Origin of the sequence: Dokdonia pacifica, assembly GCF_900188275.1 — a bacterium.
Taxonomy (GTDB): domain Bacteria; phylum Bacteroidota; class Bacteroidia; order Flavobacteriales; family Flavobacteriaceae; genus Dokdonia; species Dokdonia pacifica.
Map to the genome: position 1 here is coordinate 115,344 of NZ_FZNY01000004.1, position 115,343 is coordinate 230,686.

Below are 115,343 nucleotides of genomic sequence, written 5' to 3' on the forward strand. Positions count from 1 at the left end.
GAAAAGTAGTTTAAAACGTCATTCTGAATTCATTTCAAAATCTCATTGTATTAGTTCTTAATTTTGTGAGAAGCTGAAACAAGTTCAGCTTGACGAAAAAAACCTTTTCAAACACTCTTTTAATAATATCTTATTGCGCTATTAATTTACTTTTGCGCCTTTCATTTGTTGTCCTCCTTGATGAAGTGTGACATGAGTTACATTATTTGAAGAGTCACGAGTAAATATCAATTTAGCAGGGACTACTTTTAAGAAAAAAGCATCTGTATCTTCTCCATATATTTCAATTTTTGACTGCCCCGTAGCTTCTGCAAAAATTTGATCTCCTTCTGTTGTAATGGTAATTTTAAAATTAGGATTTAATTCATAACTCCCTACATATTCTTTAATAACATTTGGATCCAGGTCAATACCTTCTTTTTCGGCGGTAGATTTTTTTGTGCTTTCTAGACCTATTTGTTCATCAATACGGTTTTTGAAAACAGCTTTTTTCTTGCCATTTTTTTCAGAAAATATATACGTAGTAAAACTATCTTCAAAAATAAATGTGTGATCATCTACAGGAGAAATAGCAATTTTTTCACTTCCTTCTCGCTGACTATATAGTTGATTTCCTTCTAGAGTCACAAAACGAAGTATATCGTTTTCAAACTCATAAGTGCCTGTCCATTTTTGTAATTGTTTTTGAGAAAGACTTGCCGACGTTTGATCTATAAACATTGGATCGTCCATGACCATACTCGCAAGACGTAGCGTAATATCTTGAGGAGAATTACCATTTGCATTTGTCAATACAATAACATAAATATCTTCATCTGGCACATATACGCCTTGTGTTACAAAACCAAAAATACCACCTCCGTGTTCTATGCTTTGTTTTCCATTTAATTCATTAATCTGCCATCCGTATCCATAGTTCGTAAGTTCTCCATTATTAAGTGTCGTATTTGTATGTGCTTTTGCTTTGCTTTTTGCACTAATTAAAGTGTTGTCTCTTATGGCTTTATGCCATAAGAACATGTCATCTACACATGACATTAAAGACCCAGCTGCATAAGGTATGGTCATACTTATTTGCATCGCATTACGAAATCCTTGTCCTGTAGGTTGATAACCCGAAGCTCTATTTTTTATAATTCTTGCTTTATCTCCATAATAGGAGTTTTTCATTCCCAAAGGATCAAAAATGCGTTCTTGGATAAAGTCTTCATACGTTTTTCCTGTTACTTTCTCAATAATATACCCTAAGACAATGTATCCAGAATTGTTGTACTCCCATTGTTCTCCAGGCTTAAAATCAATAGGCTCATCTTTAAAATAGTCTATTATCTCAATGGGGCTTTTATCAATTTTTCCAAATGCATTAAGTCCTTCCATGGCAGTATAACTCTTAATGCCTGAAGTATGATTTAATAGTTGATGTACGGTAATTTGATCTCCGTTTGGGTAATTTGGAAGGTATTTTGTGAGTTTGTCTTGAACACTTAGTTTTCCTTCTTCTTCTAGCATTAAAATAGAAACTGCAGTAAATTGTTTTGTGATAGATCCTATTTCAAAAACGTGATTAGGGTTCATAGAAATATCATTTTCTAAATTTGCTTTTCCAAAAGCATTACGATACAAAACAGTTCCTTTTTTAGTAACAAGTACGGTTGCTCCAGGTCCATCATTGGGATATTTCTTCTGAAACATTTGGTCAAAAGTCGTAGTAATATTTTGGGCACCTAATGAGGTGACAAAAAATAAAATAAATAGTGTCTTAAAAATTTTCATGAAAGGTGTTTTTTGATTGATTAGTTATATGACGATCTATCACTGGTTTTGGTTACAGTAAAATAGATATTATTTCTGTATATGTTTTAACGGTTTGCTCTTCCTATGGTTATGAACCTGCCTGCCGGCAGGCAGTTCTCACAAGTTTGCTTTCGCGAAAGCGTATGAAGTTAAACAAAAAAGAGGCAATCATTACGATTGCCTCTTTATATAATTTAAAAATGTTATTTTTTAGAACCCGAATGCTGTTTTTACTTTATCTACATAGTCTAATTTTTCCCATGTAAATAACTCTACTTCTACATCTTTGGTTGTTCCATCAAGACGCTCAAAAGTTTTAGTAATAATTTCGTTCTTACGTCCCATATGTCCGTATGCAGCTGTTTCACTATACATAGGTGAACGTAGTTTAAGACGTGACTCAATAGCAGCAGGTCTCATATCAAAAATTTCAGTGACTTTTGCTGCAATCTCACCATCTGTCATATTTAGATTTGATGTCCCATAGGTATCGATAAAAATCCCCATAGGCTCTACCACACCAATAGCATATGACACTTGAACTAAAATTTCATCGGCAACACCTGCAGCGACAAGATTTTTTGCAATATGGCGTGTTGCATATGCAGCACTACGATCTACTTTTGATGGGTCTTTTCCAGAAAAAGCACCACCTCCGTGAGCTCCTTTTCCTCCATAAGTATCTACAATAATCTTACGTCCAGTAAGTCCTGTATCTCCGTGTGGCCCTCCAATCACAAACTTTCCAGTTGGATTGATATGGTACTTGATATCATCATTAAATAACCCAGCAACGTGCGCAGGAAGTTTTGCAACAAGTCTAGGAATTAATATATCTACAATATCTTTTCTAATCTTAGCAAGCATGGCCTCGTCTTCATCAAAATCATCATGCTGTGTAGAAACTACAATAGCATCAATACGCTGTGGTACATTATCATCACTGTACTCTATAGTTACCTGACTTTTTGAATCAGGACGTAAATAAGTGATCTCTTTATTTTCACGACGTAATGCTGCAAGTTCGATAAGAATTTTGTGAGATAAATCTAATGCGATTGGCATTAGGTTTTCTGTTTCTTTGGTAGCGTATCCAAACATCATTCCTTGGTCACCTGCTCCTTGCTCTTCTTTTGAATCACGGTCTACCCCACGATTAATATCATCAGATTGCTCATGAATAGCAGAAAGAACACCACATGAATTACCATCAAACATGTATTCTCCTTTAGTATATCCTATTTTATTGATCGTATTACGTGCAATTTTTTGAACATCTATATAGGTGTTGCTTTTTACTTCTCCTGCTAAAACTACTTGTCCTGTAGTTACAAGTGTTTCACAAGCCACTTTTGATTCAGCATCAAAAGCTAAGAAGTTATCTATAAGCGCATCAGAGATTTGATCTGCTACTTTATCAGGGTGTCCTTCAGATACACTTTCTGAAGTAAATAAATATGCCATTAGCTATATGTTTGATAGTTTGAAGTCGATTTGACGAAAGCGCCCTAGGAAAATTACACCGAAGTTGAAGAATCAACCGTAATTATTTAGGCATTTTTTTAAGAGGTTGCAAGCGGTCAAATCTATCCTCGTTATTTCAGTTGCAAATGTAAGTAAACTTTTAAAATTAGCAATACTATTAGCAATCTCTTAACGAGGTGGTGAGTGGTTATTGTTTTTGTACATTTTTCTACTAAAACAATAACCACGATTCGTAATACTGTTTTGCAAATCTGTTCTTGTTTCACTATGTATGTTGCAATCTCTTAACGAGGTGGTGAAGCACACTATTATTTTGTAAAATGCGAAGCACAAAATAATAGGATGCGTATCTGTATTTTACAGTACAAATCTGCCCTTATTGCAGTATGTACCTTTTCATATCTTAATGAAATGCTTCTCCTTATTTACAATGATTTCATCAATCAGAAATCATCTTTTCATCATTCCCTTTTTTATTACGTGTTCCATAAAAGTATAAAGAATGATGATCAATCTCTACATCCAGCATTTCTTCAATAGTTTTTTTGATTTCATCAATAATAGGATCTGTAAATTCTAACACTTCCCCGGTATCAGTTAGGATAACATGATCGTGTTTTCCATGGAAAAAGCATTTTTCAAACTGCGCAACATTATCATTAAATTGATGTTTGCGCACCAAGCGTGACTCTATCAATAAGTCCATCGTATTGTAAAGTGTCGCACGACTTACCCTATAGTTTTTGTTTTTCATCCTTATGTATAAGGAATCTATATCAAGATGTTCATCACAACTATAAATCTCTTCTAGAATAGCATATCGTTCTGGCGTTTTTCTGTGTCCTTTTTCTTCTAAAAATTTAGAGAGTATTCCTTTAACTATGTTAAAACTGCTTATACAAGTCATAAGATAATATTAATGCCTTTTTTGATGTTACTTATTCAATACCTAGATTCAGCCATGTGCTCCAAGTAGCTTTTTCTTTTCCCTCATGTCTTTTTGCTCCCGGAATAATAGTCGCATCTCTATCTTCAGCATCTTCTGGGAATAAAAAAATGGCGCCTAGTAAGATTTCTTCCAATGGAATTCCTAGATAGTCTCTTACAGGTTTATCTCTTAACTTGCCTCCAGAAGACCAATAGTTAGGTATGTTTCTAGCCGTAGCACCAATAAGAACATTTTGGATGGCACAAGAAGCTGCGGCAATATGTTCCATATTTACGCCATTACCTTCAAAAGGAATAGGCTCAAAATCCCTTTCTACAACCCCATTTTTTAATTCCTCTCTTGACGGATGTGGTAACCATGTGACCATTAATAAAGCATCTGCAGCTCCTAACATATCACGTATTTTATCCTTTTTAATAGTTGGATTTTTAATATGAGAATATAAAGTTCTGCAAGCTTTAGTATCTAATACATAAAAACGCCATGGGACACATGAGGTGAGTGTACTATTTGTATAGTAATCTTCTTGTATTTTATAATGATAAGGAGCATGCTGAGCTAAATCTAATAACTCCTGAATGGTTTTTTTGAGCGTTTCTTCCTGAGTCTCGTCAATAGCCCAAGGTTCTTCAGCTAATATTTTTTGTGTTTTCCTATTAATAATAGCTTGATCAACAAATGCTATTTCTTCAATATGCGCTGTCTTCATACACGTAAGAATTGTAACTTATTTTGTCAAAGTAAGAAAATTATTTTTATTTATTCTAAATAAGGATAGTTAATTTTGAGTGAAATTTTTAAAGGCCAGTTTAGAAGTTACAATGGTAGCCATTCGTAGATGACATTAGTTCAGGAAAGTTGTTGTTAATAATTCTGCATTTATATAATATGACAGAAAATAATTCTGTATAAATTGAAATAATTGATTTTTTTAGAAAATTTTTCATTTAAAATTTGGAAATTTCATTTTTCTATTGCAATATTTGTACTCACAAAGTTCAACAACTTATTGAAATGTTATCAAGAAAGGCTGAGGGAAATGACCCTATGAAGCCTTAGCAACCCTTTCACTTAGAAAGAAGGTGCTACATTCTACCCAAGAATCGCTCATTACCGAAACTTGAGGATAGATAACATCGAGATACGCCAGTGGCGTAGCTTATGTTTTTTCTTATAATATTTTTCTTGTAGGTATTTCGCGAAAGCGAAATGTTAAACTTTTGGTTTTAATCCGTTCACACAATGTGATTGGGCAATTATTAAACTCAAAAAAAAGAAAAATGAGTACAAAAAAATTAGCAACAAAAGCGTTGCATGCAGGACACGATTATGAAGCAAATGGAGGAACTCGAGCGGTCCCTATTTATCAAAGCACAGCTTATGTTTTTAAAGACGCAGATCATGCTGCAAATCTCTTTAATTTATCTGAGCCAGGTTTTATTTATACCCGTCTTAATAATCCTACCAATGATATTTTAGAAAAGCGCCTTACTGAAATTGAAGGCGGGCTCGCAGCTGTCGTTACAGCGTCGGGTACTGCGGCCATCAATACAACTTTATTGACCCTGTTAAAGCAAGGAGATCATATTGTGGCATCTAGTAGTTTGTATGGTGGGACATATAATTTATTGAGTGTAACGCTTCCTCGGTTTGGAATCACCACTACATTTGTAGATCCTTCTGATCCTGAAAATTTCAAGAAAGCAGCACAAGAAAATACAAGAGCATTTTTTGTAGAATCCCTAGGAAATCCTAAACTAGATGTGCTGGATTTAAAAGGTATTTCCGCTTTCGCGAAAGCGTATAAAGTACCATTCATCGTAGATAATACTGTAGCAACTCCTGCATTATTGAATCCAATCGAACATGGGGCAAATATTGTTATTCATTCACTCACAAAATATATAAATGGTAATGGAACTGCTTTAGGAGGTGTCATTATAGATGCAGGAAACTTTGATTGGAGTAGTGGAAAATTTCCAGAATTTACAGAACCTTCTGCGGGATATCATGGTCTTGTGTATCATGATGCATTAGCCGAAGCTGCGTTTATCGCCAAAGTACGCATTGAAGGTTTGCGAGATCACGGAGCTGCACTAAGTCCGTTTAATGCATTTCAGATTTTACAGGGCCTAGAAACATTAGATATTCGTTTGAAGAAGCATTCTGAAAATGCTTTGGCACTTGCGCAATGGTTACAAACACGAGATGAAGTAGCATGGGTAAATTATCCTGGATTGGAAAGTAGTGCCTATAAAAATTTAGCAGATGTTTACCTTCCTAAAGGGCAAAGTGGTATTGTTACTTTTGGTGTAAAAGGCGGATTTGAAAGCGCAAAAACTATTGCAAATGAGACACAATTGTTCTCATTACTAGCAAATATTGGAGATAGTAAATCTCTTATCATACATCCTGCAAGCACAACACATCAGCAACTTAGTGAAGAGGAGCAAGGGAGTACGGGAGTCACAAACGACTTAATTCGTCTCTCGGTTGGTCTTGAAGATATAGAAGATTTAAAAGAAGACCTCGTAGCTGCTTTTGCTAAAGTAGATAAAACAGTTCTAGTATAATCTTAGTTGGGTAAGCGGGGGCTCTTTTATGAAAGAGCTTCTGCTTCATTTAAATATATGCTATGATAAAAAACCTTTCCATCCCATCGTTCCAAACAAAAACTGGATATACTATTGACCTTACTGTTACCTATCAGGTATTCGGTAAGGAGTTAGGTACAGCTCCAGTAGTCTTAGTAAATCATGCGCTTACAGGTAACTCTTCAGTAACAGGAGAAAACGGTTGGTGGAATAGCCTCATAGGAAAAAGTAAGGTCATTGATACAGATTATTATACCGTTTTATCAATTGATATTCCTGGTAATGGATTTGATGGGAAATCTGAAAATTTGCTTTCGGAATATAAAGAATTTCATAATCGTGATATTGCAATAATACAGTTAGAAGTTCTAAAAAATCTCAATATCAAATCGTTATATGCAGCAATAGGAGGGTCGTTAGGAGGACAAATTCTTTGGGAACTTGCTATCGAAGCTCCAGAATTAATAGAACATCTTATTCCTGTTGCTACCGATTGGAAAGCTACCGATTGGGTGATAGCACAATGTGCAATACAAGAACAAATACTATGTAATTCAGTACAACCTATTCATGATGCACGTATGCATGCCATGACTTTTTATAGAACAGCAGCTTCATTTACTGCAAAATTTGATAGATCTATACATCCAGAAAAAGGAATCTATAATGTAGAAAGTTGGTTGTTACACCATGGAAAAAAATTGGAAGAACGTTTTGAATTAGCAACCTACAAATTAATGAATCATTTGCTAGGAACCGCTTCTATTACAAAAGGGAGATCAGAAATACATGATCTGTTAAAAACAATTAAAAGTACAGTGCATCTCGTGGCGATAGATTCTGACGGATTATTTTATCCAGATCATATCTATCATACACACCAACTACTTGGAAGTGTAGGTGTACAGAGTTATTATCACGAAATACAATCTATTCATGGGCACGATGCCTTTCTTATAGAATACGATCAATTAAACAACATATTGACAACTATTTTTAATACGAAATATCAAGATGAAAATTTTAAAATTTGGAGGAAAATCGCTGGCTAACGGAAAGGGAATCCAAACCGTAGTAGATATCATTGAGAAGAAGGCTAAAAAAGGGGAGGCAATTACCGTTGTGCTTTCAGCGAGAGGCGCGTCTACAAACGAACTTGAAGAGATTCTTGAAAAAGCTTCTAAAAACGAAAATTATAAAGCGCAACTAGAAGCATTTAAAAACTATCAACTCCAAGGCTATGAAGCCTTAGACGCTCAAGAAGAATTTCATGCACTTGATACACTTTTTGAAGGGGTTTCATTATTGGGCGATTATAGTGAAAAAATAAAAGACAAAGTGTTGTCTCATGGAGAGTTGCTCTCTGCTAGATTAGTCACAGCATTATTAAAAGAGAAAGGAGTCAATGCTCATTTTACTGATAGCAGATCCTTAATTGTTACTGATGATCAATTTGGAAATGCACAACCCTTAGATAGTCTTTCTAAAGAAAAAGTAAAGGCTCATTTTAAAAAGTATAACGGAACTACTGTAAATGTTGTAACAGGTTTTATAGCATCCAATCGCAATCAGGAAACAACCACATTAGGAAGAAATGGAAGTAATTATACCGCCTCATTATTGGCTAGTTTTTTAGATGCAGAAGAGCTCCAGAATTTTACGCATGTAGATGGTATTTATACAGCAAATCCAGACCTAGTTGCCGATGCCAAAAAGATTAAAAAACTGTCTTTTACAGAAGCTAATGAATTAGCTCATTTTGGGGCAAATGTATTGCATGCTAAAACAATTATTCCACTTGTAGAAAAGAAAATACCATTACGCATTTTAAATACATTTGACCCTGAAAATGAAGGAACTTTAATTACCTCAGAAGAAAATGAAGATGGTATCAAAAAACTATCAGTATTAGAAAATGTGTCTCTTATTAGTTTAGAAGGAAGAGGGCTTTTAGGTCGTGTAGGTGTAGATGCTCGAATCTTCCAGGCGCTAGCATATGAAAACATAAGTATCAGTATTATTTCACAAGGATCTTCCGAAAGAGGTATTGGATTAATCGTAAATAGCACTAATGCTTCCAAGGCAAAAAAAGTACTGGAAGAAGAATTCAAAACTGATATTTATAAAAAGGATGTAAGTGCAATATTGATCAAAGATGATGTATCGGTTGTTTCTATTATAGGACAAGATTTAAGTACATTTCATAAACCGTATAATAGACTGATTAAAAATCAAATTGTTCCGCTTTTAGTTAATAATACAGCGACAGGGAAAAATGTAAGTTTAGTGGTTCTTAAAAAGCAATTACACAAAACACTCAATGTGATTCATGGAGAGATTTATGGAGTTGCAAAAAAAATAAACCTTGCCATATTTGGTCATGGTCTCGTAGGAGGCACCCTGATTGATCAAATACTGGCATCTAGAGATGAAATAGAGAAAAGGAAAAATATTCATTTAAATATTTTTGCCATAGCCAATTCTAAAAAAGTACTCCTAAGTAACAGCGGAGTTGATCATCGATGGAAAACTAGTTTGCAAAATCAAGGAGTATCATATACGCTAGATGATATTATACAATATGCAGATAAACATCATTTAGAAAATGTAATTGCTATAGATAATACAGCAAGTAAAGATTTTGTATACAATTATGAGCATTTAGTCACCAATGGATTTGATTTGGTGTCTTCTAATAAAGTTGCAAATACGGTTGATTATGAATTTTATAAATCCCTTAGATCAACTCTAGAGAATCACCAGAAGCAATATCTATATGAAACAAATGTAGGTGCTGGATTACCTCTAATAGAAACCATTAAATTATTGCATCTCTCTGGAGAAAATATTACACGAATAAAAGGCATTTTTTCAGGCTCATTGAGCTATCTGTTTAATACATTTTCGGTAGAAGATAGACCTTTTAGTGAAGTGTTAAAAGAAGCAATGGATAGTGGGTATACAGAACCAGATCCAAGAGAAGATTTATGTGGGAATGATGTCGCTAGAAAATTATTAGTACTTGCTAGAGAATTAGATCTTAAAAATGAATTTGAAGATATTACGATTCATAATTTAATTCCAGCACATTTAAGAGAAGGAACAGCTCAAGAATTCTTAGGAAAAATACAAGAGTTTGATACGGTTTTTGCAAAAATAAAAGCAGCGCAGCCTGAAGGGAACGTACTTCGTTATGTTGGAGATTTACATGGAGACTTATCTAAGGATAAAGGGATTATGGATGTACAATTAATCTCTGTTCCAAAAGATAGTTCGTTAGGACAGGTAAAAGGATCAGATTCTATATTTGAAATTTATACAGAATCTTATGGTGATCATCCTATGGTTATTCAAGGGGCTGGTGCAGGTGCTACAGTAACAGCTAGAGGTGTTTTTGGGGATATACTCAAAGTAGCACAATCTATTAATTAATTTACATATTAAGAATTCTATAAATGACTTATATACATCCAGAGACTCAAGCGATACGTACACAAACAGAACGTTCTCAACATCAAGAGCATTCAGTGCCAGTATACTTAACGTCAAGTTTTGTATTTGATGATGCCGAAGAGATGAGAGCTTCTTTTGCCGAAGAGAAACAACGTAATATCTATAGCCGATATACAAATCCAAATAACCACGAATTAGTACAAAAAATGTGTTTACTGGAAGGAGCAGAAGCAGGGCATGCATTTGCTACAGGAATGTCGGCTATTTTTAGCACATTTGCTGCGTTGTTAGATAGTGGAGATCACGTACTTTCGGCACGCTCTATTTTTGGAAATACACATACGCTATTCACAAAGTATTTTCCTAAATGGAATATTTCACACACCTATTTTGATATAAATGATTTAGATCGTATCGAAACATTAATTCAGCCAGAAACCAAAGTTTTATATGTAGAATCTCCTACAAATCCGGCTACTGATATTTTAGATTTAACATTGTTAAGTACGCTTTCGCGAAAGCATAACCTGATTTTTATTGTAGATAATTGTTTTGCAACACCCTATTTACAACAACCTATCAAGTGGGGCGCAGACGTAGTAATTCATTCGGCAACAAAATTACTAGATGGACAAGGACGGGTGATGGGAGGAATTGCAGTAGGATCTGAAAGTATAATAGACACTATCTACCGATTTGCACGTATTACAGGGCCTGCGTTGTCCCCATTTAATGCTTGGACGCTCTCTAAAAGCCTAGAAACACTTGCCGTACGAGTAGAGAAGCACTGTGAAAATGCATTAGCACTTGCAAAACAATTGGAAAAACACCCTAGAGTAAAACAAGTACGATATCCCTTTTTACCATCGCATCCACAATTTGAGCTTGCACAAAAACAAATGAAATTAGGAGGAAATATTGTAACGATAGAAATAGAAGGAGGTTTAGAGAGCGGACGAGCATTTCTAAATGCTATAGAGATGTGTTCACTCACTGCAAATCTTGGAGATACAAGAACTATTGTGAGTCATCCAGCAAGTACAACACATGGAAAATTAAGCGTAGAAGAACGACAATCTGTTGGAATTACAGATGGCCTCATTCGTATTTCTGTGGGGTTAGAACATGTGCATGACATCATTCAAGACGTTGAAAAAGCATTAGTTAACATATGATTTTTTAAACTTTAACAAAAAAAAAGAAAGTTTTAGGAATGGTATATGACTATAAATTTTAAATTTGTAAATCTATTATCCTAGTAATCCGATAGGGTAATAGGTATTTAAATTTTATATATGATTTTAGATCAGTTTATTCTAGCAAAAAATAAAACAAAAGAGCCTTCTTATAAAGAAGTAAAATCTTCTGAAAAACCTATTCGAAGTGTTGTAAAGGCATTAAGTTGGAGATTGATAGGAACATTAGATACGCTATTAATTTCTTACATCCTTACAGGAGAAATAGGAATTGCAACATCTATAGCTTCTATAGATTTTGTGACAAAAATGATTTTATACTTTTTTCACGAGCGCATCTGGAATCTTATAAAATGGGGTAAATAGTTAAACACAAGTAGAAAAGAAATAAAGGAACATGACAACAGAAGAACTAATAGAAATTAATCAGCAATTACGAGATAAGACACCTTTAGAAATTTGTAAATGGGCAGTTGCTTATGGTAAAAACCCTATCGTGACTACCAATTTCAGACCCTATGAAGCAGCTATTTTATATGCTTGTGTAAATGCCAGCCCTGCAATTCCAGTGGTATGGTGTGATTCTGGCTATAACACGCCTGCAACCTATGCACATGCAGAATCCGTAATAGAAAAATTACAACTCAATATACAATTATACGTACCTAAACAAACCGTGGCACATCGTGCAGTTACTATTGGTATTCCAGAGATAGATGACCCTAATCATGTTGTTTTTACTGAGCAAGTAAAGCTCGAGCCTTTTAAAAGGGCCATGAGTGAATTACAACCAGATGTGTGGTTTACTAATTTAAGGAAGGGGCAAACGGCTTTACGTGATTCATTAGACATTGTAAGTTTAGATAAAAACGGTGTCATTAAAGTAAGTCCGTTTTATTACTACAGTGACACAGAATTAGACGTATATCTAGAAGAGAATGCATTACCTAATGAGTTCAATTATTTTGATCCTACTAAAGTGTTAGAGCACCGTGAGTGTGGATTACACAGTAACTAAGCTAAAAGACACATGGAATTAGTAACAAAAGACAGAAATACAATAGACCCCTTGGAAGCTATAGAAACACATAACAATACAGCAACTCTTGCGATAAACCCTTTAGAGAGTGAAGCTATTTATATATTTAGAGAAGTGGTGGCTCAGTTTGAAAAACCAGTACTTCTTTTTTCTGGAGGAAAAGACTCTATTACATTGGTGAGATTAGCTCAAAAAGCATTTTATCCTTCAAAAATCCCGTTTCCATTATTGCATATCGATACAGGACATAATTTTCCAGAAACCATCGCTTTTAGAGATAAGCTTGTAAAAGAGTTGGGTGTAGAGCTAATTGTGCGTTATGTGCAAGATTCTATAGACCAAGGGAAAGTGATTGAAGAAAAAGGGAAATATGCAAGTCGTAATAGTCTTCAGACTACTACTTTATTAGACGCATTAGAAGAGTTTAAGTTTGATGCTGCCATTGGAGGAGCGCGACGCGATGAAGAAAAAGCAAGAGCTAAAGAACGTATTTTTTCTGTACGTGATGATTTTGGGCAATGGGATGAAAAAAATCAACGTCCAGAACTTTTTGATCATCTTAATGGAAAAATAAGTTTAGGACAGAATGTGCGCGTCTTCCCCATAAGTAACTGGACAGAGTTAGATGTTTGGAGTTATATAGCAAAAGAAAAAATAGAAATTCCATCCATTTATTTTGCACATACCCGTAAGACCTTTGTGAGAGATGGAATGATCTGGTCTGCCGATGACGCCGTATATAGAGAAGAAGATGAGGTAGTTGAGGAACGATTGGTTCGTTTTAGAACCGTAGGAGATATGTCGTGTACCGCAGCAGTACTTTCTGACGCGGTAACACTAGAAAAAGTGGTAGAAGAGATACGAGCCTCTACAATTTCAGAAAGGGGAGCTCGAATAGATGATAAACGATCTGAAGCCGCAATGGAAAAACGGAAACAACAAGGGTATTTCTAAATCCCCTAACCCCAAAGGGGAATATAAGATGATTATTGTATACGCTTTCGCGAAAGCGTATAAAGAATAAAAGAGTACTAATTAAAACAGCTCTAAACCACAGGAGTGAAAATTCTTCCCTTTGGGAGGTTAGGTGGGAAGCCATGGAAGTATTAAAAATAGCAACAGCAGGAAGTGTAGATGACGGGAAAAGTACACTCATCGGTCGTATCCTTTATGACACACAATCTTTAACTACAGATAAGTTAGAAGCGATTGAAACAAAAAGCAAAGCAAATGGATTTGATTATTTAGATTTCTCTTTAGCTACAGATGGGCTTGTAGCAGAGAGGGAACAAGGAATTACCATTGATGTTGCGCATATTTATTTTTCATCAAAAACAAAAAGTTATATCGTCGCAGATACCCCAGGGCATATTGAGTATACACGTAATATGGTGACGGGAGCTTCTACATCACAAGCATCTATCATTTTAGTAGATGCACGTAAAGGAGTGATAGAACAAACGTATCGTCATTTTTTTATCAATAACCTGTTGCGTGTTAAAGACATTATTGTAGCAATTAATAAAATGGATTTGGTTGATTTTTCTGAATCCATTTATGAAGAAATCAAAGCAGATTTTCAAGAAATGATTGCTAAAAGCGAGTACAAGGAACAAAACATTACGTTTATTCCTGTGAGTGCATTATTGGGAGATAATGTGGTTGCAACTTCAGAAAATACACCATGGTATTCTGGAAATACACTGCTAGATCATTTAGAAGGATTAGAAGCACAAGATGTATATGAACAATCGCATATGCGTTTTCCAGTGCAAATGGTAATTCGTCCAAAGCAAACCGACTTTCATGATTTTAGAGGGTATGCAGGAAAGATTTATGGAGACGACCTTGAAGTAGGGGATGAGATTACAGTACTTCCATCATTAACAAGCTCTCGTGTAAAAGAAATTTACTTTTTTGATCAAAAATTTGATAAAGCAGGTAGAGGGAGTTCGTGTACAATTACATTAGAAGACGATCTAAATATTAGTAGAGGTGACATGATTGTCAAAAATGCTGAAAGACCTAATGTAGGAAAACAATTAGAAGCAAAAGTATGCTGGATGGATACTAAAGAATTACAACCAGGAACGCAATACTTTTTGCAAAGTGGAAGTAATAGAATTTTAGCAAAAATAAAAGGAGTGTCAGGAGTGATACATACCGATTTTTCTGGAGAAGATATCACTGCAAATTCTTTAAAGCTTAATGAAGTGGGAAATGTAAATATCTTGATGAGTAGACCTCTGGCATATGATTCTTATACTGAAAATAAAATTTCGGGTTCCTTCATATTAATAGATGCTCATACAAATACGACCGCCGGTGTCGGGTTTGTAAAATAATATACGATCAAAGCTTTATAAATGCTATGAGAAGCTATTGGTAATACGAAGTCTTTCGGGAAAGAAAGCGCTATAAAAAAGAAAAAGAATGCAAAGTTTTAGAACAGAAATAGAAAACCCTTTGGTAGAAAAAGATATTATCGAGCTTGCCGATAAGATTGAGCTTTTTCACAAAGGAAAGATAGACGAAGAGCGTTTTAGAAGTCTTCGTCTAGCGAGAGGTGTATACGGACAGCGTCAGCCTGGTGTACAGATGATACGTATTAAACTTCCTTATGGGAAAGTGTCTAGTGCACAATTACATAGAATAAGCGATGTCTCTGATGAATATTCTAGAGGACGTTTACATATTACTACGCGTCAGGATATTCAAATTCATTATGTAGACTTAGATCGTACGCCAGAATTATGGGCGCAGCTTGAAAAAGATGATATTACACTGAGAGAGGCTTGCGGAAATGCAGTGCGTAATGTAACGGCTTCTGAACTGGCAGGAATCGATCCGGAAGAACCATTTAATGTGTCTCCATATGCAGATGCAATTTTTAAATTCTTTCTAAGAAATCCTATTGGTCAGGAGTTAGGTCGTAAGTTTAAAGTCTCTTTTTCTTCTTCAGATCGCGATACAGGATTATCTTATATGCATGATCTAGGTTTTATAGCCAAAATAGAAAATGGTGTACGCGGATTTAAAGTAATGCTTGCTGGTGGACTAGGGTCTCAACCTAGACATGCAGATGTGTTTTATGAATTCTTACCATCAGATAAGATCATTCCATTGATGGAAAGTGTGATACGCATATTTGATCGTCACGGAGAACGAAGAAGTAGAGCCAAAGCACGTTTGAAATTTTTAGTAAAAGATATAGGTTTAGATGGGTTTAAAGAACTAATAGAAGCTGAGCAAAAAGCATTATCACAACATACTGTGCCTATTGATGTGACTTCATATCCTCCAACTGTTCCCGTAGAAATCAACTCAATTCCGAAAGTGCAAATAGAAGATCATAAAGCATATGAACTTTGGAAAAGCACGAATATCATTACTCAAAAACAAGAAGGGTTTGTAGCAATAGGTATTAAAGTACTCTTAGGAGATTTTTATACAGATAAAGCGAGGTTACTAGCAGATTTAGTAGATCAATATGCGACTAGTGAGGTACGATTAACATTGCGTCAAAACATTGTAATTCCTTATGTAAAAGAAGCGCTTATCCCATTCTTTTATAAAGAATTAAAAAAACTTGGATTCACAGAAGTAGGATATAATAAAGCAGTAGATATTACGGCATGCCCCGGTACTGATACCTGTAATTTAGGGATTGCAAGCAGTACCGGAATTGCCGAAGAGTTAGAGCGTGTTCTTAAAACAGAATACCCACAGTATTTAGAAGACCAAGATCTGGTGATCAAAATAAGTGGATGTATGAATGCATGTGGACAACACAATATGGCAAATATTGGCTTTCAGGGAATGTCTGTGCGTACAAAAGATAAATTGACAGCACCAGCACTGCAAGTACTTTTAGGAGGAGGAAACAATGGAAATGGACAAGGTGTATTTGCAGATAAAGTAGTAAAAGTACCTAGTAGAAGAGGGCCAGAAGCGCTACGCAGAATTTTAAATGATTTTGAAGCAAATGCTAATGGCACCACGTTTCAAGAATATTATGCATTGCAAGGTGAAAAATATTTCTATGAATTATTAACGGATCTTTCAAACGTAGATAATCTTACGCAAGAAGACTTTATCGATTGGGGAGAAGAAGAAAAATATGTAAAAGCAATAGGAGTAGGAGAATGCGCAGGTGTAGTGATAGATCTTATTGAGACACTCTTTTTAGAGTGTGAAGAGAAGATCGAAAATGCAAAACAATCTTTAAACGACGCGGTGTATTCTAACGCTATTTATTATGCTTATAGTTCGTTGATTAATGCTGCAAAAGCAATTCTAATTTCAGATAGACAACGCACCAATACACAAGCAAGCATTGTAAGACAATTTGATGAATTGTATGTAGATACAGAAAAAATCCCTTTAGGAACTTCTTTTAGTGATTTGATATATCAAATTCAAGAATATGCTCCAAGTCAGGAGTTTGCAACGAGTTATATTAAAAACGCAGCACAGTTTCTGCAAAAAACAAGAGCATACCGAGTTGCAGAACTGGTATCATAACTAGGAGTATGAAACAAGCAAAATTAACGGTGGTTGGTGCAGGACCAGGAGATCCTGATTTAATCACCATCAAAGCAATTAAGACACTTGCTACGGCAGATGTAGTGCTCTATGATGCATTGGTAAATCCAGTCTTGCTAGACTATGCTCCCAATGCCGAAAAGATTTTTGTAGGGAAGCGTAAAGGATGTTATGTCTACCAGCAAGAACAAATTAATGATTTGATCATTAGTAGAGCTTTTAGTCATGGTCATGTGGTGCGTTTAAAAGGAGGCGATCCATTTATTTTTGGACGTGGAGCCGAGGAGTTGGATATTGTACGTGAGCATGCAATTGAAACAGCAATGGTGCCTGGTATTTCTTCTGCTTTAGCAGTGCCTGCTTATCAAGGAATCCCATTAACTAAGCGTGGAAGTGCAGAAAGTTTTTGGGTAATTACCGGAACAACAAAGTCTCATAAAATGTCTACAGATGTGGCGCTAGCAGCACAATCCAATGCAACGGTTGCGATCCTAATGGGGATGAGTAAATTGGGTGAGATTGTATCCGCTTTCGCGAAAGCGGGTAAAGAAAAAATACCCGTAGCCATTATCCAAAATGGGACACGAGATGATGAAAAAACTGGCTTTGGAACCATCGAAACTATTGAAAAAGTAGTCGCAGAGAAAAAGCTCACATCTCCTGCCATTATTGTGATTGGAAAAGTAGTGGAAAATAGAAGCATATTGTCTGAAAGAATTGCCGCAATTCAAGAAAAAGAATTACCTCAAAAGCAGTTACGTTATGCATAGTTCACATACCACTCCAGTTGGGGAGCAACGTAATACATTATATCCTGTTTTTTTAAAAGTGCGGAATCTTCATGTGCTTATTGTAGGTGGCGGAAATGTAGCAGAAGAAAAGTTGCGATTTTTATTGAAATCAAGTCCAGATGCAAGAGTAACAATGATCTCTCCTATGTATAGAGAAGAAACAATCGAACTTGCCGAAAAACATCAGGTGACCATGCTTCATGGAAAGTATAAAAAGAAGTTGCTAAAAGGAAAACACATTGTGATAGCCACAACCGATAAACCTAAAGTAAACATCAAAGTATATAATCACTGTAGGAAGAAAGATAAACTGGTAAATGTAGCTGATAATCCACCATATTGTGATTTTTATATGGGAGGTATTGTGACCAAGGGGCATGTGAAAGTAGCCATTTCTACCAATGGTCAATCTCCTACAACAGCCAAACGATTACGTCAGTTTTTTGAAGAAGTAATACCCGATAAAGTAGATGATTTAGTTCAAAACTTAAATGAATATAGAAAAACTATTAAAGGTGATTTTGAAGAAAAAGTCGAAACCTTAAATGAGTTTACAAAAGGATTAGTAGAAAAAAAAGAAGCATAAAAGAAATGATTACAACAGATATATTAATAATTGGAGCCGGTCCTACAGGACTATTTACTGTTTTTGAAGCGGGACTATTAAAATTAAAATGCCACCTCATTGATGCATTGCCTATTCCTGGAGGACAATGTGCAGAGATTTATCCTAAAAAACCTATTTATGATATTCCTGGTTTTCCAGATGTATTGGCAGGTGATTTGGTAGATAATCTAATGAAACAAATTGAGCCTTTTGAGCCAACATTCACCTTAGGAGAACGAGCAGAAACTATTACAAAATTAGAAGATGGGTCTTTTATTGTCACAACAAATAAAGGGACAAAACACCATGCTCCTATCGTTGCTATTGCTGGCGGGTTAGGAAGTTTTGAACCACGTAAACCACAATTAGAAGAGCTTTCTAAATTTGAAGATAAAGGGGTAGAATATATTATTAAAGACCCAGAAATATATCGTGATAAAAGAGTGGTCATTGCTGGTGGAGGAGATTCAGCATTAGATTGGAGTATCTTTTTAGCAGATGTAGCAAGTGAAGTAACATTAATACATAGGCGTAATGAGTTTAGAGGGGCGTTGGATTCTGTAGAGAAAGTACAGGAATTAAAAAATCTAGGTAAGATTAATTTAATCACTCCTGCAGAAGTAAAAGGAATTCTTGGAGAAGATCATGTAACAGGAGTTGCCATTGAGAAGAAAGGAGAAGATCCATTTATTGTAGATACAGATCATTTTATTCCATTATTTGGGCTTTCGCCAAAATTAGGTCCTATTGGAGACTGGGGGCTTGAGATAGAAAAAAATGCAATCAAAGTAGATAATACATTAGACTATCAAACCAATATCCCTGGGATTTATGCTATTGGAGATGTAAATACGTATCCAGGAAAATTAAAGCTAATTCTTTGTGGCTTTCATGAAGCAACATTAATGTGCCAAAGTGCTTATAAACGTATTTTTCCAGATAAAAAGTATGTCATGAAGTACACAACTGTAGGCGGTGTAGAAGGATTTGATGGAACAAAAAAGCAAGCACCGAAAGCTATCGTAAAAGCTATCGTCTAAGAGGTTCGGGAAATGCAAGATGTAAAGGTATATATCACAGATAGAGAAGGGGTGCAACACGAAGTTATGGCTCCTACAGATATGGCTATGAATCTAATGGAGGTAGTTCGTTCCTACGAATTAGCTCCTGAAGGAACCATTGGTGTTTGCGGTGGGATGGCAATGTGTGCTTCCTGCCAATGCTATATCACATCAGACCATCAACTTAATGAGATGGAGTATGATGAAGATGCGATGCTTGCAGAAGCATTTCACGTGCAGGAAAATAGCAGATTAAGTTGCCAAATACCTATCACAGAATATCTCGACGGATTAAAACTAACATTAGCTCAAGAAGTATAAAATCAGACGTATTATGAATTCAATACATAACTGGCCACTCCGACTTAAATGTAAAGTAGAAGCATTTACAAAAGAACTATTCTACAGTTTGTATGAAATTACAACTATAGAAAGTGAGCAATCACAGAAAATTAAAAAACAGTTTATTGAAATCCTTGAACAATTAGATCATACTGATACTCAAAACATATGGGAAGTATTTATAAAACAGTTTCCTGAAATTCATGAAAAATTAGCCTTAGATGCACAAGCTGCTTATGATAAAGATCCAGCTGCATCAAGTATTAAGGAAGTATACTTAGCGTATCCAGGTTTTTATGCCATTGCTATTTATAGAATGAGCCATGTTTTATTAAATATGGGCGTGCAAATTCTACCTCGTATGATGAGTGAATATGCACATGGTGTTACAGGAACAGATATTCACCCTGGTGCTCAAATAGGAGCATCCTTTTTTATAGATCATGCCACAGGTATAGTAATAGGCCAAACATCTGTAATTAAAAATAATGTGTCGATCTATCAAGGAGTAACGCTTGGAGGTGTTCAGGTAAGTAAAGAACTCGCAAATACCAAAAGACACCCTACTATTGAAGATAATGTGACTATTTATGCAAACGCTACTATTTTGGGAGGTGATATTGTCATTGGTGAAAATAGTATTATCGGCGCTAATGTTTGGATCACAGAATCTATTCCTCCTAATACTATTGTGAGCCATCAAAGTTCTATTAAAACAAAAACGAGAAACAGTTATGCAAATTAATCCCATCACAGGGCAAATAGGAAATACACCATTAGTAGCACCACAACGATTATTACAAAAGGAAGGAGTACAACTTTTTTTAAAATTAGAAGGAAATAACCCTGGTGGAAGTGTAAAAGATAGAGCTGCTTTTAACATGATTTCAAAAGCATTAGAACGAGGTGATATTAAAAAGGGAGATCATCTTGTTGAAGCTACTAGTGGTAATACAGGAATTGCATTGGCTATGGTAGCGTCTGTATTAGATTTGAAAATCACTTTAGTCATGCCAGAAACCGCAACAGGAGAACGTGTGCAAACCATGGCTGCTTATGGTGCAGAGATTGTACTTACGGGAGGTGACAGAGGTATTGAAGGATCTAGAGATGTGGCAAATCAATATCGAGATGAAAAAGGATATTATATGCTGAATCAATTTGGTAATGACGATAATTGGAAAGCACACTATGCGACCACAGGTCCAGAAATATGGGAAGCTACACAAGGCAAAATAACACACTTCGTCTCGGCTATGGGAACCACAGGAACTATCATGGGAACTTCTACATATCTCAAGGAGAAAAATTCGGACATTACGATTGTAGGAGGTCAGCCTACAGACGGTTCTAGAATCCCTGGTATTAGAAAATGGTCTCCAGAATATGTACCTAGTATTTTTGATAGACGTAAAGTAGATCAAGTGATTGAAGTAAGTCAGAGAGAAGCTACAGCAATGACACAACGACTTGCCAGGGAAGAAGGGATTTTTGCAGGGATGAGTAGTGGAGGATCAGTTGCAGTTGCTCTAAAAGTAGCCGAGCAAATAGAAAATGGAGTTATTGTAGCGATTATTTGTGATCGAGGAGATCGATATCTCTCATCAGGAATCTATAATTTGGAATAACTGTAGAATATTTTTCTATAAAACAAACAATATTCGATTTATGCGGAAAATTTTTCGGATAAAGCTTGGATATTTCAATTTTGAATCGCAATATTTGCAGGAATAAAAGTTCAGTGCATTTTGAGAAGTTATCAAGAAAGGCGGAGGGAATAGACCCTGTGAAACCTTAGCAACCCTTTCTCTTGAAAGAAGGTGCTACATTCTATCCTGATTATAGGAATAGATAACCCCAAACAATGGTTTGTAAACCCGTGTTCATTCTTGATATAATAAGTGTTCTTGTAGTTCATAAAAACTATAAGACTACCTCTTTTCAATAGTTTTTGTACAGAGATTGACTAGAAAAGAAAAATGAATACAGTATATAAAGCTCTTAAAGAACGTATCCTTGTGCTAGATGGAGCCATGGGAACCATGTTACAGGCTTATAAGTTTTCTGAAGAAGATTTTAGAGGAGAGCGTTTTAAAGATTTTCACATTCCTCTTAAAGGAAATAATGACTTATTGAGTATCACACAACCTCATGCAATTGCAGAAGTGCATCGCAAATACTTTGAGGCAGGAGCAGATATTGTCGAGACCAATACATTTTCAGGCACTACCATTGCTATGGCAGATTATGAGTTGGAAAACGTAGTCTATGAATTAAATTACGCTTCCGCGAAAATTGCCAAAGAAGTCGCACAATCCTTTACAGAAAAAGAACCTCATAAACCACGTTTTGTCGCTGGAAGTATTGGCCCTACCAATAAAACTGCAAGTATGTCTCCAGATGTCAATGACCCAGGATATCGTGCTATTTCTTTTGATGAATTACGCATCGCCTATAAACAACAAGTAGAAGCTCTTATAGATGGAGGTGTAGATATATTATTAGTAGAAACCGTCTTTGATACCTTAAACGCAAAAGCAGCGCTATTTGCTATAGAAGAAGTAAAAGAAGAACGTGATACTGATATTCCTGTAATGATTAGTGGGACAATTACTGATGCTTCTGGAAGAACATTATCAGGACAAACCGCTGAAGCATTTTTAATATCTATTCAGCATATTCCATTGCTTTCTGTAGGATTTAATTGTGCACTAGGAGCCAAGCAATTACAACCACACCTAGAAGCCATTGCTTCTAGAACACAAGCAGGAATATCTGCCCACCCTAATGCAGGATTACCTAATGCCTTTGGAGAATATGATGAAACACCAGAAGAAATGGCTGTTCAGATCAAGAATTATGTAGATAAAAACCTAGTAAATATTGTAGGAGGATGCTGCGGGACCACTCCAGCACATATCAAAGCCATTGCAAGTATTGTAGAAGGAGTAACCCCAAGATCTGTAACGGTATGAAAAAAGAAGCTCCAAGATATCTAAAGTTATCAGGTCTAGAACCACTCATAATTACACCAGAAAGTAATTTTATAAATGTTGGTGAACGTACCAATGTAGCGGGTTCAAGAAAATTTTTGAGACTTGTAAAAGAAGAAAAATTTGATGAAGCCTTAGCTGTTGCACGGGAACAAGTAGAAAATGGTGCACAAATCATAGATATCAATATGGATGACGGTCTTATTGATGGAAAAGAAGCGATGGTTCGTTTTTTAAACCTTGTCATCGCCGAACCTGATATTGCACGTGTTCCCATCATGATAGATAGCTCTAAATGGGCTATTATAGAAGCAGGACTTCAAGTAGTACAAGGGAAATGTGTCGTTAACTCTATTAGTCTTAAAGAAGGAGAGCTGGAGTTTAAACAACAAGCAAAACGCATCAAAAGATATGGAGCTGCTGTGATTGTGATGGCATTTGATGAAGTTGGGCAAGCCGATACTTATGAAAGACGTATAGAAATTGCAAAACGATCTTATGATATTTTGGTAAACGAAGTACATTTTCCTCCAGAAGATATCATTTTTGATCTCAATATATTTCCTGTGGCCACAGGAATGGATGAGCATAAACTCAATGCTATAGATTTTATAGAAGGTACCCGATGGGTGCGTAAAAATTTACCGCATTGTAGTGTCAGTGGAGGCGTAAGTAATGTTTCTTTTAGCTTTCGCGGAAATAATACCGTGCGTGAAGCCATGCATTCTGTGTTTTTATATCACGCTATTGAAGCAGGAATGAATATGGGAATTGTAAACCCATCTATGTTAGAGGTGTATGATGATATTCCAAAAGACCTATTAGAACATGTAGAAGATGTTATTCTCAATAGACGCGATGATGCTACCGAGCGTTTATTAGATTTTGCCGAAACTGTTGGTCAGAAAGTAGTGACAGAAAAAGAAACAGAAGCTTGGAGAGAAGGCGATATCCAGAGTAGAATCACTAGAGCTTTAGTCAAAGGAATTGATAAGTATATAGTAGAAGATGTAGAAGAAGCACGCCTTTCGGTATCAGCACCTATACAAGTTATTGAAGGACATCTAATGACGGGGATGAATGTCGTAGGTGATCTTTTCGGAAGTGGAAAAATGTTTTTACCTCAAGTTGTAAAATCAGCGAGAGTAATGAAAAAAGCAGTAGCGTATTTATTACCTTTTATTGAAGAAGAAAAACTTAAAAACGGAACTACAGGAGAAAGCCAAAATGCTGGAAAGGTCTTGATGGCAACTGTAAAAGGTGATGTACATGATATTGGAAAAAATATTGTTTCGGTGGTCTTAGCCTGTAATAATTATGAAATTATTGATTTAGGCGTCATGGTGCCTCCAGAAAAAATTATTGCCTCAGCTATTGAAAATAATGTAGATATCATAGGATTAAGTGGGTTGATTACGCCTTCTCTAGATGAGATGGTCTATCTGGCCAAAGAACTACAACGTCAAGATATTGAAATTCCAATTTTAATAGGTGGTGCAACTACTAGTAAAGCACATACCGCTGTAAAGATAGATCCCGAATATAAAAATACAGTGGTGCATGTAAATGATGCATCACGTGCCGTAACTGTGGTAGGTGATTTGCTACAAAAAGATACCAAAACCACTTTTAAAAATCAGTTAAAAGAAGAGTATACACGCTTTCGCGAAAGCTTTAACTCGCGTCAAAAAATTAAAGAATATCTAACGATAGAAGAAGCGAGAGCCAATAAATATACAATCGATTGGAAATCAGAAGATATAGTCAAGCCTAAAAAAATAGGTGTTCAAATACTAGAAGATTTTGATCTTCAAAAACTAGAAGATTATATCGATTGGAGTCCGTTTTTTAGAAGTTGGGATTTGCATGGAAGATATCCAAATATTCTTACCGATGAAATTGTAGGAAAACAAGCTACAGAGCTTTTTGCTGATGCGCAAGAAATGCTTCAGCAGATTTTTAAAGAAAAATGGCTTACCGCCAAAGCTACTTTTGGTCTTTTTGAAGCAAATACTGTAAACGATGATGATGTTGAAGTAACTATTTCAAAAGGATTAGAGAATTCTCTCCCTCAGGGTGAGATGCCTGAAAGGCAGAGAAGAATATTCAGAACCCTACGTCAACAATCTAAAAAAGCATCAGGAAAGCCTAACATAGCACTCGCCGATTTTATTGCGCCAAAAGAAAGCGGATTGCAAGATTATATAGGCGCTTTTTGTGTAACCACTGGATTTGGAACTGCTCAAAAAGCAGCCCAATTTGAAGAGGCGCTAGATGATTATAATGCCATTATGATTAAAGCTCTAGCTGATCGTTTAGCAGAGGCTTTTGCAGAATATCTTCATAAAGAAGTACGAACAATACATTGGGGATATGCAACCGATGAGGTTTTGCAAAATGAAGAATTAATTAAAGAAAAATATAGAGGTATCCGACCAGCACCCGGATATCCAGCGTGTCCAGATCATTTAGAAAAAGAAACGATTTGGGAGTTATTACAAGTAAAAGAAAGTATAGGTGTAACCCTTACAGATAGTCTGGCAATGTGGCCAGCAGCAAGTGTAAGTGGCTATTATTTTGCACATCCAGAAGCACGTTATTTTGGATTGGGGAAAATAAAAGAAGATCAAGTGCGAGACTATGCAAATAGGAAAGAGATCGCTTTCGCGAAAGCGGAAAAATGGTTAGCGCCTACTATCGCATGAAACTGAATAATAGCGTCTTCTCGAGCGCAGTCGAGAGATTAGGAATATATAGTTTTCGACTGCGCTCGAATAGATAAAAGAAATTTTTATCCTACTAAAAATACGTTTAATTAAAAAGTATGACCAAAGTAATTGACCACATCGCCCAAGCGTTAGAAAAGAAAGAAACTGCTTTTTCTTTTGAGATATTACCACCTCTCAAAGGGCAAAATATAGATACTATATTCTCAAATATAGATCCGTTAATGGAGTTTAAACCTCCATTTATTGACGTGACCTATCACCGAGAAGAGTATATCTATAAAGAACGTCCTGATGGATTACTAGAGAAAAAGGTGGTTCGAAAACGTCCAGGTACTGTGGGTATTTGTGCAGCCATACAAAATAGGTACAGCGTTGACGCTGTACCTCACGTGCTGTGTGGTGGTTTTACAAAAGAAGATACCGAGAATTTTTTGATTGATATGGATTTTTTAGGGATAGAAAATGTTATGGCATTACGTGGAGATGCTGTAAAAAGTGAAACGTATTTCAAACCTAATAAAAATGGAAATATGTATGCGCAAGATTTGGTAGAGCAAATTATGGATCTGAATGATGGGAAGTATCTAGATGAAGATCTTTTAAATAGTTCTAAAACAGATTTTTGTGTAGGTGTAGCTGGTTATCCTGAAAAACACTTGGAAGCACCTAGTTTAGAAAGTGATATTCATTTCTTAAAGAAAAAACTAGAAGCCGGAGCTTGTTATGTAGTAACGCAAATGTTTTTTGACAATCAAAAGTATTTTGACTTTGTAGATAAATGCCGTGCTGCGGGTATCACAAAACCTATTATTCCGGGGTTAAAACCACTGTCTACAAGAAAACAATTGAATATGATCCCACAGCGTTTTAGTGTAGATGTACCGGATGCGCTAGTAATGGAAGTCGTAAAGTCTAAAGATGCAGCTGCTGTTCGTCAGGTTGGAATAGAGTGGTGTATCCAACAAAGTAAGGAGTTAAAAGAAGCAGGTGTTCCCGTTCTTCATTATTATTCTATGGGAAAAAGTGATAATATCAGACAAATTGCAGCTGGTGTTTTTTAAAAAAGTTAGTGTATATTGAAGCATGGAAAAATTAAAAACATACGAGATTTTAAAACCCCAATGTATTTATGGAGGTGCAAACGATCATCAAGATAATGACGGTATTCCTCCTGATGAAAATGATAGATCTGATTGGGGTGTAATTGGAGGGTGAAAAACAAATATCCTTTATACGCTTTCGCGAAAGCATATAAAACATCAAACATTTACTTTCTAATGGCTTTCTGTGTAGGTAGATGCTCTCCATCTGCCACCATATTGATAAGATAAATTCCGGTTTTCATAGAAGCTACATCTAATGTAATAGTAGCATCTACGTTTTGATACGTTTTAGTCATTACTTGTTGCCCTAATAAGTTTGTAACATATACTTGAACCTCTTTGTAAGGTGAAGGCATTTTAAGATGAAAGATTCCATCTGATGATGGATTGGGGAATATAGAAGGAGATGTTTTTATGACTTCTTCAATGATTGTTATTGTATATACATAAGAACCACAAGAAATTTTTCTTGGATATCTATCTGTAAGAATGATTTCATCAAGCGATTCGTTTTCTAGTATAATCTCAATAAACTTTTGAGTGTCTATCACGATTTCTTGGGTTTGATATCCCGTATAAGAAATAGCCAGTGTATCTCCTTTTTTTACTTTTAATGTGAAATTTCCTTGGTCATCGGAAGTTGTCCCTTTCGTTGTGTTTTTAATATGAATGTTTGCTAAAGACAAATAACTTATTTCATCCATTACCGTTCCTTGAATACTAGTTTGAGCAGTTAAAGAATTGAGATAAAATAATAAGAGTACTAAAAGTGTAATTTTTTTCATGAGATAATTATTTGGTTGTTGATGTCAAACATAGGTTATACAATTGCCTTTTAAAACGATAAATGAGTGAACAGTACTTTTGAGTGAGGTAATGTTCTTAAGAATGTATTAACTTGATATGTAGCAATTTTTACTATATTTAATCATATGACTACAAAAAAGAATAATGCACTATATCGTTCAGATTTATTTAGACATTTAGATGGTATTGTGACAGCTCCTGTTGCATACGAATTGCACGCAAAAGGAATTACAACACAGTTATTAAAAGAAGATTCTTGTTTGTTGTCAGAACTCACAAGAACATATAATGCAAATGAAGGATATCTCAATGTTGCCTTGCGAGTGCTTTGTTCTCAAGGGTGGTTGCAGCAATCTATTCAAAATAATGGCGATGATGTATTGTATAGCAAAACAGCTTCTAGTGAAATTGCTTTTGGTTTATTTCATCTTTATGAAGATGTAGTCAACTTGCAGAAATTCTCGGGAAAGTTTCATGATCGTAAGTTTGAAGCAGCACCTTTTCAGATGCTAAAGAAGATTTTTACGTCTTTTAAAAAGAATTATGGAATCACGATATCCAATGATAATGCTATTGCTACGGTCCAGTATCAGGTGTTAAAACATATAGAAGGAATTATTTTAGGTCCTACGCTAGTGCATCTAGCTATGGGAGGAATGTTTCATAAATACTTTATGCAGGCAAGCTTTAAACCTGAAGAATTCCATAAAGATGCGGCTCATTTTAAAGAGTTGCTGGATATTTTATGCTATTTTGAATTGTTTGCATCTCATAATGGTACTTATGAATTTACAGAAAAAGGACTTTTTTATGCAAAACGAGCTAGTGCCTATGGGGTGACAGTGTCTTATATTCCAACATTCCGTAAGCTAGATGAGTTATTATTCGGAAACGCAAAAGCAGCCAAAGAAGCAGGAGATGGCAATAAAGAAGGACATGTAGATAGGGCTATGAATGTATGGGGAAGTGGTGGTGCACATGCGAGTTATTTTAAAGTGGTAGATGAAATTATCATTCACCTATTCAATAAACCTATAGAAGAACAACCGAAAGGGATTTTAGATATGGGTTGTGGAAATGGTGCTTTTTTAATTCACTTATATAATGTCATTGAAAAACAAACCCTCCGCGGGCGAATGCTGGATGAACACCCTCTTATTTTGGTTGGAGCCGACTATAATGAAGCGGCACTAAGTATTACAAAAGCAAATTTGGTACAAGCAGAAATCTGGGCAAAAGTAGTCTGGGGTGATATTGGAGATCCTGACCGATTAGCAAAAGACCTTCAAGATAATTATGGAATTGCATTAGGAGAACTATTAAATGTGCGTTCGTTCCTAGATCATAACCGTATTTGGAAAATGCCAGAGTCAAGATTAGAAAAGCGAATAAGTGACTCAACAGGAGCCTATGTTTTTGAAGGGGAACGTATGTCTAATGATCAGGTAGAAGATTCCTTATTAGAACATATTGAAAAATGGGCGCCGTATGTGTCTACATTTGGTTTATTGGTTATCGAATTACATACAGTACCGCCAGAAATCGTTGCAAAACATATTGGAAAAACTGCAGTAACCGCTTATGATGCTACCCATGGATTTTCAGATCAATATATCGTAGAAGTACCTGTGTTCTACAAAATACTTGCCGAAGCAGGCCTCCATCCTGACCAACGATTAGGACAGAAGTTCCCAAATTCTGAACTGGCTGCTGTGACAGTGAATTTGTTTAGGAGGGAGTAGGTTATTGATATCACTAGTACACGGAAAACCAACTATCGCAAACTAGAAATCAAATCGCCACAGGTGCTTTCTTTAGCCCAGTATATACAAAAGGATAGGGAAGTATTGCAAAATGCTGTAGCGTGCCACACAGAGGCGTTTATACCGCAAAACTAGGATCGTTTTACGGTTGCTTGTCAGCTGTTTAAAAAACTACGCACCATTAACCTAAATATCAAAAACGCCCATCAGATACGAGCATCGGTGATTACTTATTGGTTAAAGCTTCATAACATACGTGAAGTGCAATATATGGCAGGGCATCGGTATATTTCTTCAACTGAACGATTCCTGCAAGATGATATTGAGAACTTGTAAGAAATGATTGATAATTTGCATCCTATCAATTAATTACATAGATTGTAAATCCTTAAATTAAATGTATTACTCTAAACAAACCTCAATACTCATTGGGGATTATTTGTTTATTCTCCTCTGATTACGGAAAACCGTAAATATTTATTGGTTATATATATTATAATGTTTCTTAAACAAGCATACTATAAATTGAATTTAAACTTTTTTAGATTTATGTATAAGCATAAGTGGAATATAAAAGACATTTATTTTATAAAACTATTGTAGTCATTGAAAAAATAAACATGGAATATTTTACAATAATAATTTCTGTCTTAACTGGAATAGCAGCAACATTAGTTCTTAAAGACCGTATTCAGAATTTGATTTCCAATCGCTACACATGGAATAAAATTGAAAAAGGGGCAAAGGATGTAATAAATCAAATAAACATCGACGGCTATAACCCTGACTTAATTTTGGCAATCGGTCGAGGTGGAGCAATTTTGGGAGCAAATATTTCTGCAAATCTCCACCCTACATATAAACCGATGGTATACTGGGATGTATATTATACTTGGAAGGATAAAAAAAGACAGAATAACTATTCAAAAACTTCCTTAAGTAAATTTAAAGATAAAAAGATTCTCGTGGTAATAGGGAATGTCTATTCTGGGAAAATGCTCGATGACATTCAAGATCAATTACTAAAAATAAATGTAAAAGAAGTGAAATCGGTTTCACTAACAAATAGTGTTCTTTCTAAGGCTAAAGTCAATTATTTCTCATATGAATTAAATAAAAGAACTAATATGCCTTGGACTTTTAATAAAAATGGAAAGCCAAAGCATTTTGAATAAAATATTGCTATGACTTGTTAAGCCTTACAAGAAAATTAAACAAAAAACGTCTAAGAAATGACAAATTATGAAATTTGGAGTTTAATAATATCTCTAATAACAATTACCATAACTATTAGTGGCCTATTGTATGCAGGAAACCAAATTAAATTAGCAAGAAAGCAACTGAATAGTGCTCTTGAGACTATTGAACTCACTCGAGAAATACACAAGGATAATCATGACTGGAATAGGAGAATAGCATCACAGAATGTTATTAATTCCTTTAGAAATCAAAATAAAACAAAAGAACTTAGAGAATCTCTTGATCAAATTGATATTAATGATGCTATACCATTAGATACAATTATTTCAAAATTTAAAACAGATATGGACTTACAGGGTTATATACATTCTGTTTTAAATACTTTTGAAGGTTTCTCTCGAGGAGTTAATCAAGGTATTTATGATGAAGAAGTTATCAAAACTGCTTTAATGGGTACTATGACAAGATATTTTAACTGTTTTCGACCATATATAGTTCATATAAGAAAAGTAAGAAATCCAGAATTATATAGTGAATACGAGTCGCTAATTAATATTTGGAAAACAAAAATGAGTGAACCTAAGACTAGAACTAGAATAGGAAATACATAAGTTTTATTGATAAAAATGTATGTTAAATTCCAAAAATGTAAATCAAATTACATGAGTAATAAAAAATGGTAAACAATAAACTCTGTATATATCTTGACCAATTCGCAATAACTGATTTGATGGAGTCAGAAAAGGGTGAATACTGGTTTGAGATAAAAGAATTACTTCTAAAAGGATATGAAAATGGAGTTTTATTTTGCCCTCTTTCCCCTGAACACTATTTAGAAACTTCAAAAAAAGATTATGTAAGCGCTAAAGAACATGATTTGTTTTTTACTAAACTATCAGATGGATATAGTCTAAAACCTGAACTTTTTATTACTTCTCAATTAATTTCATCTAGAATTAGAAAAAATAAGATTACCCAAAAAACATATATGCACTCTAATGTCGGAGGGGTTTTTGAAAACGAAAAAAACTATTTAACGTTCAACAAAGCAAATGATGATTTTGGATATCTAATTGATAAAGGTACAGAAAGCATAAATTCATTAAGAAAAATCACTAACGGACAAAAAACTAAGTCTGATATTAAGAATCAAATGTTTAAGATTCTAAAGAAAATGCAATCTAAGTCATTCATAGAGAGACTTACTAAGCTTCAAAAAAATCAGCAATTAATGATTAGAGGTGATCAGTTTGGAGAAAAAGAAGTTCCTAATTGGATAGATCTAATAATTGATCAATTATTGAAAAAACATAAGTTTAGCAATAAAGAAATTAGAAAGTTAATTTTAGAATTTAAAAATAACGGATTTGACAATATACCAACTCTAAATATTAGAGCAACATTAGAAACTATTGCATCTATATATAGCAAAAAGACAACTCCTAATGATCAAATTGACTTTATGCGTATAATTAACGGTTTACCTATTTCAGATATATTTTTAACTGATAAGAAACGAAAAAATGAAATCTTAGAATCTGAGTTAGATATTAAATATAACACAAAAGTATTTTCTGGTGTTAAAGAAGACTTAATCAGACTAATTGAAGAACTAAAACAGTACAGAACAATAAGTGACCACTAGATAAGTGAATAGTTCCGATACAAACAATATATTCTAATACTTTGTTATAGTAATCTTTATATCGTAAAAATCGAATCGTTTTACGATTGCTTGTTGGCTGTTAAAAAAAGATTAGCATTAACTTCAAAATCAAAATATACATCAGAGACGAACATTGATTAAAGTTTTATAATATACTAGAAGGTGCAATATATGAGTGGGCATCGCTATATTTCTTCCACCGAAAGATTTGTGCAAGATGATATTGAGAATCTACAAGAAATGATTGATAGTTTGCATCCTATTTTATAAGTATAAAGATGCTGAATATAATAGTGCTTCAATTTTTATTAAGAAGTCCTATATATAATTGGCTTAAATAAAATAATACAATTAAGGTTAGTAGAATAAGAACTAATGATATCAAGGCAGATGTATTTAATTTTACTATTTGGAGTTCATCATAGAGCATGAGACTTATTTGAAACAAGTACATTGTTATTGGAATCAGAATTACAATTTTCCACCCTCTATTATTGAATATATAAAATAATACAGAAATAAATAGTGCAGTAAGTTTACCTATTAAAAGGTATGCAAATATGTATATAGGAGTTTCAGATGTTTGAAAAGTAATTAAATAAGTTTCAAAAACATTACTAGATGGTAAATTATTATAACTATAATAAAAAAAGGGGATTATCGCTATACTAATCATTACCAATCCATCCTTTTTTAATAATTTTAGCATATCTGACTTATCTCCCATTATATTAGAATATTATGAATATGAAAATTACGAATAAAAAGTATTTTGTACCAGCCTTAATTGCTTTATGTACAATTACAACTACTTTAATTTTTAATAAGCTTATAAATAAATCTGAAAGAGAGCCGACATATACTTTTAAAAAAGCACCAACACTTATTTTTGATTCTAATAATACTTCATCAAAAATTCAATTTTACTATAATGATATTGCAGTCAATTCGAATGTTTATGTAGCAAATATCATTATATGGAATAATGGAAAATTAGAGATCAAGAGAGAAGATATAAGGAATAACTTAAAATTTATTGAAGATGAAAATATAAAAATATTGGAATATGAGATAGTAAACCAGTCTCATGACGGACTGGGGGATTTCAAATTAAAAAGAGAACAGAATGATCTAATCTTAGATTGGAAAAATTTTGATCCAGGTTTTAGTTTAGAGGTTAAAATTATTTACTCTGCAAAAGACAACAAGGAAATTCTAATGGATGGATATGTAAAAGGAAACGAAATGATTAAATCCAATGCTCGAAAAGAATCTAGTCCCTTATACATACTCGTAATTATATGCTTACTCGTTGCATTAATTTTTACAATTTTTAGGATGATCAAAAGTAAAGCAAATCTTTTGAATGAAAATAAAGATTTAGATTTAAAAAGTAGATCAGCAAATTTTATATTAAATGCATATCTATTTTTAGCAGCTATTTTATTAATAGGCTTTTCTTATGTTCTTTATAATGTTTTTTGATTCCTAGACTACATGGGAACTTGAAATTAAATCGCCACAAATCCTTTCTCTGGCAGAGTATATACAAACTAGCAGGGGAAGTACTACAGGAATCGATTGGATGTCACACAACCGCTTTTATATCTCGTAACGGGGATCGATTACCGTTACGGACTGGCTGTTTAAAAAACTGCATAGGATCAACCATAATATTAAAGATATCAGCTAAGAGCATCAGTCATTACCCATTGGTTAAAACTTCACAACATACGTGAGGTGCAATATATGGCAGGGCATCGTCATATTTCTTCCACCGAACGATTTGTGCAAGATGATATTGAAAACCTACAAGAAATGATTGATAATTTGCATCCTATCAATTAATTACTGTATCTTACAAATCCCTTAAATTAAATGTATTACTCTAAATAAACCTCAGTATTCACTGGGGATTATTTATTCCTCCCTTCATTACGGAAAACCGTAATAAAATAATCTTAAATAATAGGAATTTAGTATTAAAATACATTTTATGAGTGAAAAAAAATTTCCTCAATTCATATCAAATCAGCCTCAAGGAATAGATAGTTTTGGGGGTTCCCAAAAGAAGATAGCTAATAAAGTTTCTGAAATAATTAAAAAAGATTTATTAGAAACAAAAATTATTGGTCTCGAAGGTGATTGGGGAAGTGGGAAGTCAAATGTAGTTAGGATTATAGAAAAGAAATTAAATAGCGAAGGTTATCATACATTTATTTTTGATGCATGGGGTAATCAAGAAGATTTGACTAGGAAATCTTTCCTTGAACAACTTATAAATGAATTATTTGATAAAAAATTTCTAACTAATTCAGAAGAATGGCAAAAACTAGAAAACCAACTTCTAGCTAAGACTTCCAGATCATTAAAGGAGAAGTATCCAAAAGTAAAGAAACATTGGTTTTTCATAATGTCCTCATTTGTTTTACTTGGAATTCTGACAGGTTTCTATACTCTTGTTTTAAAAGATAAAGAAGTATTACCTATAATACATTTTGGAGTATGGAAAACCATAATTAGTGTTTATTTAGCGCCTTTTATCTTATTAGTAATTGGACTTGTTAATATAAAAAAAGAGTATAGTGTTGCTAGGCAGATAAATAAAGATAAAAATGAAAAAGACAAGGAAACACAATGGGATACTTTAGGGAAAATACTTTATTGGTTTAGTGGACAAGATATCTTGACAGAAGAAACAGAAAGGATTATTGAAGAAGACCCTACTGTCTTAATGTTTAGAGAATACTTTTATAAAATCGAAAAGGATATTTCTTCTAAGGGTAAATTATTAATAGTATTCGATAATTTAGATAGACTAGATACTGATAAGGTCAAATCATTATGGTCTTCTATACATACATTTTTTGCAGAAAGTAAAACCCAAATCAATTCTTACATTATTATTCCTTATAATAAAAGAGAACTCATATTACAACTTGGAGAGGGGGGTGTTGGAATAGGGTTTATTGAAAAATCCATAGCTATAAACTTCAGAGTTACACCACCAATAGTTACAAATTGGGAGATGTTTTTTAAGGATAAGTTGACATTAGCTTTCGGAGAGGAATTAATTAATCAATCAGATAGAATTGAGCTTATTACTATATATGATTTGTTATCAGAGGATAAAATAATTAATCCTAGAAAAATAATTAATCACATTAATGAACTTGTTTCTCTTTACTTGCAATGGGAAAAAGAAATTAAATCTAAGAAAATCAAAATTAAATATCTTTCATTATTCAGTTTGAAAAAGGATGATATTATATATGACCCGTATACTGAAATTCCATTAAGAAATTATTTATCATCATTAGAAAACTTATTTCCAGATAAAGAAGAATTAGATGAAATAATAGCAGCTTTAACTTTTGGAATACCTCGAGAACATGCAAATGAAGTATTATTATTAAGAGAATTTCAGGCTAATTTGAGGATAGGTGATTCTAAAGCCTTATTGTCTGCGTCTGATCATTCAGCATTTTCAAATTATTTCAATAAAGCATATTATTCAGCAGGGTTTCCTAAAATAGTTAAACATATTGATAAAATATTAATTTCTTTAAAAGAGAAGTTGCCTGAATCATTAATGAACTCATTTTGGAATGATGTAGCCGATAAAATTATTACATACGATTCAGAGTTTAATTCTTTTACTTTAAAACATGAAAATATCTTACTTAATATTGATGAATTTAAGGGCCGTAAGGTTATTAATAAATTAATAGATACATTAATTTCTAAACTTGAAGATGAAAAAACGAAAGACCAAAGTAATTATTTTACTCAAATTCAACTTCTCGAAAGTTTTTTAATCGAAAAGGGTATTTTTAATAGTAAAATTGATGAATTTCTTAAGCCAGTTTATTTTGATGCAATACCTTATTTAGATTTTGTGAATAAAGAACCTAGTAAATTTAATAGTTATAAAATTGATTGTAAAGAAGAAAATTTAACCAATTATATAATCAATGAAGATAATACGATTAATATAGAATATCTTCTTCCATATATTAAGGAGTTCTCAATTATTAAAGGTAAAAAGAATTATAAGTTTCAAGATATTCAAGATAATGTTAAAGAACTGATTGAGAATATTAATCATGATCAAAAGAATGATTTAGATGACCTTTTAAAAGTCGTAAAGGCACTAAATGAAAAATATGTAACGTTAAAATTGACAGATACGTTCTATTCACAACTTACACTTAATAAATTAGATTCTGATAATATCTATTATGATGCTTTCTGCATAGGGTTAAGTAATTTCGAAAACGCTTATCGCCAAAGAAATTTTCAAAATACTCTCAACACACTAAATGAAACCCATATTGAAAATATTTGCTCAGTTATAGAATGGTACTTGTGTTATAACGATATTTTAGAATTAGTGACAACGAATTCAAATGCGCAGAAGTATAGTAGTTTAAAGAGTATTGCATTGAAAATAACAGAAGAACCACGGGGAATTTCTAAATTAAATTTAGATTGGGTTCTAGCTAATTTTTCGAAAATAGTAGAAAACGTTTTTGATTCTGATCCTACCAATGAAGGTCTGTTTATTAAAAGACTAAGAAGTTGGGATAAAAGTTTAAAAATAAAAATAGAAGATATTGATGAGAAATTGTTTAAACATTTTAATGTTAAAAATAATGCTCTTATAGATGCAATAGTAATAAAAACTTTAGAATATTATAAGTCATTGTCAAAAGATAAAATCCTTACCTCGTTTATAGATAAAAATAAAGATTATGAAGTACTAACTCACCTGGTTGGGAATTCATTGATTAAGAATTTTTCTTCTGATTTTTATAGTGCCATTGATGATTACTTTAAAAAAATAGCAAAACAAGACTTAGTTTGTGGTAATTATAAATTTTGGGATTCTTTAATGGACAAATTAAATAAAGTGAAATTAAAATCAACGTTTACGTCTGTTCGAGATATATTAATAAATGATAGAGGAGAAATTAATGAAGATGAGATTAGCTTTTTTGAAAAAGGTCTTATCGAATATGGAAATTTAATAAAAAAACCTGATGATAGTTGCCTTAAGTTTATCATCCCAATGATTAAATCAAATAGAAACTTTAATGTATTTCTTCAAAAGAATGAGAAATTAATTAAAGTCGCAGAATCTTCAGAACATATTGAAACTGTTAAAGGTGAATTAGAAACTAGAATTAAATCAAAAGAGTATGCCAAGAATGAGACATTGAAAAGTATTACAAGTTATTTAAAAATAAAACCTACAGAAGAAGAATCGGAAGACATCTAATTAATTTATGAAGATTAGAATAAAGTTATCAATATAAATTATGAAAAACATATGAGACTTATTCTATAAGAATACCTTCAGGATTTTTTTGAGTAGGGTACACACGAGTAATAAGTACTATTTTATTTATAACCCTATAAAGCACTCGAAATTTCTTTTTAATAATTGCTCTACGACAAGAAGGATCATATTCATCTACCTGCCATTGCTCAGAAAAAACCATTTCTTCTGCGCCATTTAGGATATCAATAATATGCTGATGTGCTTTTTCAGGAGAAGTCTTTTGGTAGTATTCTAGAATATCATCGAGGTCTTTATCAGATTGTGGAGACCAGACAATCTCATCAAAATTTAATCTCATAAATTATACTCCAAACTTTTCTCTTAGTTGAGAAGTTGTTTTAAAATCACCTTTTTTGAAAGAAGCTACGGCTTCTTCATTGTTAGCAATATATTGTTCACGAGTAAGGGGAGTTCCGTCAATAGTATAAGCGACAATAGCATCATCAGAAGTATTTGTATGCTTTGCAAAATCAAAAAGTACTTTCAGATATTTCTCATCTGAAGTGTTATTTATGATTTGGATTAATTTGTCTTTAAGTTCTATTGCTCCCATAATTAGAGGTATTATATCACAAATATAACGAAAGTTCCTCTCACTATAGTATGGGTATCAAAAATCTATCCAAAAGGATTATGACAATATATAACAATTCAGTAGCTTCGTAAGGATTACAAATGGGCTGTTTAAAATTACATATCGAGAATGAGCCAACACTGAGTGTGGCATACCGAAAAAAAGGTCAAAAGCCCTTAATAATTTGCCTTAGTTACTATCCATTTAGTTATATCAATGGGTGTTTAATAACATAACCTTTCATATATAAAAAAACACCGCCTTCAAGGCGATGTTTTTTGCTTTATATATTTTCGCGAAAGCGTAAAAATGATTACCCTAAAAATGGATATCTATAATCTGTAGGAGTGACAAAGGTTTCTTTAATCATACGAGGGCTTACCCAACGTAATAAGTTTAAGGCAGAACCTGCTTTGTCATTGGTTCCAGATGCTCTAGCACCTCCAAATGGCTGTTGTCCTACCACCGCACCTGTTGGTTTATCATTGATGTAGAAGTTACCTGCCGCGTTTTTAAGTGCCTTTGTTGCCTCTTGTACCGCATAACGATCTGTAGATAGTACAGCACCTGTTAAGGCATATTCACTAGTTTGATCTACCAGTTCTAAGGTTGCACTCCAATCTGCATCTTCATAAACATATATCGTAATCACAGGGCCAAAAAGCTCTGTACACATCGTGGTATATTTTGGGTCTTCTGCTACAATAACAGTAGGCTCAATAAAATACCCTTTAGACTTGTCATGACCACCACCTACAATGATCTCTGCACCAGCATCTGCTTTTGCTTGATCAATAAACGAAGCCAATTTATCAAAAGAACCCTCATGAATCACAGCAGTAATGAAGTTACTCATATCTTCTGGAGATCCCATCTTGAATGAGTTTACATCTTTAATCACTTGCTCTTTTACAGCGGGCCATAAGCTAGCAGGAACATAGGCACGACTAGCAGCACTACATTTTTGCCCTTGGAACTCAAAAGCACCACGTACAATAGCAGTAGCTACTTGATTTGCAGGAGCAGATGGGTGTGCTACGATAAAGTCTTTTCCTCCCGTTTCTCCAACAATACGAGGATAGGTTTTATAATTGTGAATATTAGTTCCAATTTTTGCCCAAAGATCTTTAAATACATGTGTTGATCCTGTAAAGTGTAATCCAGAAAAATCAGGACTAGCTAATACCGTATCTGTAATCATTACGGGATCTCCATGTACCACTTGAATCACACCATCAGGAACACCCGCTTCACGGAAAATATCTAAGATAATCTTAGCAGAAAGCATTTGACTATCCGATGGTTTCCATACCACTACATTCCCCATTAAGGCACAACTTGCAGGTAAATTTGCCGCAATAGCTGTAAAGTTAAAAGGTGTAATAGCATAAATAAACCCTTCTAAAGGACGGTATTCTAAACGATTCCATGCATCAGAAGTAGATTCTGGTTGCTCATTATAAATATCAGTCATAAACTGAACATTAAAACGCAAGAAATCAATCAGCTCACAAGCTGCATCTATTTCGGCTTGATGCACTGTTTTAGATTGTGCAATCATGGTAGCTGCATTAATACGTGCTCTATAAGGGCCCGCAATAAGCTCGGCAGCTTTTAAGAAAATTCCAGCACGTTGCTCCCAAGGAAGTTCAGCCCACGCTGTTCTTGCCTCAAGTGCCCCTGCAATAGCATCTTCTATATGTGATTTTTCAGCAATATGATACTCTCCTACAATATGTTGGTGATCGTGAGGAGGAGACATTGTTCTAGTATTTCCTGTACGCACTTCTTGCCCGTTAATGTACATAGGTACTTCGGTATGTGCATTAAAAAGTGTTTTATAAGCTGCAGCAACGGCTTCTCTTTCTGGAGAACCAGGAGCATATCCTTTTACAGGTTCATTGACAGCAATTGGTACTTGAAAAAATCCTTTTCCCATAGGTGTTTAGTTTTTTTAATTTTAAGAGTTGCGAAGGTACGAAATTGTTTACGCTTTCGCGAAATCGAGCCTGCGAGATTCATGACTAAAAGGAAAGTAAAACGTTAAAGCGAAGTTTATACTGAACTTGTTGAAGTACGAAATCGAGCCAGCGAGATTCACGACCAAAGAGAGAGTAGAACGTTAAAGCGTACGCATCTTCAATCTATTAAAGTATTGTGATATGCATTCGTAGAATTTTTTGTAAGTTGCAAGCTAATTTTCTGACCAAAATCATATGTGTACAGTAACCTATATTCCTAAGGGAAATTCTAATTTTATTCTAACTTCCAATCGTGATGAAGCTGTTGGGCGTACTACGCTACCACCAGATTTTTACGATGTAGATGGAGTAAAAATGTTATTCCCAAAAGATGCAGTTGCTGGCGGTTCTTGGATTGGAGTTTCTGAAAAAAATACGATGATATGTCTCCTGAATGGTGGTTTTGAAAACCATGTGAAGGTAGAAAACTACAAAATGAGTCGTGGCGTTGTAGTGAAAGAGCTTTTAAAAGCAGATGACTTGAGTGCTGCCATTGACACTTTTAATTATGAAGGGATTGAACCTTTTACGATTGTAGCCATAGATTGGAGTTCAGGATTAAAAGCAACAGAATTGGTGTGGGATGGATACAAGGCTCATATTACGGTATTGCCAGATGCTCCAAAGATATGGTCTTCTTCTACATTATATGATGCACGGATGAAACAAAAACGCCGAGATTGGTTTGAAGTATTTTCAAATGAAAATAAATTTGATGCAAATAAGCTACATCATTTTCATACCACTGCTGGAGAAGGAGATAAAAATGTAGATGTGCTTTTGGACCGCGGCTTGCTGAAAACAGTAAGTATTACTCAAGTAGAAAAAATAGATGATAACTGTGCAATGACCTATTATGATTTGCAAAAAGATGAGGTGTATCGCGCCGAGTTTGATACAGTAACAGTGTGAAGTACAATGGGAAAATAATTGTTTTAGCTTTTCCAGACACTTTCGTAAAAATGTCTGATGAGTTGATGTGTAAATTACTGCCGCTTGTAGGTCTAGGAACCCGTTCACACATAAAAGCGGGACATGCTGCACTTGTGCTTATAGAAAACGCTACTGGAAATGCTTTTTACTATGACTTTGGACGCTATATTACTCCTGAAGGATTGGGAAGAGTACGTGGGGTAAAAACAGATGCAGAATTAGAGATTCCATTTAAAGCAATACTTAATGGGGACACCCTTGAGAACTTAAACGAGTTTTTGCTTTGGCTAGATGCACATCCTGAAAAAACACATGGTTCTGGAAGGCTGGTTGCTTCTTTAAATGAATATGTGAACTATGAAAAGGCACACGAATATATCATTAGTCTTCAAGAACAAGGAAGTATCCCTTATAAAGCTTTTGGGAATTTAGGAAGTAATTGTGCAAGATTTGTGACAGAAACCATACTTTCTTCTACAGAAGAAAAACATATTATTAAAGCACTTAATCATAATAAAAAATTTACTCCTAGTACTGTTGGAAATGTAGAAAAGAGTGCGTCTGATAAAGTATATCAAGTGTATGATGGGGTTATTTCAGAATATAATTCGACGGCATTACGAGAAAATCTCACCAATTATTTTGATAAGAAAGTACCAGCTTCGCACCTACAAGATGGTGAAGATGATATAGAATTACCTGAAGGAGCTCAACTTTTAACAGGTATCGGAAGTAGTGCTTGGTTTCTTTTAGAAGAAGAAACCAAAAACCAAGTTCTTATTACAAGATTTACAGAGAAAGGAATTCCAGATTATAAGGGAGTGGCGCAAATCCCAGATGGTTTTGACGTTACTAGGAAGTATGCATTTGTATATGATAGTAATTGTGCATTTTGCACACTAGAACAGGAAGGAAAAACCTATCGTTTTGATCTAATAAGAAAAAGTGTAATCTCTGGAAAAGAAAAATATAGTGCCTAGTTTAAAGCAAAAGGAGCACTTAATTTAAAGGTTGGGATTTTTACTCTAAATTTTCGAGTGGTTGTAAAGTTTACCATGTGGTAATACCCTTTCATAGCTCCAAATGGAGAGGTAAGTAAACATCCAGAACTATATACATGTTTTTCTCCTGGTTTTAAAACAGGTTTTTTTCCTATAACCCCTTCACCATCTACAATTTCCGGAGAATTTAGTGAGTCATATATTTTCCAATGGCGTGCCATTAATTGAACGGAGTCCTTGCTCTGATTTTCAATAGTCACACGATATCCAAAAGCAAAATGCATTTTATAATTTTTATAAAATGTGCCTTCAAAGTTGGTTTCTACCGAAATTTTTATGCCTCTTGTGACCTGTTGTACCATCTCTTTCTAATAAAAAGCCGCTGTTAGTGCAAAGAATATCAACGCAAAAATTGAAGTTGATATCATGAAAACAATATTTAAAAATACGAATTTTATTAATGTGATAACGCGATTTTGTTTATAAAAGTTTCTCAAGGCCTTATAAAAATAAAATGGACCTACCAGTGTAAGAAGAATGGAAGAAAAGATACTGTCGTTAGAAATAAAGATATCTGGGATTAAAGAGATTAATAAAACAACAAAAATCCAACTAAAAATATGGAAGATAAAAACAAGGTGTTCCATGTAATTTGCCCTCTTTTTGGAATAAATAAACCAGAAAAATATAGCATAAAATGGAGCAAAGAAAAACAGAAAGAATGGAGTTTTTGATGCCATATAATTTGCAAATCGTAATGGGTCTTTTTCTACACGTTCTATAGAGTAGTTTTTATCGTATAACCAAACATTGAATCTGGTTTTGTCATACTTAAGACTGTCTAGTGCTTGACTAGTATTGCTTATGTCTGTAGCTGCATAGAAATCTCTAAAAAGTTCAAATTTTTCAAAAAACCGCGAAAAACCATTTAAAGTATCCATGTCTTTTTGGGCAATATATTTATAGCCTAATGAATCTTTTTCTGCATTTTCAGCTTTCTTTCGTTCGGTTTCTTTTTTAGCTTCTTCTATAGCTGCTTTTATATCATTATTAAATTGAGCAGGAATTCCTTTTATCTCAGGGATAGAATCTTGTAAAGCAGTATCTAATGCCTCAATAGCTTCTTTGTTATTCATATTAAAATTTACGACAGGAGAGTTTAGAGTTTCCTCAGAGATATCTGCAGTAAAAAATGTAATAACCCCTAAAAGAATAAAGTAAAAGATACTAGCACTAAGAAAAAAACGAAATGGATTTGCATAGTGAAACCGTTTACCATCCACATAATAGCGTGTAATAGTGCCTGGTTTAAAGAGTAAATCTTTTAATGTATGTCTAAAACGTGAGTCATATGTAAACACACTTAAAACAAACTCACTAAAAAAATCTTTAAGCGTAAGGCGTTTTGTCGTATTAAGCTGACCGCAATACGCGCAGAATCTGTCTGTAAGATCCAAAGGGTGAGCGCAGTTGAGACATTCAACTCCGCGATATTTGATGGCTTTACGGCTATTTGGTTTTATCGAAGTTTCCTCCATGCCATAAATATAGGAGTTTTGTGTTAATTAGTAATGACAGAAGAGTTACTACTTCCTAACCCCACTAATTCATCAAAACGTCCTCCCGGACGACGGTAATATACTAATACCTGATAATCATTTTCTGTTTGCCAATAATTCCCACTAATGGCTTTTTCTCTATTAATAGTACCATCTTCTTCTACCAATACATATTTGTAATTATAAAACCCTTGTTTTAATAGCATAGGCAATTCATACCTATATGTTTTAGGATTATACACAAGCTTTGTATGTTTATTGGTTACGTAATTGTTAAAATTACCATATACATGTATTTCTTTTCCTTCTTCTACTTCTGTATGATCTAAACTAAAATGAATCCAAGCATACTCAGCTTCCGATCGAGGAGTTCTGCCTTGTAACGTAGTAATTACAAAGTTTCCATTAATATCTGGATTAAACGTATAAGGTACGTCAGCACGAACAAGGTTTGTGTAAAGATAGTTGTGGTATAGTTTTTTAAGTTCTATATATCGGATAGCTGCTGTTGCTCCACGTATATCTTTGTTTTCAAAATTAAAAAACTCATTCCCCGCCCAAAAAGCAGTTTCTTGATCATAACGATATTCTAATTTATTACCTACTGTAAATTGAGGTTTAATACCTGTAATACCAGTTTTAAGATTATTGTTTTGTAAAATCACCACTTTTACATTCTGTCTAGGATTAATGATAGGCTGCTCACCTCCATCTACAAAAAAACGTACGACTTGTTTTGTGTTTACATAATTAAGATCTCTAGACCTTTTAATTTGTACACCTACTGCAAACTGTGGATTATAGATCATAAACTTCCTAGAAAAGACAAGTTCTCCCTCTTCACTATATATACTCATTAAGTAATTTCCAGTTTTGGTAAGTGCTTGTGTAAACTTATTAGGAATGGTTAATTCATAATTTGAGTACATCTGTAACGTAGCAACAGAGTTTTCTATATTTAGGATACGTACATTGTCCATACCTCTCATAAACTCAGAACGCGCTAGTTTACTTGGAGACCAATCGGCATCATGATGCGTGATCTTGTAATAATAATCATGCTCATCTCCAATAATATCATCAAAACTTAATTGTAATGGATCTCCCAATTTTATGGTAGGTAATTCTCCTAAAAAGGTATCTCCTCTAAATTGAATAGACTTGATATAAGGAGGTTCTGGAGTTTCTACTGCAATTTGAGCAAAAGAAAAACTACTGCACAAAATCGCAAAAAAGAAAAACAATAATCTGGGTGATTTCATATGATGATCGTTAATTGGTCAAATATAATCAAAATCTATACCGAGAAATAGATTGATTTTTTTTATGCTTTCGCGAAAGCGTACCCTTAAACAAATACGTCTTAATTCGTTAATTTGTTACTAATAAACGCCTTTAAACATACTTTATGTTTGTGATTTGTTTAGGGATATTTAATTTTATTTATTTAGAATGGTTATAAATAATATGATCCCAATTTTACGGGTCGAAAAAACGTATAGAAATTTGTAAATTTGCGCACCTTAAAATAGTAAGGTTTTAGATAACAAAAATCTACTGACATATGTCAAAAGACATTAGAATTAAAAAAGGTCTAGATATACGATTAGTGGGCGAAGCAGAAAAAAGCATTTCTGAAGGGCCACGATCAAGAACGATTACAATCAGACCTTCAGATTTTCATCTGGTTACTCCTAAAATGGTTGTCAAAGAAGGAGCAAAACTTCAAGTTGGCGACGAATTATTCTTTTCAAAATCCCAAGAACAAATACGTTTTGTGTCTCCTGTAGCAGGAACACTTGTTGAGATTAAGCGTGGGGCACGTCGTGTGATCACCGATCTTGTGATTGAAGCAGATTACTCAGGAGGATCTAGAGATTTTGGAAAATTAAGTGCTTCTGCATCTCCAGAAGCCATTAAAGAAAAACTATTATCCAATGGATTATGGCCGTTTATCAAACAACGCCCATACGATGTGATTGCAAATCCAGCAAATGAGCCTAAGGCTATATTTATTTCTGGACACAACACAGCACCACTCGCTCCAGATTTGGATTTTGTTCTTTCTGGTAAAGAAGCAGCGTTGCAAGCAGCATTAACAGCTTTAAATGCACTTACTTCAGGCGGAGTACATATTTCTGTTGGATCTAGTAACGCTATATTCTCAGGAATGAATCATGTGGTAACACACACTGTAAAAGGACCACACCCTGCTGGAAATGTAGGAACACTCATAAATAAACTAAATCCTGTAAATAAAGGAGAAACTGTATGGACAGTAGCTGCTCAGGATCTTGTTATTATTGGTGAATTACTACTTACAGGTACATTTAATGCAACTCGTATCATTTCTGTAGCTGGTTCAGGAGTAAAGAAACCATCTTATTATAAAACAATTATCGGAGCAGAAGTATCTACGTTTGCTTACGATGCTGGAGTAGATGGAGATACCAATCGATTTATTTCTGGAAACGTTCTTACAGGTAATCAAATAAAACCAGATGGTGCCTTAGGGTATTATGCAAATGAGTTTGTAGCAATTCCTGAAGGTGACGATTATGAATTCTTCGGATGGAATAAGCCTGTTTTTAATAAAATATCACCATCTAGGGCATTAACATTCTCTTGGATGCAACCTAAAAAGAAGTACGACCTAGATACCAATACAAATGGTGAACATCGTGCTTTTGTAGTTACTGGTAATTATGAAGAAGTATTTCCTCTAGATATTTATCCATTACAAATCTTAAAAGCCTGTATGGTAAATGATCTTGATGAGATGGAAGCTTTAGGAATGTATGAGGTGGCACCAGAAGATTTTGCACTTACAGAATTTATTTGCGTATCAAAACAACCACACCAAGACATTATCAGAAAAGGTCTTGACTTGATGTATAATGAAATAGGATAAGTGATGGGATTAAAACAAAACTTACATAAAATTAAAATGAAGTATGAGGGCAAGAAAATGGCCCCTGCATTTAATGCAATTCATACTTTTTTATACAGCCCTAATGAGACAACCCATAGTGGTTCTCATATTAGAGCAGTAGATGATCTAAAACGTACTATGAATACGGTGATTATGGCATTAGTGCCATGTTTAATCTTCGGTATTTTTAATGCGGGTTACCAGCACTACCTTGCAGCTGGAGAGATAGAAAGCGCAACAAGCTTCTTTAGCGGAGACTTTTGGAGTATGCAAAACTTTAGCAAAGGCGCTTGGAAAGTATTACCTCTTGTTGTTATTTCATATGGAGTCGGACTTCTTGTAGAATTTATTTTTGCAGTGATTAAAGGTCATGAGGTAGAAGAAGGATATCTTGTAACAGGAATGTTAGTGCCTTTAATTGTGCCAGTAGATACTCCACTATGGATGCTTTCTGTAGCTGTAATATTTGGTGTTGTGATAGGAAAAGAAGTGTTTGGAGGTACTGGAATGAATATCTTAAATCCAGCACTTACGATTCGTGCTTTCTTATTCTTTGCATATCCAACATGGATGTCTGGAGATAAGGTATGGGTAACAGAAGCCAAAGAACTTGCTGGAGGACCAGATGCCATTTCAGGAGAAACTATTTTAGGAAGCCTTGCTCAAAACAAACCTTTTGACTACGATGTGGCAGATATGTTTTTAGGATTTATTCCTGGCTCTGTAGGAGAAACGTCTACCATCTTGATTTTATTAGGAGGATTATTTTTAATATTCTCAAAAATAGGAAGCTGGAGAATTATGCTTTCTATGGCATTAGGAGGTCTGGCAATGGGACTTATATTTAACGGTGTCGTTAGTCAAGAATGGATTACAGAAAGCAGTAAATTTTATAGCCTAATGAGTACAGAATTCTGGCATCACCTTATTATAGGAGGTTTTGCTTTCGGAATGGTCTTTATGGCAACAGATCCTGTAACTGCATCACAAACCAATAAAGGGAAATGGATATACGGTTTCTTAGCAGGATTTATTTCTGTAATGATTCGTGTATTTAACCCAGCATACCCAGAAGGTGTAATGCTAGCGATACTTCTTATGAATGTATTTGCTCCTACTATTGATCATTATGTGGTACAAGGGAATGTGAAGAAAAGAATGAAACGTCTAAAAGTTAAAACAGCATAATCATGGCAAAGACAGACGGAAACGCATATACAGTAATCTTTGCAACAGTTATGGTAATTGTTGTAGGAGGTATTTTAGCTGGACTCGCTCAAGGTTTAAAACCTGCGATTAAAGAAAATGAACGTTTTGAAAAGCAACAAAACATTCTCTATGCAATGGGAGTCCATGAAAATGGAGATGATACAGGTGCCGTAAACTTTATTCCAACAGATAAAGTAGAAGAGGCATACACATCATTTATTAAAGAAAGTTTTGTTTTCCAAAATGGGAAAGCTCTTGATGGTGAAGATGCTTTTAAAGTAGATATGAAAAAGCAAAGTAAACTTTCTAAAAGTGAACGTAAGTTACCTCTTTTTGTAGGAGAACGTGATGGAAAAAAATTCTACGTAATTCCTATGTATGGAAAAGGACTATGGGACGCTATCTGGGGATATGTTGCTTTAGATGAAAATCTTATTGTCCAAGGAGCTTTCTTTGATCACAAAGGAGAAACACCAGGATTAGGTGCAAATATTAAAGAACGTTATTTCATGGATGATTTTATTGGAGAACAAATCATGAATGGTAATAAATATGCAGGTATTACTGTTGCCAAAGGAAATAATGATCCAATTAATAATACAAAAGATGATAATGAAGTAGATGCACTTGCAGGCGCAACTATCACAGGAGATGGTGTAAGCGCGATGATAAAAAGTACATTGAAGTCATATATTCCTCATATTCAAAAAATGAAATAATATTATGGGATTACTATCAAAAAAAGATCAAAAGTTAATTCTTGATCCATTAGCAGACGATAACCCAATCACAATACAAGTATTAGGTATTTGTTCTGCATTAGCAATTACAGCACAATTAAAAGCATCTATTGTAATGTCTATCTCAGTATTATTTGTACTGGGAGTAGGAAACGTAGTGATCTCGCTTATGCGAAATATCATTCCTTCTAAAATTAGAATTATTGTACAGTTAATTGTTGTTGCAACACTTGTAATTATAGTAGATCAAGTTCTAAAAGCGTATGCATACTCTCTGAGTAAAGAACTTTCAGTATTTGTAGGACTTATTATTACAAACTGTATCATTATGGGACGTTTTGAAGCCTTTGCTTTAGGAAATGGTCCTTGGCGTTCTTTCCTTGATGGAATAGGAAATGCTCTTGGATATGGTGTAATATTAATTATTGTAGGATTCTTTAGAGAGCTTTTAGGGTCAGGTACATTACTTGGATTTAAAGTATTAGGAGACCCAATAGGTGATCCAGTAACAGGACCAACAGGATTGTATTCAATCGGGTATGAAAATAATGGGTTTATGTTATTATCACCTATGGCATTGATTGTTGTTGGACTTATTATATGGGTTCAACGTAGCCGTAATAAAGCATTAATTGAAGAAAATTAAAAGGATGTTGAATACACTTTCGCGAAAGCGAAACATTCAAAATATATAATATGTTAGAACACGTTGAATTATTTTTTAAATCTATCTTTATAGATAACATGGTATTTGCAACCTTCCTTGGGATGTGTTCATACCTAGCTGTATCTAAAAAAGTAAGCACAGCTGTTGGATTAGGAGCTGCTGTTGTTTTTGTACTTGCAGTAACGGTTCCTTTAAACTGGTACTTGGATCAATACATATTGAGAGATGGAGCTTTAGGAACTTGGTTAGGACCTGAATATGCAGATTACGATTTGAGTTTCTTATCCTTTATTTTATTCATTGCAACTATTGCAACCATGGTACAATTGGTAGAAATTGTAGTAGAAAAGTTTTCTCCATCACTATATAACTCATTAGGTATTTTCTTACCACTTATTGCTGTAAACTGTGCCATTCTTGGAGGATCATTATTTATGCAATCTAGAGATATCCAAAGTGCAGGTTTAGCATTGAACTATGGAATATCTTCTGGAATTGGATGGTTTTTAGCGATTGTAGCGATTGCTGCAATTAGAGAAAAAATTAGATATTCAAATGTGCCTGCACCACTTAGAGGGTTAGGGATTACATTTATTATTACAGGACTTATGGCTATTGGGTTTATGAGTTTTGGAGGGATGTTAACTGGTGGTGATGAAGAAGAAGAGACTACTCCAGTAGCAGAAGTTGCTCCTGTAAAAGAAATGACAAAAGAGGCTAGTGATGAGCTAGTTTTAACTACAAACGAAAAAGAATAATCATATGTTATTAGTTGCTAGTATGTCTGGCGTTATAATCGCCACGATTGTTGCCTTTTTAGTACTTACACTATTATTAGTGGGATTACTATTATTTACAAAACAAAAATTATCTCCTTCAGGACCAGTGACCATTACAATTAATGGAGAAAAAGAAGTAGAAGTTGCCTCTGGAGGAACACTATTATCTACCTTAGGTAATAATAAAATATTCTTACCATCTGCATGTGGTGGTGGTGGAACTTGTATTCAATGTGAATGCCACGTATTAGAAGGTGGAGGAGAAGCATTGCCTACAGAGACACCTCACTTTAGCCGTAAAGAACTGGCTCATGGAGCACGTCTTGCTTGTCAAGTAAAAGTAAAGCAAAACATGAATATCACAATTCCAGAAGAAGTATTTGGAATTAAAAAGTGGGAAGCTACGGTGGTGCGTAATTATAATGTTGCTTCTTTTATCAAGGAATTTGTTGTTGAGATTCCTGAAGATATGGGATATAAAGCAGGAGGATATATTCAGATTGAAATTCCAGATTGCGAGATTAAGTATTCAGATATAGATATTACAGCGCATCCGGAAGAGCATGATACACCAGACAAATTCCAAGCAGAGTGGGATAAGTTTGGTTTATGGCCACTTGTGATGAAGAATAGTGAAACTGTAGAGAGAGCTTATTCTATGGCTTCTTTCCCAGCAGAAGGACGTGAGATTATGTTGAATGTTCGTATTGCTACACCGCCATGGGATCGTGCTAAAAATCAATGGATGGATGTAAACCCAGGTGTTGCATCCTCTTATATATTTGCCCAAAAACCAGGTGATAAAGTAATTATTTCTGGACCTTATGGCGAATTCTTTATTAATGAATCTGAATCTGAAATGTTATATGTAGGTGGAGGAGCAGGAATGGCACCAATGCGTTCGCATTTATATCACCTATTCAAAACACTAAAAACTGGACGTACAGTTACCTATTGGTATGGAGGTCGTTCTAAGCGTGAGTTATTCTATCTAGAGCACTTTAGAGCATTAGAAAGAGAATTTCCAAATTTCAAATTTTACTTAGCACTTTCTGAACCTTTAGAAGAAGATAATTGGAAAGTAAAAGATACTACCGAAGGAGAAGGAGATGGATTTGTAGGATTTATTCACCAAGTAGTGATAGATCAGTATTTGAGTAAACACGAAGCTCCTGAAGATATTGAGTTATATTTCTGTGGTCCTCCATTAATGAACAATGCCGTTCAGAAAATGGGAGAAGATTTTGGGATTCCAGATGAGAATATCCGATTTGATGACTTTGGAGGATAATTTCATTCCTATAAAGTTAAAAATCTTGTAATATAAAACCTCGATGCACTTTTGTGTCGAGGTTTTTACTTTTAATTTATAGTCGTTTTTATACGCTTTCGCGAAAGCGTATATAACATGAATACGTTTTAATCATATTCACTTATACCATATAAGATTTCTTTCATTTTACTCCCATTAATTTCTACGGGTTTATATGCAGTATTAAATTTCTCAATGGCAATAATGATATTTTCCTTTAGCTTTTTATATTCTATAGGAATTTCAGTACTACACTGCTTTTCATTTTCATAGCTATTAAGCATAATGCCAAACTTTTCATAGAATTTTCCGCCCTGATCAATGAAACTATTGTATTGCGTAATAAATTGTAAAAGTCTATCAATAGGAAATTCTAAATTAACTTGCATTTTATGGGCTTTGTAACGTTTACTTTCGTCTAGAATGGCTTCGTTTAACGCATCTATATAGGTGCCTAAATGATCATGAATACTTGACCAGTCATCCGTATTTCTACATTCTTTTAAGGGAACACGATATTTTATGGGCTTTGTAAAATCTACAAATAATTGCTCTAGTTGATCAATAGTATTATCATTACTCTTTTGTAAAAATGCTGTTTCAAAATAGATAGTTTTTAGATCTGTGTGCATACGTAATGTAAAATCTAAGATACACTCAATCTCTTTGATGTTTGTTTCCTTTTCATATTTTGGAGCATTACTAGTAAATAACGACACTAAAGAATGTACAACAGATGTGTATATATTATCTCCTAATATTTCTGTGAGATTAAAGCCTTGTTTTTTGTTTGCGTTACTTCTAATATCTTCTTTATGCTTTACAAACCTTGGGTAGTAATTTGGATTGCTTAGATTGTTTATTTCGTTAAATGTTGCTACAGATGCAAAATGATGATCTAATGACAGCATCTTTTCATATAGTAGTTTGATAATTTGCAATCCTTTTAGATACCTGATTTTACTTACATCAGAGATTTCTGATAAATTATTTACTTTTAATTTTTCGGTTAGTTCCTCTTTTAAAAGGAGTAAATTAATTTTTTGATTGATTGTCGTAGCTTTTTTTTGAGAGATAGATATGTTAGAAATATCGGTATAAATATCACTCCTAATGTCATCATAATAAGTTGTGATTTCAGAAACCTCATTAGCCCATTCGACAAGGATTATATTGATTTTTTCTTCTAAGTCATTGTTTGTAGAAGCATATATATTACTAGTTATAAGTATAGCTGATAATATGATTGTGTGTTTTATAAAGGGTATCATACTACTGTAATTTAAATGAGATGGTAATCGTATCATCAAAAATGGTTAAGGGATATAATCCTTTATGAATTATAATATCTTCCCTTCCTATTTGAAGTTGTTGTGCAATGGTGTTAGGTATAATAAAATCATCATCCATGAGATAATACAATTCAGTACTAGGAGTATTGTCTTGTAGATTCTCTCTTAGTATTAGAAATTCCTCTTCTTCATTCAACATGGGACGATTAATAAGTAGTAGTATCGTATTGTTTATATGATCATATGTAATAGTTGTATTTAGATCAGCCTCTTTTACATTAGCGTCCATATTACAAAGTCCATGTGTTCCTCTGCAATGCCTTCCTTTAAAACTAGTTTTAGCTGTAACAATTGTATCATTAGTGCTAGATTGAGCAAAACTAAAATAGGGTAGGCAACAAAAAATGATAAGTAATGTGTATTTCATACTATTGTTTTTATAAAAGGTGCCTTAGAGATTATGTATGTACCAAGACACCTTTTGAATTATACGTTGCTATGAGGTGTTCTAAATTTGAACTATGAATGATTTGTATTAATCATTAACAACCGTTAACACATTGTGCATAGGTTACATCACATTGGTGAAGAGCAGCTGCCTGTGCTGCGAGAACTGCTGTATGACAAGCAATACCTAAGATCACTGTTACATCAGCAGCACCGCATCCAATATGTGCGGCAACGGCTGCTGTAGTCGCAACGGCATAACATGCTGTACGAGCATCTGCGCAAAGTTCTAAACATTCATTCGTATTACCTCCAACATCTCCGTCGTCAATAATTACTGGTAATGCCGCTTTAAAGTTTCTACTATTCATAGTTGTTAGACCTATTTGGTTTAGCTGGCTTTTAGAATACTTACTTATGTTATAATCTTTTTCAAGTGATTTTATAACCGCTATCTTACTTTTAAGAGCACGTTCATAATCTGCTCTACTTTTATATCCTGCAAGCGTTGAAATCTTATTAATATCAGCATTACTTAAACTTTCTTTAGAATCATAGCTTGCTAATGTTTTTAAGTCTTTTGCTTTATTTACTAATTGAAGTTGATCTTGTAATAATCCTATAAAACGAGCATCTGAACTTAACTCTTGAATAGATCTATAGGATGTTTCTTCTTTTGGATTTACAGTAAATGAGAATATTAAAATACTCGCAATTAATACAAATAGTGTTGTGATAATTTTTTTCATGATTCTTGGTTTTTGAAGAGATAATTTATCTCTATGGTTATTTTTAATTTATTTTTAAAACAGTGTGTTGTTTATGAAAAGATGATTGTTATGTTTGATTAATAGTATTATTAGCAAAGATCTAGACAGACATCTAAAACGACTTCACATGCAATTGCGCAGGCTGTAAAGACTCCCACTCCTATTACATCATAAATTCCTGGTAGAATAGTGTCTTGAATGGCAATCGTGATTCCTGTTACCCCACAACCTATCATACACCCAACATAACCTGCCCAACATAATGACTCACATACGCCAACTTCAGATGGGTTGCTACTGCTTGTTTTATGAATAAATCCAGATTGTGCTTTTTCAAAATCAGGAACTAATCTTTTTGATTCATTGTTATATACTCTAGGAATTATAAATTGTTGATTAGTCTCAATGTTGGTTTGAATAATTGCCTTGTCAGTAATTGAGGTAATTAATTTTCTTCCATCCATTTCTACATAATAACTCTGTAAAGAATTTTCATTATGTATTTTATATGCTTCTACATTTATGATGCCTTTGTCTGGAACGTTGACACTATAGGTTTGATAGGAGCCTATATCAACTTGCTCATAAACATTTGGAAAATCAGCTTTTAGTGTTTTTAACTGCTGTGTTTCGTCTAACAATAATTCACTATTGTCATCGCTACAACTCATGATGAAGAATAACACTAAAACAAGAGTTCTTATAATAAAGAAATTACGTTTCATAATAAATAAGATTTTGATTAATAATTAAAACTTGATGGCCATTTCGATACATCAAATGTTTCTAATTTTAAGGAGTATTCAAAAGGTTGTATCTGAGCCATTTATAAAAAAAGAGTCGTCTTTTATAAAAAGCGACTCTTTTATATTTACGCTAAATAATTGATAATAAGATACTTAGTGTTGTTGTGAAACTAAGCTCAAAAAGCTATCTTTAAATACCTCATTTCCAGTAATACATAGCCTCTTTTATAGAAATACTATATATATGTGTGTTAGATACCCCCTGTTTCAAATAGTGTTAGGAGTTTTTGTTATGCCATTTTTATATGGACAATCAGTTGCAGATTCACTTCATCAAAAAGCGTATGAAGAATTACGAAATGGTTTTCTAACTAATTTTATTCAAAAAGATACGATTCAAGCTCATCTATATGCTAATATCTACTTTAATAAAGCTAAAATTGATAAGGATCAATCACAATTAGTAAATGGATATTACTATAGATCATTATTAGAATATAATGAAGATAAACGGTTAGCTTTTCTAGATTCTATAATAGACATCTCTAAAAATTTTAGAAATAAAAACTTTCCTACCGTTAGTTATTATGATAAGGGAGCTTATTACCATAAAAGGGGACAGTTTAAATTAGCATTAGATAACTTTTTACAAGCACTAACCTATAATAAGGGTGATAATAAGGAATATTTAGAATTTTTATTAAATCAAGCTATTGGAATTTTAAAAATAGAAATTGATGAAAATGAAGAAGCACTTACTTTAATTAAAAGTTGTTGGAAATATGTAATTGACAATAATTTTAGGGAAGAAAATCCTGAAATGTATTTCAATGTACTGCATTCTCTTGCAAACTCTTATCGGAAAACAAATTTTTTAGATTCTGCAAGAGTATATACCCGATTAGGATTAATAGATGAAAATACCACGAGAGGTGGTGTGAATTATAATAAGTTTTTATTACTCAATGGAATACTTGAAACCTATACAACAAATTATACAGAAGCTGAAGCCCAATTATCACAGGCAATATCAAAATTTGATAATAAAACAGATAAACGATTAATTTCTGCGGGCTATTATTTTTTAGGAAAAACTAATTTATTATCAGGTAATGAAGAGAGAGCAGTTGCTTATTATAAAAAAGTAGACAGCCTTTTTGAAGTTAATAAAGACATTCTTCCAGAGCATATAGGAGGCTATCAACACATCATTAAGTATTATAAAGAACATAATAATATAGAAGAAGAGTTAGAGTACACTCAAAAACTAATCACAGTTGATAGTTTTTTAAACAAAAACTATAGAGCATTAAATAAGGAAATTATAAAGCGTTACGAAATACCAAAGTTGGTAGAAGGTCGTGATATTCTTATTGGCAAATTAAAAAACGATCAAAAACAATCTAGGCTATATAATATAATAGGTTTTGGAGCCATATTTTTAATTTTAGGAATAGCTATTTTTCAATATCAGAAAAGGCGTTTATATAAAAAACGATTTTTGGATATTATTAATAAAGACAATGACGGTACTGTCATCGTAAGAGAAACACCTTTAAAAAGTGTAACAAAAGAAGAATCTATAGAGATTCCACAAGAAACCATAGATGATATTTTAGAAAAATTGCAGGTCTTTGAAAAGGATGAATCTTATATAAATGTAAATGTTACTTTACATAGTCTAGCAGATAGCTTAGGTACAAATAATAGTTATCTGTCAAAGGTGATCAATTACTATAAAAAAACAAGTTTCTCTACCTATATAAAACAATTGCGTGTCGCTTATGCATTTAATAAGTTAAAACAAGACACTACTTTCAGGAAGTATACCGTAAAAGCAATAGGTCAAACATGTGGTTTTAAAACTGCCGAATCTTTTTCAAAAACTTTTTTTAAAGTATATGGTATTTATCCCTCCTACTTTATCAAACAGTTAGAAAAGATAAAAGCTGATAATTAGTGTGATTTCTAAAAAAATTGGTCTGCTTTTATAAAAGCAGACTAACAGTTAAGTAAAGTATTTAGATAGTAAGATATTTCTGTATAAATTTATAATGAACTAAAAATCAAACCATCATGAAAAAATTAAATGAATCTTCAGAACTATCATTAAAAAGAGAGAAAATTGCAAAGCTTAACAATGCTCAAATGAAGCATATTTTAGGAGGAAATCAAGCAAATATGTCTACAGAGGAAATTCTTACTTCTTCTTGGAGATGCCTCACTAGTTTGACGATCAACTTGACATACGACACAACTACTACAGACGGAGATTAATAACCTTTCATTGGTAACAAGCATTAAACTCTACATTGTACTATGTAGGGTTTTTTTATACGCTTTCGCGAAAGCGTATATCTAAGCACAAGAAACTTGGCTTTTTAGAGTTATACTAGTAATGAAGAAATTAATACTCGGTCTTATCGTAATTATAGGATTGCTTGTTTTTTTAAACTTTTCCAGAGGAGGAAAAGTGGTTAAAAATACGGTAGCATCTTATGTTGCTCCAACATCTTTAATACATAAAGAAGGGCGTACTATAAAAACACGAGTTAAAATCCCAGATGGGTATACGCGAGTGCTTTCTGAAGAAGGTACATTTGCTCATTACATTCAAAATTATCAACTTAAGGAAGCAGATGCTCAAGTGATCAATTATGATGGGAGTCCCTATATTTTCCAACATGGACATGTAGGAGTTTTGGAAGTACCTGTACCTTCTAATGGATTACAGCAATGTGCCGATGCATTGATTAGATTGCGGTCAGAATTTTTGTGGGAGACGAATAGGAAAAATGAAATAGGGTTTAATTTTACAAGTGGTCATTACTGCTCTTGGTCAAAATATGCAGAAGGATATAGACCTAAGATTAATGGGAATAAAGTAACCTTTTCCAAAACCGCAACGGCAAATGCTTCCAAAGAAAATTTTTATAAATACCTTAACCTTGTATACACCTATGCAGGTACCTACTCACTATCTCAAGAATTAAAAAAAGTACATACGTTATCTGAAGTGATGATTGGTGATTTATTGATTTATCCTGGGTTTCCTGGTCATGTGATGATGGTAGGTGATATTATTGAAAATGATAGTGGAGAACGCCGTTATGTCTTCTTTCAAGGAAATACGCCAGCACAAAGTGTACATATTATTAAAAACGTTTCGGATACAGAAATAAATCCTTGGTATGATCTCAAAGGAAAGACATCACTAGAAACCCCTATTTATAGATTTTCAAGCTTTGAAATGGTACGATTTAAATAGACATATACCCCTTCTTTTATAGCTAAAGACAAAAGAAATTACGAGATAGGTATTACCTTTGTACTATGGCAGTTTTTCTTACAGAACAAGAGTTACATAACCTCGCGATGAATATTGTTGGGGAAGATTTAAAAGAACAAGGCTATGAGTTTATGGGCGTCAACTCTAAACTCAAAAAAGATCCTCAATTTGTAGCACTTAAAGACAAAAAATTGCACTTTGTTATTGTTAGAGCGATCACGTATCCCGATAATGCCAATGTGTATGATGAAGCTTTTATGCAAAAAATGAAGACACATGCCCTTAAATTTGAAGCACGTACTTTTTATGCAGGTGTAGGATTAGGACATGGTGATAATTACCAACATCCTGCCGAAAAAGATGTACCATATACCATGATTTATAACGGACTTCAAGAAATTTTATAATGAGATACGTTACGTTACTTTTAATAGCCTGTTTTATTTCTTGTACTCCAGAGGTGCCAAGTAAAATTACTATTCAGGGGGAAGCATTTGGGACCACGTATGCGATTACTTATTTTGGAAAAGGTAATAATTCACCACGTATGAAACGAGGAATCGATTCGGTGATTCAGGTGGTAAATAGGTCTATGAGTACTTATATCCCTGAGAGTGATATTTCAAAAATAAATAGAGGAGATAGTAGTATTGTAGTAGATGCTATGTTTAAAGATGTTTTTACGCTTTCGCGAAAAATACACAGATTGACCAATGGTTATTTTGATCCAACAGTAGGCGGGTTACGTAATGCTTATGGGTTTGGCGATACAAAGCCACTTGCTGTGATAGACAGTGCGTCCTTAGACTCAATGATGCGTTATGTGGGACTAGAGAAAGTAAAGATTTTACCAGAAGGGACGATACAAAAAGAGTTTCCCGAAATTTATTTTGATTTTAATGCGATTGCAAAAGGTTATGGTATAGATAGGATAGCGGTATTCATGCAAGATCAAAATATTGATGATTTTTTAATTGAGTTAGGAGGAGAAATACGAGCGCAAGGAAAACACCAATTGAAAGATGCTTCTTGGACCGTAGGTGTAGAAAGTATTTATTCTTCTACAGAAGATAGAATAGCTACGGTAGCATTACGATTGGATGATAAGTCGATGGCGGGTTCAGGAAATTATCGTAAAAATAGAGTAGATCCACTCACAGGAAAGCAGTATGTACACACCATAAATCCATTGACAGGAAGTGCCGAAAAAAGCAATGTATTAAGTGCTAATGTAATTGCGTCTACATGCGCTGAGGCAGATGCTTGGGCCACTGCTTTTATGGCCATGGGATTAGAACGTTCTAAAGCCGTACTTGCGACTCAAAAAGGTATAGATGCCTATCTTGTATTTTCTAATGGAGAAAATTCAACAGGTACGTATATTACTAATGGATTTAAGGAATTGATAAACGACTAAATTCATTAAAACCGTAAGGCTTCCTTTTTATTAAAATCTTCTGCAGTAATAGGATTCCCTGCAATGGTTGCAGTATCCCAATCTTGAGTAATTTTCCAGTGCCCTTTTATTTTTTGAAGTACAATATGAAACTGTCCATAGCTGTATTGTGTTTCTCCATCTTTTGAAGTAAAACCTATACGGTAAAAACCAACTTCATAGGAAGTAGTTTCATTTGTTTTTCTACTATCAAACCAAAAGTCTAGGCTAATTTTATCACCGTTTTTACGATTACTAGCAAAACGCTCAGCATTTCCTTTTTTAAAGGCATTTTCTGTGTCGATACCTTGTGGTGTCACACGAAGTACTTGAGCTGCATAGGTAGCATTTAAAGCATCACCATCTAAAGTTTCAAAGGCAGTTTGGAAGGGTTTCCAAACCGTTTGATCTATTTCGTTTTGGATAGTTTCTGTGGTGTTTTGTGCTGTCATTGATGTAATGGCTAATGTCAAGAAAAGGAATAGATATTTCATGGTATACTGTTTTATTATTTTTTACATACAGGTAAGATTTCGCCTTGAGCGAGTCTATACAAATCTACTTCGTCAGGAGATAGGGTAGTGGTGTAATCTACCTCATCTACTGTAAAACCTATACTTCTAAGTTTGTCAAAGTAATCTCTTCCATATACCCGTACATGGTCGTACTGTCCAAAAATCTTAGCGCGTTCTATAGGGTCTGTAATAGAATCGTCTTCAAAGGTAACGGCACGATCTAATTCTTGCGGAATTTGTAAAATAGCCATGCCACCAGGTTTTAGTACACGATATAATTCTTGCATGGCTTTCGTATCGTCGGGTATATGTTCTAATACGTGATTACAGAAAATGATGTCGTATTGATTTTCGCCGAAAGGCAAATTACAAATATCAGCTTTCACATCCGCTAGTGGTGAATTAAGATCTGTAGTAGTATAGTCTAAGTGTTTTAATTTTCGGAAGCGTTTATAAAAAGCTTGTTCTGGAGCAAAGTGGAGTACTTTTGAGGGTTTTGAAAAAAAATCAGTTTCACGTTCTAACCAAAGCCATAGTAACCGATGTCTTTCTAATGATAGGGTAGAAGGGGATAAGATATTTTCACGCTGCGTTACATATCCATAAGGTAAAAACTTTCGAAATCCTTTACCATCAATTGGGTCTTTATAACGAGAGCCTCTCAAAAATAATGCAAAAATGGGTCTGATCACATAACTCAATCTAATGAGTAATGGTCTTGGAATTGCATTCAAGAAAAATTTAAAAAGTTTTTTCACTTGTTAAAGTACCAATGCTTGTTGACGAAAAGGGGTTTCCTCATCACTTTCAATACCCAATGCTTGATAAATATAGGCGAATGTAGAAAGTAATTCTGGTTTGCCATCTACAATGGCTACATCATGCTCAAAATGGGCACTAGGTTTATTATCACGTGTAGTGATTGTCCATCCATCACTATGTTGTTTGATGTTTTTTGTGCCTAAATTGATCATAGGTTCTATGGCAACCACCATCCCTTCTATAAACTTTTTACCGCGACCTCGTTTTCCGTAATTTGGCATTTCTGGCGCTTCGTGCATCACTTTTCCGAGTCCGTGACCTACAAGTTCGCGTACGACGCCATATCCATGATCTTCGGTGTATTTTTGGATAGCATATCCTACATCTCCTACTCGGTTACCTATTTTAAGTTGTTCAATTCCTTTATAAAGTGACTCTTTAGTAACGTCTAATAATTTTTTTACTTCTGGAGCGACTTCACCTACTTCAAACGTATAGGCATGATCTCCATAAAAACCATTTTTGATAGCACCACAATCTATAGAAATAATGTCCCCTTCTACGAGAGGAGTATCATTAGGAATCCCGTGTACTACTTGCTCATTAGGACTCATGCAAAGAGTATTTGGAAAATCATATAACCCTAAAAAACCAGGGATAGCATCTTGGCTACGTATATAATCTTCGGCAAGTTTATCTAGGTATAAGGTAGTTACACCAGGTTTTACTTCGCCTGCTAGCATTCCTAAGGTACGTGAGACAACCAGCGCACTTTCTCGCATTAATTCTATTTCTTCTCTAGTTTTCTGAATAATCATACGTCTGTATCATTTTGATCCTTAAACATCTCTTCTATACGAGATAAGAGTCCTTTTTTTGTTTTTTTAGTTTGTAAATGAGGTCTTTTTGACATGTTTTTTTCACCTATTAATAGATGATAAATCTCACCCCATCCCATCATACCACCTATATTCCTGTCATCTATAAACAAATCGGCATTTATTTTCCTGCTGATTTTAGTACTCATTTCTTCTTCTGGGTAGCTTTTGTTTACAGCGTAAAACGTAATTCCATTTTTTTTACAAAAGTTTACAGCTTCATCTAGTTTTTCTCCTGAACGGTAGGTCCATAAAATAAGAAGATGTCCTTCATTCTGAAGTTTCTTTAAAGTGTCAAAAGCAAATAATAAGGGTTTCCCTATATCTGGATATGCATTTGATACAATAGTTCCGTCAAAATCTACAGCGATTGTCTTCTTGTCCAATGGAAATGAATTTGGTGCAAAGTTACAAAAATGAAAAGGTAGTGTTTGTAAAAATATATGATAAGACAGAAGAAACAGAAAATATAAAAGGTTATCCAAAATACTTTCTGGATAACCTTATCATTTGTTTTAGTACCCCTATTATTTTAGAATCTAAAAGGGATACAGTATTCTTATATTAACAACAGAAATCCAAACATTCCTGTATGGTGCTTACTGTTGTAGATCTTCCATCATCACAATTACATGGAAATGAGGCGTCATCATCTAGTGTAGCAAAGGCTCCACCTTTGATTTCTTTTTGTTCTTTTTTGTTTAATGAGCTACCTAAATCTGAAATTTTCTTTAACATAATTAAATTTTTTTATAAATAAAATATCCTTGATCATTTTGTGACACTCAAGGTTTGTGTCTATTCCTTGCAAGAGAATATTTTTAAATCAAAATATAAATTTTGAGCTTAGGAGCTGATGCTAAATTAGATTTTTATTTACGCGTAAGTATTTAATTGTGAGATTTTTAACTAATAAAGAAAAATTGACAATTCATATATTTCTATTTTATAGAAAATGTGTTGCCTCTATGACAAAATATAGAATATACCTATCCAATCACCCATAAAAAAGCCAGCAAATTGCTGGCTTTTTTATGGGTGATATTTTGATTAAGTATTATTCTTCTGCATAGGGATGCTTGTAATCTTCTCCATTAAGAATTTTAGCCATGTCTTTTTCAATACTAAAAATAGAATATTCAACAATACGTCCTAATTCTTTTCCTTCTTTTTCAAAAATGATAGTAGGTACATATTCAATTCCATTATCCTTGATGAGTTCTTCCGGTGCATCTTTCCCTTCTGTAATAGTGATAAGTTGTACTTTAGAGGCATCAATTCCTGCAAGATCAAGTGCTTTAAAGAAGGCAGGAACTTCTCGCTGACTATCTTCACACCAAGTTCCCATAAACACTGTAATATCTGTTTGTGCTAGTTCCTCTTTTATAGACGTCATGGTGACAGTATCTAAAGGATGCTCTTTATAACTTACATCAAACCATTTTTTATAAGGTTCTTTTTCTAAAGTAGCTCGTTCTTGTATTCCTACAATGATAGGATCTCCATTGTCATCAATAAGATCAAATTCTGGAGTTTCTTCTGTAGCAACTACTGTAGGTGTTTCTTTTGTGTCTGTTTTCTTTTCATTACAAGAGGTTACTGTAATGAGAGACAATGTAACTAAGACTAGAATTCTATTTAATTTCATAGGTTTTCTTTTCAATAATTTAAACAAGTGATGCGCGATCCATCACCTCCGGTTGTGCAACTCCGATTAGTTTTAATACGGTAGGTGCCACATCTGCCAAAATACCATTTTTTATTGTTTTAATGTCTTTATCAACTAGAATGATTGGAACTGGATTTGTAGTATGTGCTGTATTGGGTGTTCCGTCAGGATTGATCATGGTCTCTGCGTTTCCATGATCGGCAATGATAATAACGGTATAGTCTTTTTCTTGTGCTTGGTTTACAATAGCTTTTGTGCAACTGTCTACGGTCTCACAAGCTTTTATAGCAGCTTCCATCACTCCTGTATGACCTACCATATCCGGATTTGCAAAATTTAAGCACACAAAATCTACATCTCCTTTTTGAATTTCGGGAATAATTTTATCTCGTATCTCAAAAGCACTCATCTCTGGTTGTAAATCGTAGGTGGCTACTTTTGGAGAAGGACAAAGTAAGCGAGACTCGCCTTCAAAAGGAACCTCTCTTCCGCCATTAAAGAAGAACGTTACGTGAGGATATTTTTCTGTTTCTGCAATTCGAATTTGTTTCTTCCCTGCTTTTGCTAAGGTCTCTCCCAATGTATCTACCAGGTTATCTTTGTCATACACTACGTTCATACCAGTGAAGGTATCATCATAATTGGTCATTGTTACATAGTGCAGGTCTAATTTTTGAGTGTTTTGCTCTGGAAAATCTTTTTGAGATAGCATTTCTGTAAGCTCACGACCACGATCTGTTCTAAAATTAAAAAATACAATGACATCTCCTTCTTGTACGGTTGCTATAGGAGTTCCATTTTGAGTACAGACTAAGGGTTGTAAAAACTCGTCTGTGATGTCTTGATCATAGCTTGCTTGTATATTTTGAACTGGATTTTCAGTAGCGGTTCCTTTTCCACGTACAATAAGGTCATATGCCATTTGTACACGTTCCCAACGTTTATCTCTATCCATCGCATAATAACGTCCAATTACTGATGCGAGTTGGGTATTATACGCTTTCGCGAAAGCGGATATATCCTCCACAAATGCTTTCCCCGATTTTGGGTCTACATCGCGGCCGTCTGTGAACGCATGAATATACGAATGTGGTACTCCAGCTGCATGTGCAGTTTCTATAAGACCTTTTAAATGATTGATATGAGAATGTACGCCTCCATCAGACAGTAATCCTAAGAAATGCACTGGTTTTTGATGCTCTTTTGCATATGCAAATGCATTTATAAGCGTTTGCTCATCTTTAAGCGTATCATTTTGTAATGCGCGATTAATTTTTGCAAAATCCTGATAGATAATTCGGCCAGCACCTAAATTCATATGTCCTACTTCACTATTTCCCATTTGCCCATCTGGCAATCCTACATGTTCTCCGTGGGTGAGTAATTGTGCATGTGGATATTGTGTGTAAAGACTATCTATAAACGGAGTTTGAGCTTTGTCTACCGCCGAAACTTTTTTGTCTGGAGCCATGCCCCAACCGTCTAATATCATCAAGATTGTTTTCTTATTCATCTGTCTTGGTTTGTTGCTGTAAAGATAAAAAACAAAACCCCGCCAATGCGAGGTTTTGGAATGCTTTTAACGAAAACGTAATAGTGTATTGGACTTAATTATAAGGAGCACTGACCATCTAATAACTGAGCTATGGTAGGATTATATGCATTATTACTAATAACAAAATTGGCAGTATTATAAGTGCCTTCAAATATTAAATTATTAAAGCCACACCAATCGGAGAGGCTATTGTTATCTTTAATAAATAATCTATCTGAAATGACAATTAGGTTTTGAAATCCATCTAAATTGGATATAGCATCATTAAGATTGATTTTAAGTAAACTATTTACTTCTTCTAAAGATGTAAATGACATCTCATTAATCTGGGGGTTTTGAGTAATGTCTATCCATGGTAACTTTTCTAAGGAAGGGAAAGAAACCGCGACTAGGTTGTTATTATTTGCTATGACTAGTCGATCATCTATTCGTTCTAATTGTTCAAAATCATTTAAGTCTGTTAGATTGTTATTTCTATTAACAGATAAATTTTTAAGTCTAGTAATGTTTTGAACCCCATCAATATTAGTGAGGATATCATTGTTAGTTATACTTAGAGATATATTTGTGTTTTCAATAATACCCATATCAATACTCTGTAAGTTGTCATTATCAGAAATAACGAGTCCGTTCCCAATGTTTACCCCTTCAAGATCATTCAAATGTTCTAATAACGGATTTATTGCTATCGTTAAATTACCACTTACCTCTCTTAAATTATTTAATCCAGAAAGAGATTCAAGAGAAGCATTGTTTCCTATGTTAATATTTCCAGAAGATCTCATATTCTCTAATCCTTCTAGGTTGTTTAACATAGCATTGTTTGCTATTTCAATGGTGGAGATTCCATTATTTATATTTTGAAGACCTCTTATATGTTGAAGGTTTTGATTATTATTAATGACTAACCATTGCACTCCTCCTTCCAAGTTTGAAAAACCATCAAGATTGGTTACTTCTGTTCCAATTATTTTTAAGAAACCATTAATCTCTCTTAAATTAGAAAAACCGCTTAAATCTGTTATTGGGAATTGTTGATCAATCTCTATGTTACCATTGACAGCTTGATATCCGTGAGCAACAAATTCATCAACTCCAAGTTGACTTCTAATATAAACGTTAAAGTCGGCAGTTAAAAGATCATCTGAAGAATCGCAACCATTACAGAAAAGTAACAAAAAAACTAAAGTGAATTTTACAAGATGACGTAACAATTTAAGCATGTGATACTCTTTAATGATGTTTAGCCTTGATATCCATATTTTTGGATAGACTCTTTTATTTTTTCAATACGATTATCAGGGTCTGGATGTGTACTTGAAAATTCTGGCTGACGATTAGGTCCTGCCGCTGCTTTTAATACCTGCATTACCTTTATCATTTCGTAGGGATCATAGCCAGAACGAATCATAAATAGCACGCCTAGATCATCACTTTCTAACTCATCATCACGTCCATTTCCTAAAAGGATACTTTGTCCGATGCCTCCAGCGGCTTGTCCAAAACCACCACCTACTTCGGCACCCATAGAGATGGTTTGCCACATTTTAGAATTTTCTACACGCTCGGCACTGTGTTTTCCTAGTACATGACCAATTTCGTGACCGAGTACACCTGCTACTTGATCTTCATTTTCTAATCTTGAAAGTAAAGCATACGTAATAAATATCTGTCCGCCAGGGAGTGCAAAGGCATTAATAGTTTGATCGTCTCTTAGTAAGTGAAAATCATATTTATAAGGAGTCTCACGAGCCATACTATTTTGAACTAATTTAGTCCCTATCTGATCTATAAAAGCTTGTAGTTGTTTGTCTGGATGTAAGCCTCCATGTTGATCTGCCATAGCAGGAGCATTTGCCAATCCTATTTGAATTTCTTGTTCAGGACTCATACTAATAGATTGTACTTTTCCTGTGTATGGGTTTTCTTCTCTATTGCTATAATTTCTTATAAGTGCAAAAGCAACTACAGCTACTCCAATAAGGAGTCTTATTTTCATTCCGCCACCGCGTCTCATCGTATATTCTGTTTAGGTTAGTGAAACTAAGGTACGAAAAAGTCAGGAGTCAGGAATCTGGAAAAGATATATAAGTCACGACTATAGTAATTTATATTGACGTATTCGAGATTAATAAAATAAGTAAGGTGATTGAGTAATTTTTGTGAAAGCGAAAATTATATCGAAATTACCGACTAGAAATAAAAATAGCGTATTGCTCTATTTTATATATCTGTATATAAGTGCTGTATACATTGTATAGAGAAACAATCCTTTTGAAAGATCAGAATATTATTTTCTCATATAACTCACTTCACTTCATATCTCCATCCATGAGGATCTGAAGCACGGTTGTATTGTATGTCTTTGAGTGCTTTCTTAAATTTTGAAGCGTAGCTATCTTCTATTGATGGCAAGTCATAATCTTTTTCTTGATACCCAAAACTCTTGAAAGGAACGACTACTGCAGCAGTTCCAGCACCAAATATTTCTTTGAGTTCACCAGATGTTGCAGCAGTTACAATTTCTGATACAGATACGCGTCTTACTTGTACGTCAATACCTGCATCTTTAGCAAGTTGTATAATACTTTTGCGTGTAATTCCATCTAGAATACGATCATTATTTGGAGCCGTAAGTAAGGTGTTACCTACTCTAAAGAATACATTCATAGTACCTGCTTCTTCTAGATACTCGTGTGTGCTAGCATCTGTCCAAACAATTTGCTGGTATCCTTTTTCTTTGGCAAGATTGGTAGGATAAAATTGTGAAGCATAGTTTCCTGCTGCTTTTGCAAATCCAACACCACCATCGGCGGCACGGCTATATTTTTCTGCAAATAATACACTTACTTCACCAGAATAATACGCTTGTGCAGGAGCACATATAATCATAAAGCGATAGCGATCTGATGGAGAAGCAGAAACACCTGATTGCGTTGCAATCACAAAAGGTCTAATATATAATGAATTTCCGTCGCCAGATTTTATCCACTCATTATCTAAATGTAGTAGTGTTTTTAATCCATCAAAAAAGTATTCTTTTGGAAATTCAGGAATAGCAAGTCTATCAGATGATTTGTTGATACGTTCCCAATTTTCTTCAGGACGAAATAACCATGTTGCTCCTTCATCATCTTTAAAGGCTTTCATTCCTTCAAAAACAGCTTGACCATAATGAAAAACTTTAGCGCTTGGATCTATACTTATAGGCCCGTAAGGTGCAATTTGAGGCTGTTGCCAAGCACCATCTACATAATCACAAAAAAACATATGATCTGTAAACACACTTCCAAAAGCCAGATTATTAAAATCTATCTCGCTTATTCTACTCTTCTCAGATTTTGTTATGTTCATTGCAACGGTTGTATTCATGGTGCAAATTTAAGAATTTAACACACTGGAGATGCTTTTAAATTCATAATTTTGTCATATAATTGACTAGAACCTATCAAAAGATTTTAAACAAATGAAGACAAAATTTATAATATTAGTAATTGCACTCATTTCTTTGGGTTGTAAAGAGCAAGTAGAACAGGCAAAAACTGAAGGAGAAGTTGCAGTAGTAGAAGGTAAAGAAAATACAGATCAAACTCCATATGCGAGTTATGGTGAAAAAATCACAGGAGAAAACTTAATGGCTGTTTCTAATGTAAAAGAGCAGTACAAAAACTTAAAAAATGGAGATACTGTAGCGGTTAAATTTAAAGCACCTATTGACGCTGTTTGTAAAAGTAAAGGATGCTGGATGCGCCTAGACTTAGGCGATGAAGAAGAGGTGTTTGTGAAATTTAAAGACTATGCATTTTTTGTACCTACAAATGCTTCGGGTGAAGCCATTGTTCAAGGAAAAGCTTTTGTAGAAGAAACTTCTGTGCAAGACCAACAACACTTAGCATTAGATGAAGGAATGTCTGCTGATGATATAGCTGCCATTACAGAGCCAAAGCGTGAGTTAAAACTTATGGCGGAAGGTGTCTTAATGGAGAAATAAATGAACTATCTGAAAGGGATATGTATTCTTTTTTTACTTTCTGGATGTCAGGTATTTGTTAATGAACACCCTGCTATTGGAACTTGGAGTAGATGTAATAGAGATGGTAGTTATTGGGAATATAAAATAACTGATCAATACATGCTTATGACGAGAACCTTGTCTAATGAAGTACTGCTCTTCAAAACTAAAGTTGTCGATACAAGTCTATTACTATCAGAATTTAAGAATGGCCCAGGATTGATGTGTAGGAATGACACTCTAGTTACTATAGAACAATCGGAAAATAAGATAGTTCTAAAAAGTACATATACTTGGGAGACTCTTGAATTAAACAAAGCAGGTTTTGATATTGAATCAATCGATTCTCTACATTTAGAAGCGTGGAAAAGCAAAACGCTAGCAGATTTCAAAAAAAGAGCTGCGTTAATGGATTGCCCTGATATAAGAACAGAAGAGGAAAAAGTACTTCCTATCTTAGAAACAGATGATAGTGATGAAGAAATAGAAATTATAGAAATAGATAGTTTAGGGGGTCGCAAACGTTTATATTTTAATGATTGATTTGATGAGCATGACTAAGAATATATGTTTATGAAACGCGAAATTATCATTACAGGTGACGGCTCAAAAACCATTCATATTCCTGAATGGGATGAACAATACCATAGTAAACATGGTGCAATTCAAGAAGCACAGCATGTGTTTTTAAACATGGGATTGCACCATTATATATCTCATCCATTATTTCAAAAAGATACCACAGTTGCTATTTTAGAAATGGGTTTTGGTACTGGACTCAATGCATTATTGACATTTTTTGATGCTCAAAAAACACAAACATCTATTCAATACACAGGTGTAGAAGCTTATCCGATTTCTCCTGAAGAGGTCAAAGCTATGGACTATGTGTCGCTCCTAAAAGAAGAAGGAGCACAACATATCTATAATCAACTTCACACAACATCTTGGGAATCTCAACAAGAAATAGCTCCTTCATTTCAATTGACAAAACGCGAACAACGTTTTGAAGATATCATAGATCAGGATGCGTTTGATCTTGTGTATTTTGATGCCTTTGGTGCTCGTGTGCAACCAGAACTTTGGGGGGAAGCTATTTTTAAAAAAATGTATACTGCTTTGCGCGAAAAAGGAGTCTTAGTGACCTACGCCGCAAAAGGGAGTGTACGCAGAGCAATGCAAGCGGTAGGCTTTGAAGTAGAACGCCTGCCAGGCCCTCCAGGAAAACGAGAGATGTTAAGGGCTACAAAGATTTAATATTTCTTGATTACATAGTTTCTGTTATATGCTTTAACGTTTCACTCTCCCTTTGGTTGTGAACCTGCCTGTCGGAAAGCAGGTCTCTCTAGCTCAATTTCGCGAAAGCGTACTCAACAAATACGTATTAAAAAATAGTTTCGTGTGTGGTATCAGTAAAGCGTTCTAAAAATTTCATACCTCGATACGAATTGCCTCTTTCATTGAGTTTAGGACTCCAAACACTAATAGTATATGAGTTTGGAAGTACAGCTACGATTCCGCCGCCAACACCACTTTTACCTGGTAATCCGACTTTGTAAGCAAATTCTCCTGCTTCGTCATAAAAACCACAAGTTTGCATGATGGCATTCACACGTTTGGATTGTGAGCGTGTCAAGATCTCCTTTTGGGTGATTAATTGTTTTCCACCATTGGCTAAAAAACCATAAGTCTTGGAAAGTTGACAACAGGTCATTTCTATAGAAGAAAGATGGAAGTATAGATCTATCACTTGGTCTACATCATTCTTGATGTTTCCAAAAGATTTCATAAAGTTGACTAAGGCAAAATTGCGATACCCGTTTGATTTTTCAGACTGCGCAATAGTTTCTGAGTAATGAATACCTGGATTGTTTGCAACGTCTCTTATATACGCTATTAACTCTTCTTTAGGCTCTTTTAAATGGCTGCATAAAATATCACAAACCACAATCGCGCCTGCATTAATTAAAGGATTACGGGGAATACCGTTTTCTGATTCTAATTGCACCAGAGAATTAAATGCAGACCCAGAAGGCTCTACATCTATACGTTGCCAAATACTTTTATCGCCTAATGATAAAGCAAAACTAAGCGATAGGACTTTTGCAATACTTTGTATAGAAAACAAGGTGTTTGCATCACCAGCGGTATATTGAGTACCATCATTGGTAGTCAAACATACGCCAAAATGAGCAGGGTCTACTTTGCCTAATTCAGGAATATAGGTAGCCACATTTCCTTTATTTTCTATGCTTTTGATATAGGTGTAGGTGTCTTCAATGATGTTTTGACAGTTCATAGGTTATTCATGTCTTACGTAGTACTTCTCAAATATAAGAATTAGAACTCCGCCTATTGAATATGCAACAATATCTTTCCAGTCAAACGTCGTCCCAAGTATGATTTTTGCAATTTGGTTATTTGATAAACCGATCCAATGTATGAATGAAGTGGCTTGTATAGCTTCCACTACATATGCAAAAAAGAGTACACCTATAATTGCTTTTAGATATGAGGTTTTTATAAATGTTCTTACAAAACAATAGATCAGAATTACTACCAGCATATCTCCTATAAACGGACGAATAATCGTGTCATTTATAAAAAGAGCAATGCATACTTCTATGATAAGGAGCAGGCAAAATGTGAGAAAATATTTGAGATTAAATGTCATGTCTATTGTGAAAAATTAGTCTATACAAAGCTCTCGGTCCTGTTTCTCCTAGAGGGAGAAATGATATACAATAGGATTATTAGCTTTTAATCTTTTGACAAGTTAGATATTTTAATGGCATGGTAGAACAATCCTATAATACAAGCATATCCAAAAGTGACTATCCATGTTTGTGAGTAGGTGAAAGGATGTCGTATACGCATAACAATATCCTCAAAAAGTGCCATAGGATTTTGTAAAATATCCCAACTATTCCATCGTAAAAAACGACCTAAATAAATACCAAAACCACATAGGATAAAGATGCTTATTAATACGAAGGGAAACCATTTAGATGCTATTTTTTTGGATAGAATCCTTTTCATGTCTTGAATAGTTAATGTCATAATAAATAATCCATACGCCGCAAATGAAAACAATAGCATCGCATCATACCAGACTATGTTCTGAGAGGTATGTCTTAAATGTTGTAAATCTGTAATGAGATAAGGGGTGTTAGGTAAAAATAGTAACCATACTCCAAAAATAGGAAGGAGTATCCAAGTGTTATGATGCCAATTCTTTTTACTTTGTACGAGTAATGTAATACTATAAGGAATAAAAGCAAGAAAGAGATTCCACGCTAAGAATAAATAGAAAAAGGAACCGGTGACTTTAATACGCATTGTGAGTAATAAAGCACAAAATAAAAACCCTATACATAGTGTGCTTAACTCGTCTATTTTAGATATAATAAGTTGTTTCATTTATTTGAAGTTTGTTTTAATTACGATTAGTATTGCTTGAATAATTCCGAGAATCCAATAAGTAGGAAATCTTAAAAAAGTATAGAGCACTTCAAAATTATCTACTATTCCAATTGTCATTTGTACATATTTTATTTCGATGATTTGCGAGGTCAATGGGAGTACACCTCCAAAAAGGATGCATCCCAAAATGCAACCTGTATTTCCTTCTAACTTTTCATTCCAAAATGTATAATTCAAGAAGATTAAAATTCCAATGACTACGTAGTCAAAATATCCAATTAGCATAGATCCTATTTTTTAGATACCATCTTTTGATATGTAATTCCTTGTAAGGTTTTTGATTGCCAGGTTTGGTTTTGCAACTCTTTTATATAGTTCTCATAGTGATACGTAATGGCTTCCATTCTAGGTGGAGGGAATTTTTCTGGGTGCGCTTTCGCGAAAGCGTATAAAAGATCAATGTGATTACGTCCCATAGACTCTAAATACACAAGATCAGGACGTTCTACTTGTGATAAATTATAACGTGTAATTTCTCTATTCCAACTAAAGCTACTCATCATCACAATGACTATAAATGCGATTCTAGCATTGAGGCGTACTAGATACATGACATTTTTACGATAAGCTACCTTAAGATAGGTGGTGAGCAAACCTGCAATACATAGTGTTAAGTAAATACCTACGCCAATACGTTTATAGGTGAGTCCAAAATCGGTGATATAGATATAATTCTTATAAGCCGTTATAAGTACAAGGACGCAGTTTAAAAGAATCCATATATAGGTGAGTATTCGTAAACGCTTGCTTTTTTTATAGAAATTGAGATTGCCTCTAAAAAAGATAAGAATCAATGAGATAGCAATAATGATAGATGCAATTAAGGCATTTACTCCTTCGTGTACTGTTTTAGAGAGTTCGGATGCGTGTTCAAATGAATTGGTGGTTACATACCAGACATCTACAACTAGAAAAAAGAGAATCAATGCATTGAGAACTCCAATGACGAGTGAGCCTAGTAATTGTTCTTTGTGTAAGAGGGGTTCTTGAGTTTCTGAAATAGATTTTTCAGATAGGTTTAATACCACATTTCGATCTGCATTTGTAAGTGGATCTAAAGATGCAGGAGCTGTGATATTGTTTATTAATAGATACCCCATCAGGGTAAATAACATCCAAGAAAAATTAATAAAACTAAGATCTATGGCGTTTACCCATTCTTCAAAAATAGGATTGATTTTACTATAAAGCGTCGCAAAAATGATAGGAAGTCCTACTACTAATAACACGGTTAAGATGATAAAACCGTAGTCGCGTTTTTTCTTAGGAGTGAGTTTCTTTTTTTCATCCCTGGGCGTCATATAATAGTGTAATGCTCCTACGATAGATTGGTACAAGCCATTTATGCCTTGTACATAGATAGAGTTTTGCGCCCCAGAAATTGTTCCTGCAAATATTATAAAGGTGATAAAGGACATAAAAATAGCCAATGAACTATGATTTGTGAAGACAAAAAATGAAGTGAGGAGATAGATGCAAGATGCAATGCGCATGTCTGCTCTTTTAAAAACTTCTGGACGCATGATAACAACCGCTATGATTGCGATGATAGCAAAGATAAACAGGTTAAGTCCTATGTTTTGGTTGTAGAATAATGTGCTAAATCCTAAAGCACTGATCCATAAAATGAGTTGACGTTTCATAGTGTTGTGATTTTAAAAGTGTATTGTAGTTTGATGAGGGGTTGGTGTAATAGTTTTAAAAAATTGAGGTGATAAAAAGCATGCGCTTTCCTTCCTTTTTTATAGGCACTCCAGAACTGTTTGATATGATCTGGAAATAATAAAGTTCCTATGGTGAGTACGATAAATAGGTATAGAGATCGTTTGCCATTTCCAAAAAGGTAAAATTGCATGGCAATCTCATCAGGTACAGAGATACCACTTCCAGTAAGTACGTGATAGATATCGTGATCTTCTAGTTGAGGTTCTGGAGTAAAGTGATGTTGTAGTAAGAAACAACCTAAATGATATCCTAAGCTTTCTATAGGATATGTAAGTAGCTCCTTGACAGAAATATCCCAAGGCTCTTCATTTTTAAATAACCATCTATAAGGGAGTTTACTCCATTCATAAAGACGTTCTAGAATTAAATATCGTAGTGTTTTCATAATTATAAAGTACTTTGAATTTCAAAGTAAAATGATAAAAAAATATAGTTATTATTTCCCGATCAGTTTTTCTAAGGCTTCAATATGTTTTTTAAATGCGGCTTTTCCTTTTCTGGTGGCACGATAACTTGTGTTTGGTTTTCTGCCTATAAACGTTTTGTTTACAGAGATATATTCTTCTTTCTCTAAGGCTTTTGTATGACTTGCTAAATTACCATCGGTAGCGCCAAGAAGTTCTTTAAGTTCTTTAAAGTCGGCACTTTCATTTACCATAAGTACACTCATAATCCCAAGACGTATCCTGTGATCAAAAGCTTTATTTATGTTGTTTATTATTGACATTTTTTGGTGTGCTTTCGCGAAATTACAATTCCTTCTTTTTATATGTTGTTAATTTATGCTGTCTTTTTTTTCTATACCATAAGATCCCTCCTAGGAGTATTGCTATTATATAAATACTTGGCTCACTCATACGTCTTGTATCTTCTCCAAGATCTAATGATTTTTTACCTGACAATACTTGTTGTTGCTTCTTCTTTAAAATTGCTTTTTGAGCATCGTTTTCGACAACAATATATGACGTTACAGGGGTCATGATGTTAGATTTAAAGCTAGATTTTACTAACGATAACCATTCTTTGTCAGCCATTTCTGGGTGTAATATTTGCGACTTCCACGCTGCTTGTAATGTAAGTGCAGATGCCCAGTCTTTGTTTTTAATTTCCTCTACAGGGATTTCAAAAAGGTCTTTCTTTAAGATAATGGTAGGTAAACTATCATTCTTAAGGTATGTTGTGACATTATTGGCATCCTGATAGACTAATGTTTTGTGATTAAAGACAATCGGAAGGCTATCTTGTATAGATATTGCTGGATTCGTAATTAGTGAGTGATGACGTAGCTCATGATCTTCTCCTAGGCTGTAAAAGAAGTCACTTTCTGGGAATGTAAATTTCCAATCTGAAAAATTGGTGTCAAAAATAGCACTTTGTAAATCGTTTGTTACAACTACTATGATAGGGTAGGAGGTGTCATTTGTATTGTATGAATTATAGAGTACAGATTTGATAGCTCTATCTACATAAAAACCTCCTTCAAAAGTTTGTGCTTTTAAACGTTCTTCCCAGTCTTGGCCCAATGGTTCTGTATGTGTATATTGATTTGTATAGCTGATTTTTCCATTTTCTGCTATAGAAGGATACTTACGAATAATCGTATTTATTTGGTTTCTTACAGCTACGTTTGCGCTATCTTTTTTATCAGATATATCCGTAATAAAGTGGAAGTAGGGAGTACGTTGGGTTTCTTTTAAGTTCTTTTTTTCTTGTGGAGAAATATAGACTGCATGCTCATTTTCAAAATTGGTGAAGGTCTCTTGTTGTTCTCCAAGTTGTACTTGATGGCCATCAATAGTCAATTGGATAGGGTCTTTATGTAAAAGTTCTATTCCTGTTTTTCTAACCTCTTTTTCTCCGAAAGGGAATACTTTAAAAGCTACTTTATTTCCAGTGAGATAATACAATATACCAGGGTCTCTGTTTTCATTTCTAATATTAGAAAACACCCACATTGCCGATTTTTTCTCGGCTAGAATTCCCATTTCTTTTGTGTCACCTACGTATAAATAATAATCGCTTATCCATGCTCCTTCGGGTAATGTAATCGTTGTTGTGTATTCGAGAAATCGCGAATCACTCGTATTGGTAATCTCTAGATCAATCCAACTTTTCCAAGCATTCTGAGAGGTGTCAAACGTACTATTTGTAGCAATATCTGTAATAGCAACATTTTTATTGCTACTATTTCTAGACCAAAAGTGATCCTTGTCTTCATCAAAAAAGATACGTTCAATGGTATTTATTTTTTTGTTAGAAAGTGTTAAGTTATCTAATACTAACCAATTGAAATAAGTAGATAGGTAGGGTTGTTGTCCATCAAAAATAAAATCTCGGTTATCTCCTTTATGATTTTTTACAACGTTCAGTGTTTTTTTTAGAGACGTACGCTTGATGTTGTATGTTTTTGAGTAGTCAGGGTTATATACATAATCAAGAGTTTCATGTAACGTGTTTCTATCCTGTATATAGCTTAGTGTAATGCTAATGGGGAGTATTAAAAAACCACCAATAACAATAGCCCAGATTATTTTTTTTGAAAAGTAATCTTTTAGAAAATGAATGTCTTTTATTAATTCATTGATATGAATAATAAATACAACTAATGGGGTGAGTAATAAAAACCCTGTACCAATAAGAATTAATGCAATTACAGATATAGGTAAGAAAGGTAGAAAAACGATAAAGAAATAAAATGTAAATGCAAGTGTAAAGCTTCTCCCTATGATAAGTAGTAAGCGGTAATTTCTTTTTTCAAGATTAGGAAGGCATATAAACATACCATTTAGAATGGCAAGTATATAAAACAATGGATGATTAAAATCACCAAAGATTCCTGCACTATTAGTACCAAATGGATGAAATATTTGGCCATTATTTATGAGTAGACCAAGTATTGGCAATAGAATTAATACTGGGATTTTCCAGAAATATTGATATTTTTTTAAAACACCACTTTTTTTTGTTGAAAGAATATAAATCCCACGAATTAAAAAGAACAAGAATATGAGTGTACATATAATGATGACAATCAGTATAACATGCATATCATAATCATCTTCTAAAGATTTCCATAAGGGTATGATTACTTGTAGGAATACATATAATAGAATAGGAATTGCTATAGCGGCAAGAAAATTTTTCCAAGCTTTATGATTTTTTTTATTTGAAGTAAGAGCCGTAACTAAGACAAATAAAGCATATGCTAGTGTAGGCATTAAGAAAGTCCCAACATATATCATTAAATCTCCAGATAGCATCCATCTAGGAATTGAAAAAGGAATGATGTCATTTGAGAAATATCCAAATAAGTAAATAAATGGAATATAAGTACATAAGGCTGCAATGCTATAGAAAAAAGATACTTGCTTTTTCTTTATAATCAGATAAAGTGCATAGATAAAACTAAGCGATGAAAGCGCAACCAATACCCATACAAAAGACTTCCATAACGAGATATTTCCTTCTTCTAAGAGGCTTTCAATAATTGAAAACTCTCCGAAGAAGATAGAAAGCAACACCACTACTGGAAGTGTGTTTATGACTAAAATCCATTTAGGATTACGTAAGTTTTGCATCACTTTTTTTATGGGTTAATATGCGTTCTATTAGCAAATACGTCAACACAAGAAAGGTTAAGTTGGTGGTAATACCTATAACTTGATGCGTAATGCTTGGATCTATATGTAAAATGGAAATATCTTGACGTTGTATGATTATTGATGTGAAAATTCGAGCACTATTTACTCCTATGGTGAATAGATATGCTCCAATAATCGAAATCCATAGTGTATTTATTTTTTGAAATCTAGTGGTAGTATGTCTTAGAAGTAAGATGGTAAACATTATAAAAGATAACAACCAGAAATTATAGCCTGAACAGGATTTGTCTATAATGATATTAAGCTTCTCATAAAAATACCCACTATCTTGTCCATAGGTAGCTTGTAATCCTGTTAACAACGAAATCATTTTGTTGGTTGGATGAAGTAAAAAGTCAAGATCTTCAGTGCCAGCATACCTGTAACCTACTTTTAATACTATAAAAAGTACAAAAGCAATTATATAATATGGTATGTTTTTATTAGTAATCATGAGTTATTCTAAATCCTTTCTTATAGTATTTCTATTTTGAGTCGGAAAGTTTATTTTAAAATGTTTTAAAAATTACATTTTAAAAGTAAACAACCACCCAATTATTCTTTTTTTACATCATACTTCATATACATCACACTCCCATAAATAATATGTAATACCCCATATCGTTTCTGTTACGGAAAGTTTATTTTAAAATGTTTTAAAAATTACATTTTAAAAGTAAACAACCACCCAATTATTCTTTTTTTACATCATACTTCATATACATCACACTCCCATAAATAATATGTAATACCCCAAAACCGAGTGCCCAAAAATAGAGACCATACCCTATAAATTGTGTGCTTATGAGTCCTATGATTACATTGGCAAGGCCTAAATATTTAATATCTCCTAATGTAAATTTACTTGCATTAATCAAAGCCAATCCATAAAAAATTAATGTACAGGGAGCCACTAATCCTATCAAGCCGTATTGTAATAAAACCATGCAAAAAGCTCCCCCTGTAAGTAGCGGAATCGAAAAGTTAATAAGCAATCTTCTTGAAGAAGGATCCCATATTTTTTCCTCATGTTTTTTTGCTTTACGTATGGTGAGTATAATTCCAGTAACTACTGCTGCAACAAGTACAACAAGCGCTACTAAGAATAATTTAGTGCCTGACGGATGCGCTAAATAAGCATTAATCAATCCTACAACCGAGGCATACCTAGCACCACCTGTAGTAAGCTGTTCGGTTGTAAGAATGTTATGAGCTACAAATGCACCAATTAAGGCGTATATCCCCGCAAGTATTCCTGAAAGTCCGCTTAATGACATAAATCTTGAGGATTTACGCATCATGGACTTGATACTCACAATGTCTTCTAAATATTTATTTGACTCCATAATAAAGTACTTTGAAATTCAAAGTTAATAATTATTTTGAGATTTGCAAATACATGATAATATTACTTGTGTTAATTATCTGTTATTTAAAACACAGGTTAGTGGAGGATGTAGGTATGCTTACCTAATTTTAAGGGTGTGTGATGTTCTTAAATTCAGTATACGCTTTCGCGAAAGCGTACAATTATTTAACGCTTTCCGCCATATCCACTTCCAGCACGATAACTCAATGAAAACCCTTGTGAACTTCCCAATGGAGAATTATTTAAAGCGATGTTATAAGTGTAGTTTATGCGAACGTTATTGAAAATATAACACCCTACAAGCATATTGACAAGCGAGTTGGTACGATATCCAATACCTGCTTCCAATTTGCTTTTATAATTTAAAAATAGATTCATATCTACTTGCGTTGGAGCTCCGTCTGATACAATAACAAGCGCATTGGGCTTTAGTAAAAACTCTTCTTGACTTCCAAAGTATACTTTATAAGCTCCATAGGCATAATAAGGCACCACCAACTCTATGTTCTTTTCTGAAGACAATAAATCTCCTACAATATTAGGCGCTGCAATGCCTACATAAAAGTTACGCTCATTGTATAAAAACCCAGCACCTATAGTTGGGATAGAAGTATTTATATTTTGTGCAAAATTGATATCGTTTGTGATATTAAGATCTAGTAAATCTTCTGCATATTGTAATACGCCAGCAGAGATGCCAAATGACATCACATGTGGATTTCCATTATGCCAACGCGGCACATTTGAATCTTGCGATAAGAAAATTTTATATGCATATGAAGCAAAAAAATGTGTAGTAGTGGTCACACCAATTTCATCTCGTAAAATACCACCGCCAAAACCTGAATAATCTTTAGGAATACTTGCAGAAAGTGAAAGATATTTTGGCGTACCATCAAAGGCATCTACGAGTCCGCGATTAGTAAAAGCAATCTCTGTTTCTTCCTGTAATCCGGAATGTGCTGGATTTATAATAATGGTATTATAATTATAGTCAGAAAACAGGGGTGTTTGTTGTGCAAACACGTGCATCATACTCAACAATAAGGTTACGATAGTAAATAGATAATTTCTCATGTGTTATCGTTTTAAGACTACGTAGCCTTTTGTTTTTAGGTTATGTTCTACGGGGATTTCAATAGTGAAAAAATAAGTACCTTCTGGCAGTTTTCCTGCACCACGTCCTGTAGATTTATTTGCGTTTCCGCTAAAAACATTATTCGAATTATTATATCCTTCTATCTGAAATACGAGATCTCCCCAACGGTTATATATGGAAACTATATTATCGGGATAACTTCGGATGCCTTTAATTTCCCAAAATTCATTTATCCCATCTCCGTCAGGTGAAAAGCCATACTTTTGTCTATTATCTACGTCAATAGTGGTGTCTTCTGTAGTAAATGATTCTTCTTGGCAAGACTCTGTAATTCCACCTAGATTGTATGGATGTATGGTTATGTAAATGGTTGAGTTATCTGGAAGTTCTTCGGCTAGAGATATTTCAGTAACATTGCCTACATCTGTAGTAGCAATAATATCATCACCGCCTGAGAATGTTCCAATCGTGATAAAATAGCCATCTGCATTTGTAACAGGATTCCAAGAAATTCCTGTGTTTATGGGCACATTTAGACTTTCATTAGATGGTGCGAGAAGTGTTGTACAGAGTGGTGGTAATATCTCTGTAATAAAAGAAATTTCTGTACAACCTTCCGCACTCCCCCCAATATTATAAGGTGTTACAATTACAAATAATTCTGTTTGTTCTGGAAGATCATTAGGGATGTCGTATACTGTACTATTTCCTACGTCAAGATTATTTATAATATCAATACCTCCAGATGTGGTTCCAATACTAATGAAATACCCTGTGGCTTCTGTAACTTCTTCCCAACTAATCGTTGTAGTAACTGGAACTTCTATGTCTCCGTCTAATGGGTTAGTAATTGTCGTACAAGTAGGAGGAAATGTTTGTGTTGTAAAACTTTCTTCAATACATCCTGTTGCATTTCCCGTAGCATTATAAGGAGTGATGGTCACAAAAATATCAGATTGATCTGGTAAGTCCGTTGGAAGATCAAATGTGGTGACATTCCCAACATCTTGGTTATTGAGTATGTCAGTTCCTCCTGATGTTGTTCCAATAGATATAAAATATCCTTCAGCCGTAGCAGATGGATTCCAATTGATATCAGTTCCTATTAATACACCAGTAGCACCGTTTAACGGGTTTGTAAGCGTTGTACAGTCAGGAACAAACAGTTGTGTTGTGAATGATTCTTCGGTGCATCCTGTAGCATTTCCAGTAGCGTTGTATGGAGTAATGGAGACAAAGATTTCGGTAAATTCGGGTAAGTCAGTAGGGAGATCAAATGTGGTGACATTTCCTACGTCAAGATTATTTATAATATCCGTTCCTCCTGATGTAGTTCCTACATTCAGAATATAACCATCTGCTGTCGTGGTAGCATTCCAAGAAAGATCAGTTCCTATTAATACGTCTATTGTTCCATTTAACGGATCGGTAAGTGTGGTACACTCTGGTACAAATAGTTGTGTGGTAAATGATTCCTCAGTACACCCGGTCGCATTTCCCGTTGCATTATATGGAATGATGATTACAAAAATCTCCGTAAACTCAGGTAAATCTGCAGGTAAATCAAATGTAGTAACATTCCCTACATCTTGGTTGTTGATTATATCTGTTCCTCCAGAAGTAGTTCCTACACTAAGAATATAACCATCTGCTGTGGTAGCTGTGGTCCAACTTAAATCAGTACCAATAAGTACACCGGTAGCTCCATTTAATGGATCCGTAAGCGTAATACAATCTGGTGCAAACAATTGCGTTGTAAATGATTCTTCAGTACATCCTGTTGCATTTCCAGTAGCGTTGTATGAAGTAATGGAGACAAAGATTTCCGTAAATTCGGGTAAGTCAGTAGGGAGATCAAATGTAGTGACATTTCCTACGTCTTGATTATTTATAATATCCGTTCCTCCTGATGTAGTTCCTACATTCAGAATATAACCATCTGCTGTCGTAGCAGCATTCCATGTGAGATCAGTTCCTACTAATACGTCTATCGTTCCATTTAATGGGTCTGTAAGAGTAACACAATCTGGGACGAGTAATTCTGTAGTAAAGGATTCCTCAGTACATCCTATTGCATTTCCTGTATCGTTATAAGGAATAATAGTGATAAAAATCTCAGTAAACTCGGGTAAGTCTGCAGGTAAATCAAATGTAGTAACATTCCCAACATCTTGATTATTTACAATATCTGTTCCTCCAGAAGTAGTTCCTACACTGAGGATATATCCATCTGCTGTGATAGCTGTTGTCCAACTAAGATCTGTGCCAATAAGTACACCAGTAGCTCCATTTAACGGATCTGTAAGCGTGACACAATCTGGTGCAAACAATTGCGTTGTAAATGATTCTTCAGTACATCCTGTCGCATTTCCAGTAGCGTTGTATGGAGTAATGGAGACAAAGATTTCGGTAAATTCGGGTAAATCTGTTGGGAGATCAAACGTAGTGACATTTCCTACGTCTTGATTATTGAGAATATCCGTTCCTCCTGAAGTAGTTCCTACATTTAGAATATAACCATCTGCTGTCGTAGCAGTATTCCATGTGAGATCAGTTCCTACTAATACGTCTATCGTTCCATTTAATGGGTCTGTAAGAGTAACACAATCTGGAAGGAGTAATTCTGTAGTAAAGGATTCCTCGGCACATCCTGTTGCATTTCCTGTATCGTTATAAGGAATAATAGTGACAAAGATTTCAGTTAATTCTGGTAAATCTGCAGGTACATCAAATGTAGTAACATTCCCAACATCTTGATTATTTACAATATCTGTTCCTCCCGAAGTAGTTCCTACACTGAGGATATATCCACTAGCGGTTGTAGCTGTTGTCCAACTAAGATCTGTGCCGATAAGTACACCTGTAGCTCCGTTTAACGGATTGGTGAGGGTTACGCAATCAGGAATGAATAGTTGCGTTGTAAATGACTCCTCTATGCATCCCGTTGAATTTCCACTATCGTTATATGGTATGATCGTCACAAAGATTTCGGTAAATTCGGGTAAATCTGTTGGGAGATCAAACGTAGTGACATTTCCTACATCTTGATTGTTGAGAATATCTGTTCCACCAGAAGTAGTACCCACACTCAATAAATAACCCGTAGCCATGGGTGAAGTTTCCCAACTCAAATCTGTTCCCACTAGAACATTGATAGCACCATTGAGTGGATCTGTTAAAGATGTACAGTCAGGGAAAAATTCAATGGTTTCCGTTGTAAATGACTCTACTATACAACCCGTTGCATCACCAACATTATTATATGGAGTTATGATAACGTAGTATGTCTCATCTTCGTCCAGATCTGTTACAAAATCAAATGTTGTAGTGTTATTCACATCTATCTCATTTAAAATTTCATTTCCTCCTGGTGTAGTACCTACTGTTAGTAAATAACCAGTTGCATCTGCCACGGCATCCCAAGTTAAGTTAGTTGTAATATCAACATCAATAGCGCCATCTATTGGTGTCAAAAGGTTTGTACATCCCGGAGGTACAGGAATAAACTCTGTTGTAAAGCTTTCTTCAGCACATCCTACACTGTCACCGACATCGTTTGTAGGTATTATAGTTACAAAAATAAGGGTGTTTTCAGGCAGGTCATCTACTAGATCGTATGTCGTAACGTTTCCTACATTTTCATTGTTTAAAATATCAACACCTCCAGGAGTTGTTCCTACTGAAATAATATAACTATCTGCATTACTTATGGGATCCCATGATAGGTCTGTACTTACTATAACATCTACGGCTCCATTTAATGGATTGGAAAGTGATGTACAATCTGGAATAGTTGGATTAGGATCTGAAATAATGGTAAATGTCTCTAAAGCACATCCCGTTGCATCTCCTTCATCATTATAAGGAACAATGGTTACGCTTACTACTTCGCCTCCCGCAAAGTCATTTACAAAATTATAGGTTGTATCATTAATGATGTCAATGTTAGTTACATTGTTTGCGTTGGGAGGTACTGAAGTTACTGTAAGTCTATATCCTCTAGCAAACTGAGCTGGTTCCCAAGTAATATTTGTATTTACTGGAACATCTATGTCTCCATTTAATGGCGAAATTAATGTGGTACATCCTGGAAGAGGGCAGTCAAGTATATCGCCTACTATATTCCATCCAAAATCTGAAATTATGGAAGCGCGTTCTTCAAAAGCATCACAATACGGAACGTTTAACGCTCCTAGGGTTAAGCCAGATGGTAATTGTTGTTGTGACCAGGCTATTAATGTGGTGTCATAACTATCCCTAGACATTCCTGAGTTGTCCAACATATTATTTAAGTTGGTCACTTGAGACATATTCCAGTCACTTAACACTTGGTCATAGGCACTAGCTTGATTAAACATATTGTTCATAGAAACGGAGCCTAGATCCCATTCATTTAATAGTTGATTAAAAGAAGAAGCATTTTGAAACATACTGTCCATATTAACTACTCCTTCGACGCGCCAATTATTTAAAGGAGCGTCAAAAGCTACTGCATCCTCAAACATTTCCTCCATAGTTGTGACATCTCGCGTATTCCAAGGATCTATATTTTGATTAAATAAAGAAGCTCCGCTAAACATACGTCTCATAGTGGTTACTGAAGCGGTGTTCCAACCCTCCATAGGTTGGTCATACATCGTTGCATCTTGAAACATGGCATCCATAGTGGTTACAAAAGAGGTATTCCACGTATTTATATTCTGGTTAAATACAGCAGCTTCTTTGAACATAGCGGCCATATTTTGTGCTTCATTGGTTTCCCAAGCATCCAATGGTGTATTAAATTGTTGAGCACTTTCAAACATGGAGGCAAAATTGGTAACATTAACAACGTCCCAATCATTAATGTTTTGATTAAACACCTGTGCGTTTTCAAACATAGAGTTCATATCGGTTACCGAACTTGTATCCCAAGCCATTAAAGGTTGATCAAACAGCTGTGCATTTTCAAACATAGAAGCCATAGTTGCAACCGCACTAACATCCCAACCGCCAATGGGCTGATTAAATACTTGCGCATTTTCAAACATAGACTCCATGTTTACCACAGAATTTACATCCCAAGGGGCGAGGGCTTGGTCAAAAAGTACAGCACTTCTAAACATACCTCTCATTGTTGTTACTTGAGATACATTCCAGCTGCTTATATCTTGATCAAATACATTGGTGCCATTAAACATAAATGACATATTGGTTACCGTCTCTACTTGCCAATTATTTAGTGGTTGGTTAAATGCAACAGATCCAGAAAACATAGATCCCATGGTAATACAAGATAGGGTGTCCCAATCATTCAAAGGTTGATTGAAAATGTTAGTACTGCTAAACATAGAATCCATTGTAATAACGTTTTCCACATTCCAGCTATTTAAATTTTGATTAAATGCATCTGCATTAGAGAACATAGAAGCCATTGAGGTAACATTTTCCACATTCCAATTTGAAATATTACCATTGAATGCTTCTGCATTATCAAACATTCTTTCCATAGATATTACATTTGATACATTCCACATATCTAATGGTTGGTTGAAATTTTCTGTAAATCGAAACATCCAACCCATGTCTTGAACATTTGATACGTTCCAGTTATTTAATGGTTGGTTGAAAGCTGATGCTGACCCATTAGCATCAAACATTCTAAACATGTTTGTTACATTGCCTACATTCCAATTGTTTATAGGTTGATTGAATGCTCGTGCTACAAGAAACAAGCCACTCATGTTAGTTACATTACTAACATCCCATGTATCTAGAGGACTATTAAATACAAATGCCGCAGCAAACGTATTGGACATATTTGTCACATTGCTTACATCCCAATTATTAATATCTGCATCAAATAAAAAACAACTGAAAAACATACTTCTCATATTTTCTACTTGAGATAAATCTGGAATATCTGTAGCATTATACGTCATGTTTTGACAGTTAAGAAATGCTTGATCCATACTTTGCCATTGCTGGGTTCCCCATTGATCAATGGTCAAGAGTTTAAAATAATCTGTATTTGAGAAGTTAAAGTAATGAGCGGGATAATCCCCAATAATAGAAATAGTATAAATCCCAGGTGCATCATAGGTATGTGTGATATCTCCCGATACATTATTATCAAATTGATTATCTCCCCAGTCTATGGAGTAATTATAGGATAAGCTATTATTTTTAGAGATTTTTAATTGATTGGCAGGAGTACTATCATTATTTGTTAAAGCAGTGTTGTAAGTGAGTTTAAACGCTGCGGGGCTATTCACCCAAGAATCAATAATAGTATACGTCTCTGTAACACAATTTTCTGCTGGACCTTCAGCATTAAAAGGAACTACTAGTGCCATAACGATATCACCGGCAACAAAATCTACAGCAAAATCCCAAGAGGTGACATTGCCTACATCAAAATTGTCTAAAATGGTAGTTACTACACCTCCTGTATCTTTGGTAACTGTGACCCTATACCCTGTAGCATTAGGTGTAGCTTCCCAAACTAAATCAAAATTACCTGGAACATTTATATCACCATCCACAGGGGTAATGATATCTGTGCAAAAAACAAAGCTGCAGTTTACAATGTCATCATTTATAGTCCAGTTATTGTTTATAATTAAATCTTCTCTAGCAAAACGTCCATCACAGTATAATAGATTTGCTGCTCCAAGAATTACATTATCATTAACGGTTTGTGCTTCCCACCCGATTAAGGTATTGTTATAGTTTGTTTCTGAAAGTCCAGAATCATCTAGCATATTGGCCATTAAGGTGACATTTGAAATATCCCAAACACCTAAGTTTTGGTCAAAGGCGGTTGCATTTGAGAACATAAAGCGCATGTCACTTACATTAGTTGTTGTCCATAAATCAATAGGTTGGTTAAATAAAGAGGCGCCATTAAACATTGAGGCCATGTTAACTACATTACTTACATTCCAATTATTGAGTAATTGATTAAAACTTGTAGCATTAAAAAACATGCTGTTCGTATCGGCTAAAGAATCAAGTGTCCAACCGTTTAAAGGTTGATTAAAATCTACAGCTCTGCGAAACATACCTGACATATTTGTAACGTTAGTTACATCCCAAGCCTCGAGGGGTTGATTAAAGCGAGAAGATTCAAACATCTCACGCATATTTGTTACACTTGAGGTAATCCACATATCCAGTGGTTGATTAAAAACGGTAAGTGCAGAATTAATTCCAGCAAACATATTTGACATATCTGTGACACTACTCACATTCCAATTGTTTAAAGGTTGATTGAACACATAATTACGTTCAAACATTCCTGCCATATTCAAAACATTGCCTACTTGCCAGTTATTTATATTTTGATTGAAAGGAGTATCTCTAAACATCTCAAACATATCGGTTACATTATCAACATCCCATTGATCAAGGGGTTGATTAAAGGGAGTAGATCTAAACATCCTAGACATCGTAGTTACTTGAAGTACGTTCCAATTGTTTAAAGGAAATGCCATATCTGATGCGCTAAACATATCGCTCATATCTGTCACCTGCGATGTATTCCAACCATTAATATTTTGATTGAAATCATTAGCAGATCTAAACATTCTCGCCATAGTTGTTACAGCGCCAGTATTCCAGTTATCTAATGGTTCATTAAAATTATGGGCTCCGTTGAAAGTATCAGACATGTCAGTAATATTCCCCGTATTCCATCCATCCAATGGCCTATTAAAAGTATCGCAATCTTGAAACATTCCAGAAATATCTGTGATGTTATCAACATTCCAAGAATTCAAAATTCCATTGAAAACATTTGCCTCTCTAAACATGTTCTTTAAGCTGGTAACTTGGCTTAAATCAGGAGGCGAAATAGCGTCAAAATTCAAATTTCGACACCCGTAAAAAGCATTCTCCATAGACTGCCATTGGAGGTTTCCCCAAGAAGTAATCTCAATAATTTTATCCTTATCACCCGTATTATTAAAATAAATAGCGGGAAAATTTCCACTAATACTAATAGTATAATTCCCCGGAGTAGCGTAAGTATGTGTTACATTTCCAGTTATTCCCGTGTCTGTATTGCCATCTCCCCAATTAACAGTATAATCATATGTAAATCCTGGGTTTGTGGGTATGGTTATTTGATTATCTGGAGTCGATAAGGTAGTATTCCAAATAGATGTAAAATCCTGACTATACGAATTTATACAGGCACAAAGAAAAATTGTTATGAGAAGTAAAAACTTCATTCTAGGCAATACCGTCATAAAATATACATTTTTGATACTCACACTGATGTGCTATTTACGCTAATTCTTTTCTGATTGTGCTAAAAAAAAGGTTTAATATTAGTGAAGTTGCATCACCATTAGTTCACATTTGAATCAATTCTTATACTAGAAATAGATATAACTAAAGAGCCTCATATGAAAGCATTACTTATTTTAAGTAAAGTTCACTATTTATAGGTAAAGTTCCGATCTTATGTAGTCAAAAAAGGTTCCATTCCATTGAATGGAACCTTTTTTTATAGAGAAAAGGCACTGTTTAAGCGGTTTTGCGATATTCTGAAGGGGTTTGACCTGTGTAGTTTTTAAATACCCTATTGAATGTAGTTTTACTTTTAAAACCAGAATCAAATGCAATGGCAATAATTTTTGCTGTTTTATATTGTGGTTTTTTCATTAACTCTTGTGCTTCTAAAACACGATAAAAATTAATGAAATTGTAGAAGTTTTCTTTAAAGCAGTAATGTAATACTTCAGAAAAATGCGATGTACTCATTTGTAATTTTGAGGCTAATTCAGCCAACCTCAAATTAGATTCTAAATACGGTTTTTCTGTTTTCATTAATACTAAAATTCGTTCCTTGTATTTTTCTCTATCAGTATCAGTTAATGACGAATTTTTATAGGGCTGTTCTTCTGTTTTTAAGTGTGTTTTTTCAACAGGTTGTACAGGTGTTATTTGTTTTTTTTCTATGACCCTTTTTAAAGCAACATATTGTTCTTGAAGATCATTTTTTTCTATTTCAATACGCTTTTTCTTTTTTATATAAAAGTATAATACACCCGAAAGTAAGAGTATGAGAATACTTCCGTAAAAAACTAATTGTTTTTTGTTTTTAGTAATAGATGCGACTTCCTCTTCAGTAGCTTCTAATGTTTCTTTGTTTTTAGTAATGTCATTTGAAAGGTCGGCAATTGTTGCTTCTTTTTTATCTCCTTGTATTAAATCTCTAATGCGTATGTATTCCTTTTGAGCTTCATATGAAACTTTAAAGTTTCCTTTCTGCTCATATACTTTTGCTAAATATTCATAGCTATACATGGCAATCTCGTCGAGATTTTTATTCTCGGCTAGTGTTAACGACTCTTTGAAACGCTCTAATGCGATATCGATATTAGATAGATGATAGTTTGCTACCCCATTATTAAATAAGAGCCAAGCACGCTTTTTAGTAGGTCTTTGTATGTGTGGAAGTTGAAGTCCTTTTTCTGTAGTTAGTAAGGCATTTTCATAATCACCTAATTGTATATAAATATCACTGGTATTATTCAGAGAAGTAGCAATTACTTCTTCATCTTTCATATACTCACCTAAAGTGATAGCACGTTCAGTGTATTGTAGGGCTTTTTCATAATCTTTTAGCTCTATATAATTTGTAGACTGCCCTACAAGAGCGGCTGCTTTTATTCTAGAAAAACTTCGAATGGTATCTGTCAGGACTAGCAATTCATTCATTGCATTAATAGACTTCTCATACGCGCCAATATCGGTATAGAGATTTCCCATGTTAGTAAGAATCATTGCCTTAGGCCCTTCATTGTTAGCAACCAATTCACATTTTTCTAGGGCTTTATGGTAAATCTCAATGGCTTTTTGTCTGTTACTCCTGTTTTTGTAGTATATCGCCTGACTGTTAAGAGCTAAAATACTCATGTCAGTAATCTCATATAATTCTGAAATTAATAATAAAGAATCACTATATATTTTGTGTAATTCATAGTCTCCATTTTTATAATGTTCCTGAAGTAATTTAGAATATCTTGCAGCTTCTTCTTGCCCATTAGTAGGGGATGTAAAATCTATTTTACTATCATCAACCTGTGCTTTTACAAGAAAGCAATTGTATAGAAATAGAATACTAAAGACAATTGATTTATTCATTCTAGGGGAGACTGTATATAGGTATTACAAAAGTAGTTTTTTATTTTTAGAGCTTCTTAGTACGCTTTCGCGAAAGCAAAAAAAGAATGATTACCCTACGTAATGATTTGCATTTATGGTAAGGTCTTTTTTAATTATTTACAACCTCCATATTGTGTATCAATTTTACACTATTATCTGCTTCTTTTCTAAATAGGAACGAGTAACTTTTTCCTTGATAGAATTTAGGGTATTTACCTCTACGCTTTCTTTTGAATACTAAAATTTCAATAGCAAATTTATTATGTTCTGTTTCGGTAACAACAAATAGATGTTTTGCCCTTCTTTTTGTGCGTAATTCTTTAAAAGGAGGAATCTCTATTGGAATATATAACTCACCAAAATAGTTTTCAAAGTCTCTATCTTTGAATGTTAAGGTTTGATCATCCAACCAGAAGGCATAGGCTTGATTTGCAAAACTAGTTGTCTTTATCGCTGTTGTATATGCTTCAATTCCTAGTTTTTTATAGGTAGGACTGTTTTCAATAATACGCAGTGCATCCTTATATACTGCGGCAGTTTCTTGTGCATACATCAATTGTAACATTGACGTAACTAGAAGTAGGGTAATTAAAATCTTTTTCATGTGTATAAATATAGCTCCTTATTTACGTAGATTCATCAGTTATTTTCTTCATACGTTTCCAAACATTGAGTAATAAGACGCCCGAAATAATGACTATCGCTAATGTAATAAGAGCATTGGTAGTTTCTCCATAAATAAAGTACCCGGTGCTAAATAAAGACCCATAAACAAAAGCACATCCTAAAAGCATGGCAAGAATCCCCTGTGGAACAATCCATGGTGTTTGAGAAGCTTCTTGCTGCTCAGGAGTCATCTGAGCCACTATCTTTTTCCAGCCTTTACCGCCTGGTGTTGTCTTTTGGTAGAAACGCGCTAAGGTTTCTTGTGATTCAGGTTGTGTGAGGTACGTAACAATAAGCCAAATAATAGAAGTCGTCACGACAATGAAAGGAAATTGATAGTATGTAGGCATCCATCCAGTGTCCCCAAACATAATTTCTCCAAGAGGAGTAAAGGTGAGTAGCATAGAGATGGTACCAGAAGCTAACATTGCGCTAATTTCTGTCCATGCATTAATACGCCACCAGAACCAACGAAGTATGAAAATAAGTCCTGTTCCAGCCCCAAACATAATAATGATATTAAATAATTGTAGTGCATTATTCATAGCCAATGCCATAAGCGCACTAATTACCATAAGAATAATCGTAGCGACACGTCCAGCTTGTACTTGTTCTTTTTCTGAAGCCTCTTTCTTGATTTGTGTTTTGTATAAATCATTTACTAGATAGGACGCTCCCCAATTTAAATGGGTAGAAATGGTACTCATAAAAGCAGCCGCAAGAGACGCAAGTACAATCCCTAATAAACCACTTGGAAGCTTTGTAAGCATTGCTGGATACGCTAGATCATGTCCTATTTTATCATCGGACACATTTGGGAAAGCTTCTTGTATACTCGCTAAATCTGGAAAAATAATAAGAGATGCAAGTGCTACTAAAATCCATGGCCAAGGACGAATAGCAATATGCATAAAATTAAAAAAGAAGGTAGCACCTATGGCATGATTTTCATCTTTGGCAGCGAGCATGCGTTGTGCTACATATCCACCTCCACCAGGTTCCCCTCCAGGATACCAACTACTCCACCATTGTACAGCTATAGGAATAATAAAAAGGGTAATTAATAATTCTTTTCGGTTTACACCTGATTGATCTGAATCAGGGATAAACGAAAGTTTATCGGCTACATTAGGGTGTGATACAAGCGCTTCTAGACCACCCACTTCTGGGAGTCCTACAATATAAACCGCAGCGCCTAAGGCGCCGATCATGGCTACAAAAAAGAGAATAAAATCAGTATATACTACTCCTTTAAAACCACCCACAGAACTAAATAGTAAGGTAATAGATCCTGCAATAAGTATCGTAATCCATCCGTCAAGACCCAGCATGACTTCTCCTATTTTAATAGCAGCTAGCATTACACCCGCCATCGCAAACATATTAAAGAATATACCTAAAAACACGGCTCTAAACCAACGTAAAAAACGTGCAGGAGCACCGCCATAACGTAGCTCATAAAACTCGATGTCTGTTTTTACATTTGATTTTCGCCATAAACGAGCGTATACAAAAACCGTTAGTAATCCAGTAATCAGGAATGCCCACCATACCCAGTTACCTGCCACTCCATTGACACGCACAATATTTGTAACCAAATTAGGCGTATCTGTAGAAAAAGTAGTGGCAACCATAGAAAGTCCTAATAACCACCATGGCATATTACGACCTGATAAAAAATACTGAGAGGTGTCTTTTCCTGAGGTTCTGCTTACATAAAATCCTACAGATAGGATAATCACAAATAGCGAAATAATAATGACTAGGTCTAGTGTCGATAAATCAATCATAAGGAGTCGTTAGATTATGCATTCCAATCTAAGGTTGGAATATGTGTAGAAAGATAATCATTCAAAATAAAAATATCATCTTTTCCAGTTAAATCAGGGACATGTTCTGAAAAAGGAATGGCTTGCATGGCAGTAGGGTGCTCACGCACCATGGCAAGAATAGCTGTTGGAAGCTCCTTTTCATTGCGTTCTGGATGGATAGGGCACGCCACCAAATAGGGGTAAAATGATGCGCCTTGAAATTTAAAAATATTCATACTGACTCTAAAAGTACCATCTGCATTTTTGTAATCTCCAACTTCTGAAGCCTCAGGTTTTTCTATAATGTCTTCTAGATATAGTTCGGTAGTCACCTTAGTTAAGGCAAATCGCGCAATACGTTCCATAGGATATTTTAGTGCCGCTCGATCATAATTTAGAAATGCGTGTGGGTTTTTGTTTTCGCGTAAAGCAAAAAAAGCAGTCGTACTATATAAATTGTCTGCATTACAAACCAAAAAAGTATCCGATTGTAATCTAGGGTATTGCTCTATGGCTTGTAGCAATGCATCGGCGGTACCTAATGGTTTTACCCTGTCTTCAGGAATGTGTTGTACCGCATAAGAGATGTGTAGTCCATGAAAATTATTGTTTTGGTCTTCGTTACCATAATACTCTTTGAATAAATCACCCTGAGGACCAATGACAATAATTACCTGCGTAATCCCTGCTTGTTTTGCATTATATAATACATAATCAAGCATAGGTCTATCATTTAGTAATATCAATGCTTTACTGCGTGTGTTAGCTTGCGTCACCATCTCTTTAGAAAGCTTTGACGCCATAGATTTCTTCATGCGGGATGAAGCTCCTCCAGCGAGAATAATTAATGTGTTTGTCATAAGATATGAGCTCCTTGGCTTAATTGTATGGTATAGGCATTTTTTGCACCTGAATTCTGTATAGCATTTATCACATCCTGTTGTTTTTCTAGAGGCGCAATTGCACAGATACAACCGCCACCACCAGAACCTACAATTTTTGCTCCATATGCTCCAGCTTCTAATGCTGCAGTAATCATAGCATCTATGACAGGCACAGTAATTTGTAGTGTGTTTTTTAAAACATCATGGTGCGCATTTAATAAGGCACCTAAATGTTTATAATCTATTTCTGTTTCGCTTAAAGCGAAAAATGCCTCTTGGGTTATGAGATGATTTTGAATAGCTGCATAAAAAAAGGGATGTAACTCATCTGGGAGAATAGCTTTGTAAGCATAATAATCATCAAGTGTTGCTGTAGCTAGGTCAAAAGAAGGTGTTGCTTTTTCGATAAATGCGATAGCTTCAAGAGATTTTCCTTTAATATCTCCTAAAACACCTACTGTATTTTTTGCAATGCCAGATTCACCAACGATGAGTCCTTTTAATGAACATGCTATTTTTCGATAATTTGAGGATGCATCTGTTTCTAAGTAAATGGTATCTCCAATAGCACTTGTATATTGATCCATTTTTCCACCAGGTGCTTTTTGTGCAACCACCTCAGCTTCGTAGGCAACTTGACCTATAAATTCTGGGGTTATAATTGGGTCACATCCAAAAGTGGTAAACAACCATTGAATCCAGGCAACGACCATGGCAGAAGAACTAGATAATCCTGCATTAATAGGGATGTCTCCTTGTATAGTAATATCATATCCTTGCGTGGGAATACATCCGTACTGTTGTACCACATATAAAGCTGTTTTAAGATGCGCTCCTTTGGTAGGAATGAGATCGCTTTCGCGAAAGCGTATACGTTCTTCTTCTCCCAGATCAGGCATTTTAATTACAAATGTATCTGTGTTATTAGGCGTACCTTTAATAGTGATATATCTATTGATAGCGCAAGCAATAATAGGCAACTCTAGATAATCCTGATGATCCCCAAAAAGGCAAATACGTCCAGGTGCTTTTGAAATCATAGTATCTACTAATACGTTTCTTTAATCCAATTATAGGGTTTGCGACTTACCCATAATCCGCGCGTAAAGTCAGGAAAATCTTGAGGCTCACCATTATTTGCAATAGAAGCTTCAGAAAGTGGCGTAATGGCACTCCAAGCAGCCGCATCATAGGCATCAAGTGGTGGCGCTATATTCTGTTTTGCAGATTCTACAAAGGCATTTAATACAAAAAAGTCCATACCTCCATGACCAGAACCTGTAGCATATTCTCCATATTTTTTCCATAAAGGATGATCATATTTATCTAGCCATGCTTTGGCATCATCCCAACGATGAGGCTCACTTTTTCCTTCTATATAAATACGACTTCCATCTACTTCCCATAACCCTTGACTTCCTTGGACTCTAAACCCAAGCGAGTAGGGACGAGGGGAATTACAATCATGGGTTACAATAATAGTTTCTCCATTTGCGGTAGCAATAGTAGAGGTAATGACATCTCCCTGTTTCCATTTTAGTTTTGCATTAGGATGATCTTTTCCTCCGTTTTCAACAATGTACTTATTAATGCCAACAGCTTTGCTAGCATGTGAAGTCATAGATACAAAACGATTTCCTCTATTTACATTACACATGGTAGCAATAGGCCCTACACCATGTGTAGGATATACATCACCATTACGAAGTAACGAATGTTGTGTGCGCCATTTAGACTCAGAAATTCCTTTGTCTCCAAACTCAACTCCTTTTCCATAAGGAGTAACCCCATCATTTAGTTTTACAAATCGTAAATCATGTTGATAACCACATCTGAAATGAATAAGCTCTCCAAAAACTTCTTGACGTACCATATTCAATACTGCAAGAATATCACGACGATAATTTACATTTTCTAAAATCATCAAGTGACTACCCGTCTCTTCATGTGTATTTACAAGATCCCAACATTCTTCCATCGTATTTGCAGCCGATACTTCTACACCTGTATACTTTCCTGCTTTCATTGCATCTACTGCCATACGTGTATGCCATAACCATGGCGTAGAGATAATGATAGCATCGATGCTTTTTTCTTCTAAAAGATTTCTATAATCATAATCATCTTTTCCAAAGACTTTCGGTGCTGCAAAACCAGCTTTGGCGATATGATCTTTGGCGATGGTAATTCTAGCAGGGTCAATATCACAGATGGCATCTACAGTGACATCCTTACGTTGTAATAAGTTAGTAAGGTGATTAGTCCCTCTTAGGCCAACACCAATAAGACCCACACGTAAAATATCTTTTGAAGATTGTGAAGCCCCATAGGCTATATTAGGTGCTAGTGCGATACCAGCACCAACTAAAGCAGTTTTCTTTACAAAATCACGACGAGAACTCATAGATCAGGTTATTAAGGTTGCTTAAAAATAGGGATTTTATAACTCTTAAAAAGAATCATTTTTAAGCAACTTCATTTACTCATCATAACGCTCTACTTTAAAATCAATAATCGCTTCTTGATGATTAAATAGGGTAAGTGTAATTGGATGTTTTTCTTTAAGTTTTATTTTACCAATAAACCCTTTAGAAGGATGCCTTTTAAAGCGAACTGGGCGAGGTTGTGTGTTTTCTTGTGTAATGTAATATACATTGGGGTGTTTAGGTAGTTTTTCAAAATGTAAGTACACATATTTTTCTTCTTTAGAGAGTTGTATGGTTCCTTCTTCTCGATCAGATAAGTGTATGCCAGAATCAAAATAGGCACTGTATAATAAGGGTTTGCTAAAGAATTCTTTTTTTGAAATAGGATGGGGTCTTAATTGCCAAACAGGGTCCTCAGGATAATGATGTTTTATGAATAATTCAGGGGCTACTTTATAATAATGATCATTAAAAATAAACTCCCATTTAGTGCGGTATACTGTTTCCCTTCCAGCACCCCAAGTAACATCTATAAGGTGCCATTCATTGTCTAGATATACAGCATTCCATGCATGGTTTTTAAACCCTGGACTTGTACCTATAAGTCTTGAATCGGTTTTTGTAAATCCATTAATAGTCACGCAAGGAATTCCAAGAGATTCGCATAGGGCTTGAAATAAGGCGGTATAGCCTTCGCATAATGCAGTTTGTGTTTTTAAGGTTTCATTTATAAGTTTTGTGCGTGCTATTCGAAGTTTTCGAGTACGTTCTTTTTTAGAAGAATAATAGATGCGTTTTGGAGAACGTAAGCTATAATAATCTTCTAGATCATAGGCAATATGCGTAGCAATCCAGCTATAAATGGCCCTGATTTGTGCTTCTTGTGTCGTAAAATCGTTCTGGATGCGATTGGAAAGTAATGTGATGGTGTTTATATGATCCGGATAGGACTGTACTTTTTGATCTATAACTGTAGCTGTTTGCGCTTTCGCGAAAGCGTATACCATTAGAAAAATATAAAAGCAATATTTTTTTATCAAATTATAGTATTTTTATCTCAAAGATATCAAAAACTGTACCTTGAATCCTGCCGAAAATTACATTTTGTCAAAGCCAGAACCATGGCGTAGTATCCTCATCGAGCTACAAGCTATTATCAAGCATACTATACCAGAAGTAGAAGAGCAATTTAAATGGCACTTACCCTTTTATAAAGTAGATAAAAAGATGTGTTGTTTTCTCAATTTTAGAAAAACATTTGTAGATGTAGGATTTATTAATGGGATTCATATAGATATTCATAAAGATCATTTGATAGCTGGTGAAAAACGCAAAACGTTACGATCCCTACGATACACTTCTATAGAAGAAATTGATGTAGCTGTATTGCAAGATATTTTGCAAGATGCAGTACGTTTGATCAGAGAGAAATAATTCTAAATATTATTGTAATGTTAATTCTTAATGCTTTAAGAATTTATTAAGAATCTTAAAAGATATGTTTATGTAGTTTCGTAACAACGATACTTACTAATCAATTATGAAAAATATTTAGTGAGTAAAAGGAATCTTTGGGGGAAGATTCCTTTTTTTATGTTTTATCGTAAGAGTTATAATCTATTTATAAAGAATTCACCGTTTTACGTATCGCAACTAAGTTTGTAAGTAGTTTTTCTAAATGCGCTAAGTCTAGCATATTTGCTCCATCACTTTTTGCATTTGCAGGGTCAAAATGTGTTTCTATAAATAACCCATCTACATGATTTACAATACCTGCACGTGCGATGGTTTCTATCATATCTGGACGTCCTCCTGTAACACCACTAGATTGATTAGGTTGCTGTAATGAATGGGTTACATCAAGAACAGTAGGTGCATATTGTCTCATGGTAGGAATGCCTCTGAAATCTACAATCATATCTTGGTACCCAAACATGGTTCCGCGATCAGTAATCATCACTTGTTCATTACCAGTTCCTGTTACTTTTTTTGCAGCATGTTGCATGCTTTCTGGAGACATGAATTGTCCTTTCTTTAGGTTGACCACTTTTCCAGTTTCGGCAGCGGCAACAACAAGGGCTGTTTGTCTTACAAGAAAAGCAGGTATTTGAAGCACGTCTACATACTGTGCTGCAAGTGCTGCATCAGATACTTCGTGAATATCGGTTACTGTAGGAACATCAAATCGTTCTGAAACTTTCGCAAGAATTTCTAATGCTTTTTCATCTCCAATTCCTGTAAAACTATCTACACGACTGCGGTTTGCTTTTCTAAAACTTCCTTTAAATACATAAGGAATTTCTAATTTAGTAGTGATTTCAAGAACTCTTTCGGCAATGCGCATGGCCATGTCTTCACCTTCAATAGCACAAGGACCTGCTAATAAAAAAAAGTTATCTCCGTCAGTATATTTAAGCTTTGGAATCTTAGATAATTGCATAGTGTTTCTGTGTTAGTATACGCTTTTGTACTTTGGATTTGCACTTCGACAAGCTCAGTGTGACATCCTTATAATTTCCAGCATACTTCTCATAAAATCTATGCAAAGATAAAACTAAAAAACAGGAAAGTACCTTTTTACTTTTTCAGAATAGAGGTAGTAGGTTTGTCGGGTTTTGCATACTGTAACCGATCTAAAAGTTGAGGTTTTGAATAGCTATCTAATCCGTTTATAGTAACGCCCTCCGTTTTGCTTAAATCAATCCATCCGTCTTCTGTGTGAACCCCTTCTGGAAGATAAATATCTTGCATAGCTCCAACAACAAGCACAGTGCCATTTTCTTTAATGGGATATTCATTTACATAACGACACGCTATTTTAATAGGCGCTTCTTTTACAAAAGGAGCTTTAAAGTCTCCTTTGAATTCTGAGGTAAGTCCTGTCGCATCAAACTCAGAAATAGATGCATCGTACCGTGCAGAGGTTTGATGTGCTTCTTTTACAATGGAAGAAGTAATATGATTAATCGTAAAAAAACCTGATTCTTTTATATTTAAGTAGGTATGTCTTGGTACTACTGTAGGCCTTGTAATAAAACCTACGAGGGGCGGGTGACTTCCCAAATGTGTAATAGAACTGAAAACAGCAAGATTAGCCACTCCTTCTTGATCTATAGTTCCTAGTAAATTTGCAGATTTATACCCCGTTACACTATTGATAAAGTTGGCTCTAAATCGCGTGTCCATATCCTCAATAGCATCTATATCAAAATGTAGTATCTTTCTCAAAATTTTATTTCAAAAATACAAATTATGTCTGATCTTAACCCTGATTATTTCAAAGTTAATCGCGAGACTTGGAATCAAAAAGTAGCCATTCATGCAACGAGTGACTTCTATAAGATGGATGAGTTTTTGGCGGGAAAAAGTTCATTAAATCACTACGAGCTAGAAGCATTAGGAGATGTAACTGGAAAATCTTTATTGCATCTACAATGTCATTTTGGACAAGATACATTAAGCTTTTCCAGAATGGGGGCAAGATGTACCGGAGTAGATTTAAGTGATGAGGGAATTGCACTTGCTCAGAAATTGGCAAAACAACTAGCATTGGACACTACTTTTGTGAGATGTAATGTACTAGAAACTTCTACCTATATAAAAGAGCAGTTTGATATTGTATTTACAAGTTATGGAACCATAGGCTGGCTGCCAGATTTGAACCCATGGGGAAAAATGATAGCAGAACGCCTAGAATCAGGAGGTATATTCTATATGGTTGAATTTCATCCTCTGGTGTGGATGTTTGATTATACATCTGGAAAAGCTCAGTTGCGATATGGCTATAACCAAAAAGAAGCAATTTATGAGGAGTATGAAGGAACTTATGCAGATCAAAAATCAACCATGATTAGTAAAGAATATGGTTGGAATCATGGGCTAGGAGATGTGATCTCTGCACTTACTAGTCAAGGACTCGTTGTAGAATATCTAAGAGAACATGATGAAAGCCCTTATGATGTATTACCAGATCTTATTAAAAACGAAAACGGCCTTTATGTAACTAAAGACCGTTTATATCCACTTTTATTTGAGCTAAAGGTTAGCAAACCTTAACCTATTCAAATTAAAAATAGATAAAACTTTTGATGTAAGTTTTATTCACTTCAAAGCCTCTTTAAGGAGGCTTTCTTATGCATTTATTTTTAATATTTTTTAGAATTATAGCGATGATATATACATGATTGGTAATGTGCTATTCATATGTTGTTTTTAGAAGTCTGCTTTCAGAGAAACAAGGGCGCTGATTCCTGAAAACAGACTGTATGTGTTTGTAAACAAGCAGTTTATAGTGATAAGTTTGTGCTGGTAATAATAAGTGAATTATTAAATGGATGCGCCAACATTCCTTTTTTAAAATGTAAAAAATCAATTTGGTGATTGTGTTATTTACATACTTGTTTAAATCCAATGTGTACACCGAAAAACATATAGAGTAGGTAAAATAAACAATAAATTAATTATGAAAACATTGAAAACAAGCGCTATCGCAATTCTTTCTTTACTTATATTTTCTTGTAGTAATGACGCAACAATTGAAAATAATAATGAACAAGCACAAACTTCAGCTGATTTTTCTCTTAATAAAATAGAAGAAAATGATTCCTTTAAGAAAGATGTTGCATTACTTAATTATAGAATTCGTAGCCTTGATGAATATACATACGTTAAAGAATTAGTATTCCATAATTTCTCCAGAGAAACGCAAATGGGAGCTACTGTGACTCATAATAGAACTTCATTTTTTGATGATGGATCGTATAATGATGAAGTAGCTGGTGATGGGATTTATACTTCTGCAGCTAGATATGAACATAATGAAATAGTACCATTTTTTGAAGAACACCAATTAATTTCTGTGATGGACGGTATAGCAGTAGATAGACAATTTGCGCATGCAGAAGCACTAAGTAGATTAGAAGCAGCTCAAAACCTACCTTTATTTCTTAACAACACAGATGGTAATGTTAGTTTACAACAAGTAGGCGGAGGCATAGAATTAGATTGTGATGTTGAATTTGGAACTTGTGGATGTTATGCAGATGAATGGGGATGGTGTGATTGCTGCTGTGTTACAGTATCAAATTGCCATGTTACTGTATCTCTTAGCTTTTAACTGAGTCATATAATAATACAAAGCTGAACAATGTACATTGTTCAGCTTTTGTGTTTTAGAGCAATAAAAAGAGATAAAATTCTATGAAATGAGAAATTTTATAGCAACATCTCTTAATGTGCAGTATCTTTTAATAAATGAGGGAATTTTTTTTGGAAACGTCGTAATCTAGGAATCGAAACATTTTGAATGTAAGAACTTCGAGGATGTAGGCGTTCATAATTTTGGTGGTATTCTTCTCCTCTCCAGAATTTTTGAAATGGAAGTATAGATGCCGCTACTTTGCCCTCGCCGTAAATCTTTTCTTGTTCTTTTACCTTCTGAAGGATAATCTCTTTTTCTTTTTCATTTTGATAAAAAATGATAGAACGATATTGTGAACCCCTATCTGGGCCTTGCCCATATACTTGTGTTACATTTTGGGACCCAAAATAGACATCTACTAGCGTTGCAAACGAAACCACATTAGGATCATAATAGATCTCTACCGCTTCGGCATGTCCAGTACGCCCTGTATTACTAGATTCATACGTAGGGTTTTCGGTGTGCCCTCCACTATATCCAGAAATAGATTCTTTTACACCTTTTACACTTTCATATATTGCTTCAACACACCAAAAGCATCCGCTAGCAAAATAAGCTTTGGCTAGCCCATCTTGAGGTTGGGTTTGTACAGGATCTAGCTGTGCTGTAGGTTCGTTAGGTTTATAAGGTGTGCTTTGACATGAGATGGCAAGCACAAGGCTTGTAATGATTATAGATAGTTTCATCTTTGATTTTCTTTTCGCATTTTGTCTACTAAATTACAAGAATCTTACTATTACTTATACTAAGGCTTTGTTAATGCAATGACGTGTTTCTGTAATTTTTGTAATTTTGCACTTAGATATGAAAACATTCTTTCACAAAATAATGGCTATTACAATGGCATGTGTGGTAATTTTTACGACCATGTCCTTTACTGTAGATATGCATTTTTGTGGAGATACCTTGGTAGATGTAGCCCTTTTTAAAGAAGCAAAAAATTGCGGAATGGAAATGGCAATGAATACATCTACTTCTACTGAAATGAAAGGTATGAGTTGTTGTCATGATGAACAAATTGTAAGTATTGGACAAGACGATTTGAAACCTTCTTTCCAACAAATGGATGTAGAACAGCAAAATTTTGTTCTTGCCTTTTATGATTCTTACCTACAATTATTTAGTCCTTTAGATATCCACGAAATCCCTTTTAATGGATATCCGCCACCAGAGATTGTCACAGATATTGTGATCCTTCATGAGCAGTTTTTGATTTGATATATGATGCTTTACTCGTCGCAGTTAAGTTTAATCATATATCATTAATTACATGAAACACATTTTATGGGTTGTTGTAGTATTCGCTTTCGCGAAAGCGTATGCACAAGGCCCCCCAATTACAGCAGACAAGCCTATTATGTTAGGCGGTGGAAGCTTTACCACCAAAACATTAACCGAAATTAGAAACACCGAAAGGGGTACCGCAGTTTATGTGCCTGTTATGTTTCACTATTTACCTACGTCTAATTCATTGTTTGCAGTACACCTTCCTTATATCAATTATGATTTTGAAGGTGGAGCTTCTGGAAGTGCTCTTGCCGATATTAAAGTATTAGGAAAGTATCAATTTTATCGTAAAGACGCTACTGGAAAAACCTTTAGAGTAGTTGCAAAAACCCTTCAAAGTATTCCTACAGGAGATAAGGTTGATTTGATTGGTCTTAGCACAGGCTTCTATGAAGGCTATTATGGCATAGTTTCTGGATATGAAACCTTAAAATATGGTATTTCAACAGAAGTAGGTTATAATTGGTCGCCAGAGGCAACAGTAGATGAATTCCGAGCAAAATTTGGCGTAGGCTTGCCTTTATTAAAACCACAATACCCTAATAAACAAGTCAACCTATTTTTTGAGTATACGAGCTCATTATTTACTGAAAGAGATTGGTATCAATTATTATATGCACAAGGCATACAATATGCAGGAAAAAATATTACGTTTGACCTTGCAGTACAGTTGCCACTCATTCAAAATTTAGATCCAACAAGAGAGTTAAACTATAGTGTATTTCTCGGTACGAGATACACCTTTTAAAACATAAAAAAATGAAAAAAATAATAGTAATCGTATTCGCTGTTTTGATGGCAATACCAGCAGTACAAGCACAAAAAAGTTATGACCAATTTGAAGTGCAAGTTGATGGACTCGGATGTCCATTTTGTGCCTATGGATTAGAGAAAAAATTCAAAGAATTCAAAGGCATTAAAAAAGTAAAAATAGATATAGAAACAGGAGATTTTAGTTTTACATATCCTTCTGAAAAAGCTTTGACAATTGAAGCTGTAGAAGAACAAGTGAAAAAAGCAGGATACACACCTATGTCTGGACGTGTGACTCGTGCTGATGGGACTGTAGAAGAAATGGGAGGCGTTAAGGAAGCCATTGCTAGTGATGCAGAAATAGTAACAGAAAGTACGTTTGTAGCTGGTAATTGTGAGATGTGTCAAGCACGTATCGTAAAAGCATCTACAGATGTTTTTGGAGTCTCGACAGCTGTCTGGAATAAAGACACTAAGCTTTTAGAAGTATCTTATGATAAAAAAGCAACTACATTAGATGCTGTTGAAAAAGCAGTGGCAAAGGCAGGACATGATACAAAGAACCACCAAGCAAAAAATGGCACCTACAAATCATTGCCAGGCTGCTGTGCATACGAACGTGTGGAATATTAATGAAGTAGCTGTCCGTTCGAACGCAATTGAGAACCTCATAGATTTCTAATGGCAATTAGTATCAATGAATCTCTAATAAGCCTTCCCCGCCCCTAAAGGATGGCTTATTCTAATGAAAATAATGCGTATATAATTTTTGCACCTTTTAGGGTTGGGGAAACAAAAAATTAAAAATAGTAGCTGTCCGTTTGGGTGCAGTCGAGAACTACAACTAGAGATTAAAGTATCTTAAGGTTTTCGACTGCACTCGAACAGACATTATAACTAAAATAAGAAACCAAAATGAAATACATATATAGTCTATTAGCACTCCTTATTTTGATAAGCTGTGCAGAAAAAGAGGAGGTTGCAAAAAGCTGGCAACTCTCAAAAACAATTCCTATTACGGGTGTAAATGCTATCGGAATGGCCATTACGTCAGAAGGGATTTGGTTAAGTGACGGAGATCATAATCGGTTGGTATTAATAAACGATGAAGGGAAAACGATAAAAACCATAGATTCTTTAGACCGCCCTATGCACATAGATGCAGAAGGAGAGATGCTTTATGTGCCTCAATATGGTAATGACGAAGTGAGTGTGTTTGTCGATGGAGAAAAGAAAACGCTTGTTCTTTTAGACTCATTAGATGCACCAGCGGGAGTATCTACCTATTTTAAAGAAAAAGCTATTGCCGATTTTTATAATAATCGTATTCTGTATAGTACCGATGGAAAAGAGTTTATCTCTTTTGGGAAAGAAGGAAAAGCAACTGGCGATTTTTATTATCCAACAGATGTACAAATCACAGAAAGCCATATTTGGGTTGCCGATGCCTATAATAACCGTATCCAAGTATTTGATAAGAAAGGAACCTTCTTGAAGGTCATAGGAGTCGATCAAAAAATGAATGCAGCTACAGGAATTTTTGTAAACCCTACCGAAGTATTTGTAACCGATTTTGAAAATGATCGTGTCTTGATATTTAATCACGAAGGAGTGTTGCAACAAGAACTTTCAAAAGGAGTAGAGAAGCCCATAGAAGTGATTCAACATCAAGGACACCTTTTTGTGAGTAACTATAGAAGAAGCGAACTATTAGTTTTTGACTGGAAAGCTATTCCAGAAGGCGAAAATCACCAAGAAGACACACACGATCACGACCATGATCACTAAGACGATGCAATATAGCTATACTATAAAAGGAATGACCTGTAATGGGTGCCGAGCTAGCGTAGAAAGAGATTTGAAAGCATTGCCAGAAGTCAGTGACGCTATTGTTTCTCTAGAGAACGAAGAAGCCATTATTCATATGACTTCTCCTGTTTCTTTAGAGACATTACAAGCTGGGTTAAAATCTAAATATACCATTGAAGAGAAATTTGAAAAGCAAGTAGTTGATAGCACCACAGAAGCGCCGCTTTCAAAATGGGCGCAACTGCGCCCATTGTTTCTCATCTTTGGATATATCACAATCGCAAGCATAGCGATGCATTATAAGACTTGGGATGCACAAGAAGCAATGCTAGACTTTATGGGACTGTTTTACATAGTGTTTAGCTTCTTTAAGTTTTTAGATCTCAAAGGATTTGTAGATAGTTTTAGGATGTATGATCCTTTGGCTAGCAACATAAAACTATATGGTTGGATATATCCTTTTATAGAACTAGGACTAGGGATTTTATTTTTATTTCGTTTAGAAATTCCCATTGCTTTAGTAGCAACACTTGTGATTCTAGGAATTACAACGGTAGGCGTTACGAGAAGTTTACTCAGTAAACAAGAGATTCAATGTGCCTGTTTAGGAACGGCTTTAAAATTACCTATGACAGAAGCTACCTTTATTGAGAATGCTATTATGATTGCGATGGCTGTTTTTATGCTCTTCATATAATTCCCGCGTAGGCGGGAATCTTCGCGTAGGCGGGAATCTTTCCTTACTTAGGCGATACTCAGCATAAACCCCAGTAAGGACTTTCGCGAAGACGGATATCTCATTCGAGTGCATTTAGTCTATTAATGTAATAATAATTCCTTCTCTCTCTGGGAGAAGGTTAGGATGAGGGCTTTTTAAACTTTCACAATAATTTATAATGAGATTCTGAAATAAATTCAGAATGACATATGATTGCTTCTTTTTATTGTCAATGAAAAAAAGAAAAGAGATCTATTAGTATTTATAGAAGTCCTAATTTTTTATGAAACAATTGTCTGTTCTAGTCTTTCACCTTTGTTCAAGACTGGCCAAAGTTGAGAACTAAACTGAATATTACATAATCCAAGAATTCTCGACTGCGCCCGAATAGACATTACAATACACTTTTTTATATTTACAGGATGGCATATATCATTCCTATTGTTGTATTTGTGTTTGTACTTCTTTTGCTTTCGCGAAAGCGTACTAAGAAACAAGCAAAACCTTTTCCAGGTCATTGGCACGAAATTCTGTTGAAACGTGTTCTGTTTTATAGAAAACTCACCAAAGAGCAACAGCTCGTATTTCAAAAACGTACGATGCTTTTTTTAAATGAAATTTATATCGAAGCCGTAGGATTTGAACTAGAAGAGTTAGATACCATATTAGTTGCAGCAAGTGCAGTAATTCCTGTATTTGGATTTAAAGAATGGCATTATAATAATCTAAGTACCGTATTGATTTATCCTGATTATTTTGATAAGAATCTATCGTTTGATGCAGATGTAAAAGATCGCAAAATTGCAGGACTGGTAGGTACAGGACGTTTTAAAAACCAAATGATTCTATCGCGTAAAGCATTACATCACGGCTTTACGAATGCTACCGACAAAGGAAATACAGCTATTCATGAGTTTATTCACTTACTAGATAATACGGATGGTGTTACAGACGGAATCCCTGAACGATTATTAGAGCATCAATACATTGCTCCATGGTTGGCATTAATGCACAAAGAAATGGAAGCGATCCATAATGATGCTTCAGATATCCGGAGCTACGGTGGTACAAGTCAAATAGAGTTTTTTGCGGTGGCTTCTGAATACTTTTTTGAACGTCCAGATTTATTTAAACGCAAACATCCAGAACTCTATGAGATGTTATCTAGATGTTTTACACCTTCTGGAACAAGAAAATTATAAAAAGAAGTTTTCTATAGCATATAATAGATTTATCGAATATCCGCTTTGTTTAATAATTGCATTATTTAGCGTCATTCCGAATTTATTTCGGAATCTCATCAAATGCATAATCAAACTATTGTGAATGAGAAGCTGAAACAAGTTCAGCTTGACTAAAATTCAGTATTAGTAATAAAGGGCAATCAAATAGATTTATTTTTATTCTGTAAAAGATGATTGTTTTTCTTAAAAAAAGAAAAGTACTAATTATAAGTAAGTTATAATTAATTGTAGTTTGCATCTACTGAAATGACTGTATAAGCAATTGTTTTTCCTTGGTGAGAAATACAAACTTTATTATCATTGTTGCTTGTTATAGGGAATTTGAATTCACTTCCCTCAACGAAATGACTAGTTTACTCAATGTGGCTCGTTTTTTGAATAAAAGAAGGCTAGTTTTAAATTCTTTATTTAAAAACAAAAAAGAAATGTATTTAATGAGAAACTATCGACAAAAAGAGAATTTAATGTGATAAAAAACAGAAAAAGAAGTAACAAAATTGAATATTAAGCTACTAATCATAGGGCCTTATAGGGATACAGTAAAATTTACATTTGAAACAAACTGAAAATAACTATTTGAAAGTTAATATTGATCGGTAATTACTAGATTATAAGTGAGTTTAGATAATTTTAAGAATTAATTATAAAAGAATAAGCCAATTTTAACAGTTTTTTTCTTGAATCAATATGTACTCATAAAGAAAAAATGACGTTCTTTAGAGTTCAATAATTAGTAAGTTTAGACTTACAGTATTTGTAAGAGATTACCACACATTACGTACTATGTCGTAGGGGAAGTAATAGATGATAGTACATTCAATTTTAGAAAACAACCAAGATATAATACAAATGTATTTTGGAACAAGTATCTCTAGACGTAAATATATGTCGGGGTAAGAAATAATTACTATATAATGTACGTTGTATAGTACTATAGTTAAGTCACTTTATGGATGCATTGGGCATTTTCTGTGGTGCGTTGATTCTCAATGCTATCCTTAGTGATTTAACTATAAAGGATGTAATTTTCATGTAAGAAAACCTTAAAAAGGGATATATGAAAATGTAAATAATAAAAAATTGCTTCGTAGTTTTAATAGAAGCTTAGCACGTGATTAGTGTTACGTTAACAATAGAGTTACGATCTTTATACTGAAAATAGAAATCACCACTACACCCTATTTTCAAACCAAACCAGTCATACATTAAATATACTGGAAAACAAAAGGAACATTTTATAGCTGTACATACAGTTGATAAACAGTTCAAAATACACCACACACTTAGGACTGACTCATAAGGGGAATATGTTGTCGCAGTTAGTCTATTCATTTTTTAAACACCACACGTCACCCAATTATTGGGTTTAAGACCTTGTATGTCTTGTTGTAACAATTGCATAGCTATTCTCTATGCGATAAAAAACAAGCACGGGTTTTATTGAAAAAGAAACAAAAGCATAGCCTATGGCTAATGACTTATGTTATATCACTATGAGGATACCCTGAGAACTTTTATGTGGGGTGTTTGGGCTTGGGGTACTCCTTAGGTGGTATAACAATAGAATACTTGTTAAGATTTGGAATATGCTTAAAACAATTTGAATTGTAGTGTTTTCAGATGAAATATAAAATAAAAGCATAGCCATAGCTATGGTTTTATTTTCTACTGAAATATGGGAGCAATAGAAACAAATTTTTAGCTCATTTCAAGTCTTAATAAGTATAACAATCACAAAGGACACCCCATCTAGGTATGTGGTGTGGTGCTAACCCTAGATGCGTCCTGCGTGGTGTTATTGAATTTTAAATGTTTTATGTGTTATAAAACAATGCAGGTATTATTTTGACCATGAGGTTGAAAAGGTATCTGTAGTAATAAAAATAAGGATATTAATATGCAAGATATACCACAAGCAAGTGAGCAATATCAGGGTTTGACATCTTCTTCGGATGGAAAAAATGTAATGCCGAGATTACAACCTATTTCCCATTTCTTTTTAGAGGGAGATAACTTTTCTCAAACTGAATCACAAAAGTTTGGACCCATTTCTGCGAGTGTGTTTAACACAACTTCGAGGGTCACTTTTACAGGATCTAAAAAAATATATGCGATATGTCAAGGAACTGTGTTTATTCAACCTCAAACTGGAAATGCAGATAAGGTTAATGTGTTATTGAAACCTTATAAGCAGCCTATTAACGGGTTGTCTATAAAGTATTTTATATATAGGGGATTAAATAAAAATGATTTTGTCAATGGACTTCAAGTAGCACCAAAGGGAAGTAATGCTACAGGATTTGTAAATTACATATGGGATGAATTTGAAAGTTTTCATGATGTTGAAGACGGAGAAACAGCTCCTAGTTTTTTAGCGAAATATATAGGTTTTCCAGAGAATGAAATAGATCAAGAAGTATCTGGATATATAGATCAATTCTTCTATAAAATAGCAACGTATACAGAGGGAGAAACCCCTCAAGAAAATCCAGAAGGAGCTTATGAATTGCCTATTATTTCAAGAGGGACACACTTAGGAAATGCGACAGAGTCTATAGGCTTAGATATTATATTAAATATAGGGGATTATTATATAGAAAATGATCCTAACCCTTTTAAGTTAGATCTTACTTTTGCAAGAGTTGAAGATGGAAAATTAGAAACAACAGGCATTCCAGAAGGTTTTCAAACAAAACTGCTTAAAGAGGCTTGTACGCAGTTTATAGATCCAGCAGCTTTCTACGGTACGCATGCAAATGGTATTGGTAAATTATTTATAGATGAAGTAGAAAATCCAATAACTACTAAAGAACAAATTGCTTCAAAACTTAATGGGTTTTTAACAAAAAACACCATATATCTATATATACAAGGAGAACGAAGACGATCGTATAATTTTTATAATAATTATCAATATTCTGAAGATAATACTAATGATATAAAAATTGGTGCTGACGCTGAAAGTTTACAAGAAACACAATTTAGAACCTTAGGCTGGCCAGTTGAAGTTATAGAAAGTGGTGAATATTTAAATCCAGATACTGGTACAATTGCTATGCAATTGGTGACAGACGGGAATGAAGAAGCCATTTTATATACAGAAAAAGGAGTGTTACTTTCTGGTAACACAAATAATTTTGTACAAAAAGAAAATCTAATACCTGAAGTTACTTTAGATCCTACTGAAACTGTAGAAGAAAAGTATACCAAAACAGTTTTATATGGATTGCCAAAAGACAATAACAATAGAATAATATGTAATTGGTTGTCATTGAATTATAAAGGGAAATCACATTATATAATTGGAAGTTCAGATGCAGAGCAAAGATTCTATCCTTTAAAGGAGATCGATCAATTGTATAATTTACTGAATGTTAATTCGTTTATTTCTCTAGATAATTCTTTTGCTAGTGTCTTGGATAAAAGAATAATTACTCAACATTTTGAAACTAATAAATTAATTGAGGTAGGAACTGTTGTTTCAAGAAGAATAGAAGATATAATTTCTAATGATGAGTCAGTTGTACGGAGAGTAACTTTTGAATCTGTTTTAGTAGATGTTAATAGAGATACTCAATCTTTTTATAAAACGGGAAGCCCATTAAAAGAGTCTTTAGTTGATAATATAAATCAAAACGACTCTAATCAAAACAATATTTATACCCCGCAAATACCTTATTATATTGATACTATTCATTTTTCTGATGGGAGTAATGTTATAAATGGACTCTTATTAGAATCGCAGGATAGAAAAAGACCTATGAAATATGTAGTGGGTTTATCTTATGAAGAGTGGATGCAAATACAAAGCTTAATTTCTGAGAATAGTCTTACCAATGCAAGCCTCTTTTTTGATGATACTCTTTATCTAGATACAGATACTTATACATCAGAAGAAGAGTACTTATTTAAGAAATATAATCTAGGAGTTATAGGAGAAGGTATTGAAGGGGAATTAATTTACTACCTACCATCAGAGGTTATAACGATATATACTATAGATCAGTTATTTCATTTCTCCGAATCATATAGTAAACATGTTGAATCACTGAATACGTATAGTGAAGATCTATACTTTTTAGATATTATACCAGGATAGATTATGGAAGCAGTACTGACATATTATGGACATGCAGTGAGTACCGAAGGATTAGATATAGATTCTTTAAGGTTTAATGTTAATGGTTTTTTAAGCAGTTTTAAAACAAAAGAAACAGAACCAGGTGCAGATAATGGAGTTAAATATATTTTTACCAGAGGGCATGAATTTGTAGATAAAGGAAGGCATATTAATATAAATGAAATCAAAAAATATACATCTTCCGGATATTATGAAGAGATTAAATATTTAGAATATTATAAAGATAGAAAACGATTAGATGTTAGAGAAATAGATTCACATCTCACAAAATTTGTTTTCAATAAAGTTAAAGAGGGGGATATAATAGAAGTTCCTGTTCATAAGGAAAATCAAACTTCTACCGAATTTTATAAAACGATACTTTACACTTTTCCGCATGATGGTAGAAGTGGTTCCTATAAAAAAGACGGCAAACGTGAGTTAGATATTAATGATGTTTTGACAATAGTTGGAGTTACTTCTAATGAACAACCGCAAAAAGTACAAAATTCAAATGCAAATGCTTTTTATAGTAATTATCTAAGCAAATTAGACATTGTGCCAATTTTTCAAAGAGATCAATTTACAGAGCTTATTATAAATATAGCTTTACGTATAGGAATGATTGAGAATACTGTATTTCCAATTCTTACTAGTAATAATTGCTCAGATGTACTAATGCAGGATTTAATAAATGATCTACATTTTCAATGGCAAGCGATGCCTGAAGATGAACTAATAAATGTCCAATACTTAGCAAGTTATTTGCATAATTTATCAGCATTGTACGCGGTAGTGTACCGGAATAAAATTATAATTGAATCCTCAGATTGTATAGATAGATATATCCTTTTAATTGATCTTGCATCTCCAAATGCATTAGCAGCAATTCCGTATGTAACAAAAACATCGTTATTAAGGTCATTTATTGAAAATCAAGAATTTAAATTAGATACATTTTCTTCTTGGAATTCAGCAGTTAATATAGCAGTAGCTTTAGATACAGGCATTATAGGGATTACTGCAAAAAACCAGCAAGTAGCGTTAAAAATTATTGCCAGCTTAAATCTTAACGAATATGATGAATTTTTAGAATCTTTTCTATTAAGATTTAAGGATGGAGGTAAAACTTATTATGAGATTTTTTATAATCTTATGGACGATACTGTTGTTTCGGAAATATTTGGATTAAGTTGGTTTACCAAGAAACGAACTAATAGAAAACATTTTGTAAATGCGATTTACCAATTATGGTTGAAATCAAAATACAACATGAATTATCATGCTAATAATCCCAACTTGGAAGAAGTTAATGAAAATAGTTTCTTTTTATTACCTGAAAATATAGATACTTATTGGTTTAAAAAAGATGAAGATGGTAATGATGTACCTAAGAATGCTGTTTTTGAATATTTTTATTGGGATATTATTATTGCTTCTGTAGAAATTGGATATAGACCCGTAAAACTTAAGGGTAAGGAAATAGAATTTGAAACTTATGTAAAAGCTAAGGATATTGGGAGTCTATATGTTCCTGATCGTAATTCTATTGGTAGTGTGGGCTCTTATCACTTATATCAACCTATATCGGTTATTTCATATCAAGAATCTTTAAACTTAGGAATAAGAGTTCCAGATAGTGACCCGATTCCTGCCTTTTTATTGCAATATACACAAGAATATAAGGAAGTTGAAGAACTTATAGCTACTACAAATTTAATTGTTGAATTATCATTAGAAGTAATTTTAACGATAGGTACAGGTAGTATAAGTAGCATACGTCATATTCGACACATGCCACATATAACTAAATGGAGACAGGCTTTAAATAGTTCTTCAGGGTTAGAAGCTCCAGTACTATTTTGGAAAGGACTTGAAGGTGTAACAGAAGTAGTTTCAATTTCTGCTGGAGTATTGGGCTCATTTAATCAATATATTAATACTACCACAGGTAATCAAGAATTAAAAGATTTAACAGCAAAGCTTAATTATGTATTTCTTTTTACAGCGCTCGCCTCTGGTGGTGGAGCAAATATTGCCACAAAAAAAGCTTCAAAAGCTGCCGATGAAGTAATTGATGAGATTCAAACCTTAAATAATGCTGTGCCTCCTATACCACATAATATTCCTGAAGATATTCTTGAAATTATTACAAAAATTAGAACAGGTAGAACAGGAGAATTTAATGATTTTCAAACCATATTAAATAACTTAGATGAAACAATTTATGGAGGAGCACAGGGAATTAAAACAAAATTCAATAGTCTTTCTCCTTCTGATAAATTAGATTTTTGGTTGGATTTCAATGCATCTCAAAAAAACCACCCTAGTTTTTGGCTAGCTTTAAATGAAAATAATGCTGTTGCTTTTGATCGTTGGCAGAATTTAAAGGTACTCGGAACACCCGACAGGAATCAGTTTAGAGTATTAACGGAGACAGATACATATACAGGGTATACAAACTTATTTGAACAAGTTATTTTAAGAGATGAACTTTTTAGCTTAAATTATACAAGACGTTTCCAGTTTGTTAAATTATTTGGTAATATAGATTCGGAGATATTTGATATTTTAAAGGTACGTCCTGATAAAATTGCAGAATGGAGTAATGCTTCTGATGATTTAAAAGTAATTTTAAAACAAACAGAATATTTTTGGTTGAATACAGACTTTACTCCACCTCAATTAAAAGCAATGGCGGATTATTTAACTAATGGTTTGGCAATACGTCAATTTTCTAAGCCAAATTATAATCATATGGTAGCATGGTATGCTGATCCTTTAAGAAAAGAAGAGCTAATTGCTAGAGTTAAGAGATTTAGTTTAGGAAATGCTTTAGAAAAACCATTTAATGATTTTTTAAAGAATACACTTACAGATACACAACGAGGGTATACTAGTGTTGATATTAGGTTTTTTGATGCTAATGGAGACGTAATTGGTGGAGATAATTTTGAACTAGATGGATTAGTATATGATATTACTACTAACAAGTTTGAAAAGATATATTCAGTTAAAATACCTGATGAGCATGATCCGAAGGGAGACATATCAAAAATGACTTCTATATTTAAAAATATACCAGATGGAGGTGATGATTTTGTATTGCATATTATAGATAACTATACTAAAAATTTTAGGGATAAACAGATCATCAGAATGGAATCATATGAGTACCAAGGTACGGATATAATTACAGGAGAAACTATAAGTTGGTCTCCTGCAGATTTTAAAAATGCAATTAAGAATTTTTATAGTAAGAATTTTGATTTCGTAAAAATATATCCTGAAACTTTTGGAGTTACAAAAGAAGATTTACACGAATATGTATATCAATTTTTAAAACAATATTTTAATTAAAAACTTTTTAAAAATGTATCAAAATAAAATACGTCTTTTTTTTCAAGAAGACTCTTCCTTAGAAGGTGAGAATTGGGAAACTCATATGGAAACTTTTGTAGTAATGCTCTATTATGCTTACCAAATTGATTCGGTTAATACGAGAGAACTATTTAAAGCTACAACATCAACTTGGGAGTATTTAGCTAGTTTTAACCTTCCTCTTAATGGAATTGAGTATGGTACTACTGAAGGAACTTGGGCATATCTACCTCTAGCAGATTTAACAACAGTTATAACTTTTATATCTAATCAATTGCTTCCAATATTGCAAACTGAAATGAATAATGGAGATAGACAACCTTTACTAGAAAGATGGGGAATTGAAGGTGTGAATTTTGAAAGTTATCTTTTTCAAATTGGAGATTTTTTTTCAGAGATTGTAGTAGATACTCATAATGAGATGGACGAAATACCTGTAGATTTATATCGTAGATTTGACTCCCTAAAAGATTTCTTTCAATTAGGTATTGATAATAATCAAAGATATCTAGTTTATAAAAAATAATAATATTAATAAATATTTTATTTAAAAATTCTATTGAATTAACCAAAAGCACCACACCTACATAAACCCTTATTATAAATAGGGAGCTATACACATAAGTGTATGTATAGATAGCATCTCCACAAGATGGTTGTCAAGAGAAGTATTTTCTCAAATGTAAAGTAAGAATATAAGTTACTTATTTGATTTACTGTGATTTAAAATGACTTAAGGTGAATGAATCACATTTTTAAAGAGGTAAAAGTAAAAGAATAAAAAAACAATAAAATAATGGCAGATCCAGTAAATAATCCGGTAACACCTAGATATTATCCCACATTATCTTCTGTAGTATCTCCAGAAGATATTCCAGATATTTTGGGGTTTATAAAAGAGGGCATTCTAAGTCTATTTGATAATATACATTATAAAGATTTACAGTATAATAAAAGTGCACGTGGTGATGCTGCTTTTTATAATTTGTCTATAGTCTCAAAAAAACGTATCGG

Annotated in this window: 102 protein-coding genes and 2 riboswitches (1 of these 104 only partly in view); of the genes, 54 read left to right on the top strand and 48 right to left on the bottom strand. The window is 34.1% G+C overall.

Annotated features, from left to right (window positions below; genetic code table 11):
* Positions 1–141 precede the first annotated feature (141 nt).
* The 4 genes from CHB80_RS13015 to CHB80_RS13030 all read right to left on the bottom strand — a co-directional run bounded on the left by CHB80_RS13015 (position 142) and on the right by CHB80_RS13030 (position 4,937).
* Entirely contained in the window at positions 142–1,773 is a 1,632-nt protein-coding gene (locus CHB80_RS13015) for a serine hydrolase (protein WP_089371928.1), read from the bottom strand.
* 231 nt (positions 1,774–2,004) lie between these two features.
* Complete coding sequence (metK, locus tag CHB80_RS13020) at positions 2,005–3,258, bottom strand: methionine adenosyltransferase (protein WP_089371929.1); 1,254 nt, start codon at positions 3,256–3,258, stop codon at positions 2,005–2,007.
* Positions 3,259–3,718: 460 nt separating this feature from the next.
* Positions 3,719–4,186 carry a Fur family transcriptional regulator gene (locus tag CHB80_RS13025; protein ID WP_089371930.1) on the bottom strand — a complete coding sequence of 156 codons (468 nt, stop codon included), beginning with the start codon at positions 4,184–4,186 and terminating at the stop codon, positions 3,719–3,721.
* A gap of 31 nt (positions 4,187–4,217) precedes the next feature.
* Entirely contained in the window at positions 4,218–4,937 is a 720-nt protein-coding gene (locus CHB80_RS13030; protein ID WP_089371931.1) for a nitroreductase family protein, read from the bottom strand.
* A 305-nt stretch (positions 4,938–5,242) separates the two neighbouring features.
* Positions 5,243–5,365: riboswitch (SAM riboswitch) on the top strand.
* Positions 5,366–5,508: 143 nt separating this feature from the next.
* Here CHB80_RS13030 and CHB80_RS13035 point away from each other — a divergent pair.
* From CHB80_RS13035 to CHB80_RS25025, 19 genes are all read left to right on the top strand, one after another.
* On the top strand, positions 5,509–6,801 hold the full coding sequence (locus CHB80_RS13035) for an O-acetylhomoserine aminocarboxypropyltransferase/cysteine synthase family protein (protein WP_089371932.1): 1,293 nt from the start codon (positions 5,509–5,511) through the stop codon (positions 6,799–6,801).
* A gap of 62 nt (positions 6,802–6,863) precedes the next feature.
* Positions 6,864–7,874, top strand: coding sequence for an alpha/beta fold hydrolase (locus tag CHB80_RS13040; protein WP_089371933.1), 1,011 nt, complete (start codon positions 6,864–6,866; stop codon positions 7,872–7,874).
* Positions 7,837–10,254: a bifunctional aspartate kinase/homoserine dehydrogenase I gene (thrA, locus tag CHB80_RS13045; RefSeq protein ID WP_089371934.1), complete on the top strand. Its 2,418-nt coding sequence runs from the start codon at positions 7,837–7,839 to the stop codon at positions 10,252–10,254. Before CHB80_RS13040 ends, thrA begins: the two co-directional genes overlap by 38 nt.
* A 23-nt stretch (positions 10,255–10,277) precedes the next feature.
* Positions 10,278–11,450, top strand: a complete 1,173-nt coding sequence (locus CHB80_RS13050) for a trans-sulfuration enzyme family protein (protein ID WP_089371935.1) — start codon at positions 10,278–10,280, stop codon at positions 11,448–11,450.
* A gap of 120 nt (positions 11,451–11,570) precedes the next feature.
* Positions 11,571–11,837 carry a DUF2061 domain-containing protein gene (locus tag CHB80_RS13055; RefSeq protein ID WP_089371936.1) on the top strand — a complete coding sequence of 89 codons (267 nt, stop codon included), beginning with the start codon at positions 11,571–11,573 and terminating at the stop codon, positions 11,835–11,837.
* Between the two features lie 31 nt (positions 11,838–11,868).
* A complete protein-coding gene (locus tag CHB80_RS13060) occupies positions 11,869–12,489 on the top strand; it encodes a phosphoadenosine phosphosulfate reductase domain-containing protein (protein WP_089371937.1) in 621 nt (206 codons plus the stop codon).
* A gap of 12 nt (positions 12,490–12,501) precedes the next feature.
* Positions 12,502–13,464 carry a sulfate adenylyltransferase subunit CysD gene (cysD, locus tag CHB80_RS13065; protein WP_229746946.1) on the top strand — a complete coding sequence of 321 codons (963 nt, stop codon included), beginning with the start codon at positions 12,502–12,504 and terminating at the stop codon, positions 13,462–13,464.
* 143 nt (positions 13,465–13,607) lie between these two features.
* Complete coding sequence (locus CHB80_RS13070) at positions 13,608–14,855, top strand: sulfate adenylyltransferase subunit 1 (RefSeq protein WP_089371938.1); 1,248 nt, start codon at positions 13,608–13,610, stop codon at positions 14,853–14,855.
* 88 nt (positions 14,856–14,943) lie between these two features.
* The gene (locus CHB80_RS13075; protein WP_089371939.1) at positions 14,944–17,034 is read left to right on the top strand and encodes a HEPN domain-containing protein; all 2,091 of its coding nucleotides are present in this window, start codon (positions 14,944–14,946) and stop codon (positions 17,032–17,034) included.
* Positions 17,035–17,042: 8 nt separating this feature from the next.
* Entirely contained in the window at positions 17,043–17,825 is a 783-nt protein-coding gene (gene cobA / locus CHB80_RS13080; RefSeq protein WP_089371940.1) for a uroporphyrinogen-III C-methyltransferase, read from the top strand.
* A complete protein-coding gene (locus tag CHB80_RS13085; RefSeq protein ID WP_089371941.1) occupies positions 17,818–18,432 on the top strand; it encodes a precorrin-2 dehydrogenase/sirohydrochlorin ferrochelatase family protein in 615 nt (204 codons plus the stop codon). Before cobA ends, CHB80_RS13085 begins: the two co-directional genes overlap by 8 nt.
* 5 nt (positions 18,433–18,437) lie before the next feature.
* Positions 18,438–19,493 carry an NAD(P)/FAD-dependent oxidoreductase gene (locus CHB80_RS13090; RefSeq protein ID WP_089371942.1) on the top strand — a complete coding sequence of 352 codons (1,056 nt, stop codon included), beginning with the start codon at positions 18,438–18,440 and terminating at the stop codon, positions 19,491–19,493.
* Positions 19,494–19,505: 12 nt separating this feature from the next.
* Positions 19,506–19,835, top strand: coding sequence for a 2Fe-2S iron-sulfur cluster-binding protein (locus CHB80_RS13095; protein ID WP_089371943.1), 330 nt, complete (start codon positions 19,506–19,508; stop codon positions 19,833–19,835).
* A 13-nt stretch (positions 19,836–19,848) separates the two neighbouring features.
* Positions 19,849–20,601, top strand: a complete 753-nt coding sequence (gene epsC, locus CHB80_RS13100) for a serine O-acetyltransferase EpsC (protein ID WP_089371944.1) — start codon at positions 19,849–19,851, stop codon at positions 20,599–20,601.
* Positions 20,591–21,484, top strand: a complete 894-nt coding sequence (cysM, locus tag CHB80_RS13105) for a cysteine synthase CysM (protein ID WP_089371945.1) — start codon at positions 20,591–20,593, stop codon at positions 21,482–21,484. Before epsC ends, cysM begins: the two co-directional genes overlap by 11 nt.
* A gap of 125 nt (positions 21,485–21,609) precedes the next feature.
* Positions 21,610–21,714: riboswitch (SAM riboswitch) on the top strand.
* Positions 21,715–21,835: 121 nt separating this feature from the next.
* Positions 21,836–22,831 (top strand): homocysteine S-methyltransferase family protein, encoded by a 996-nt coding sequence (locus tag CHB80_RS13110; RefSeq protein ID WP_089371946.1) that lies wholly within the window; start codon positions 21,836–21,838, stop codon positions 22,829–22,831.
* Positions 22,828–25,554, top strand: coding sequence for a methionine synthase (metH, locus tag CHB80_RS13115; RefSeq protein WP_089371947.1), 2,727 nt, complete (start codon positions 22,828–22,830; stop codon positions 25,552–25,554). The genes CHB80_RS13110 and metH overlap by 4 nt, the downstream gene beginning before the upstream one ends.
* A gap of 119 nt (positions 25,555–25,673) precedes the next feature.
* On the top strand, positions 25,674–26,639 hold the full coding sequence (metF, locus tag CHB80_RS13120) for a methylenetetrahydrofolate reductase [NAD(P)H] (RefSeq protein ID WP_089371948.1): 966 nt from the start codon (positions 25,674–25,676) through the stop codon (positions 26,637–26,639).
* A gap of 22 nt (positions 26,640–26,661) precedes the next feature.
* A complete protein-coding gene (locus CHB80_RS25025) occupies positions 26,662–26,793 on the top strand; it encodes a hypothetical protein (RefSeq protein WP_262486178.1) in 132 nt (43 codons plus the stop codon).
* Positions 26,794–26,845: 52 nt separating this feature from the next.
* Here CHB80_RS25025 and CHB80_RS13125 read toward each other — a convergent pair whose 3' ends face one another.
* Positions 26,846–27,466 carry a carboxypeptidase-like regulatory domain-containing protein gene (locus CHB80_RS13125; RefSeq protein ID WP_089371949.1) on the bottom strand — a complete coding sequence of 207 codons (621 nt, stop codon included), beginning with the start codon at positions 27,464–27,466 and terminating at the stop codon, positions 26,846–26,848.
* A 147-nt stretch (positions 27,467–27,613) separates the two neighbouring features.
* On the opposite strand from CHB80_RS13125, the gene CHB80_RS13130 reads away from it, so the two are divergent.
* From CHB80_RS13130 to CHB80_RS13150, 4 genes are all read left to right on the top strand, one after another.
* Entirely contained in the window at positions 27,614–29,230 is a 1,617-nt protein-coding gene (locus tag CHB80_RS13130) for a class I SAM-dependent methyltransferase (protein ID WP_089371950.1), read from the top strand.
* Between the two features lie 641 nt (positions 29,231–29,871).
* Positions 29,872–30,426 (top strand): phosphoribosyltransferase, encoded by a 555-nt coding sequence (locus CHB80_RS13140; RefSeq protein ID WP_089371951.1) that lies wholly within the window; start codon positions 29,872–29,874, stop codon positions 30,424–30,426.
* A gap of 57 nt (positions 30,427–30,483) precedes the next feature.
* The gene (locus tag CHB80_RS13145; RefSeq protein ID WP_089371952.1) at positions 30,484–31,062 is read left to right on the top strand and encodes a DUF4760 domain-containing protein; all 579 of its coding nucleotides are present in this window, start codon (positions 30,484–30,486) and stop codon (positions 31,060–31,062) included.
* Between the two features lie 119 nt (positions 31,063–31,181).
* Complete coding sequence (locus CHB80_RS13150) at positions 31,182–32,096, top strand: hypothetical protein (RefSeq protein ID WP_089371953.1); 915 nt, start codon at positions 31,182–31,184, stop codon at positions 32,094–32,096.
* Between the two features lie 319 nt (positions 32,097–32,415).
* Here CHB80_RS13150 and CHB80_RS13155 read toward each other — a convergent pair whose 3' ends face one another.
* Positions 32,416–32,826: a hypothetical protein gene (locus CHB80_RS13155; protein ID WP_143337130.1), complete on the bottom strand. Its 411-nt coding sequence runs from the start codon at positions 32,824–32,826 to the stop codon at positions 32,416–32,418.
* A 38-nt stretch (positions 32,827–32,864) separates the two neighbouring features.
* On the opposite strand from CHB80_RS13155, the gene CHB80_RS13160 reads away from it, so the two are divergent.
* Both CHB80_RS13160 and CHB80_RS13165 read left to right on the top strand, forming a co-directional pair.
* Positions 32,865–33,602 (top strand): hypothetical protein, encoded by a 738-nt coding sequence (locus CHB80_RS13160; protein WP_089371955.1) that lies wholly within the window; start codon positions 32,865–32,867, stop codon positions 33,600–33,602.
* A 511-nt stretch (positions 33,603–34,113) separates the two neighbouring features.
* A complete protein-coding gene (locus CHB80_RS13165; RefSeq protein ID WP_089371956.1) occupies positions 34,114–37,398 on the top strand; it encodes a P-loop NTPase fold protein in 3,285 nt (1,094 codons plus the stop codon).
* 58 nt (positions 37,399–37,456) lie between these two features.
* On the opposite strand, the gene CHB80_RS13170 is transcribed toward CHB80_RS13165, so the two are convergent.
* The 3 genes from CHB80_RS13170 to pruA form a co-directional block, all read right to left on the bottom strand.
* Complete coding sequence (locus CHB80_RS13170; protein WP_089371957.1) at positions 37,457–37,759, bottom strand: type II toxin-antitoxin system RelE/ParE family toxin; 303 nt, start codon at positions 37,757–37,759, stop codon at positions 37,457–37,459.
* Between the two features lie 3 nt (positions 37,760–37,762).
* The gene (locus CHB80_RS13175; protein WP_089371958.1) at positions 37,763–38,014 is read right to left on the bottom strand and encodes a hypothetical protein; all 252 of its coding nucleotides are present in this window, start codon (positions 38,012–38,014) and stop codon (positions 37,763–37,765) included.
* 334 nt (positions 38,015–38,348) lie between these two features.
* Complete coding sequence (gene pruA / locus CHB80_RS13180) at positions 38,349–39,974, bottom strand: L-glutamate gamma-semialdehyde dehydrogenase (protein WP_089371959.1); 1,626 nt, start codon at positions 39,972–39,974, stop codon at positions 38,349–38,351.
* Positions 39,975–40,251: 277 nt separating this feature from the next.
* On the opposite strand from pruA, the gene CHB80_RS13185 reads away from it, so the two are divergent.
* Both CHB80_RS13185 and CHB80_RS13190 read left to right on the top strand, forming a co-directional pair.
* Positions 40,252–40,968 carry an NRDE family protein gene (locus CHB80_RS13185; RefSeq protein ID WP_089371960.1) on the top strand — a complete coding sequence of 239 codons (717 nt, stop codon included), beginning with the start codon at positions 40,252–40,254 and terminating at the stop codon, positions 40,966–40,968.
* Positions 40,965–41,969: a DUF6695 family protein gene (locus CHB80_RS13190; RefSeq protein WP_089371961.1), complete on the top strand. Its 1,005-nt coding sequence runs from the start codon at positions 40,965–40,967 to the stop codon at positions 41,967–41,969. The genes CHB80_RS13185 and CHB80_RS13190 overlap by 4 nt, the downstream gene beginning before the upstream one ends.
* Here CHB80_RS13190 and apaG read toward each other — a convergent pair.
* Genes apaG through CHB80_RS13205 form a run of 3 tightly spaced genes read right to left on the bottom strand, consistent with a single transcriptional unit; the run spans position 41,966 to position 44,811 of the window.
* A complete protein-coding gene (gene apaG, locus CHB80_RS13195; protein WP_089371962.1) occupies positions 41,966–42,352 on the bottom strand; it encodes a Co2+/Mg2+ efflux protein ApaG in 387 nt (128 codons plus the stop codon). The two genes, CHB80_RS13190 and apaG, sit on opposite strands and share 4 nt — an antisense overlap.
* 6 nt (positions 42,353–42,358) lie before the next feature.
* Complete coding sequence (locus CHB80_RS13200; RefSeq protein WP_089371963.1) at positions 42,359–43,528, bottom strand: DUF3667 domain-containing protein; 1,170 nt, start codon at positions 43,526–43,528, stop codon at positions 42,359–42,361.
* Positions 43,529–43,551: 23 nt separating this feature from the next.
* Positions 43,552–44,811 carry a type IX secretion system plug protein gene (locus tag CHB80_RS13205; protein ID WP_089371964.1) on the bottom strand — a complete coding sequence of 420 codons (1,260 nt, stop codon included), beginning with the start codon at positions 44,809–44,811 and terminating at the stop codon, positions 43,552–43,554.
* Positions 44,812–45,113: 302 nt separating this feature from the next.
* Between CHB80_RS13205 and CHB80_RS13210 the strand changes: the two genes are divergently transcribed.
* The 6 genes from CHB80_RS13210 to nqrF are packed head-to-tail and all read left to right on the top strand — an operon-like array spanning position 45,114 to position 51,167.
* Positions 45,114–46,460, top strand: a complete 1,347-nt coding sequence (locus tag CHB80_RS13210; RefSeq protein WP_089371965.1) for a Na(+)-translocating NADH-quinone reductase subunit A — start codon at positions 45,114–45,116, stop codon at positions 46,458–46,460.
* A gap of 3 nt (positions 46,461–46,463) precedes the next feature.
* The gene (locus tag CHB80_RS13215) at positions 46,464–47,669 is read left to right on the top strand and encodes an NADH:ubiquinone reductase (Na(+)-transporting) subunit B (protein ID WP_089371966.1); all 1,206 of its coding nucleotides are present in this window, start codon (positions 46,464–46,466) and stop codon (positions 47,667–47,669) included.
* A gap of 2 nt (positions 47,670–47,671) precedes the next feature.
* Positions 47,672–48,409, top strand: a complete 738-nt coding sequence (locus tag CHB80_RS13220) for a Na(+)-translocating NADH-quinone reductase subunit C (RefSeq protein WP_089371967.1) — start codon at positions 47,672–47,674, stop codon at positions 48,407–48,409.
* A gap of 4 nt (positions 48,410–48,413) precedes the next feature.
* A complete protein-coding gene (locus CHB80_RS13225) occupies positions 48,414–49,076 on the top strand; it encodes an NADH:ubiquinone reductase (Na(+)-transporting) subunit D (RefSeq protein WP_089371968.1) in 663 nt (220 codons plus the stop codon).
* A 50-nt stretch (positions 49,077–49,126) separates the two neighbouring features.
* Positions 49,127–49,855, top strand: a complete 729-nt coding sequence (gene nqrE, locus CHB80_RS13230) for an NADH:ubiquinone reductase (Na(+)-transporting) subunit E (RefSeq protein WP_089371969.1) — start codon at positions 49,127–49,129, stop codon at positions 49,853–49,855.
* Between the two features lie 4 nt (positions 49,856–49,859).
* Positions 49,860–51,167 (top strand): NADH:ubiquinone reductase (Na(+)-transporting) subunit F, encoded by a 1,308-nt coding sequence (nqrF, locus tag CHB80_RS13235; protein ID WP_089371970.1) that lies wholly within the window; start codon positions 49,860–49,862, stop codon positions 51,165–51,167.
* A gap of 128 nt (positions 51,168–51,295) precedes the next feature.
* Here nqrF and CHB80_RS13240 read toward each other — a convergent pair whose 3' ends face one another.
* The 4 genes from CHB80_RS13240 to CHB80_RS13255 all read right to left on the bottom strand — a co-directional run bounded on the left by CHB80_RS13240 (position 51,296) and on the right by CHB80_RS13255 (position 54,422).
* Positions 51,296–52,459 (bottom strand): hypothetical protein, encoded by a 1,164-nt coding sequence (locus CHB80_RS13240; protein ID WP_143337131.1) that lies wholly within the window; start codon positions 52,457–52,459, stop codon positions 51,296–51,298.
* Between the two features lies 1 nt (position 52,460).
* Positions 52,461–52,907 carry a hypothetical protein gene (locus tag CHB80_RS13245; protein ID WP_089371972.1) on the bottom strand — a complete coding sequence of 149 codons (447 nt, stop codon included), beginning with the start codon at positions 52,905–52,907 and terminating at the stop codon, positions 52,461–52,463.
* A gap of 115 nt (positions 52,908–53,022) precedes the next feature.
* Positions 53,023–53,676, bottom strand: a complete 654-nt coding sequence (locus tag CHB80_RS13250) for a hypothetical protein (RefSeq protein WP_089371973.1) — start codon at positions 53,674–53,676, stop codon at positions 53,023–53,025.
* A 110-nt stretch (positions 53,677–53,786) separates the two neighbouring features.
* Entirely contained in the window at positions 53,787–54,422 is a 636-nt protein-coding gene (locus CHB80_RS13255; protein ID WP_089371974.1) for a hypothetical protein, read from the bottom strand.
* 313 nt (positions 54,423–54,735) lie between these two features.
* Between CHB80_RS13255 and CHB80_RS13260 the strand changes: the two genes are divergently transcribed.
* The 5 genes from CHB80_RS13260 to CHB80_RS13280 all read left to right on the top strand — a co-directional run bounded on the left by CHB80_RS13260 (position 54,736) and on the right by CHB80_RS13280 (position 59,149).
* On the top strand, positions 54,736–56,403 hold the full coding sequence (locus CHB80_RS13260) for a helix-turn-helix domain-containing protein (RefSeq protein WP_179218164.1): 1,668 nt from the start codon (positions 54,736–54,738) through the stop codon (positions 56,401–56,403).
* A gap of 116 nt (positions 56,404–56,519) precedes the next feature.
* Positions 56,520–56,720 (top strand): class I lanthipeptide, encoded by a 201-nt coding sequence (locus CHB80_RS13265; RefSeq protein ID WP_089371976.1) that lies wholly within the window; start codon positions 56,520–56,522, stop codon positions 56,718–56,720.
* A 121-nt stretch (positions 56,721–56,841) separates the two neighbouring features.
* Positions 56,842–57,711, top strand: coding sequence for a DUF4846 domain-containing protein (locus tag CHB80_RS13270; RefSeq protein WP_089371977.1), 870 nt, complete (start codon positions 56,842–56,844; stop codon positions 57,709–57,711).
* A gap of 65 nt (positions 57,712–57,776) precedes the next feature.
* Positions 57,777–58,139 (top strand): Na(+)-translocating NADH-quinone reductase subunit F, encoded by a 363-nt coding sequence (locus tag CHB80_RS13275; RefSeq protein WP_089371978.1) that lies wholly within the window; start codon positions 57,777–57,779, stop codon positions 58,137–58,139.
* The gene (locus tag CHB80_RS13280; protein WP_089371979.1) at positions 58,139–59,149 is read left to right on the top strand and encodes an FAD:protein FMN transferase; all 1,011 of its coding nucleotides are present in this window, start codon (positions 58,139–58,141) and stop codon (positions 59,147–59,149) included. The genes CHB80_RS13275 and CHB80_RS13280 overlap by 1 nt, the downstream gene beginning before the upstream one ends.
* A gap of 5 nt (positions 59,150–59,154) precedes the next feature.
* Here CHB80_RS13280 and CHB80_RS13285 read toward each other — a convergent pair whose 3' ends face one another.
* From CHB80_RS13285 to CHB80_RS13330, 10 genes are all read right to left on the bottom strand, one after another.
* Positions 59,155–59,661, bottom strand: a complete 507-nt coding sequence (locus tag CHB80_RS13285) for a YybH family protein (RefSeq protein ID WP_143337132.1) — start codon at positions 59,659–59,661, stop codon at positions 59,155–59,157.
* A 14-nt stretch (positions 59,662–59,675) separates the two neighbouring features.
* Positions 59,676–60,440 carry a class I SAM-dependent methyltransferase gene (locus tag CHB80_RS13290; RefSeq protein WP_089371981.1) on the bottom strand — a complete coding sequence of 255 codons (765 nt, stop codon included), beginning with the start codon at positions 60,438–60,440 and terminating at the stop codon, positions 59,676–59,678.
* Positions 60,441–60,443: 3 nt separating this feature from the next.
* Positions 60,444–61,262, bottom strand: coding sequence for a type I methionyl aminopeptidase (gene map, locus CHB80_RS13295; RefSeq protein WP_089371982.1), 819 nt, complete (start codon positions 61,260–61,262; stop codon positions 60,444–60,446).
* Positions 61,259–61,708 carry a BT0820 family HAD-type phosphatase gene (locus tag CHB80_RS13300; RefSeq protein ID WP_089371983.1) on the bottom strand — a complete coding sequence of 150 codons (450 nt, stop codon included), beginning with the start codon at positions 61,706–61,708 and terminating at the stop codon, positions 61,259–61,261. Before CHB80_RS13300 ends, map begins: the two co-directional genes overlap by 4 nt.
* Before the next feature lie 178 nt (positions 61,709–61,886).
* Positions 61,887–62,060: a hypothetical protein gene (locus CHB80_RS24660; RefSeq protein WP_179218165.1), complete on the bottom strand. Its 174-nt coding sequence runs from the start codon at positions 62,058–62,060 to the stop codon at positions 61,887–61,889.
* Positions 62,061–62,379: 319 nt separating this feature from the next.
* Positions 62,380–62,970, bottom strand: coding sequence for a TlpA family protein disulfide reductase (locus tag CHB80_RS13310; RefSeq protein ID WP_089371985.1), 591 nt, complete (start codon positions 62,968–62,970; stop codon positions 62,380–62,382).
* Positions 62,971–62,989: 19 nt separating this feature from the next.
* Complete coding sequence (gene gpmI, locus CHB80_RS13315; protein WP_089371986.1) at positions 62,990–64,504, bottom strand: 2,3-bisphosphoglycerate-independent phosphoglycerate mutase; 1,515 nt, start codon at positions 64,502–64,504, stop codon at positions 62,990–62,992.
* A gap of 98 nt (positions 64,505–64,602) precedes the next feature.
* Positions 64,603–65,769, bottom strand: coding sequence for a receptor L domain-containing protein (locus CHB80_RS13320; protein WP_089371987.1), 1,167 nt, complete (start codon positions 65,767–65,769; stop codon positions 64,603–64,605).
* Between the two features lie 20 nt (positions 65,770–65,789).
* Complete coding sequence (locus CHB80_RS13325; protein ID WP_089371988.1) at positions 65,790–66,563, bottom strand: M48 family metalloprotease; 774 nt, start codon at positions 66,561–66,563, stop codon at positions 65,790–65,792.
* Positions 66,564–66,853: 290 nt separating this feature from the next.
* Complete coding sequence (locus CHB80_RS13330) at positions 66,854–67,918, bottom strand: branched-chain amino acid aminotransferase (RefSeq protein ID WP_089371989.1); 1,065 nt, start codon at positions 67,916–67,918, stop codon at positions 66,854–66,856.
* A 94-nt stretch (positions 67,919–68,012) separates the two neighbouring features.
* On the opposite strand from CHB80_RS13330, the gene CHB80_RS13335 reads away from it, so the two are divergent.
* Genes CHB80_RS13335 through mnmD form a run of 3 tightly spaced genes read left to right on the top strand, consistent with a single transcriptional unit; the run spans position 68,013 to position 69,815 of the window.
* The gene (locus tag CHB80_RS13335; protein WP_089371990.1) at positions 68,013–68,537 is read left to right on the top strand and encodes a DUF4920 domain-containing protein; all 525 of its coding nucleotides are present in this window, start codon (positions 68,013–68,015) and stop codon (positions 68,535–68,537) included.
* Positions 68,538–69,101 carry a hypothetical protein gene (locus CHB80_RS13340; protein ID WP_089371991.1) on the top strand — a complete coding sequence of 188 codons (564 nt, stop codon included), beginning with the start codon at positions 68,538–68,540 and terminating at the stop codon, positions 69,099–69,101.
* A gap of 30 nt (positions 69,102–69,131) precedes the next feature.
* Positions 69,132–69,815: a tRNA (5-methylaminomethyl-2-thiouridine)(34)-methyltransferase MnmD gene (gene mnmD / locus CHB80_RS13345; RefSeq protein ID WP_089371992.1), complete on the top strand. Its 684-nt coding sequence runs from the start codon at positions 69,132–69,134 to the stop codon at positions 69,813–69,815.
* Positions 69,816–69,942: 127 nt separating this feature from the next.
* Here mnmD and CHB80_RS13350 read toward each other — a convergent pair whose 3' ends face one another.
* From CHB80_RS13350 to CHB80_RS13440, 19 genes are all read right to left on the bottom strand, one after another.
* Positions 69,943–70,857, bottom strand: a complete 915-nt coding sequence (locus CHB80_RS13350; RefSeq protein ID WP_089371993.1) for a glutaminase — start codon at positions 70,855–70,857, stop codon at positions 69,943–69,945.
* Between the two features lie 3 nt (positions 70,858–70,860).
* Complete coding sequence (locus CHB80_RS13355) at positions 70,861–71,232, bottom strand: ribosomal maturation YjgA family protein (RefSeq protein WP_089371994.1); 372 nt, start codon at positions 71,230–71,232, stop codon at positions 70,861–70,863.
* 86 nt (positions 71,233–71,318) lie between these two features.
* Positions 71,319–71,978: a DUF1361 domain-containing protein gene (locus CHB80_RS13360; RefSeq protein WP_089371995.1), complete on the bottom strand. Its 660-nt coding sequence runs from the start codon at positions 71,976–71,978 to the stop codon at positions 71,319–71,321.
* Complete coding sequence (locus tag CHB80_RS13365; RefSeq protein ID WP_089371996.1) at positions 71,979–72,266, bottom strand: hypothetical protein; 288 nt, start codon at positions 72,264–72,266, stop codon at positions 71,979–71,981.
* A 5-nt stretch (positions 72,267–72,271) separates the two neighbouring features.
* Complete coding sequence (locus tag CHB80_RS13370) at positions 72,272–73,684, bottom strand: DUF4153 domain-containing protein (protein ID WP_089371997.1); 1,413 nt, start codon at positions 73,682–73,684, stop codon at positions 72,272–72,274.
* Positions 73,681–74,151: a hypothetical protein gene (locus CHB80_RS13375; RefSeq protein WP_089371998.1), complete on the bottom strand. Its 471-nt coding sequence runs from the start codon at positions 74,149–74,151 to the stop codon at positions 73,681–73,683. Before CHB80_RS13375 ends, CHB80_RS13370 begins: the two co-directional genes overlap by 4 nt.
* Positions 74,152–74,202: 51 nt before the next feature.
* On the bottom strand, positions 74,203–74,493 hold the full coding sequence (locus CHB80_RS13380) for a winged helix-turn-helix domain-containing protein (RefSeq protein WP_089371999.1): 291 nt from the start codon (positions 74,491–74,493) through the stop codon (positions 74,203–74,205).
* A 22-nt stretch (positions 74,494–74,515) separates the two neighbouring features.
* On the bottom strand, positions 74,516–77,344 hold the full coding sequence (locus CHB80_RS13385; protein ID WP_089372000.1) for an MSEP-CTERM sorting domain-containing protein: 2,829 nt from the start codon (positions 77,342–77,344) through the stop codon (positions 74,516–74,518).
* Positions 77,328–77,861, bottom strand: coding sequence for an exosortase K (gene xrtK / locus CHB80_RS13390; protein WP_089372001.1), 534 nt, complete (start codon positions 77,859–77,861; stop codon positions 77,328–77,330). The genes CHB80_RS13385 and xrtK overlap by 17 nt, the downstream gene beginning before the upstream one ends.
* A gap of 238 nt (positions 77,862–78,099) precedes the next feature.
* Complete coding sequence (locus tag CHB80_RS13395) at positions 78,100–78,753, bottom strand: hypothetical protein (protein ID WP_089372002.1); 654 nt, start codon at positions 78,751–78,753, stop codon at positions 78,100–78,102.
* Between the two features lie 188 nt (positions 78,754–78,941).
* Positions 78,942–79,853 (bottom strand): PorP/SprF family type IX secretion system membrane protein, encoded by a 912-nt coding sequence (locus CHB80_RS13400; protein ID WP_089372003.1) that lies wholly within the window; start codon positions 79,851–79,853, stop codon positions 78,942–78,944.
* 3 nt (positions 79,854–79,856) lie between these two features.
* Positions 79,857–88,130, bottom strand: coding sequence for a BspA family leucine-rich repeat surface protein (locus tag CHB80_RS13405; RefSeq protein ID WP_179218166.1), 8,274 nt, complete (start codon positions 88,128–88,130; stop codon positions 79,857–79,859).
* 256 nt (positions 88,131–88,386) lie between these two features.
* Positions 88,387–90,009 (bottom strand): helix-turn-helix domain-containing protein, encoded by a 1,623-nt coding sequence (locus CHB80_RS13410; protein WP_089372005.1) that lies wholly within the window; start codon positions 90,007–90,009, stop codon positions 88,387–88,389.
* A gap of 130 nt (positions 90,010–90,139) precedes the next feature.
* On the bottom strand, positions 90,140–90,634 hold the full coding sequence (locus CHB80_RS13415) for a hypothetical protein (RefSeq protein ID WP_143337134.1): 495 nt from the start codon (positions 90,632–90,634) through the stop codon (positions 90,140–90,142).
* Between the two features lie 22 nt (positions 90,635–90,656).
* Positions 90,657–92,486: a sodium:solute symporter family protein gene (locus tag CHB80_RS13420; RefSeq protein WP_089372007.1), complete on the bottom strand. Its 1,830-nt coding sequence runs from the start codon at positions 92,484–92,486 to the stop codon at positions 90,657–90,659.
* Positions 92,487–92,500: 14 nt separating this feature from the next.
* Positions 92,501–93,367 (bottom strand): sugar phosphate nucleotidyltransferase, encoded by an 867-nt coding sequence (locus tag CHB80_RS13425; protein ID WP_089372008.1) that lies wholly within the window; start codon positions 93,365–93,367, stop codon positions 92,501–92,503.
* Entirely contained in the window at positions 93,364–94,431 is a 1,068-nt protein-coding gene (locus CHB80_RS13430) for a mevalonate kinase family protein (protein WP_089372009.1), read from the bottom strand. Before CHB80_RS13430 ends, CHB80_RS13425 begins: the two co-directional genes overlap by 4 nt.
* 8 nt (positions 94,432–94,439) lie before the next feature.
* Positions 94,440–95,795, bottom strand: coding sequence for a Gfo/Idh/MocA family protein (locus tag CHB80_RS13435; protein WP_089372010.1), 1,356 nt, complete (start codon positions 95,793–95,795; stop codon positions 94,440–94,442).
* Between the two features lie 75 nt (positions 95,796–95,870).
* Positions 95,871–96,857 carry a transglutaminase domain-containing protein gene (locus tag CHB80_RS13440; RefSeq protein WP_143337135.1) on the bottom strand — a complete coding sequence of 329 codons (987 nt, stop codon included), beginning with the start codon at positions 96,855–96,857 and terminating at the stop codon, positions 95,871–95,873.
* A 64-nt stretch (positions 96,858–96,921) separates the two neighbouring features.
* Between CHB80_RS13440 and CHB80_RS13445 the strand changes: the two genes are divergently transcribed.
* Complete coding sequence (locus CHB80_RS13445) at positions 96,922–97,251, top strand: DUF1801 domain-containing protein (RefSeq protein WP_229746948.1); 330 nt, start codon at positions 96,922–96,924, stop codon at positions 97,249–97,251.
* A gap of 187 nt (positions 97,252–97,438) precedes the next feature.
* On the opposite strand, the gene kdsA is transcribed toward CHB80_RS13445, so the two are convergent.
* A complete protein-coding gene (gene kdsA / locus CHB80_RS13450) occupies positions 97,439–98,257 on the bottom strand; it encodes a 3-deoxy-8-phosphooctulonate synthase (RefSeq protein ID WP_089372013.1) in 819 nt (272 codons plus the stop codon).
* Positions 98,258–98,394: 137 nt separating this feature from the next.
* A complete protein-coding gene (locus CHB80_RS13455; protein ID WP_229746949.1) occupies positions 98,395–99,045 on the bottom strand; it encodes a flavin reductase family protein in 651 nt (216 codons plus the stop codon).
* Positions 99,046–99,069: 24 nt separating this feature from the next.
* Between CHB80_RS13455 and CHB80_RS13460 the strand changes: the two genes are divergently transcribed.
* Positions 99,070–99,873, top strand: coding sequence for a class I SAM-dependent methyltransferase (locus CHB80_RS13460; protein WP_089372015.1), 804 nt, complete (start codon positions 99,070–99,072; stop codon positions 99,871–99,873).
* Positions 99,874–100,279: 406 nt separating this feature from the next.
* Positions 100,280–100,933 carry a choice-of-anchor X domain-containing protein gene (locus CHB80_RS13465; protein WP_089372016.1) on the top strand — a complete coding sequence of 218 codons (654 nt, stop codon included), beginning with the start codon at positions 100,280–100,282 and terminating at the stop codon, positions 100,931–100,933.
* A gap of 113 nt (positions 100,934–101,046) precedes the next feature.
* On the opposite strand, the gene msrA is transcribed toward CHB80_RS13465, so the two are convergent.
* Positions 101,047–101,703: a peptide-methionine (S)-S-oxide reductase MsrA gene (gene msrA, locus CHB80_RS13470; RefSeq protein WP_089372017.1), complete on the bottom strand. Its 657-nt coding sequence runs from the start codon at positions 101,701–101,703 to the stop codon at positions 101,047–101,049.
* A 118-nt stretch (positions 101,704–101,821) separates the two neighbouring features.
* Between msrA and CHB80_RS13475 the strand changes: the two genes are divergently transcribed.
* The 10 genes from CHB80_RS13475 to CHB80_RS13520 form a co-directional block, all read left to right on the top strand.
* Positions 101,822–102,235 (top strand): HYC_CC_PP family protein, encoded by a 414-nt coding sequence (locus CHB80_RS13475; protein WP_229746950.1) that lies wholly within the window; start codon positions 101,822–101,824, stop codon positions 102,233–102,235.
* Positions 102,236–102,287: 52 nt separating this feature from the next.
* Entirely contained in the window at positions 102,288–103,052 is a 765-nt protein-coding gene (locus CHB80_RS13480) for a hypothetical protein (RefSeq protein ID WP_089372019.1), read from the top strand.
* Between the two features lie 11 nt (positions 103,053–103,063).
* A complete protein-coding gene (locus CHB80_RS13485) occupies positions 103,064–103,690 on the top strand; it encodes a heavy-metal-associated domain-containing protein (RefSeq protein ID WP_089372020.1) in 627 nt (208 codons plus the stop codon).
* 282 nt (positions 103,691–103,972) lie between these two features.
* Complete coding sequence (locus CHB80_RS13490; protein WP_089372021.1) at positions 103,973–104,845, top strand: NHL repeat-containing protein; 873 nt, start codon at positions 103,973–103,975, stop codon at positions 104,843–104,845.
* 4 nt (positions 104,846–104,849) lie between these two features.
* The gene (locus CHB80_RS13495) at positions 104,850–105,563 is read left to right on the top strand and encodes a heavy-metal-associated domain-containing protein (protein WP_089372250.1); all 714 of its coding nucleotides are present in this window, start codon (positions 104,850–104,852) and stop codon (positions 105,561–105,563) included.
* A gap of 443 nt (positions 105,564–106,006) precedes the next feature.
* A complete protein-coding gene (locus CHB80_RS13500) occupies positions 106,007–106,786 on the top strand; it encodes a M90 family metallopeptidase (RefSeq protein WP_089372022.1) in 780 nt (259 codons plus the stop codon).
* Positions 106,787–108,725: 1,939 nt separating this feature from the next.
* A complete protein-coding gene (locus CHB80_RS13505) occupies positions 108,726–110,927 on the top strand; it encodes a hypothetical protein (RefSeq protein ID WP_089372023.1) in 2,202 nt (733 codons plus the stop codon).
* Positions 110,928–110,930: 3 nt separating this feature from the next.
* Positions 110,931–114,308, top strand: a complete 3,378-nt coding sequence (locus tag CHB80_RS13510) for a hypothetical protein (protein ID WP_089372024.1) — start codon at positions 110,931–110,933, stop codon at positions 114,306–114,308.
* A 13-nt stretch (positions 114,309–114,321) separates the two neighbouring features.
* Entirely contained in the window at positions 114,322–114,855 is a 534-nt protein-coding gene (locus CHB80_RS13515) for a hypothetical protein (protein ID WP_089372025.1), read from the top strand.
* 270 nt (positions 114,856–115,125) lie between these two features.
* A protein-coding gene (locus CHB80_RS13520; protein ID WP_089372026.1) for a hypothetical protein crosses the window boundary here: on the top strand, positions 115,126–115,343 show its 5' portion. It continues 6,241 nt past the right edge of the window; the window shows 218 of its 6,459 coding nt (coding positions 1–218); the start codon lies at positions 115,126–115,128; its stop codon lies beyond the right edge, outside the window.

Bases quoted from the DNA above. Each gene is read 5' to 3' on its own strand.
- CHB80_RS13325 (WP_089371988.1), bottom strand. From the start codon at position 66,563: ATGAGACGCGGTGGCGGAATGAAAATAAGACTCCTTATTGGAGTAGCT.
- CHB80_RS13055 (WP_089371936.1), top strand. From the start codon at position 11,571: ATGATTTTAGATCAGTTTATTCTAGCAAAAAATAAAACAAAAGAGCCT.
- CHB80_RS13060 (WP_089371937.1), top strand. From the start codon at position 11,869: ATGACAACAGAAGAACTAATAGAAATTAATCAGCAATTACGAGATAAG.
- CHB80_RS13260 (WP_179218164.1), top strand. From the start codon at position 54,736: ATGCCATTTTTATATGGACAATCAGTTGCAGATTCACTTCATCAAAAA.
- CHB80_RS13505 (WP_089372023.1), top strand. From the start codon at position 108,726: ATGCAAGATATACCACAAGCAAGTGAGCAATATCAGGGTTTGACATCT.
- CHB80_RS13495 (WP_089372250.1), top strand. From the start codon at position 104,850: ATGCAATATAGCTATACTATAAAAGGAATGACCTGTAATGGGTGCCGA.
- CHB80_RS13465 (WP_089372016.1), top strand. From the start codon at position 100,280: ATGAAAACATTGAAAACAAGCGCTATCGCAATTCTTTCTTTACTTATA.
- CHB80_RS13395 (WP_089372002.1), bottom strand. From the start codon at position 78,753: ATGGAGTCAAATAAATATTTAGAAGACATTGTGAGTATCAAGTCCATG.
- CHB80_RS13480 (WP_089372019.1), top strand. From the start codon at position 102,288: ATGAAACACATTTTATGGGTTGTTGTAGTATTCGCTTTCGCGAAAGCG.
- CHB80_RS13350 (WP_089371993.1), bottom strand. From the start codon at position 70,857: ATGAACTGTCAAAACATCATTGAAGACACCTACACCTATATCAAAAGC.
- CHB80_RS13410 (WP_089372005.1), bottom strand. From the start codon at position 90,009: ATGAATAAATCAATTGTCTTTAGTATTCTATTTCTATACAATTGCTTT.
- CHB80_RS13510 (WP_089372024.1), top strand. From the start codon at position 110,931: ATGGAAGCAGTACTGACATATTATGGACATGCAGTGAGTACCGAAGGA.
- CHB80_RS24660 (WP_179218165.1), bottom strand. From the start codon at position 62,060: ATGTTAAAGAAAATTTCAGATTTAGGTAGCTCATTAAACAAAAAAGAA.
- thrA (WP_089371934.1), top strand. From the start codon at position 7,837: ATGAAAATTTTAAAATTTGGAGGAAAATCGCTGGCTAACGGAAAGGGA.
- metH (WP_089371947.1), top strand. From the start codon at position 22,828: ATGAAAAAAGAAGCTCCAAGATATCTAAAGTTATCAGGTCTAGAACCA.
- CHB80_RS13185 (WP_089371960.1), top strand. From the start codon at position 40,252: ATGTGTACAGTAACCTATATTCCTAAGGGAAATTCTAATTTTATTCTA.
- CHB80_RS13140 (WP_089371951.1), top strand. From the start codon at position 29,872: ATGGAATATTTTACAATAATAATTTCTGTCTTAACTGGAATAGCAGCA.
- CHB80_RS13255 (WP_089371974.1), bottom strand. From the start codon at position 54,422: ATGAAACGTAATTTCTTTATTATAAGAACTCTTGTTTTAGTGTTATTC.
- CHB80_RS13400 (WP_089372003.1), bottom strand. From the start codon at position 79,853: ATGAGAAATTATCTATTTACTATCGTAACCTTATTGTTGAGTATGATG.
- CHB80_RS13515 (WP_089372025.1), top strand. From the start codon at position 114,322: ATGTATCAAAATAAAATACGTCTTTTTTTTCAAGAAGACTCTTCCTTA.
- CHB80_RS13160 (WP_089371955.1), top strand. From the start codon at position 32,865: ATGAAAATTACGAATAAAAAGTATTTTGTACCAGCCTTAATTGCTTTA.
- CHB80_RS13310 (WP_089371985.1), bottom strand. From the start codon at position 62,970: ATGAAATTAAATAGAATTCTAGTCTTAGTTACATTGTCTCTCATTACA.
- CHB80_RS13250 (WP_089371973.1), bottom strand. From the start codon at position 53,676: ATGAAAAAAATTATCACAACACTATTTGTATTAATTGCGAGTATTTTA.
- CHB80_RS13385 (WP_089372000.1), bottom strand. From the start codon at position 77,344: ATGCAAAACTTACGTAATCCTAAATGGATTTTAGTCATAAACACACTT.
- CHB80_RS13245 (WP_089371972.1), bottom strand. From the start codon at position 52,907: ATGAAATACACATTACTTATCATTTTTTGTTGCCTACCCTATTTTAGT.
- CHB80_RS13050 (WP_089371935.1), top strand. From the start codon at position 10,278: ATGACTTATATACATCCAGAGACTCAAGCGATACGTACACAAACAGAA.
- CHB80_RS13365 (WP_089371996.1), bottom strand. From the start codon at position 72,266: ATGCTAATTGGATATTTTGACTACGTAGTCATTGGAATTTTAATCTTC.
- CHB80_RS13205 (WP_089371964.1), bottom strand. From the start codon at position 44,811: ATGAAATCACCCAGATTATTGTTTTTCTTTTTTGCGATTTTGTGCAGT.
- CHB80_RS13070 (WP_089371938.1), top strand. From the start codon at position 13,608: ATGGAAGTATTAAAAATAGCAACAGCAGGAAGTGTAGATGACGGGAAA.
- CHB80_RS13145 (WP_089371952.1), top strand. From the start codon at position 30,484: ATGACAAATTATGAAATTTGGAGTTTAATAATATCTCTAATAACAATT.
- msrA (WP_089372017.1), bottom strand. From the start codon at position 101,703: ATGAAACTATCTATAATCATTACAAGCCTTGTGCTTGCCATCTCATGT.
- CHB80_RS13285 (WP_143337132.1), bottom strand. From the start codon at position 59,661: ATGAAATATCTATTCCTTTTCTTGACATTAGCCATTACATCAATGACA.
- CHB80_RS13360 (WP_089371995.1), bottom strand. From the start codon at position 71,978: ATGAAACAACTTATTATATCTAAAATAGACGAGTTAAGCACACTATGT.
- CHB80_RS13170 (WP_089371957.1), bottom strand. From the start codon at position 37,759: ATGAGATTAAATTTTGATGAGATTGTCTGGTCTCCACAATCTGATAAA.
- metF (WP_089371948.1), top strand. From the start codon at position 25,674: ATGACCAAAGTAATTGACCACATCGCCCAAGCGTTAGAAAAGAAAGAA.
- CHB80_RS13030 (WP_089371931.1), bottom strand. From the start codon at position 4,937: ATGAAGACAGCGCATATTGAAGAAATAGCATTTGTTGATCAAGCTATT.
- CHB80_RS13355 (WP_089371994.1), bottom strand. From the start codon at position 71,232: ATGACATTTAATCTCAAATATTTTCTCACATTTTGCCTGCTCCTTATC.
- apaG (WP_089371962.1), bottom strand. From the start codon at position 42,352: ATGGTACAACAGGTCACAAGAGGCATAAAAATTTCGGTAGAAACCAAC.
- CHB80_RS13425 (WP_089372008.1), bottom strand. From the start codon at position 93,367: ATGACAAACACATTAATTATTCTCGCTGGAGGAGCTTCATCCCGCATG.
- cysD (WP_229746946.1), top strand. From the start codon at position 12,502: ATGGAATTAGTAACAAAAGACAGAAATACAATAGACCCCTTGGAAGCT.
- CHB80_RS13370 (WP_089371997.1), bottom strand. From the start codon at position 73,684: ATGAAACGTCAACTCATTTTATGGATCAGTGCTTTAGGATTTAGCACA.
- CHB80_RS13490 (WP_089372021.1), top strand. From the start codon at position 103,973: ATGAAATACATATATAGTCTATTAGCACTCCTTATTTTGATAAGCTGT.
- CHB80_RS13340 (WP_089371991.1), top strand. From the start codon at position 68,538: ATGAACTATCTGAAAGGGATATGTATTCTTTTTTTACTTTCTGGATGT.
- CHB80_RS13175 (WP_089371958.1), bottom strand. From the start codon at position 38,014: ATGGGAGCAATAGAACTTAAAGACAAATTAATCCAAATCATAAATAAC.
- CHB80_RS13090 (WP_089371942.1), top strand. From the start codon at position 18,438: ATGATTACAACAGATATATTAATAATTGGAGCCGGTCCTACAGGACTA.
- CHB80_RS13330 (WP_089371989.1), bottom strand. From the start codon at position 67,918: ATGAATACAACCGTTGCAATGAACATAACAAAATCTGAGAAGAGTAGA.
- CHB80_RS13265 (WP_089371976.1), top strand. From the start codon at position 56,520: ATGAAAAAATTAAATGAATCTTCAGAACTATCATTAAAAAGAGAGAAA.
- nqrF (WP_089371970.1), top strand. From the start codon at position 49,860: ATGTTATTAGTTGCTAGTATGTCTGGCGTTATAATCGCCACGATTGTT.
- CHB80_RS13240 (WP_143337131.1), bottom strand. From the start codon at position 52,459: ATGATACCCTTTATAAAACACACAATCATATTATCAGCTATACTTATA.
- CHB80_RS13415 (WP_143337134.1), bottom strand. From the start codon at position 90,634: ATGAAAAAGATTTTAATTACCCTACTTCTAGTTACGTCAATGTTACAA.
- nqrE (WP_089371969.1), top strand. From the start codon at position 49,127: ATGTTAGAACACGTTGAATTATTTTTTAAATCTATCTTTATAGATAAC.
- CHB80_RS13225 (WP_089371968.1), top strand. From the start codon at position 48,414: ATGGGATTACTATCAAAAAAAGATCAAAAGTTAATTCTTGATCCATTA.
- CHB80_RS13430 (WP_089372009.1), bottom strand. From the start codon at position 94,431: ATGATTTCAAAAGCACCTGGACGTATTTGCCTTTTTGGGGATCATCAG.
- gpmI (WP_089371986.1), bottom strand. From the start codon at position 64,504: ATGAATAAGAAAACAATCTTGATGATATTAGACGGTTGGGGCATGGCT.
- CHB80_RS13275 (WP_089371978.1), top strand. From the start codon at position 57,777: ATGGCAGTTTTTCTTACAGAACAAGAGTTACATAACCTCGCGATGAAT.
- xrtK (WP_089372001.1), bottom strand. From the start codon at position 77,861: ATGATTACTAATAAAAACATACCATATTATATAATTGCTTTTGTACTT.
- CHB80_RS13375 (WP_089371998.1), bottom strand. From the start codon at position 74,151: ATGAAAACACTACGATATTTAATTCTAGAACGTCTTTATGAATGGAGT.
- CHB80_RS13075 (WP_089371939.1), top strand. From the start codon at position 14,944: ATGCAAAGTTTTAGAACAGAAATAGAAAACCCTTTGGTAGAAAAAGAT.
- CHB80_RS13110 (WP_089371946.1), top strand. From the start codon at position 21,836: ATGAATACAGTATATAAAGCTCTTAAAGAACGTATCCTTGTGCTAGAT.
- CHB80_RS13085 (WP_089371941.1), top strand. From the start codon at position 17,818: ATGCATAGTTCACATACCACTCCAGTTGGGGAGCAACGTAATACATTA.
- CHB80_RS13280 (WP_089371979.1), top strand. From the start codon at position 58,139: ATGAGATACGTTACGTTACTTTTAATAGCCTGTTTTATTTCTTGTACT.
- CHB80_RS13165 (WP_089371956.1), top strand. From the start codon at position 34,114: ATGAGTGAAAAAAAATTTCCTCAATTCATATCAAATCAGCCTCAAGGA.
- CHB80_RS13460 (WP_089372015.1), top strand. From the start codon at position 99,070: ATGTCTGATCTTAACCCTGATTATTTCAAAGTTAATCGCGAGACTTGG.
- CHB80_RS13320 (WP_089371987.1), bottom strand. From the start codon at position 65,769: ATGCTTAAATTGTTACGTCATCTTGTAAAATTCACTTTAGTTTTTTTG.
- CHB80_RS13025 (WP_089371930.1), bottom strand. From the start codon at position 4,186: ATGACTTGTATAAGCAGTTTTAACATAGTTAAAGGAATACTCTCTAAA.
- CHB80_RS13485 (WP_089372020.1), top strand. From the start codon at position 103,064: ATGAAAAAAATAATAGTAATCGTATTCGCTGTTTTGATGGCAATACCA.
- mnmD (WP_089371992.1), top strand. From the start codon at position 69,132: ATGAAACGCGAAATTATCATTACAGGTGACGGCTCAAAAACCATTCAT.
- CHB80_RS13200 (WP_089371963.1), bottom strand. From the start codon at position 43,528: ATGGAGGAAACTTCGATAAAACCAAATAGCCGTAAAGCCATCAAATAT.
- CHB80_RS13435 (WP_089372010.1), bottom strand. From the start codon at position 95,795: ATGAGTTCTCGTCGTGATTTTGTAAAGAAAACTGCTTTAGTTGGTGCT.
- kdsA (WP_089372013.1), bottom strand. From the start codon at position 98,257: ATGCAATTATCTAAGATTCCAAAGCTTAAATATACTGACGGAGATAAC.
- epsC (WP_089371944.1), top strand. From the start codon at position 19,849: ATGAATTCAATACATAACTGGCCACTCCGACTTAAATGTAAAGTAGAA.
- CHB80_RS25025 (WP_262486178.1), top strand. From the start codon at position 26,662: ATGGAAAAATTAAAAACATACGAGATTTTAAAACCCCAATGTATTTAT.
- CHB80_RS13215 (WP_089371966.1), top strand. From the start codon at position 46,464: ATGGGATTAAAACAAAACTTACATAAAATTAAAATGAAGTATGAGGGC.
- CHB80_RS13155 (WP_143337130.1), bottom strand. From the start codon at position 32,826: ATGCTAAAATTATTAAAAAAGGATGGATTGGTAATGATTAGTATAGCG.
- CHB80_RS13040 (WP_089371933.1), top strand. From the start codon at position 6,864: ATGATAAAAAACCTTTCCATCCCATCGTTCCAAACAAAAACTGGATAT.
- CHB80_RS13270 (WP_089371977.1), top strand. From the start codon at position 56,842: ATGAAGAAATTAATACTCGGTCTTATCGTAATTATAGGATTGCTTGTT.
- cobA (WP_089371940.1), top strand. From the start codon at position 17,043: ATGAAACAAGCAAAATTAACGGTGGTTGGTGCAGGACCAGGAGATCCT.
- CHB80_RS13125 (WP_089371949.1), bottom strand. From the start codon at position 27,466: ATGAAAAAAATTACACTTTTAGTACTCTTATTATTTTATCTCAATTCT.
- CHB80_RS13220 (WP_089371967.1), top strand. From the start codon at position 47,672: ATGGCAAAGACAGACGGAAACGCATATACAGTAATCTTTGCAACAGTT.
- CHB80_RS13150 (WP_089371953.1), top strand. From the start codon at position 31,182: ATGGAGTCAGAAAAGGGTGAATACTGGTTTGAGATAAAAGAATTACTT.
- CHB80_RS13380 (WP_089371999.1), bottom strand. From the start codon at position 74,493: ATGTCAATAATAAACAACATAAATAAAGCTTTTGATCACAGGATACGT.
- map (WP_089371982.1), bottom strand. From the start codon at position 61,262: ATGATTATTCAGAAAACTAGAGAAGAAATAGAATTAATGCGAGAAAGT.
- pruA (WP_089371959.1), bottom strand. From the start codon at position 39,974: ATGGGAAAAGGATTTTTTCAAGTACCAATTGCTGTCAATGAACCTGTA.
- CHB80_RS13475 (WP_229746950.1), top strand. From the start codon at position 101,822: ATGAAAACATTCTTTCACAAAATAATGGCTATTACAATGGCATGTGTG.
- CHB80_RS13095 (WP_089371943.1), top strand. From the start codon at position 19,506: ATGCAAGATGTAAAGGTATATATCACAGATAGAGAAGGGGTGCAACAC.
- CHB80_RS13015 (WP_089371928.1), bottom strand. From the start codon at position 1,773: ATGAAAATTTTTAAGACACTATTTATTTTATTTTTTGTCACCTCATTA.
- CHB80_RS13210 (WP_089371965.1), top strand. From the start codon at position 45,114: ATGTCAAAAGACATTAGAATTAAAAAAGGTCTAGATATACGATTAGTG.
- metK (WP_089371929.1), bottom strand. From the start codon at position 3,258: ATGGCATATTTATTTACTTCAGAAAGTGTATCTGAAGGACACCCTGAT.
- CHB80_RS13335 (WP_089371990.1), top strand. From the start codon at position 68,013: ATGAAGACAAAATTTATAATATTAGTAATTGCACTCATTTCTTTGGGT.
- CHB80_RS13130 (WP_089371950.1), top strand. From the start codon at position 27,614: ATGACTACAAAAAAGAATAATGCACTATATCGTTCAGATTTATTTAGA.
- CHB80_RS13035 (WP_089371932.1), top strand. From the start codon at position 5,509: ATGAGTACAAAAAAATTAGCAACAAAAGCGTTGCATGCAGGACACGAT.
- CHB80_RS13420 (WP_089372007.1), bottom strand. From the start codon at position 92,486: ATGATTGATTTATCGACACTAGACCTAGTCATTATTATTTCGCTATTT.
- cysM (WP_089371945.1), top strand. From the start codon at position 20,591: ATGCAAATTAATCCCATCACAGGGCAAATAGGAAATACACCATTAGTA.
- CHB80_RS13500 (WP_089372022.1), top strand. From the start codon at position 106,007: ATGGCATATATCATTCCTATTGTTGTATTTGTGTTTGTACTTCTTTTG.